Source organism: Bernardetia sp. MNP-M8 (assembly GCF_037126285.1).
Classification (GTDB): domain Bacteria; phylum Bacteroidota; class Bacteroidia; order Cytophagales; family Bernardetiaceae; genus Bernardetia.
In genome coordinates, this window is record NZ_CP147012.1 from 2,360,685 (window position 1) to 2,476,027 (window position 115,343).

At 31.6% G+C, this 115,343-nt stretch carries 99 protein-coding genes (1 of these 99 only partly in view); 53 read left to right on the forward strand and 46 right to left on the reverse strand.

Annotation, left to right across the window (positions count from 1 at the left end; all coding sequences use genetic code 11):
* The 4 genes from V9L04_RS09775 to V9L04_RS09790 form a co-directional block, all read left to right on the forward strand.
* A protein-coding gene (locus V9L04_RS09775; RefSeq protein WP_338793905.1) for a TonB-dependent receptor crosses the window boundary here: on the forward strand, nt 1–1,699 show its 3' portion. 680 nt of this gene lie to the left of the window's left edge; the window shows 1,699 of its 2,379 coding nt (coding positions 681–2,379); the start codon falls outside the window, past its left edge; its stop codon occupies nt 1,697–1,699.
* A 178-nt stretch (nt 1,700–1,877) separates the two neighbouring features.
* Complete coding sequence (locus V9L04_RS09780) at nt 1,878–2,804, forward strand: ABC transporter substrate-binding protein (RefSeq protein ID WP_338793906.1); 927 nt, start codon at nt 1,878–1,880, stop codon at nt 2,802–2,804.
* On the forward strand, nt 2,791–3,849 hold the full coding sequence (locus V9L04_RS09785; protein ID WP_338793907.1) for an iron ABC transporter permease: 1,059 nt from the start codon (nt 2,791–2,793) through the stop codon (nt 3,847–3,849). The genes V9L04_RS09780 and V9L04_RS09785 overlap by 14 nt, the downstream gene beginning before the upstream one ends.
* A gap of 87 nt (nt 3,850–3,936) precedes the next feature.
* Entirely contained in the window at nt 3,937–4,773 is an 837-nt protein-coding gene (locus V9L04_RS09790; protein ID WP_338793908.1) for an ATP-binding cassette domain-containing protein, read from the forward strand.
* A 17-nt stretch (nt 4,774–4,790) separates the two neighbouring features.
* Here V9L04_RS09790 and V9L04_RS09795 read toward each other — a convergent pair whose 3' ends face one another.
* The 3 genes from V9L04_RS09795 to V9L04_RS09805 form a co-directional block, all read right to left on the reverse strand.
* Nucleotides 4,791–5,321, reverse strand: a complete 531-nt coding sequence (locus V9L04_RS09795) for an N-acetyltransferase (RefSeq protein WP_338793909.1) — start codon at nt 5,319–5,321, stop codon at nt 4,791–4,793.
* 311 nt (nt 5,322–5,632) lie between these two features.
* Entirely contained in the window at nt 5,633–6,484 is an 852-nt protein-coding gene (locus V9L04_RS09800; protein WP_338793910.1) for a hypothetical protein, read from the reverse strand.
* Between the two features lie 96 nt (nt 6,485–6,580).
* Nucleotides 6,581–7,624 carry an IS630 family transposase gene (locus V9L04_RS09805; protein WP_338790635.1) on the reverse strand — a complete coding sequence of 348 codons (1,044 nt, stop codon included), beginning with the start codon at nt 7,622–7,624 and terminating at the stop codon, nt 6,581–6,583.
* A gap of 260 nt (nt 7,625–7,884) precedes the next feature.
* Here V9L04_RS09805 and V9L04_RS09810 point away from each other — a divergent pair, with 260 nt between their 5' ends.
* Nucleotides 7,885–10,527: an AAA family ATPase gene (locus V9L04_RS09810; RefSeq protein WP_338793911.1), complete on the forward strand. Its 2,643-nt coding sequence runs from the start codon at nt 7,885–7,887 to the stop codon at nt 10,525–10,527.
* 182 nt (nt 10,528–10,709) lie between these two features.
* Here the strand turns inward: V9L04_RS09810 and V9L04_RS09815 are convergent, their stop codons facing one another.
* Both V9L04_RS09815 and V9L04_RS09820 read right to left on the reverse strand, forming a co-directional pair.
* Nucleotides 10,710–11,654 carry a DMT family transporter gene (locus tag V9L04_RS09815; RefSeq protein ID WP_338793912.1) on the reverse strand — a complete coding sequence of 315 codons (945 nt, stop codon included), beginning with the start codon at nt 11,652–11,654 and terminating at the stop codon, nt 10,710–10,712.
* A 102-nt stretch (nt 11,655–11,756) separates the two neighbouring features.
* Nucleotides 11,757–12,326, reverse strand: a complete 570-nt coding sequence (locus V9L04_RS09820) for a hypothetical protein (protein WP_338793913.1) — start codon at nt 12,324–12,326, stop codon at nt 11,757–11,759.
* Between the two features lie 208 nt (nt 12,327–12,534).
* On the opposite strand from V9L04_RS09820, the gene V9L04_RS09825 reads away from it, so the two are divergent.
* Nucleotides 12,535–13,422, forward strand: a complete 888-nt coding sequence (locus V9L04_RS09825) for an RluA family pseudouridine synthase (protein ID WP_338793914.1) — start codon at nt 12,535–12,537, stop codon at nt 13,420–13,422.
* A 196-nt stretch (nt 13,423–13,618) separates the two neighbouring features.
* The gene (locus V9L04_RS09830) at nt 13,619–15,709 is read left to right on the forward strand and encodes a M13 family metallopeptidase (RefSeq protein WP_338793915.1); all 2,091 of its coding nucleotides are present in this window, start codon (nt 13,619–13,621) and stop codon (nt 15,707–15,709) included.
* A gap of 546 nt (nt 15,710–16,255) precedes the next feature.
* Here V9L04_RS09830 and bioD read toward each other — a convergent pair.
* From bioD to V9L04_RS09870, 8 genes are all read right to left on the reverse strand, one after another.
* A complete protein-coding gene (gene bioD, locus V9L04_RS09835) occupies nt 16,256–16,894 on the reverse strand; it encodes a dethiobiotin synthase (protein ID WP_338793916.1) in 639 nt (212 codons plus the stop codon).
* Between the two features lie 17 nt (nt 16,895–16,911).
* Entirely contained in the window at nt 16,912–17,421 is a 510-nt protein-coding gene (locus tag V9L04_RS09840; protein ID WP_338793917.1) for a hypothetical protein, read from the reverse strand.
* A 76-nt stretch (nt 17,422–17,497) separates the two neighbouring features.
* Nucleotides 17,498–18,535, reverse strand: coding sequence for a saccharopine dehydrogenase NADP-binding domain-containing protein (locus tag V9L04_RS09845; RefSeq protein ID WP_338793918.1), 1,038 nt, complete (start codon nt 18,533–18,535; stop codon nt 17,498–17,500).
* A 3-nt stretch (nt 18,536–18,538) separates the two neighbouring features.
* Nucleotides 18,539–18,973: an SRPBCC domain-containing protein gene (locus V9L04_RS09850; RefSeq protein ID WP_338793919.1), complete on the reverse strand. Its 435-nt coding sequence runs from the start codon at nt 18,971–18,973 to the stop codon at nt 18,539–18,541.
* Between the two features lie 21 nt (nt 18,974–18,994).
* On the reverse strand, nt 18,995–19,117 hold the full coding sequence (locus tag V9L04_RS09855; RefSeq protein WP_338793920.1) for a hypothetical protein: 123 nt from the start codon (nt 19,115–19,117) through the stop codon (nt 18,995–18,997).
* A gap of 262 nt (nt 19,118–19,379) precedes the next feature.
* Entirely contained in the window at nt 19,380–19,832 is a 453-nt protein-coding gene (locus tag V9L04_RS09860) for a DUF2147 domain-containing protein (protein ID WP_338793921.1), read from the reverse strand.
* A 43-nt stretch (nt 19,833–19,875) separates the two neighbouring features.
* Entirely contained in the window at nt 19,876–20,691 is an 816-nt protein-coding gene (locus V9L04_RS09865; RefSeq protein ID WP_338793922.1) for an SDR family oxidoreductase, read from the reverse strand.
* 159 nt (nt 20,692–20,850) lie between these two features.
* On the reverse strand, nt 20,851–21,426 hold the full coding sequence (locus tag V9L04_RS09870; protein WP_338793923.1) for a TetR/AcrR family transcriptional regulator: 576 nt from the start codon (nt 21,424–21,426) through the stop codon (nt 20,851–20,853).
* A gap of 298 nt (nt 21,427–21,724) precedes the next feature.
* Between V9L04_RS09870 and glyA the strand changes: the two genes are divergently transcribed.
* Nucleotides 21,725–23,014, forward strand: a complete 1,290-nt coding sequence (glyA, locus tag V9L04_RS09875) for a serine hydroxymethyltransferase (protein WP_338793924.1) — start codon at nt 21,725–21,727, stop codon at nt 23,012–23,014.
* A gap of 166 nt (nt 23,015–23,180) precedes the next feature.
* On the opposite strand, the gene V9L04_RS09880 is transcribed toward glyA, so the two are convergent.
* Nucleotides 23,181–23,981: a hypothetical protein gene (locus V9L04_RS09880; RefSeq protein ID WP_338793925.1), complete on the reverse strand. Its 801-nt coding sequence runs from the start codon at nt 23,979–23,981 to the stop codon at nt 23,181–23,183.
* A gap of 139 nt (nt 23,982–24,120) precedes the next feature.
* A complete protein-coding gene (locus tag V9L04_RS09885) occupies nt 24,121–25,995 on the reverse strand; it encodes a potassium transporter TrkG (protein WP_338793926.1) in 1,875 nt (624 codons plus the stop codon).
* Between the two features lie 342 nt (nt 25,996–26,337).
* Here V9L04_RS09885 and asnS point away from each other — a divergent pair, with 342 nt between their 5' ends.
* Nucleotides 26,338–27,807, forward strand: a complete 1,470-nt coding sequence (gene asnS, locus V9L04_RS09890) for an asparagine--tRNA ligase (protein ID WP_338793927.1) — start codon at nt 26,338–26,340, stop codon at nt 27,805–27,807.
* Nucleotides 27,808–27,809: 2 nt separating this feature from the next.
* On the forward strand, nt 27,810–28,238 hold the full coding sequence (locus tag V9L04_RS09895; protein WP_338793928.1) for a hypothetical protein: 429 nt from the start codon (nt 27,810–27,812) through the stop codon (nt 28,236–28,238).
* A gap of 82 nt (nt 28,239–28,320) precedes the next feature.
* Here V9L04_RS09895 and V9L04_RS09900 read toward each other — a convergent pair whose 3' ends face one another.
* The 3 genes from V9L04_RS09900 to V9L04_RS09910 all read right to left on the reverse strand — a co-directional run bounded on the left by V9L04_RS09900 (nt 28,321) and on the right by V9L04_RS09910 (nt 31,652).
* Nucleotides 28,321–29,409, reverse strand: a complete 1,089-nt coding sequence (locus V9L04_RS09900; RefSeq protein ID WP_338791486.1) for an IS4 family transposase — start codon at nt 29,407–29,409, stop codon at nt 28,321–28,323.
* Between the two features lie 451 nt (nt 29,410–29,860).
* Nucleotides 29,861–30,478: an SET domain-containing protein-lysine N-methyltransferase gene (locus V9L04_RS09905; protein WP_338793929.1), complete on the reverse strand. Its 618-nt coding sequence runs from the start codon at nt 30,476–30,478 to the stop codon at nt 29,861–29,863.
* Nucleotides 30,479–30,935: 457 nt separating this feature from the next.
* Nucleotides 30,936–31,652, reverse strand: a complete 717-nt coding sequence (locus V9L04_RS09910) for a YceI family protein (protein ID WP_338793930.1) — start codon at nt 31,650–31,652, stop codon at nt 30,936–30,938.
* A 225-nt stretch (nt 31,653–31,877) separates the two neighbouring features.
* Here V9L04_RS09910 and murF point away from each other — a divergent pair, with 225 nt between their 5' ends.
* Both murF and V9L04_RS09920 read left to right on the forward strand, forming a co-directional pair.
* A complete protein-coding gene (gene murF / locus V9L04_RS09915; protein WP_338793931.1) occupies nt 31,878–33,236 on the forward strand; it encodes a UDP-N-acetylmuramoyl-tripeptide--D-alanyl-D-alanine ligase in 1,359 nt (452 codons plus the stop codon).
* A 73-nt stretch (nt 33,237–33,309) separates the two neighbouring features.
* Complete coding sequence (locus V9L04_RS09920; protein ID WP_338793932.1) at nt 33,310–34,158, forward strand: hypothetical protein; 849 nt, start codon at nt 33,310–33,312, stop codon at nt 34,156–34,158.
* A gap of 135 nt (nt 34,159–34,293) precedes the next feature.
* Here V9L04_RS09920 and phaC read toward each other — a convergent pair whose 3' ends face one another.
* Complete coding sequence (gene phaC / locus V9L04_RS09925; RefSeq protein WP_338793933.1) at nt 34,294–35,373, reverse strand: class III poly(R)-hydroxyalkanoic acid synthase subunit PhaC; 1,080 nt, start codon at nt 35,371–35,373, stop codon at nt 34,294–34,296.
* Nucleotides 35,374–35,711: 338 nt separating this feature from the next.
* Complete coding sequence (locus V9L04_RS09930) at nt 35,712–37,238, reverse strand: poly(R)-hydroxyalkanoic acid synthase subunit PhaE (RefSeq protein ID WP_338793934.1); 1,527 nt, start codon at nt 37,236–37,238, stop codon at nt 35,712–35,714.
* A 574-nt stretch (nt 37,239–37,812) separates the two neighbouring features.
* Between V9L04_RS09930 and V9L04_RS09935 the strand changes: the two genes are divergently transcribed.
* The 6 genes from V9L04_RS09935 (at nt 37,813) to V9L04_RS09960 (ending at nt 46,820) form a co-directional block, all read left to right on the forward strand.
* On the forward strand, nt 37,813–40,017 hold the full coding sequence (locus tag V9L04_RS09935; protein WP_338793935.1) for a 7TM diverse intracellular signaling domain-containing protein: 2,205 nt from the start codon (nt 37,813–37,815) through the stop codon (nt 40,015–40,017).
* A 172-nt stretch (nt 40,018–40,189) separates the two neighbouring features.
* Entirely contained in the window at nt 40,190–42,301 is a 2,112-nt protein-coding gene (locus V9L04_RS09940; protein ID WP_338793936.1) for a 7TM diverse intracellular signaling domain-containing protein, read from the forward strand.
* Between the two features lie 98 nt (nt 42,302–42,399).
* The gene (locus V9L04_RS09945; RefSeq protein WP_338793937.1) at nt 42,400–44,589 is read left to right on the forward strand and encodes a 7TM diverse intracellular signaling domain-containing protein; all 2,190 of its coding nucleotides are present in this window, start codon (nt 42,400–42,402) and stop codon (nt 44,587–44,589) included.
* Nucleotides 44,590–44,615: 26 nt separating this feature from the next.
* Entirely contained in the window at nt 44,616–45,410 is a 795-nt protein-coding gene (locus tag V9L04_RS09950; RefSeq protein ID WP_338793938.1) for an SDR family oxidoreductase, read from the forward strand.
* Nucleotides 45,411–45,742: 332 nt separating this feature from the next.
* Nucleotides 45,743–46,138 carry an MmcQ/YjbR family DNA-binding protein gene (locus V9L04_RS09955; protein ID WP_338793939.1) on the forward strand — a complete coding sequence of 132 codons (396 nt, stop codon included), beginning with the start codon at nt 45,743–45,745 and terminating at the stop codon, nt 46,136–46,138.
* Nucleotides 46,139–46,379: 241 nt separating this feature from the next.
* Nucleotides 46,380–46,820, forward strand: coding sequence for a hypothetical protein (locus V9L04_RS09960; protein ID WP_338793940.1), 441 nt, complete (start codon nt 46,380–46,382; stop codon nt 46,818–46,820).
* Nucleotides 46,821–46,983: 163 nt separating this feature from the next.
* On the opposite strand, the gene V9L04_RS09965 is transcribed toward V9L04_RS09960, so the two are convergent.
* Nucleotides 46,984–47,283, reverse strand: coding sequence for an antibiotic biosynthesis monooxygenase family protein (locus tag V9L04_RS09965; RefSeq protein ID WP_338793941.1), 300 nt, complete (start codon nt 47,281–47,283; stop codon nt 46,984–46,986).
* A 185-nt stretch (nt 47,284–47,468) separates the two neighbouring features.
* On the opposite strand from V9L04_RS09965, the gene V9L04_RS09970 reads away from it, so the two are divergent.
* Nucleotides 47,469–48,320: a metal ABC transporter permease gene (locus V9L04_RS09970; RefSeq protein WP_338793942.1), complete on the forward strand. Its 852-nt coding sequence runs from the start codon at nt 47,469–47,471 to the stop codon at nt 48,318–48,320.
* 291 nt (nt 48,321–48,611) lie between these two features.
* Here the strand turns inward: V9L04_RS09970 and V9L04_RS09975 are convergent, their stop codons facing one another.
* Nucleotides 48,612–49,379 carry a CDP-alcohol phosphatidyltransferase family protein gene (locus V9L04_RS09975; RefSeq protein WP_338793943.1) on the reverse strand — a complete coding sequence of 256 codons (768 nt, stop codon included), beginning with the start codon at nt 49,377–49,379 and terminating at the stop codon, nt 48,612–48,614.
* A 106-nt stretch (nt 49,380–49,485) separates the two neighbouring features.
* Here V9L04_RS09975 and V9L04_RS09980 point away from each other — a divergent pair, with 106 nt between their 5' ends.
* Nucleotides 49,486–50,946 (forward strand): OmpA family protein, encoded by a 1,461-nt coding sequence (locus tag V9L04_RS09980; RefSeq protein WP_338793944.1) that lies wholly within the window; start codon nt 49,486–49,488, stop codon nt 50,944–50,946.
* A 106-nt stretch (nt 50,947–51,052) separates the two neighbouring features.
* Nucleotides 51,053–51,391, forward strand: coding sequence for a GRAM domain-containing protein (locus tag V9L04_RS09985; RefSeq protein ID WP_338793945.1), 339 nt, complete (start codon nt 51,053–51,055; stop codon nt 51,389–51,391).
* Nucleotides 51,392–51,510: 119 nt separating this feature from the next.
* Here the strand turns inward: V9L04_RS09985 and V9L04_RS09990 are convergent, their stop codons facing one another.
* The gene (locus tag V9L04_RS09990) at nt 51,511–51,957 is read right to left on the reverse strand and encodes a hypothetical protein (protein ID WP_338793946.1); all 447 of its coding nucleotides are present in this window, start codon (nt 51,955–51,957) and stop codon (nt 51,511–51,513) included.
* 151 nt (nt 51,958–52,108) lie between these two features.
* Here V9L04_RS09990 and V9L04_RS09995 point away from each other — a divergent pair, with 151 nt between their 5' ends.
* Entirely contained in the window at nt 52,109–52,549 is a 441-nt protein-coding gene (locus V9L04_RS09995) for an SMI1/KNR4 family protein (RefSeq protein WP_338793947.1), read from the forward strand.
* Nucleotides 52,550–52,670: 121 nt separating this feature from the next.
* On the forward strand, nt 52,671–54,149 hold the full coding sequence (locus V9L04_RS10000; RefSeq protein WP_338793948.1) for a nicotinate phosphoribosyltransferase: 1,479 nt from the start codon (nt 52,671–52,673) through the stop codon (nt 54,147–54,149).
* 263 nt (nt 54,150–54,412) lie between these two features.
* Here V9L04_RS10000 and V9L04_RS10005 read toward each other — a convergent pair whose 3' ends face one another.
* Nucleotides 54,413–54,877, reverse strand: a complete 465-nt coding sequence (locus tag V9L04_RS10005) for a hypothetical protein (RefSeq protein ID WP_338793949.1) — start codon at nt 54,875–54,877, stop codon at nt 54,413–54,415.
* A 188-nt stretch (nt 54,878–55,065) separates the two neighbouring features.
* Between V9L04_RS10005 and V9L04_RS10010 the strand changes: the two genes are divergently transcribed.
* The 6 genes from V9L04_RS10010 to V9L04_RS10035 all read left to right on the forward strand — a co-directional run bounded on the left by V9L04_RS10010 (nt 55,066) and on the right by V9L04_RS10035 (nt 62,882).
* A complete protein-coding gene (locus V9L04_RS10010) occupies nt 55,066–56,664 on the forward strand; it encodes a M28 family peptidase (protein WP_338793950.1) in 1,599 nt (532 codons plus the stop codon).
* Nucleotides 56,665–56,774: 110 nt separating this feature from the next.
* Nucleotides 56,775–57,200 (forward strand): hypothetical protein, encoded by a 426-nt coding sequence (locus V9L04_RS10015; protein WP_338793951.1) that lies wholly within the window; start codon nt 56,775–56,777, stop codon nt 57,198–57,200.
* A 312-nt stretch (nt 57,201–57,512) separates the two neighbouring features.
* A complete protein-coding gene (locus V9L04_RS10020) occupies nt 57,513–57,917 on the forward strand; it encodes a hypothetical protein (RefSeq protein ID WP_338793952.1) in 405 nt (134 codons plus the stop codon).
* 57 nt (nt 57,918–57,974) lie between these two features.
* Entirely contained in the window at nt 57,975–61,820 is a 3,846-nt protein-coding gene (locus V9L04_RS10025; RefSeq protein ID WP_338793953.1) for a PAS domain S-box protein, read from the forward strand.
* A 66-nt stretch (nt 61,821–61,886) separates the two neighbouring features.
* Entirely contained in the window at nt 61,887–62,453 is a 567-nt protein-coding gene (locus V9L04_RS10030) for a SiaB family protein kinase (RefSeq protein ID WP_338793954.1), read from the forward strand.
* A gap of 30 nt (nt 62,454–62,483) precedes the next feature.
* Nucleotides 62,484–62,882, forward strand: coding sequence for a DUF1987 domain-containing protein (locus tag V9L04_RS10035; RefSeq protein ID WP_338793955.1), 399 nt, complete (start codon nt 62,484–62,486; stop codon nt 62,880–62,882).
* 394 nt (nt 62,883–63,276) lie between these two features.
* On the opposite strand, the gene rnc is transcribed toward V9L04_RS10035, so the two are convergent.
* From rnc to V9L04_RS10060, 5 genes are all read right to left on the reverse strand, one after another.
* Nucleotides 63,277–64,023: a ribonuclease III gene (gene rnc, locus V9L04_RS10040; RefSeq protein WP_338793956.1), complete on the reverse strand. Its 747-nt coding sequence runs from the start codon at nt 64,021–64,023 to the stop codon at nt 63,277–63,279.
* A 73-nt stretch (nt 64,024–64,096) separates the two neighbouring features.
* Nucleotides 64,097–65,353: a beta-ketoacyl-ACP synthase II gene (gene fabF / locus V9L04_RS10045; RefSeq protein ID WP_338793957.1), complete on the reverse strand. Its 1,257-nt coding sequence runs from the start codon at nt 65,351–65,353 to the stop codon at nt 64,097–64,099.
* A 380-nt stretch (nt 65,354–65,733) separates the two neighbouring features.
* Nucleotides 65,734–65,976 (reverse strand): acyl carrier protein, encoded by a 243-nt coding sequence (locus V9L04_RS10050; protein WP_338793958.1) that lies wholly within the window; start codon nt 65,974–65,976, stop codon nt 65,734–65,736.
* A 163-nt stretch (nt 65,977–66,139) separates the two neighbouring features.
* Nucleotides 66,140–66,451 carry a hypothetical protein gene (locus V9L04_RS10055; RefSeq protein WP_338793959.1) on the reverse strand — a complete coding sequence of 104 codons (312 nt, stop codon included), beginning with the start codon at nt 66,449–66,451 and terminating at the stop codon, nt 66,140–66,142.
* Between the two features lie 259 nt (nt 66,452–66,710).
* Nucleotides 66,711–66,845: a hypothetical protein gene (locus tag V9L04_RS10060; RefSeq protein ID WP_338793960.1), complete on the reverse strand. Its 135-nt coding sequence runs from the start codon at nt 66,843–66,845 to the stop codon at nt 66,711–66,713.
* Nucleotides 66,846–66,931: 86 nt separating this feature from the next.
* Here V9L04_RS10060 and V9L04_RS10065 point away from each other — a divergent pair, with 86 nt between their 5' ends.
* The 5 genes from V9L04_RS10065 (at nt 66,932) to V9L04_RS10085 (ending at nt 71,262) form a co-directional block, all read left to right on the forward strand.
* On the forward strand, nt 66,932–67,621 hold the full coding sequence (locus V9L04_RS10065) for a YafY family protein (RefSeq protein ID WP_338793961.1): 690 nt from the start codon (nt 66,932–66,934) through the stop codon (nt 67,619–67,621).
* Nucleotides 67,622–67,698: 77 nt separating this feature from the next.
* Entirely contained in the window at nt 67,699–68,655 is a 957-nt protein-coding gene (locus V9L04_RS10070; protein WP_338793962.1) for an alpha/beta hydrolase, read from the forward strand.
* Between the two features lie 278 nt (nt 68,656–68,933).
* Nucleotides 68,934–69,674 carry a prolipoprotein diacylglyceryl transferase family protein gene (locus V9L04_RS10075; RefSeq protein ID WP_338793963.1) on the forward strand — a complete coding sequence of 247 codons (741 nt, stop codon included), beginning with the start codon at nt 68,934–68,936 and terminating at the stop codon, nt 69,672–69,674.
* Entirely contained in the window at nt 69,664–71,061 is a 1,398-nt protein-coding gene (locus V9L04_RS10080; protein ID WP_338793964.1) for a radical SAM protein, read from the forward strand. The genes V9L04_RS10075 and V9L04_RS10080 overlap by 11 nt, the downstream gene beginning before the upstream one ends.
* A 3-nt stretch (nt 71,062–71,064) precedes the next feature.
* The gene (locus V9L04_RS10085; protein ID WP_338793965.1) at nt 71,065–71,262 is read left to right on the forward strand and encodes a hypothetical protein; all 198 of its coding nucleotides are present in this window, start codon (nt 71,065–71,067) and stop codon (nt 71,260–71,262) included.
* 176 nt (nt 71,263–71,438) lie between these two features.
* Here V9L04_RS10085 and V9L04_RS10090 read toward each other — a convergent pair whose 3' ends face one another.
* Nucleotides 71,439–71,729: a hypothetical protein gene (locus tag V9L04_RS10090; protein ID WP_338793966.1), complete on the reverse strand. Its 291-nt coding sequence runs from the start codon at nt 71,727–71,729 to the stop codon at nt 71,439–71,441.
* Nucleotides 71,730–72,030: 301 nt separating this feature from the next.
* Here V9L04_RS10090 and V9L04_RS10095 point away from each other — a divergent pair, with 301 nt between their 5' ends.
* The 4 genes from V9L04_RS10095 (at nt 72,031) to V9L04_RS10110 (ending at nt 76,304) form a co-directional block, all read left to right on the forward strand.
* Complete coding sequence (locus V9L04_RS10095; RefSeq protein ID WP_338793967.1) at nt 72,031–74,253, forward strand: TonB-dependent receptor; 2,223 nt, start codon at nt 72,031–72,033, stop codon at nt 74,251–74,253.
* A gap of 29 nt (nt 74,254–74,282) precedes the next feature.
* Nucleotides 74,283–75,197, forward strand: a complete 915-nt coding sequence (locus tag V9L04_RS10100) for a glutaminase (RefSeq protein ID WP_338793968.1) — start codon at nt 74,283–74,285, stop codon at nt 75,195–75,197.
* 114 nt (nt 75,198–75,311) lie between these two features.
* On the forward strand, nt 75,312–75,752 hold the full coding sequence (locus V9L04_RS10105; protein WP_338793969.1) for a hemerythrin domain-containing protein: 441 nt from the start codon (nt 75,312–75,314) through the stop codon (nt 75,750–75,752).
* A gap of 171 nt (nt 75,753–75,923) precedes the next feature.
* Nucleotides 75,924–76,304, forward strand: a complete 381-nt coding sequence (locus V9L04_RS10110) for a hypothetical protein (protein WP_338793970.1) — start codon at nt 75,924–75,926, stop codon at nt 76,302–76,304.
* A 57-nt stretch (nt 76,305–76,361) separates the two neighbouring features.
* Here the strand turns inward: V9L04_RS10110 and V9L04_RS10115 are convergent, their stop codons facing one another.
* A complete protein-coding gene (locus tag V9L04_RS10115; RefSeq protein WP_338790429.1) occupies nt 76,362–77,270 on the reverse strand; it encodes an IS982 family transposase in 909 nt (302 codons plus the stop codon).
* A 248-nt stretch (nt 77,271–77,518) separates the two neighbouring features.
* On the opposite strand from V9L04_RS10115, the gene V9L04_RS10120 reads away from it, so the two are divergent.
* The 5 genes from V9L04_RS10120 (at nt 77,519) to V9L04_RS10140 (ending at nt 82,511) form a co-directional block, all read left to right on the forward strand.
* Nucleotides 77,519–79,192, forward strand: a complete 1,674-nt coding sequence (locus tag V9L04_RS10120) for an RluA family pseudouridine synthase (RefSeq protein ID WP_338793971.1) — start codon at nt 77,519–77,521, stop codon at nt 79,190–79,192.
* Nucleotides 79,193–79,332: 140 nt separating this feature from the next.
* Entirely contained in the window at nt 79,333–80,571 is a 1,239-nt protein-coding gene (locus V9L04_RS10125; RefSeq protein WP_338793972.1) for a serine hydrolase domain-containing protein, read from the forward strand.
* 114 nt (nt 80,572–80,685) lie between these two features.
* Nucleotides 80,686–81,108, forward strand: coding sequence for a hypothetical protein (locus V9L04_RS10130; RefSeq protein ID WP_338793973.1), 423 nt, complete (start codon nt 80,686–80,688; stop codon nt 81,106–81,108).
* Between the two features lie 64 nt (nt 81,109–81,172).
* Nucleotides 81,173–81,790 carry a hypothetical protein gene (locus tag V9L04_RS10135; RefSeq protein WP_338793974.1) on the forward strand — a complete coding sequence of 206 codons (618 nt, stop codon included), beginning with the start codon at nt 81,173–81,175 and terminating at the stop codon, nt 81,788–81,790.
* 28 nt (nt 81,791–81,818) lie between these two features.
* The gene (locus tag V9L04_RS10140) at nt 81,819–82,511 is read left to right on the forward strand and encodes a DUF6304 family protein (RefSeq protein WP_338793975.1); all 693 of its coding nucleotides are present in this window, start codon (nt 81,819–81,821) and stop codon (nt 82,509–82,511) included.
* A gap of 66 nt (nt 82,512–82,577) precedes the next feature.
* Here V9L04_RS10140 and gdhA read toward each other — a convergent pair whose 3' ends face one another.
* Nucleotides 82,578–83,933 carry an NADP-specific glutamate dehydrogenase gene (gdhA, locus tag V9L04_RS10145; protein ID WP_338793976.1) on the reverse strand — a complete coding sequence of 452 codons (1,356 nt, stop codon included), beginning with the start codon at nt 83,931–83,933 and terminating at the stop codon, nt 82,578–82,580.
* Between the two features lie 405 nt (nt 83,934–84,338).
* Between gdhA and V9L04_RS10150 the strand changes: the two genes are divergently transcribed.
* Entirely contained in the window at nt 84,339–84,899 is a 561-nt protein-coding gene (locus V9L04_RS10150) for a hypothetical protein (RefSeq protein WP_338793977.1), read from the forward strand.
* An 86-nt stretch (nt 84,900–84,985) separates the two neighbouring features.
* Here V9L04_RS10150 and V9L04_RS10155 read toward each other — a convergent pair whose 3' ends face one another.
* A complete protein-coding gene (locus V9L04_RS10155; RefSeq protein ID WP_338793978.1) occupies nt 84,986–87,826 on the reverse strand; it encodes a TonB-dependent receptor in 2,841 nt (946 codons plus the stop codon).
* Nucleotides 87,827–87,997: 171 nt separating this feature from the next.
* Nucleotides 87,998–89,665 (reverse strand): hypothetical protein, encoded by a 1,668-nt coding sequence (locus V9L04_RS10160; protein WP_338793979.1) that lies wholly within the window; start codon nt 89,663–89,665, stop codon nt 87,998–88,000.
* A gap of 449 nt (nt 89,666–90,114) precedes the next feature.
* On the opposite strand from V9L04_RS10160, the gene V9L04_RS10165 reads away from it, so the two are divergent.
* Both V9L04_RS10165 and V9L04_RS10170 read left to right on the forward strand, forming a co-directional pair.
* Entirely contained in the window at nt 90,115–90,972 is an 858-nt protein-coding gene (locus tag V9L04_RS10165; RefSeq protein WP_338793980.1) for a universal stress protein, read from the forward strand.
* A gap of 65 nt (nt 90,973–91,037) precedes the next feature.
* On the forward strand, nt 91,038–92,090 hold the full coding sequence (locus V9L04_RS10170) for an ABC transporter permease (RefSeq protein ID WP_338793981.1): 1,053 nt from the start codon (nt 91,038–91,040) through the stop codon (nt 92,088–92,090).
* 225 nt (nt 92,091–92,315) lie between these two features.
* Here the strand turns inward: V9L04_RS10170 and V9L04_RS10175 are convergent, their stop codons facing one another.
* Entirely contained in the window at nt 92,316–94,487 is a 2,172-nt protein-coding gene (locus V9L04_RS10175) for a prolyl oligopeptidase family serine peptidase (RefSeq protein WP_338793982.1), read from the reverse strand.
* Nucleotides 94,488–94,702: 215 nt separating this feature from the next.
* Here V9L04_RS10175 and V9L04_RS10180 point away from each other — a divergent pair, with 215 nt between their 5' ends.
* The 3 genes from V9L04_RS10180 (at nt 94,703) to V9L04_RS10190 (ending at nt 99,024) form a co-directional block, all read left to right on the forward strand.
* Nucleotides 94,703–96,244, forward strand: a complete 1,542-nt coding sequence (locus tag V9L04_RS10180) for an oligosaccharide flippase family protein (protein WP_338793983.1) — start codon at nt 94,703–94,705, stop codon at nt 96,242–96,244.
* 299 nt (nt 96,245–96,543) lie between these two features.
* Entirely contained in the window at nt 96,544–97,143 is a 600-nt protein-coding gene (locus tag V9L04_RS10185; RefSeq protein ID WP_338793984.1) for a hypothetical protein, read from the forward strand.
* A 153-nt stretch (nt 97,144–97,296) separates the two neighbouring features.
* Nucleotides 97,297–99,024: a von Willebrand factor type A domain-containing protein gene (locus tag V9L04_RS10190; RefSeq protein ID WP_338793985.1), complete on the forward strand. Its 1,728-nt coding sequence runs from the start codon at nt 97,297–97,299 to the stop codon at nt 99,022–99,024.
* 199 nt (nt 99,025–99,223) lie between these two features.
* On the opposite strand, the gene V9L04_RS10195 is transcribed toward V9L04_RS10190, so the two are convergent.
* From V9L04_RS10195 to V9L04_RS10215, 5 genes are all read right to left on the reverse strand, one after another.
* Nucleotides 99,224–99,913 carry a hypothetical protein gene (locus V9L04_RS10195; RefSeq protein WP_338793986.1) on the reverse strand — a complete coding sequence of 230 codons (690 nt, stop codon included), beginning with the start codon at nt 99,911–99,913 and terminating at the stop codon, nt 99,224–99,226.
* 81 nt (nt 99,914–99,994) lie between these two features.
* Nucleotides 99,995–100,573 (reverse strand): Crp/Fnr family transcriptional regulator, encoded by a 579-nt coding sequence (locus tag V9L04_RS10200; protein WP_338793987.1) that lies wholly within the window; start codon nt 100,571–100,573, stop codon nt 99,995–99,997.
* An 885-nt stretch (nt 100,574–101,458) separates the two neighbouring features.
* Nucleotides 101,459–102,046, reverse strand: a complete 588-nt coding sequence (locus tag V9L04_RS10205; RefSeq protein WP_338793988.1) for a transposase — start codon at nt 102,044–102,046, stop codon at nt 101,459–101,461.
* 175 nt (nt 102,047–102,221) lie between these two features.
* Nucleotides 102,222–105,950 carry a methionine synthase gene (gene metH, locus V9L04_RS10210; RefSeq protein WP_338793989.1) on the reverse strand — a complete coding sequence of 1,243 codons (3,729 nt, stop codon included), beginning with the start codon at nt 105,948–105,950 and terminating at the stop codon, nt 102,222–102,224.
* Nucleotides 105,951–106,229: 279 nt separating this feature from the next.
* Entirely contained in the window at nt 106,230–106,940 is a 711-nt protein-coding gene (locus V9L04_RS10215; RefSeq protein ID WP_338793990.1) for a NeuD/PglB/VioB family sugar acetyltransferase, read from the reverse strand.
* 274 nt (nt 106,941–107,214) lie between these two features.
* Between V9L04_RS10215 and V9L04_RS10220 the strand changes: the two genes are divergently transcribed.
* Nucleotides 107,215–107,976, forward strand: coding sequence for an outer membrane beta-barrel protein (locus V9L04_RS10220; RefSeq protein WP_338793991.1), 762 nt, complete (start codon nt 107,215–107,217; stop codon nt 107,974–107,976).
* Nucleotides 107,977–108,015: 39 nt separating this feature from the next.
* On the opposite strand, the gene V9L04_RS10225 is transcribed toward V9L04_RS10220, so the two are convergent.
* The gene (locus V9L04_RS10225) at nt 108,016–108,477 is read right to left on the reverse strand and encodes a hypothetical protein (RefSeq protein ID WP_338793992.1); all 462 of its coding nucleotides are present in this window, start codon (nt 108,475–108,477) and stop codon (nt 108,016–108,018) included.
* Nucleotides 108,478–108,572: 95 nt separating this feature from the next.
* Between V9L04_RS10225 and V9L04_RS10230 the strand changes: the two genes are divergently transcribed.
* Nucleotides 108,573–109,922 (forward strand): NAD(P)/FAD-dependent oxidoreductase, encoded by a 1,350-nt coding sequence (locus V9L04_RS10230; protein WP_338793993.1) that lies wholly within the window; start codon nt 108,573–108,575, stop codon nt 109,920–109,922.
* Nucleotides 109,923–109,986: 64 nt separating this feature from the next.
* Nucleotides 109,987–110,505: a hypothetical protein gene (locus V9L04_RS10235; protein WP_338793994.1), complete on the forward strand. Its 519-nt coding sequence runs from the start codon at nt 109,987–109,989 to the stop codon at nt 110,503–110,505.
* A gap of 15 nt (nt 110,506–110,520) precedes the next feature.
* Here V9L04_RS10235 and V9L04_RS10240 read toward each other — a convergent pair whose 3' ends face one another.
* Together V9L04_RS10240 and V9L04_RS10245 are read right to left on the reverse strand one after the other, a co-directional pair.
* Nucleotides 110,521–111,384 (reverse strand): GNAT family N-acetyltransferase, encoded by an 864-nt coding sequence (locus V9L04_RS10240; RefSeq protein ID WP_338793995.1) that lies wholly within the window; start codon nt 111,382–111,384, stop codon nt 110,521–110,523.
* Between the two features lie 89 nt (nt 111,385–111,473).
* Complete coding sequence (locus V9L04_RS10245; protein WP_338793996.1) at nt 111,474–113,090, reverse strand: NAD(P)H-hydrate dehydratase; 1,617 nt, start codon at nt 113,088–113,090, stop codon at nt 111,474–111,476.
* 117 nt (nt 113,091–113,207) lie between these two features.
* On the opposite strand from V9L04_RS10245, the gene V9L04_RS10250 reads away from it, so the two are divergent.
* Complete coding sequence (locus tag V9L04_RS10250) at nt 113,208–113,690, forward strand: GyrI-like domain-containing protein (protein ID WP_338793997.1); 483 nt, start codon at nt 113,208–113,210, stop codon at nt 113,688–113,690.
* A gap of 9 nt (nt 113,691–113,699) precedes the next feature.
* On the opposite strand, the gene V9L04_RS10255 is transcribed toward V9L04_RS10250, so the two are convergent.
* The 3 genes from V9L04_RS10255 to V9L04_RS10265 all read right to left on the reverse strand — a co-directional run bounded on the left by V9L04_RS10255 (nt 113,700) and on the right by V9L04_RS10265 (nt 115,250).
* Nucleotides 113,700–113,858, reverse strand: a complete 159-nt coding sequence (locus V9L04_RS10255) for a hypothetical protein (RefSeq protein ID WP_338793998.1) — start codon at nt 113,856–113,858, stop codon at nt 113,700–113,702.
* Between the two features lie 4 nt (nt 113,859–113,862).
* Nucleotides 113,863–114,654 carry a phosphodiester glycosidase family protein gene (locus tag V9L04_RS10260; RefSeq protein ID WP_338793999.1) on the reverse strand — a complete coding sequence of 264 codons (792 nt, stop codon included), beginning with the start codon at nt 114,652–114,654 and terminating at the stop codon, nt 113,863–113,865.
* Between the two features lie 95 nt (nt 114,655–114,749).
* Complete coding sequence (locus V9L04_RS10265; protein WP_338794000.1) at nt 114,750–115,250, reverse strand: cytochrome c; 501 nt, start codon at nt 115,248–115,250, stop codon at nt 114,750–114,752.
* Nucleotides 115,251–115,343 lie beyond the last annotated feature (93 nt).

Here is a 115,343-nt window from a genome sequence, read left to right on the forward strand (position 1 = left end):
TTTGTATGGTTTGGCGATTGCTGGTGTAGTTAATTTAAAAACTATCCGTCCAGAAAAAAATAAAACTTCCATCGGACAGAGTGCCATGTTGGGTAACTATGGACTGATGCGTTTTACAACAACACTCCAAACAGCAACTGATAAAACCTCACTTTTGGTAAATTATGGACACCAACAATCTGATGGATATATGACTCATAATTCTTCAAAAAAGGATTTTATGAATTTAATTTTTGATACAAAACTTAGTCAAAAACAAACCATTACAGCTTACTTTGGATACAGCAATAGCCATGATGACAGAGGTGGAGAACTTTCTAAAGAACAATATGAAGCCAAAGATTATAGTGGAAATGCTCGTTATATTAAAAATAACGCTCATTCAGATGTAGTCAGTTTCAGAACAGGAATTAGCCATAAATATGATTTTAAAAACTGGATTTCGAATACGACAACTATTTTCGGAACAGGTTTGACAAGCAATGTAAGTTCGGCTGGTGGTTGGACAGACAAAGACCCAATTAATTATGGTCTTCGTTCTACTTTTGATTTTAAATTTAACTTAACTCAAAATGTAAGTCTTACAGGAACAGCAGGAATTGAAACTCAACAACAACTTGCTCAAATTATAGGCTACAGCATGGTAACCAATCCAAAAGATTCATTGGGTTATAATATCATTGGAGGAGTTCGTAGTAATCAATATTCAAATTCAAGAACGAGTTCTATTTTTACAGAATGGGTACTTCATTTACCAAGTGATATTTCAATTACGGCAGGTATTGGAAGTAGCAATTTGAAAATAGATTTGGAGAATAGATTGTACAACGCAAATAGCGACAAACCAACAAATGTTTCTGCTAATTATGACAATATGGTTTCTCCTAGAATTGCTATCAATAAAGTATTCAATAATTCGGTTTCCGTTTATGCTTCATATAGCAAAGGTTATAAAGCTCCTGTAAGTGGAAATATTGTACTTTCTACAAGTGGAGAACTTAATACTGGTCTAGTTCCAGAATTTGGAAATCAGTTTGAAATTGGTTCGAAAGGAAGTATTCTGAATGGCAAACTAAACTATCAAGTAGCTATTTTTGAAACTATTTTTGAAAATAAATTTACTTCTGTTGCTGTTCCTTTAGACGCTAACACAACAGCCTATACGTATATTGCTAATGGTGGAAGTCAGAAAAACACAGGTGTAGAAGTGTTGCTAAAATACAATGCGTATCAGTCTGAAACAGGCTTTTTGAGTGGAATTAATCCGTATATGAATGTTACTTATTCAGATTTTAAATATGATAATTTCAAATATCAATCTCTTGCAAATGGTGAAGTTGCTGAAGTTGATTTTAGTGGAAAAGCAGTTGTAGGTGTTGCTCCTTGGGTAGCTAATGCAGGTGTAGATTTCAATACAAACTTAGGATTTTATGGAAATGTAGCTTATTCGTATCGTGATGCTATGCCTTTTACTTCAGATGGCGAAAATGTTACAGATGCGTATAGTTTGGTCAATGCTAAAATTGGTTTTAGAAAGACAATTTCTAAGTTTAGTCTTGATATTTATGCAGGTGCAAATAATCTTGGAGGAACTCAATATTATTATATGGTTTTCTTGAATCAATTACCTGATGCTTATTTACCAGCTCCAAAAGGAACACAATCGTTTGGAGGAATTAGCTTAAAATATAATTTCTAAATTAATAGCTTTTATTATGTCCCATAAGGACACAAGCAACGGTAGATTTGTTCATCCTAAAGTAAAATTGAGTTTCTTTTAGAGTAGTTAAAACCGACTATTTAGCTACACCTATAATCTTACCGTTGCTTGTGTTCTTATGAGCGACATAAATAATTTTCAAAAATAACCATTTAAAATGAATAAAATATACTATCTAGTACTTCTAATTTTCATCTCAGTTTCTACGTTTTCGTGTGGAAGATTTGGTAATAAAGAAAAAGAACAAACAGAAAATAAAACGACAGATTCTACAAATGTAGAAGGCAATAAAAATCAAGAACGAATTGTCAGTCTTTCCAAGCAATACAATGAAATTATTTATGCTTTAAATGCAGAAAAAAATATTGTTGCCGTCGATCTTTCAAGTACTTACCCACCAGAAATAAAAAATATACAAACGGTTGGTTATCATCGTGCTTTGAGTGCAGAGGCTATTTTGTCTATGAAACCAACTTTGATTTTGGAGGATAATAATATTGGACCTGAACATGTCGTAACCCAACTCAAAGACTTGCAAATTCCGATGAAACAGTTTGGAAAATATGAACATACCATTGCAGGAACAGATTCTTTGATACGTGAAATGGGAATTTATTTTAATGCTTCTCAAAAAGCAGAAGAATTATGCAAAAAATTAGATGAGGACATGGAAAAAGCAAAACAAGAAATTGCTAATTACAAAACTATTCCTAAAGTATTAGTAATTCATTTTGGTAGAGCTTCGAATGTCTATTTGGTAATGACAAAAAAGAGTACGGCAGCCAAAATGATAGAATGGGCAGGTGGAAAAATGGCTGTAGAAGACGAAAAAGGAATGAAACAATTTTCGCCAGAAGTAGTCGCACAAGCAGACCCAGATATTATTTTACTGACTGATTTTGGTTATGACAGATTAGGTTCGACTCAAAAAATTTCGGAGTTAGCAGGAATAAGCACCACAAAAGCATTCAAAAATAATCAGATTTATAGAGTCGAAGAACACGACATGGTTTATTTAGGTCCACGAACAGGCGAAAATATCCTTCTTCTTCAAAAATTAATTCATCAAGATGCAAAAAAATAAAAATAAATTTTCTCTTGCTAATTCTAGATTTATCTTTCCGTTTTTGATCATTTTGCTTGTCTTGATGGTGCTTTTTTCGATGCGTTATGGAGCAGTAGAAATAAGCTTAGAAGAAATTTTTTCTTCTATTCAAAAATGGTTTTCTAATACAGAAAACAAAACACTTACCGAACGTATTTTCTTAGAAATTCGCTTGCCAAGAGCCATTTTATGTGTTTTTGTAGGTGCTAGTTTAGCCGTTGGAGGAGTTTTGTTACAGGCTTTATTCAGAAATCCGATTGTCGAACCTGGGTTAGTAGGAACTTCTTGTGGAGCAGCATTTGGGGCAGCTTTGTATTTTACTTTAGGTGCAACTTTTAACTTTAAAGATGCTGATTTTGGAGAATATACACTTCCTTTGGCTGCGTGTTTGGGAGCAATGATATCGACAGGACTTGTCTTTTTACTTTCTCATTCCAAACAAACAGGAAAAAGTGCTATTGTTTCCTTACTTCTCACAGGAATTGCCATTAATGCTTTGTTTTTGAGTGGAGTAGGATTTTTGTCTTACATCGCTAGAGATCCACAAGCTCGTTCGATTATTTTTTGGAATTTGGGAACGCTTTCTGGTGCAAATTGGTCTTCTGTTACGATAGTTGGGATAGTTACTTTTGTGTCAATTTTGATTGCTCTGCGTTATGCCAAACAACTCAATGCACTTATGATAGGCGAAGAAGAAGCACAATTTTTAGGGGTTCGTTTGAATAGCTTGAAATGGAAAATTTTATTAATCAATGTTGTTATGGTAGCTGTTGCGACAGCTTTTGTAGGCATTATTAGTTTTGTTGGATTGATTGTTCCTCATTTATTACGCATTTTGAAAGGTTCGGATAATCGTTTTTTGATAAAAAATAGTGCTGTTTTGGGAGCGTTATTGCTTTCTTTGGCTGACCTTCTTTCTCGTTTGATTGTTGCGCCTGCTGAACTTCCTATTGGGATTGTTACCTCATTAGTCGGAGTTCCTGTTTTTATTATTTTGTTACAAAAAAAGAATTATTTGTTTTAACGTAACTGACAGCTTCCAAGCTGTCAGTATAATATTGCAAACCTAGCAACAGCTTGGAAGCTATTGGCTACTTTTAAATCCTAAAAAATGATTACCCTAAAAAACATAACCTACAAAATAGGACAAAAAACTATTTTAGAAGATATTTCAGTCAATTTCGAACCTTCAAAACTTCATTTAATCATTGGCGCAAATGGCGCAGGAAAATCTACTTTGATAAAACTAATTTGTAATCAAATAAAGGCTACAAAAGTAAATGGAACAGAGGGAACAATTCTTTATGAGAATCAAGAAAGTAAAATCATTTCAATTTCAGAATTTGCACGAAATAGAGCAGTTCTTTCTCAAAATATCGAACTTGCTTTTCCTTTAAAAGTACACGAAGTAGTAATGATGGGACGTTATCCCCATTTTGGGGCAGCAGCAACCCAAAAAGATTACCAAGCCATAGAAGAAGCAATGGATTTTTTTGGCGTAATGGAAATGGCAGAAAGAGAATATTTGACACTGAGTGGAGGAGAAAAACAGCGAGTTCATTTTGCTAGAGTGATGGCACAGATTTGGAATTTTTCTTTTTCGAATACATCTAACTCTACCAAAAATTCAAAGCTAAAAAACAGGTATTTGATTTTGGACGAACCTCTTACTTTTTTGGATGTTCGTTATCAATTTGAGTTTATGCACAAAGTTACAGAGCTTTTAAAACAAAAAGATTTGGTAGTTATTGGTGTAGTGCATGATTTGAATCTAGCTGCAAAATTTGCTGACCAAATTGTCTTACTTTCCGACTCAAAAATCTTAGCAGCAGGAACTAAAGAAGAAGTTTTGACAAAAGAAAATATCAAAAAAGCTTATTCTTTAGAGCCTGTCATTCATACCGATTTCCGAAACGATAAAAATGAAATGTATTTGTTTTTTGAGTAGAAATACTTCAAAATCAATTAGAATCCAAATTCTTTTGGATACTCTACAACTCCACTTATATTTTTTAATGCTCCTTTTGTAAGCTCAATCGCCATACAATTTTCCTTTGGCACATCAAAAGGTAACTCAATATCAAATGTATGTGCTTGTTTATAGCCAAACTTTGGATAATAGTTTTTGTGTCCCAGCAAAATAATCGAATCAAAACCTAACTCTTTTGCTTTTTTATGAGCTTCTTTGATAAGTTGTGTGCCTACTCCTTTTCCTTGAAATTTCGGTAATACAGAAACAGGTGCAAGAGCAAGAGAATCATACGTATTTCCTTGATTTTTTATCTTAATTTTTGTCATAAGAATATGCCCAATGATTTGATTTTCAAACCTAGCAATCAAAGATAATTGAGGAATAAAAGCATCAGATTTTCTCAACCTTTCTACCAAAAAATGCTCTTGTTGGTCGCTATATTCTTTATCTTGAAAGGCTTCTTTTATAATTTCAAAAACAAATGCTTCATCTGATTTTTTTTCTTGTTGTACGTCAATATTCATTTTCAAACTATAATATTTAGAGATTTTTTAATTTACTTTTATCCATTTATGTGCTGTTGTGAATTCTATCAAACCTTCTGGTTTTGTGAAAATCACCCCCTTCATAGGATAACTTTGGTATTGCCAATCAACTACAGCATTTTTATTTTTTATAAGAAAACCCTGTTATAATTGAAGTTGTCTAAGAGTAGAAAAAATCCGTGTTTTGTGACACACAAATAAAGCATTCATTTTAAACAACTTCATTAAGAAAATAGAAGATTGAAATAATTTGAGCTTGTAAAATTTATAATAGTGAATTGTATTAAAGTTTAAACTGGCAAAGCCTCTTCTTTAATTTTCATGTCATGCAAAAATGTACTTCCGTCAGAATGATAAGATTGTTGGGCTGCAAAATCAGTAATAAAATGATTTGCTTTTGCTTGAAAAATGCTTGAAGGAGTTTGTTCATTAAACTCAGCAAAATTACCACTTCCTATCTTTTCAGAAATAATTTTATTGTTATAATCAATCCCCTTTGGTGTGAGTTTGTGCCAAGTAACCTGTACATGAATAACTTCTTCACGTCCAAAATAATATCCACGAATAAGCTCAATTCCTGTAATTAGATAACCTTCTTGATAAATTTCAGTCGGACTTCCACCATCGCCTCCAAAATGTTTACCCATTCTTTTAGACTTAAATAATTTATCCTCTGTACCTATTTCACTAAAAATGGGTGTAAAACCATCAATAATATCTCCACTACGAACCACAAAACCAGTCAGAGCTAAAAAATTATCTTGTTCAATCGGATTTCCTTCCCCTTTTTCTTTATCCACTAACTGACTTTTTGCACTTTTCATTTCTGTTACACCAATTTTGTCTGTTTGCACAATACTTGGAGCATTAAATTGAGGTAAGAGGTCTAATTCTTTAGATGCAAGAATTTCGTTTACTCCTGGTTTTATTTTTTTATCGTCAATAAGGTTTACTTTTATCAAAAACTCTAATGATTTGGCTCTTATCTTGGGGTCTGCTGATTCTAGAGCCTTTTGAATAAGAGCAGATTGTGTGTTTTTTTTTGCTAATTGTGTAGCCCAATATCCACTAATTATATTTCCAACAACAGTTCCTAAGATTGCTAAAAGTCCTGTAATGAGTAAAGGAGTAATTTGTTCCATAAGTTTTGTAGTAAGTTTTGATATTTACTTTTAAATATAAGAAATTTGACTGTTTATTCTAAATATTTTATACTTTAAATACATTGTCTTTTATACTCAATAGAAATTGGTTTTCGAAAATTGGACGTGAAAATTAGGTGCTAAAAGTGTTTCTAGCTCATCTTTATAATCAACGATATATTCAAAAAATGCAAGGACGTTAGTCCTAAATTTTTCAAATGTATTGTAGTATTCATAATCAATTATTTTCTTTCTCATCAACTTCCAAAGTCTTTCAATTAAGTTTAAATTAGGCGAGTAGGCAGGCAAGTAAATGAGTTCTATTTTAGAGCCATATACCCAGTCTTGCACCAAATAAGATTTGAAATAGGAGGCTTGGTCTAAGACCATATACACCTTGCTTTTATCTAAATACGCTGCTTCTACTTTATCTAAAAATTCTCTTACACTCTCTGAATCAACTGTTTCTGATTCACTAATGAGTATATCGCTTGGATTTTGAATGTTTACTGTACCTGTCAAATTTATGCGCTTTCTACCACTACTACTTTTAATTTCTCTTTCCTCTCCTGTTGGAATCCAAGCATAATTACTTCGGGTATTCCATTGAGGATGAACAGCATCTGCGTAGAGTAGAACAGCATTTTCTGAATCTAAACGCTCTATCAAAGCCTCTATATCTTCTATAAAGTGAGTTTGAAGTTCTTTATCAGCTTTAGCAGGAACTGTTTTTGTCTTTTTATAAGAAAAACCTAGACGTTTCATCAAACTAGGAAGACTTTTAATAGCGTAATCAATACCTAAATTTTCTTTTATCCAATAAGCAATAGACTGGCAGTTTTTATGCAAGTGAGAACGAAGTTCTTTATCTAAAGCTGCCAAATCAAAACTATCCAACTTACCCCAAAAACCTAAATAATTAGAAGAAATAAAACCAGAAAGACCACAGGAATTATAACTTTTTACATAATTATAAAAACTACTTAAATCAACACCTAAAAGCTCTGACAACTCTTTTGCTGACTTACCTTGGTCAAGACCTAAAAGAACAGTACAACGAATATAGTCCTTCTTTCCTGAAGAACTTTTACGATAATCTTTTAAAATATCTCGTTCAGAAATACTAAGTTGAAAATTCATAAGCTAAAAATAATCAAAATTTAGATATTTTTGAAATCTAATTACGGATGAGTATATCTACTTGATTAGACAACAAAATTTTATTTACTCTGTATTAATTGTCCTTAATTATATTTTTCGTATTTTAATTGTTCAAATGTTTTTTTATAACCAAACGAAAACTATTTTCTTCAAAATTTCGTTTTGAAAAACCTGTCTCAGCTTATTTTTTTTTAAAATTTCGTTACCTATTTTTCCTCTATTTTACCCTACATTTTCAAATGATGTTTCGCAATAAAAAAAGTGAAGAAAAACTTTATAAATTTAAAGACCTAAAAATCTATTCTTCTCCTGAATGGCTCGCTAATGGAATGCGAAAATACAGAACTGTTTTTGAGAGCATCGAAACGAGTTATTTGTATGTAGAGCTTTCTTTTTATAATAAATTATTTGATGTAGAAGAGTGGGAAGCTGCTATTTTACTCAAATGCTACCGTTTGAGCAGTCGAAAAGAGCGAGAAATCGTTTGTGAAATAAATGTAAATCAGGTTATTTCACCTCAAAATAATATAGTGAACATTAGAGAAGGTTGGGGAAATGATGAAGTAGGAACATTTTGGACACGAGGAGATTATGTTTGGGAAGCCTATATAGATGGTGAAATTTTTGGTACGAAACCTTTTTATATAGAAAGTGGAGGTCCTGTCACAACTCAAAACAATCCCTATTTTGAGATGCAAACTATAAAACTCTATGAAGGAACACAAGATGGAGTAGATGAAGAAAATAGAGTGTATCATAAACAATTTTCAGCCACTGAGGCTAGATATATTTGGGTAGAATTTAATTTTGAAAATCTGCAAGAAGATGACTTTTATTGTGAACTAACTTTTAATATATACAACGAAACTCGCCAATTAAAAGGGCAGACCATAGAAATAAAAAAGGTAGAACAAGATGAAGATTTTGTAGAAATAATTTCGGGTTATGGCTCTGATGTAAAAGGTTCGTGGATTCGTGGACATTATACATTAGAAGTTATCTTTATGGACAGACTTATTGCAATTGTTCCATTTGAGGTGGGCAAAAAATTTGTAATTGGAAATACGGTTATCTATCCTCCCTCGTCGTTTTTGACAGGAAGAGCCTATTCGAATCCTGCAAAAGAAAATGAGGAGGATGAAGAAGAAACCTATGAACAAGTAGTAGAAAGATTAAATAATTTAATTGGACTCAAAGACCTCAAAAAAAGAATTCATGATTATACTTCTTATCTTCAATTTACTCAAATACGTCAAGATAAAGGACTTAAAGAAGATAAAAATCTAAATTTACATTTAGTTTTTAAAGGAAATCCAGGAACTGGAAAAACTACAATAGCTCAAATGATGGGAAAAATTTATCATCATTTAGGATTGCTTTCAACAGGAGAATTACACGAAGTAGGAAGAGCTGAACTTATTGGGCAATATATTGGACAAACTGCTCCAAAAGTAAAAGATATTATTGATAGAGCTAGAGGAGGAGTTTTATTTATTGATGAAGCCTATTCGTTAGTTCGCTCAGGAGAAGATAGCAAAGATTACGGACAAGAAGTAATTGAAATTTTGGTAAAAGAAATTTCGGACGGAAAAGGTGATATTGCTATTGTTTTGGCAGGGTATACACAACCTATGGAAACACTTTTAGAATCAAACCCAGGATTGAAATCTCGTTTCCCTGTTCAGTTTGAATTTCCAGATTATACTCCTCATGAACTTTTAGAAATTGCACAACTGACAGAAAAAGAAAGTGATTTGCAGTTTACACCCGAAGCTCTTCATATTTTGAGTAAAAAAATTACAGAAGAATATCGCAAAAGAGATACTACTTTTGGAAATGCTCGTTTTGTCAAAACTACAATTAGAGAAGCAAAAATGAATTTGGGAGTCAGGATTATGAAAATCGAAAATCCTAAAGAACTTTCAAAAACCGAACTTTCAACCGTTCATGTGGCTGATGTAGCGCATCTTACAGCAGGAAAAACAGTTACTCCTCTTTTGCTTTCTATTGATGAGGAAGAATTGCAGCGTTCGATGGCAGAACTTCATGCTTTAGTTGGACTTTCAGAAGTCAAAAAACGTATCAACGAACTTATTGCTTTGGTTCGTTTTTATCAACAAACAGGACGCAATGTATTGAATCAGTTTTCACTGCACATGCTTTTCAAAGGAAATCCAGGGACTGGAAAAACTACCGTAGCTCGTATTTTAGCTACAATTTATAGAGCTTTAGGAATCTTGGAGCGTGGACATTTGGTAGAATGCGACCGTCAGAGTCTTGTTGCTGGTTTTGTAGGACAAACAGCTATTAAAACACAAGAAAAAATCAATAGTGCCATTGGTGGAATTTTGTTTATTGATGAGGCGTATTCTCTTACTTCAGATTCAAAAACTCAAAATGATTTTGGAAAAGAAGCCTTAGAAACCATTTTGAAACAAATGGAGGACAAACGAGGCGAATTTATTGTCATTGCAGCAGGTTATACTCAAAATATGGAGCAGTTTGTAGAAATGAACCCTGGTTTGAAATCTCGTTTTGATAGAACCATTATTTTTAAAGATTTAACAACAGAAGAACTTTTAGAAGTAGCAGAGGGATATTTTGAGAAAGAAAAATTGACTTTGACAGCAGAAACAAAAGAATATCTACAAAATCAAGTGACAGTTCTTCATGCACAGAGAGATAAATATTTTGGAAATGCACGTACTATCCGAACTATTGCTGGGGAAGCTGTCAGACAACAACATTTGCGTATGGCATCGCTTCCTGAAGCTGAAAGAACTGAACAGATAATGCAAACTTTAGAAAAAATTGATTTAGAAAAAGTTAATTTCAATTATGAAGAATTGACAGGAAAACGTAGAATGGGCTTCAAAATGTAATCCTGTCATGATTGATTATGAAGATGATATGTTGGAGTAAAATGTATACCAAAATAAAAGGTATTTCACCCTTTTATATTTACGGATATAGTTTACGAAAAATAAAGTTTTTGGTGCATTTTTCTTACGCTAAAGCGTAAACTACAGGTAAAAGCAATTACTAAAAAGTATTTATTTTGGTATTACCTATCCAAAATTTTATCATCTAATTCTGTTATTTCTTTATTCTTGCTTTTAAAAGTAACATTCAAAATTACTCCCAACAACATAAGACCAATTCCGATAGCAACATAGATATTAAAGACCTCGTGAAAAAATAAAAATCCAAAACCAAGTGCATACACTATGCCTGTATAGCTCACACTTGCAACTTTTGCAGCTTCTTCAACTTGATAGGCTTTTGTCATATATAATTGTGCAATTTGTGTCAAAATTCCTATCAAAAGTAAATATAACCAATCTATTCCCACAGGCATTGTCCATTCATAAAAAATACAATACAAACTAGCGATAGGCAGCGTTACAAGTGGAAAATAAAGAATTACCATAAGAGGATGTTCCGAAGTTTTGAGTTTTCTGATGCAATTATATGCACAACCAGCAAGAAAAGCTGCTGCAATTGCCATCACAAAATAAATTGTATCGACACGCTCATCAAAACCTTTTACCATCGTTACACCAATAAAAGAAATCAAGAAAAATAACCATTGAAGAGGCACTAAACGCTCTCCCAAAATAAGCCACGCAATAATTGCCGTAAAAATTGGAGATAAATAATGTAACGTAATTGCAGAAGCAAGAGGAATATTTTGAATCGTGGTAAAGAATAGAAAAAGAGCCATTCCACCAAAAAGACCTCGCAAAAAAAGAATTTTTTTATTTGTTCCTAATCCTTTTACTTTTTGCATTTTGAGTCCAATTACACAAATTACAAAGGAAACAGAAGAACGAAAAAGTATAATTTCCATTGCAGGAATATGAGGCAACATTTTGACTATCAAATTCATGATAGCAAAACAAAAAATAGCAAAAAGCATATATAAGATACCTTTTGAAATGCCAATTTTTGCAAATAAATCATCAATTTTTGAAGTAGAAACGGAAGAGGAAGGAGTAGAATTTTCCAAAGAATATATTTTTTGTAGATTTTCTGTATAAATTATCCACAAAGGTAAGCAAGCCCAAACGAAGTAAAACAAAAGCTAAACTATAAATAACTAAAATTAAGGTTAGCGAATTCCGAGAAAATCTTCGTGAACATTAAAAATCAAAGAAAATTGATGATTTGAGATAAATGGAAATACTCGTTCTTTATTCTGACGAGTAGAAAAATTATAGCCATAATACAACAGCACATCTCCAAAAACCCCCAAACCTATTTTTGGCGTAATAACAAAAGCATTTTTGGAAAAATCCGTTTGATATTTTGCTTCTAGTGCTAGAGCTAGTAACATAGCATTTACTTCTACTCCTGTTTTTATTCCATAGACATTTCTGGATTGACTCTCATTCAATTGAAAATTAGGAATAACTTCTAAAGCTGTATAATAGGAACGACTAAAATAACCTGTACAACCAAAGTTTCGCATCTGAAAAGCTACACCTGCTTCTGAATAAAAGTCTTTTTGTAATCCTGCACCAATACGAATAGAAATGTAATTTAAAGAAGAGTAATTTCTATTTACTACTCCATACGGTCTATGCCTCTGTAAACTATCTTCTTGTGCAAAAACAGAAGATATGGAAAAGAGCCAAGTAAACAAAAGAGCTATTACAATAAAAGTTTTTTGATGATTCATTTTTATAAAAATAAGGTTAGTTTAAAAAAAACGTTTTTGCTTTTTTAGGGCTAATCTACTGTAAGATAAGTATTTTTGCCGTTGTTGGGGTCCTCATCAACAACAATATTCACATATACCATACTCTACATTTACTGCTCATCGTACAGAGACTATAAAATCAAGCTAAAAGTTATTTCTTTACTTACCTTTGTTCTTTTAAAACTTATTGGAAAAAGACATAGTTACAATCTACACTACCGAAAAACATACCGTTCCACAACAACTAAATTCTCCTATTCGTCTTCAAGAATATGGAGTAGGTATTTTTGCACTCATCCCTACCAAGTCAGCTTTCAAAAAAGCTTTGAAAAAAAATTATATTACAGTCAATAGTAAACCTGCCACGACGGCTACTTTCATAACTGGTGGGGAAACTATTATTTTATCGCTTCCAAAAGAAGAAAAAATAAAAAGAGAATTTATTTTTCCTCTCAAGGTTTTGTTTGAAGATGAATATTTGGCAATCATTCATAAACCTGCTGGTATTTTGGTAAGTGGAAATAGCTTTAAAACGATTGCAAATGCGTTACCTCAAAACTTAAAAAAGAGTAATCTTGATGATGCGACCATTCCACAGCCTGTTCATCGCTTAGATTATGGAACAACAGGAGTTTTGCTTGTTGGAAAAACAGCTAGTAGTATTCGTGCTTTGAACAAACTTTTTGAAGATAAAGAAATTCAAAAAAACTACTATGCTGTTGCGATTGGAAAAATGAAAGAAAAGCAGGGAGTAATAAATACAGAAGTGGATGAAAAAGAATCAAAATCAAACTATCAGGTTATAGAATCTGTAGTTTCTCCAAGGTTTAAATTTCTGAATTTGGTAAAACTAGAACCCAAAACAGGAAGAAGACATCAACTCAGAATTCATCTTTCAAGTATAGGAAATCCAATTTTGGGAGACAAAGAATATGGAATTGAAAATCTAATTCTGAATGGAAAAGGAATTTATCTACATGCTTATTCCTTGGAATTTATCCATCCCTCTACAAAACAAAAGATTTATATAGAAGACAAATTGCCTCCAAAATTTCTAAAACTATTTACTTTATAGAGCATAGTTATTCTTAAAAAAAACTAAATTTCTATTGTGTTTCCATAAAAAGATAAAAGGAGTTGCTTTATTTTACTAATAATCTTTAAAACTTCATTGCTATTTTTTGGTGAGTTTCTGAATTATGTATCTTGCTATGATATATAACTTAAACTAGCCATACACACACATTTTATTTTATCCCTATTTCAAATTTATGAGACATTCTATCTACAAAATTGGAGCTGTTACACTTGGTCTGACTATCGGATTAGGTCTAACATCTTGCAATGAACCTAAGAAATCAACAGCTACCGAAGCAACTGAAGAAGTAGCAACAGATAAAAAACCAACTGATTATTTAGCTATTGATTTGGCTAACTTTGATACAACTGTTCGTCCTCAAGACGACTTTTTTATGTTTGTCAATGGAAACTGGCTGAAAAATAATCCTATTCCTGCTTCTGAAACTCGCTGGACAAGTTTTAGCGAAATATTGGAAAGAAATAGAGAAATTTTGAAGCGTGTTGCTGAAAATGCAGCAAACAATACTTCTGCTTCACCTACTTCTGCTGAAGGACATGTGGCAGCATTCTATAAAAGTGGAATGAACGAAGAAAAACGTGAAGAAATGGGTTTAAAGCCTATGGAAATATACTTAGAAGCAATCAACAAAGCAGCTACTTTAGAAGAGTTTTTGAAAGTTTCGGCAGACCAAAAGTCTGTTGCAGGTGGCTTGTTTAGTATGTATGTAACGGCTGATGAGAAAAATAGCTCTACAAATGCTCTTTATCTTAATCAAGGTGGAACTTCTCTTCCAAAATCATATTATGAAGTTGCAGACCTAAAAGAAAAACTCAATGCTTTTGAAAAGCATGTTGCTAATATGTTTGTTTTGATGGGAGAAAATGAAGAAACGGCAGCAAAAAAAGCGCAACATGTAGTTGCTATCGAAACAGCATTAGCTAAAGTTTCTCGTACACCAGCAGAGCGCAGAGATACAGAAAAGAATTATAATAAAATGACATTTGCAGAACTTCAAAAACTTTCTCCAAATGTAGATTGGAAAGCGCATTTGTCAGATGTTGGAGTTCAAAATATCGAAAGTGTAGAAAATGTTATTTTAGGCACACCTGAATTCTTTACAGGATTGAGTAAAATTTTGAAGAGTAATTCTTTAGATGCTCTTAAAGATTATCAAAAATATCAACTTGCAAGTAGCTTTTCCAATTTCTTAAATAGTGCTTTTGAGAAAGAAGCATTTGATTTTTACAACAAAACAATGCGTGGACAAAATGAAATGCAAGAGCGTTGGAAACTTGTTTTAAACGTAATCGATAGAAGTGTAGGTCATTCGTTAGGTCAGCTTTATGTAAAAGAAGCATTTAGTCCAAAAGCAAAAGAACGTGCTGAAATAATGATAAACGACGTTCGTGCAGGTTTTGAAGACCATATTAAAAGTTTAGAGTGGATGGGAGAAGACACAAAGAAACAAGCTCTTACAAAACTTTCTGCCATCACTACAAAAATTGGCTATCCTGACACATGGAAAACTTATGAAGGTCTTGAGCTTTCAGAAGACAATTATGCTCAAAACTTTATGAATGCAAGCAACTGGTGGCTAAAAGATAATTTAGCAAAAGTAGGTCAGCCTGTAGATAAAGAAGAATGGCACATGACACCTTCAACTGTAAATGCGTATTACAATCCAACAAGCAACGAAATTGTATTTCCTGCTGGAATCCTTCAACCTCCTTTCTTTAGTGAATACGCTGATGATGCTGTCAATTATGGTGGAATTGGTGCAGTTATCGGACACGAAATTTCTCATGGTTTTGACGACCAAGGAAGTCAGTACGATGCAGAAGGAAACATGAATAACTGGTGGACAGACACAGACAAAGAAAAATTCAAAGAGCGTACAACTTCACTCATCAATCAATACAGTGAATATACAGTTTTAGAGGACATTAATGTAAAAGGAGATGCTACTCTAGGTGAAAATATTGCTGATTTGGGGGGAATGGCTGTTGCTTATGATGCACTTCAAAAGGCGTGGGCAAGAGATGGAAAACCAGAAAATGAAAGTGGGTTTACACCAGAACAACGTTTCTTTATAAGTTGGGCGCAAATTTGGCGTGTAAACTTCACAGATGATGAACTTCGTAACCGAATTGAAACAGACTATCACTCTCCAGGAATGTTCCGTGCAAATGGACCTTTGAGTAATTTTGATCCATTCTTTACAGCTTTTGATGTAAAAGAAGGTGACAAAATGCGTAGAGAAAAACAAATCGTTATTTGGTAGAAAATTGTCACATTACTTTCTTAAAATAAGAAAACCGTTTTATTATTTTTTAGATAGTAAAACGGTTTTTTGATGCTTATTTTTTTAAAAATTTAGACAAAAAAATCCCTTCTTTATACAAAAAGGGATTTTTCATCTGTTTCTTTTAAAAGTATAACTGAGTAATTTAAAAATGAGCAGTTGCAAAAAATATTCATTATTAGCTAATGAGACAAACTACTGATTACTCTGTTTTAACTTTCTATTTTTGGTTCTGAAAAAATAAAGTTACTGTTAAAAATTTTTGCTTGTTGTGATTTCCTTCTAAAATCTAAACGTACAAATCAGTTACTTTGAGAACCTGTGTTACTTTTATACTTACTTACTTGACTTATATATTTCAATAGGCTTGCCAATGCCAAAAAACAGTTAGAAATAATTTCATTTTACTAAAAAACAGCTTTTATAGCTTATAAAGGCGTATTTTGTTTTCTGAAAAATAAACACAGAGAAAATATTTTTTCAAAATAGAAAGGTGGTTTTTTCAGAATAGAAAAAAATACAGATTTACCACCCAATTTGTTGTGCATATTTCTTTACTGTTTCCTGTGAAATTTCCTTTTCTTGTTTTATTCTTAAAAGAACTTTAGAATCTAATTGATGAAGGATATAATTTTCGATAATCTGTTCTGATTCTGGATTAGATTCTCCATTAAAAATAATTCCTTTCAACTTGATATTTCTGTTTTTGATGGCTTCTAAGCTCAAAATGGTATGATTGATACTTCCCAAATAAAGATTACACACCAAAATGAGAGGTAAACTTAATTTTTCTATTATATCAATTACATAATCAGCTTTTCCATTTTGTCCATAACTAATTGGAACAAATAATCCTCCTGCACCTTCAACAATAAGATTCTTATCCTGACTTTCTTTTGGTAATTCAAAATCTGAGAGATTAATGTTTATATTATCAATATTGGCAGCTGCATGAGGCGACATAGGAGCTGTAAGACAAAAACGTTCTTTCAAAAAAACACTCTCTGTATTCGAAACTAGATTTTTCACTTGGTCTGTATCTTTTGGTAAACCTGCCTGTATGGGTTTCCAATAATGAGCCTTTAGAGCTTCTACCAAAATTGCACTAACGAATGTTTTTCCACTATCTGTTCCGATGGCAGAAATAAAATATTGATGTTGCATAAAATTTCAAATAGGTTTTAATTTTTGTCTAATTGAATAAGATATTCTAAATATTCATGTCCTCTTTTCTCTGCAAAGAAATCCAAACTTAACATTAAAATTGCCTGAATCGCCAAACCCAATCCTAAACCTTTCAAAAGACTTGTTGTAAAAGTCTGAGTAGAAAAAGTGAAATAAAGGATAATTCCTAAAGTAGCCAATGCTATTTCTACATAACGATAAATAACAAAATTTTTCATTACCACTTCCATACGTGGAATTTCCTGTGTTTTGATACTAGAAGGTTCATTTTTGAAGATATTTTCTACTCGTATAATGTCTTTAGGAGAACGAAAAAAAACGGTTGTTCCAACAACTAACTGAATGAGAGCTACAAAAATAAGAGAAATTGCCATTCCATAAAAAAATGGTTTTTTTACTACAAATATAAAATAAATTGAAATGAGCGTAGCGATAATTCCTACGCCTGTAAAAAATAGACTTTCAAAACGCTCTGCATTAAAATATTCTTGAATAAAAGGATTCATTTTTTTAAAATTTAAGTAGTTAGAAGTTTAGTCATTTGTTGGTGTTTTGGTAACAACACCAACAAAGACAATAATATTAAATAACTTTGACTTGAAGAGAAGAAATTTTTTGAAGTGTTTTTGTTCCAAATGCTGTTACAGGAGTTTGAAATCCTACAGGTAAATCATTTTTTTCTTGCATAGTTTTGATGATAAATAATATAGCCTGAACAGTAAATAAATAAGCTTCTGAACCTATAATTTCAATGTTTGATGTTTTTCCTTGTTCATTTTTAGCTTCTGCAAAAACGATGGTTTTTCCATTTTTGAGTTCTTTTTCTGACGAACCTTCAGGAAGAAAGTTTATCAAATTATTCAAAATAAAATTGCGTAACCAAAGTAACTTTCCTTTCATCATGCTGACAATTGGTGCAGGAAAAGTAGAATACGTTTCGATATTTGGAATAGAAGTAGAAATTCCAGCCGTAAACAAATCTGCTCGCCAAGGATTATAAACAGCTTCGTATTTTTTGTTTTGAGATTCGAAAGTCATTGCTTTGAAAGCAGGTTTGGCTTTCTGAAGGCTTCCATTTTGTCGTATTACCCCTTCTTTGTTGATGTCTTTCAAAACTGTTTTGAGTGTTCCTCTTGAAACTCCTCCAATAGTAGTATAAGCAATTTTGAGATGAGTGGCATCTGGTAAATTTTCTTTAGCAAGATTAGCAGCCAAATCTGTCGGTACAACACCAAAACCTGCTCCTGAAAGCAACAAAATACCCGCTTCTTTAGCTTTTTGTGTATAACTATGTACAAGTTGAAATTCAGGAACTTCACCAGCAATATCCAAATAATGTGTTTTTGTTTCTAAACCTGCTTCTATCAAAGGACGAGCTGTAGCCGAAAAAGGCCCTGCCAAATTAATAATAATATCTATATCCTTTAAATGTTGAATTATTTCAGAAGAAGACTCAAGGGAAAAAAGACGACTTTCTAACTCTAATTTTTGAGCCATTTCTTTGACATTATTTCCTCTTCCTGCTAAGATTGGCTTCAAACCAACTTTTATAGCTTCTTTGGCAAGTAGCTTTCCTACATAACCAGATGCACCATAAATAAGAATTTTGTTCATATTCATAACTTAAGAATTTTTATTTTTTTCTAAAAGAACTTTTAATGCTTTGTTGTGTTCTAAAAAGGCATTTTCCATTTTTTGTAATAACTTTTTGGGAATAAAAAATGAAAAAAGACCTGTGAAATATTCACCATGCAAAAGTTCAGTGGTTTGATTATCTATTTTTCGTAATTTGTAGTAATGTTTTCCTGCCATTAAAAAACTAGCTCCTTGTACGCCTTTCCAAGTGAGTTGATTGTAAGGAACAAAAGCAATTATTTTAGGAGAATAGGTATTACCTAATGGAATAATGTATGTTTTTATGGTTTGTCCTTCTGCTAAATTTCCTTCCAGCTTACCTACTAAAGGATTCCAATTTGGATAGTTTTCTGTATCTACTAAAGCTGTCCAAACTGTTTCTAAAGGCGAGTTTATTGTGATTTTGGTGTGATACTGTTTCATTTTACCAGAATAAGAAAATAATTAGTTACTTTTTTGAGTTCGAAGAGCCAAACCTCTCCAAGTTGCTCCTAACAAATCAGCCGAAGCAATCAAAATCAGCATCTTGCTTTGGTTCATTATAAAAACCAAAGCAAGAGTAGCCAAAAAGAAGAAAATATGACTTGTACCAGTAACCGTAAAAAAAGCCGTTCGTTAGTGGTCAGAAGATTGAAATAATATATTCCTAGTACGTGTGAAAATGCCTAAAATGCTTATCCAAATTTTATTGATAGATTCAAAACCAAATATTCTTACTAAAAAATGAGGAAGTAGTAGGATTGTCTCTACCATTAAAAATAAATGAAAAATTGATAATACAGATTTACTCGTAAATATAATATAGAATTTAAAATTGAGTCAGAAAAAATTATTTTACTCTATACCAATATTGTGTTCTTCCCATTAAAGAAAAACCAATATAACCACGTACTTTGAGTTTATCATTTGATTCTAATTCTACTTGACAACTATATGTTTTGCCATTATTGGGGTCTAATATTTCACCGTCTTCCCATTCTTTATCCGATTCTTTTTTCAAATCCCAAAGAATTTCCATTCCTAGAATTTTTTGATTTTTGCGTTTACCACTACATTCAGTACAAAGGCTATTTTCATCTCTGCCTTCTTGTAATAACTCTACAAGTTTTCCATGAACTTTTCCATTGACTTCATAGATTTCAATAATCGAACTTGGTTTTTGGGTTTCGTCATCGATAGTTTTCCATTTTCCCAAAATAGCTTGGTTTGGATTGTTAGAAGTAAAGCCAAAAACAACAAAACAAAGGATACTAAAAAGCAATATTTTTGATATAAGATTCATCTTAATTAGGTGTTTTGTGTGAATTAAATTAAAAAGGAAGAAATTAAATTTTATAAGAAGATTTTACCAAAGAATAAAAAGCCGTTTCAGGAAGTAATCTTTTTGCAGGTAAAAGTATGTTAGCAGGATAAGCGATTGGATAACGCATTTTATTAGAATTGCTATTGGCAGCCTTAAAAATTGTTTTGGCTACTTCTATCGAATCTGCACCTTTATCGCCTGCATCTTGACTTACTTTTTCACATTTTTCGACAAAATTGTCATACGCATCCGTATAATCTGGCGTACTAAAAGCTCGGCTACGACCATAAAAATCGGTCTTTATTGCACCTGGTTCAATAATTTTGAGTTGAATATTAAACTGTGCAACTTCATATTGAAGCGATTCTGTAAACCCTTCAACTGCCCATTTTGTAGCATGGTAAATGCTATACAATGGAAAAGCAACACGTCCACCCACACTAGCAATCTGAATAATTTTACCTCCATTTTGCTCACGCATCAATTTTATAGCCTCACGAGTAATTCGCATTAATCCAAAAACATTGGTATTAAACTGACTTTCAATAAATTCATCGCTCATCGATTCAAAAACTCCATCTGCACCAAAACCTGCATTATTTACAACGACATCTATTCTACCAAAATCTTTTTTTGCTGAGGCTAAAGCAGTTTCGATAGTTTCATTTTTGGTCACATCTAACTCATAGAGTTTTATGGAAGAGTTTTTTTGTAATTCTGTTTCTCTTGAAGGTGTACGCATTGTTGCTGCTACATTCCATCCTTTTTCGGCAAAATAAAGAGCTGCATCTCTTCCAATTCCTGTTGATGCACCTGTAATTAAAATGGTCTTTTTCATAGTTTTGATGAATTTAAATGAATAAATATTCATTATTTGAATAAAAAATAGTTTATTAAAATGTCGTTGGTGCGACACCAACAATGGCTAGTATCTTTTTGTTGGTGTTGCTATCTAAAACCCAACAAAGACTGAAATATTGATAAAATATTATTAAAATTAATTTTTAATTGCGTCCCAAGACATTTTAAACATTGCTTCTGTCTGTTTTGGAGAAAGCTCTGTTTTCGTTTCTTGTTGTAAGTTTACGAGTGCTGATATTACACCAATAAGCTGACAAACAAGAAGTTCTAATGGTAAATCTTTGACAAGTTCTTCACTTTTTCCTCTTTCTAAAAGATGATAAATAGGAGAAATAAGCTCTTCAGCATGATTTCTGTATTCCTCTTTTATAAATGGTGAACGATAGTATTGGTCTGTGAAAATGGCATATTCTGGATTTTTGGTGTTTATTTCCATTACTCTAAACCAAAGTTTGCGAAAGTTTGCCATAAAACTGTCATTTTCATTATAATCCAAAAAATATTGCTTCGTTTGTTCTTTTTTTATATGAAGATAAAGCGCACTAATTAACTCCTCTTTATCTTTAAAATAAATGTAGAGTGTTCCTGTGGCTAGTTTTGCTTGCTGTGCTACTTTATTCATTTTCAACCCAGTAAACCCATTTTCTAAAACTAATTTCAGAGTTGCTTCATAAATTGCCAAAACTTTATTTTCATCTCTTGCTCTTGCCATAATGTTATGTACTTCTTAATTTGTTTGATGATACAAAGATAGGTGAATATTTATTCACTATCAAGTATTAGATGAATATTTTTTCATTTGTTTTTCTATTTTAGTGCTAAGCTAAAGACTTTTTAGTTCATTGGAATTATTAATACCTTTTGAAAAAGTTTAAAACATTCAAAATTTGATGAGATTAATCTAATTCTACAGAACGAAAAATTAATAATGCCCTAAATTTTCCGTATTTTTGGAAAACCTAATTTTTTGGATTTAATACTCAAATAAACTCAGAATAAAACAGAATATTATGCAACGAGATACTCAAATTTTTGATTTAATAGAGCAAGAACGCCAAAGACAAGAACATGGCATCGAACTAATTGCTTCTGAAAACTTTGTTTCGCCACAAGTAATGGAAGCCATGGGAAGCGTTCTGACAAATAAATATGCTGAAGGATTACCTGCAAAAAGATACTATGGTGGTTGTGAAGTAGTTGATAAAGTAGAGCAGTTAGCTATCGATCGTTTGAAAGAACTTTTTGGTGCTGAATGGGCAAACGTACAGCCTCACTCTGGAGCGCAAGCAAACGCAGCTGTTATGTTAGCTGTTTTGAATGCTGGTGACAAAATTTTAGGCTTTGACCTATCTCATGGTGGACACCTTACACATGGCTCAACTGTTAATTTTTCTGGAAAGTTATATGAGCCTTCGTTTTATGGAGTAGAAAAAGAAACAGGTCTTATCGATTGGGATAAAGTAGAACAAAAAGCAAAAGAAGTTCAGCCAAAATTATTGATTTGTGGTGCTTCTGCTTATTCTCGTGAGTGGGATTATGCTCGTTTGCGTAAAATTGCTGATAGTGTTGGTGCGCTTTTATTGGCTGATATTGCTCACCCTGCTGGACTTATTGCAGGTGGAATTTTGGCTAATCCATTGCCTCATTGTCATATCGTAACTTCTACTACTCATAAAACTTTGCGTGGAGCAAGAGGTGGAATTATTATGATGGGCAAAGATTTTGAAAATCCGTTTGGTATCAAAACGCCAAAAGGTGAACTTAGAATGATGTCTTCTTTGTTAGATTCAGGTGTTTTCCCAGGTACTCAAGGAGGTCCTTTAGAACACGTAATTGCAGCAAAAGCAGTAGCATTTGGCGAAGCTCTCAAACCAGAGTTTAAAACTTATATCAAGCAAGTTGCAAAAAATGCTCAAGCAATGGCAAAAGCATTTGTAGATAGAGGATATGAAATTATTTCAGGTGGAACAGACAATCATTTAATGCTTATTGATCTTCGTAATAAAGATATTACTGGTAAAAAAGCTGAGGGTGTTTTGGTAGCAGCTGATATTACACTCAATAAAAATATGGTTCCTTTTGATGACAAATCTCCTTTTGTTACTTCAGGAATTCGTGTCGGAACGGCTGCCATTACTACCCGTGGAATGATGGAAAGTGATATGGAAAGAATTGTTGAGTTAATCGATAAAGTTTTAACAAATGCTGATGATGAAAAAGTAATTGTTGATGTTCGTGCAGAAGTAAACAACTGGATGAAAGATTTTCCTTTATATAAAGAATTGGAAATGAGTGTTTAATAGTTGTAAGTGATAAGTTATTAATGATAAATGAATAAGAATTTGATAAATTGAATTTCTAGATTCTGTAATGTAGAAGTTTGATTTATCAAATTTTTAATAGAATTAAATCACAGGAAAAATAACGTAGATTTTGAAAGCAAAGAAGATGAAAAATAGTATGTAGTTATTTTTGATTTAATACAGGAATAGTATAAGGTAATTCTTCTAAAAATTTACTCCAATATGGGATTTCATGTGCAAGTACCATTGTATGATAACTTATTTTTTGCTGTTGTGTTGTGCTAATCTCTAAAGAAAGTATATGACTATCAGCTATTGCATTGGCATACATAGAAGACATAAATTTGAGTGAATACTTTAGTTCTTTAATTTCATCAAACTTAACTCTAATCTCTTTATTATTTCTTTTATAATTGATGGATTGATTTTTTGAATCAAGCACTATATAAGTAGCTTTTTTAGGATTATCTTTTATCTGAAATGCTTGCTTCTTCTTATAGATTTTTGCTATAATACCAAGAACTCCTAACTCTAGAAAACCAAGTAAAGCACCAAATATCGGAGAAGTATTTGCTCCAAGCCAAAATGTAGAAACCAACAGGAGTATCATAAAAGAAACACCTCCTAAAACCATTATCATAGCAGTTTTGGCAAACTCTCTATTTCCTTCTTTGCCTTCCTTAGCAAAATAACTTCCTTTTCTAAACAAAAAAGGTAAATACTCTAAAGGTTTTGAGACCAACTGTAAAGATTTAGCAACAGGAATTTCAGAAAGAGTTTCTTCTTGATTACAATGTTTATCTCCCAAATACTCCCAACTTTCTATAAAAAAAGCAGACTTACAAGCAGCACAAATCACAACAGTATGTCCTTCTTCTATTTTCTCTCCTGTAATAGGGTCAATTCGTTCTTGTTTTAAAAAATCTGAATGGGTGCTTTGGTCTAAATGATGCTTATTTAGCATTTATAAAGAATTATTGTTGTAAGTAAGTAACAGGTATTGTAATTGTAACTTTCTCAAAAAAGAAAAAACCTCTACTTGTTTAACGATTTTTTCACGTTCTAGGTTCTGTTTTATTGTGGCTTCTAAAATCCAAATTAGTTTATCCTACCATTACGTGAGCATTCGGATAACGATACGAGTTCGTAACAACAGCATTACTAAGAGCAAGAGCTAGTGTAAGTGTTCCAACACGCCCTAAATACATAGAAGCGATAATAATTACTTTTCCCCAAAAAGAAAGTTCACTTGTTAAGTTCATACTAATTCCGACAGTTGCAAAAGCTGAAACCTGTTCGAAAATAATCTTTAGTATAAACTTTGTGTCATTTGGAGAGGAGGGTTCTTGTACCAACAGCAAAAGAAAAATAGCTAAGATATTATAAGCAATTGCAAATATAAAGATTGCAAATGCCTTTCTGATAAGTTCATCTGGAATAGTTCGGTTTGCAATTACAATGCGTTCCTGTCTTCTAATACTAGCAACAGCAGCCACAAAAACCAAAACAAAAGTAGTGATTTTGATACCTCCAGCCGTCGAACCAGAAGATGCACCAATAAACATCAGAACCAAACACATCATAATTGTAGCAGGATTTAGAGCTTCAAAATCCATTGTATTAAAACCTGCAGTTCTTGTTGTCATGGACTGAAAAAGGGCTGTTACAAAGGCTTGAATAATTGTTCTATCAGTTAGTTTTTCTATTTCTAACAACAAAAATCCAATTGTACCGATAGCAAGCAATGTAAAAGTCGTATAAACATTGATTTTAGTTACTACATTCCATTGTTTCCAAGGTTTGACAAAACGCTCTTTTATACTTTTGAATGAAAAAATATCCTCAATGGTTGTATATCCAAGTCCACCCAAAACGACAATCCAAACAATAATAAAATGTAGGTTATACATTCTATCAATTTTATAATTTGTATCTGCCATTCCACCAGAAAACAAACTAAAACCACCATTACAAAAGGCTGAAACTGAATGAAAAAAGGAGAAAAATATTTTATCTCCAATACCTTCAAATTGCTGACTTTGTTCCCAAAGTTCTTCATCCCAAGCATAGTAAATACCTATTGTACCCAAAATTTCTATAAAAAGAGTAATCAAAACGACTTTGCGAAGAAGTTTTGTAGCAGAAACTAGTGATTCACTACTCAAATAATCTTGAATAATAGATTGATGTTTTATACCTACACCTTGTGTCAGAAAACTTGCAAAAAATGTAGCAAAAGATACCATTCCTATTCCTCCAAGCTGTATCAAAACAAGAATTACAATTTGTCCTTTTAGTGTAAAAGCAGTTGCTGTATCAACTACAATAAGTCCAGTAACACAAGAGGCACTTGTAGAAGTAAAAATGGCATCAATCAAATCCATACTACTCTTCCCAGGAGTCATTGTAGGAAGCATAAGCATTCCTGCTCCCATCAAAATCAAAAGAACAAAACTAAGGAGGAATGTAGTGGCTGGTTTATAACTTATTTCTGAAAGATGTGTGGTAATTCGTGTCAAATCCAATCCCACCATTAAAAGCATATAGATTGACAGAAAATGCTGATTAGATAACTCTGGATTAGAAAAACCCAAAAGCTCAAAGTAATAATAGGTTATTCTAAAATTAAGAATATAATTAATTGACCCACAGAAAATAACAAAAGCTATCAGAAGAGCTTCAAACCAATTTCTGCGTAAAAAATCTATCCAATGCGAGTCATAAACAACCCGAAAGATAAAAAATATAGCAAAGGCAAAAAATATAATATCAAGTGTTCCAAAAATTACTCGTTCTATAGCAGCATCTACATAAAAACCATAACGATATACCAAAAAACCAAGCGCAATAGCTGAACAGATTACTGAAAGAGTCTTTATCAGTAATAAAATTCTGTCCCTACTTTCATACACATGATTTTGGTAACGTTCCCGAAAAGTATTTTTGTAATTAAAAAAACGAGTTTTAAAATTGTTCAATTAGTATTTATAATTTTACTTTTTAATCAGTTGTGTAGCTAGATAAATCTATAAGAAAAATAGAGTTTACTAGTTGCAATACGAACATAAATTGAATTTTAGTTCAAAGAAACAAATTTTTTTGGCAAAATAATAATCAAATAAACTTGAAACTTAGTAGATTAAGTCTATTTTTATAAAAAAATGAACCTTACAGCGACTATTTTGGGTTTCAATTTTATATTTTGAAAAAAATGACGTTGTTTTGTACTACGTAGCTGTCAGCTTCCAAGCTGTCAGAAAAATACAAAGACTTTAATTTATGATACTTTAAACGATAGCTTGGAAGCTATTGGCTACATTATGAAAAGACAAGATATAAAAGACTTATTAGAGTCAAAAGAATTTGACCAACCTGTCCATACAAAAGGATGGATTCGTGGAGAACGTGGAAATGCGTATGTTCGTTTTTTAGGACTTAATGACGGTTCTAGCCTTGAAAATATTCAAGTAGTGGCTGATGCCGAAAAGTTTGATGAAAATCTTAGAAAACGTTTTAATGTAGGGGCTGCTGTTTCGGTTACAGGAACTTTAGTAGAATCAAAAGGAAAAGGACAGAATGTAGAAATTATAGCTGATTCGATAGAGATTTTGGGGGATGCTGATGCTGAAAAGTATCCGATTCAACCAAAAGCACACTCTATGGAATTTTTGAGAGAAAATGCACACCTTAGAAGTCGTACAACTACTTTTGGGGCTATTTTCCGTCTTCGTCATGCGCTTTCGTTTGCTATTCATAATTATTTCAATGAACGTCGTTTTTATTACTGGCATTCTCCAATCCTTACAGCATCAGATGCAGAAGGAGCAGGAGAAATTTTTAGAGTAACTAATTTTGATATTGATGATTTTGATTCAATTCCAAAAATTGCAGAAGGTGACCACAAAGGAAAAATAGACAACAAAGAAGATTTCTTCGGAAAACCAACCAACCTTACTGTTTCTGGACAGCTAGAAGCCGAATTAGGAGCTTTAGGTTTGGGAAGAGTTTATACTTTTGGACCTACTTTTAGAGCCGAAAACTCAAATACGGCTCGTCATTTAGCCGAATTTTGGATGGTAGAACCCGAAATGGCTTTCTATGATTTGAAAGATAATATGGATTTGGTAGAAGATTTCTTGAAGTATTTAATCAAATATGCTTTAGAAAATTACAGAGAAGAAATTGAATTTTTAGATGCAAAATTTGTAAAAGAAAATTCAATGAAGAAAAAAGAAGAACGTGCAGAAATGGGGCTGATTCAAAAATTAGAATTTGTTTTAGCAAATGATTTCAAGCGTATTACTTATACAGAAGCGATTGATGTTTTACTTAACTCTAAGCATTACAAAAAAGGAAAATTCCAGTATGATGTAAAATGGGGAGTTGATTTACAATCCGAACACGAACGTTTCTTAGTAGAAAAACACTTCAAAACGCCTGTTATTCTTTATAACTATCCAAAAGACATAAAAGCATTTTATATGCGTCAAAACGATGGCGAAGAAGCAGGAAAAGAAACCGTAGCAGCAATGGACGTACTTTTCCCCGGTATCGGAGAGATTGTAGGAGGTTCGCAGCGTGAAGAGCGTTTAGAAAGATTACAAGCACGTACTGATGCAATGGGAATTACAGAAGAGCTTTGGTGGTACTTAGATACTCGTAAGTTTGGAACAGTTCCACACTCAGGTTTCGGACTTGGTTTTGAGCGTCTGATATTATTTATTACTGGAATGGGAAATATTAGAGATGTAATTCCTTTTCCAAGAACACCTAAAAATGCTGAGTTTTAAGAATGCAGGAAATAACAATAGAAATTGATTCTAATGAAGATATTTGGAAACTTGTTGATAAAAGTTTGAATTATATTTTTATCAGTAATTTTAATCCAAATTCTTCTATTTCTTGGTGGAAAACAGATTTAAAAGTTTCAGAGAATCAAAATTTAAGGAATATTTCTGTTCGAGATATGAGTTTGGATTTACAAGTAGATTTAGTAACTCTTAAAGAAATAATTGAATTAAATACACGAACTTTGGTTATCTATCAGTTTGCTAAACCTATTCCAGACACACTTTTAGTAAATCAGTTAATGGAACAATCAAAAGAGAATATCCTAATTCAGAATGGTTTAAAACATTGTTTTAGTGCTGTTTATGAATTCTTGACTATACGGTCTTTTGATGAAAATTTTATCAAAAATATTCAGCAAAGCATAGAGTAATCTCAAAAAGTCTTTTCTAATTAATTTAGGAAAGGCTTTTTTAGTTTTAGATGTAATTTGTGTAGATTAATTAAAAATCAACTCACTCCATTGACAAAACTTTAATTTTCTGATTGAATTTAGTTTCTTTACTCATTGGATTATTGAGTATTTTTTTGATTTCTAGTAATCCATATCGGAAAAAAGAGTATTCATTATATCCATTTGAACAGACTCTTATTTTCGTTTTTTTATGTTTCCACTCCCCTACTTTGTAACACCAAACAAATGCAATAGAACAAAGAGCAAGTAATTTAGCTATTTTCTCTGGTTCTGTCAATTTTGTATTTTCTAGCTTAAAACCTTGTGTTTTTAGTGCTTTAAACAGCGTTTCTATTTCCCAACGTTGTTTATAAATTTCAAAAGCGTTTTCTAAAAAAACAGGTGAAGCTAGATAAATATATCCTTTTTGTGTTCTGCTTACAGATAAATATACTTCTACACCATTGACTATAAAAACACCCTCTAAATGATACGTTTCTGAAATAGCCAGTCCTCTACACCATGCTGCAATTGACTTTGTTTTACCTTTTCTAGTCGCTTTAAAATTAGACTTTAGTCGCATTACAAAATCAAAGTTTTTTCCTGATAAATAAGTAAACCATTTTTGACCTACAAACTCTCTATCTGCTACAATAGAAGAAATAGATAGGTTAGGAAAAATAGATAAAAAACGTTCTATTAATTCGATGCGTTCTTCAGTAGAAGAGTTTCCTTTTTTTGGAAAAACAGACCAAATAAGAGGCACTGAAACATTCTTATAAGCTGCTGAAAGTAACAAAATATTTATATTTTTTTTACCCACTTTCCAATTGGAACGGTCAAGACATAAAACAATATCCTTCCACTTATCAATACCTTGTAAAGAAACAATTAAACGAGTAATTGCCTTAAAATCAAGGTTATAGTGATTTAAAAAGCGTTCAATACGACGTAAAGAGGAGCTGCATTCTACATTCCGTTCAAAAGCTGTAGCAATTTGAATCAACCCTCCTAATCCTACTTTTATAACAGCTATTACAAAAAGACCTATAAATTGAACTCGTGCAAAATGAAACTCTGTTAAATGAGAAGATAAAACAGTAACTAATTTTGTAACTTTACCACTAGAAGCATACTTTGCTTTTGCCATAATTGAGAAAATTTTGTGAAAAAAATTTTGTAAGAAACTCAATTATGGCTTTTTTTTATCTCGTTTCAAAATCTTTTGTCAGAGGACTGAGAAAAATCAATTAAACTAATTTGGCTCTTCCGACAATTTAGCGAAATTATAAAAGGGTGTGCGTTCGTTTTAGCTTCGCTGAGGGTTACACCGTTCTCAAAAACGAACGAAACGCTTCCTCAGAAGCGTGATATTACTTAAATCACGCTTCTGAGGAAGCGTTTTTTTCAGTTCTGAGGAACTGAACACACAATGTTTCGCTAAAAGTCGGAAGAGCCACTAATTTTATGAAATAAGGAAAATTCAAGAACGCTAAAAAGTCAGAAGAGGCAAAAAAGTGAGGTCAATAAAAAAATCCTTTCCATAATTATATTGAAAAGGATTAGATATAATTTCACAAGAAAACTACATACTTTTGTCTCTACGAATGCTGTAGAATTCCATTATTCTCACTTTTTTTTAGTCGCAGTGAATAAACGGATTTGTAATTTTTTCCTGTATCTAAATAATTTTTGAGTTTCTGAAATAGATTTTCATCAATATATTTTTCTAAGGCTTGTTCTGAATCTTTGTAATGCTTCATAGCATCTTTTATTTCTTCGTCCCATTTGCCAAACAAAACATCAAAATCAGAAGGACTGATATGTTTTCTGCAATCTTTTGAATCACATCCACACTCAAAATTCTGTTCTAAATTAAAGATAGCATATTCATCTGTAATTTCTTCATCAGGCTCAATATCACGAAGCGCAATTTCAAATCCATAGCCTGTACTGATTGTATTTCGGCTACACGAATGATTTACATATTTTGCAAAATCCCAACTTACAATTCTATATCCTCGCTCATCACGATATGAATATTTATCTACTACACCACGAGCATACTCATCTAGTTTTGCGTATTTTTTTGGAGTTACCTCAATTTCTAAACTGTCTTTTACATAGACAATTGTTCCTTTAGGAATAAATTCTTTTGCGAAAACGCCATAGCCAATTTCAGGACTTACAAAGCGAAGTTCGGTAGAGGGATGAATCATGTGTTATAAAAAGTTTATAAAAACAATGAATGACTGAAAGAATTTTGAACAAAATTAATTAATTTAATAATTCTACTAATTAATAGACTTTTACTGCCTTGATAGCAATAAGTTTAAATTTTATCTGCTAATAATTAAATAAAATTGTGCTGAATAAGAACGTAAAAATGAGAAATTAGTTGTAGAAAAAAAGCCTTTTTTGAATATTTTTGAAAAAATAGATTTTTAGCAATAAAAAGTCTCTTTCGATATTAAAATTTTAAAATAAGGTGATTAATAGATTTATTTTTATCAAAAATTTAAAAATGCTTATCTTCTAATTTTATTTCTCTACAAAAAATAGTAACCCACAAAAAAAGCCAACAAAACTAAAATAGTCTTGTCGGCTTGTCTTTAAACTTGATTTTCGAATTTCATTCTGATAATGAATTCAAAAATTTCTCTAAACAAACGATTTTTACATACCTGCTTTAGCAGTGATATCAAATCCTACATTTACAGTATTATTGATAAATTTGTCTTTTACTTTAGCAGTACCTTCTGCCATAAAGCTAACATTGAATTCTGTACGGTCAAGGTTAAATTTTGCACTTGCTTTTACTTCACCTTCTGCTGGCATAGTTACATTTGCATAAAAGCTAATTGCTTTTTCTACATCCATCATTTTAAGGTTACCTGTAATTTTGTGAGTTGGGTTCTCAGTAGAATGTTCTCCTTCTACTACTTCAATTGTTGAAGCATCAACAGGCTCAACATTTGTGATAGTGAAAGTAGAAGTTGGATATGTTTCAACAGCGAAAAAATCAGGGCTTTGAAGGTGTCCTACCAATTTACCATTATCTTCAGCTTCTTCAATATCTAATACTTTAATGTCTGTCATGTTGATAGTAATTGTACCACCTGTAAGCATGCCATTTTCTACCATTAATTTAGAATCTGGAGAAATGCCTAAAGTTCCATTGTGCTGACCACCTGGTTTTGAACCAATCCAAGTAACTGCACTAGCAGAAGGATCAACCATAAGTTCTTTCGTACCTTGAGTTTCTTCTGGAACAACAGCAACTGTATCAGCTACTTCAGCCTCTTGGCTTTTAGGAGCATTGTTACAACTTGAAAGGAATGATAATGAACCTGCTACTAAAATAGCACTAGCAAATAAAGAAATACTTTTCATAATAAAGTGAGGTTAAGTTTTGAAAAGACAAATGTAAATAAAATAATTGTAGGTACAACTATTTAAACTACTTTTTTTTGATTTAAAATCGAAAGATTTTTTTTTCTTTGATATTAGAGGGCATAACTCTTAGTTGCTACTATTGTTTTTGTATTTTTGTTCTGACAAATTATTAAATTCCTTCTTGAATTCTTTCTATCATTTTTATTCTTAATTATTTTTCAAATGACTACTCTTCCTATCTTATACGAAATCTTTTTAGAATCTTCTGGTGTTTCGACAGATACTCGCCATGTAAACGACAACGAACTTTTTTTTGCTTTAAAAGGAGATAATTTTGATGGAAACAAATTTGCCTATCAAGCCTTAGAAAAAGGAGCTTCTCATGTTGTTATTGATGATTCAAGTGTTATTCCTAGTTTTGATGAACATGACCAAAAGAAATTAGCTTATAAGAACAAATATCTATTGGTAGAAAATGTATTAGAATCACTTCAAAAACTAGCTAATTTCCACAGAAAACAGTTTACTATTCCTTTTATCGGAATAACAGGAAGTAATGGAAAAACAACTACAAAGGAGCTTTTACGTTCTGTTCTTTCTCAAAAATTCAAAACATATTCTACTGAAGGAAATCTGAATAATCATATTGGTGTGCCTCTTACTATTCTTAGAATGCCAACAAATACAGAAATTGCCATTGTAGAAATGGGAGCAAATAAGGTAGGCGATATTGAAGAGCTTTGCAGCATTACAGAACCTAATTATGGAATGATTACCAATATTGGAAATGCTCATTTACAGGGTTTTGGTAGCTATGAAGGAGTTTTGAGAGGAAAAACAGAATTATATCAATCACTAATAAAAAATAATGGAACTGTTTTTATAAACAGTAATGATTCTGTTTTGATGAACATGGAAAAACGTTTTGAAGATGGAAAAGTAATGAAATATGGAACAGAGAATATAGAAAATTATTATTCGGCTACACTCTCTGAATCTGTACCTATAATTATTTATAAAGACGAGGACAATAATAAAGTTCAGACTCAACTTACAGGCGCATACAATTTTCCAAATATTTTAGCTGCCTTAGCTTTTGGTAAATTTTTCGGTCTTTCTTATTCTCAAATGAATAAAGGAATTTCAGATTATCTACCAAAAAATAACCGTTCACAAGTCGAAGAGCGAAAAGAAACGAAAAATACTTTGCTGCTTGATGCCTATAATGCAAACCCTGATAGTATGAAGGCTGCTTTACTGCACTTAGAAGCAATGCCAAGAAATGGAAAGAAGAAAGTCGCTATTTTGGCAGATATGTTTGAAATAGGAAAAGAATCATTTATCAAGCACAAGGAAATTTTAGGTTTTGCCTTACAACTCAAAATTGATAAAATAATCGTTTGTGGAAAAGACTTTTCAACAGCCAAAACTGCTGGAAATATTGTTTCTAGTCTGATTTTGAGTTTTGTAGATAAAAAAGAACTAGCTGATTATCTAAAGAAAAATCCTGTTACAGAAAGTATTGTTTTATTAAAAGGTTCTAGGGGAATGGGCTTGGAAACGGTGGTGGAGCTGTTGTAACTTTCACTATCAACATTTAATTACAGATGATTAATCAAGGGAAAAGTCTATATTCTATTTTTATCTTTCAATTATGAAAATCTACATTTTATCATTACTATTAATTCTTTGCCTTTTTTCTTGTAATCCAAAGCCTATTTCTAACAGCGATAAAACAGAGTTTTCGAAAGAAGTATTGGAAGTCAGAAAGAAAGAGTTAGAAGAAAACAAACAGAAACCTATAGATATTTATAGTTACGACGACGCTAGACTTGACTCTATTTTTCGTTTGTCCTTAGATTCTATAATAGATTTTTTGAATGTTGCGAAATTTGAAAAAGATACTATTATAAGAAATGAATTTACGTATGCAGTGTATGGAAAAGCACAAAATGGATTTGCTGACTTTGTTTTCATAGAAAGTATGTATCCAGATTTGTTAGACTCTCTAACAACTCCAACTTATTTGTATATAAAAAATAGACACAAATTTGAGCTAAAAAATCAGTTTAATTTTGATGAAATGAGTTGGCGAGGTTCAAAAATTCAGCGAAGAGATATGAATTTTGATGGAAAAATAGATATCGTACTTCAGCGTCCTTGGTTTGCAAACAGAATGATAGCCGAATATTTAATAATTATGGATTCTGATTTTAAGAGAATAACAAAAACGTCTTCTACTTACGAATTGCTGACAGATGCAAAGAACCAAACGATTATTTCTTTTGTAGATGGTGGAAACTGTTGTACACATTACAAAACTATTAATAAATGGCAAAGTGATAGTTTGGTAGAAATAAAGCATTTAGAAAAATCATATAATCATCAAGAAGAGGGTGAGATTTTAGAAGAGTTTGTAATTAAAAATGGAAAAGAAATAAAGGTCAAAAACCAAAAATTAAAGCAAAATGAAGCAGAACACTATTTTGAAAACTACAAATAGAAAAACAAAAAAAGCATTTATTCCAAAAACTAGAATAAATGCTTTTTATAAAAATACCTCAACGATGGCAAAGCCTCGTTGACAGTTGAAAACTATCCGTTGTCGGTGTCCCACCGACGACATAAAAATCACAAATTAATCACGCTCTTTCAACCATTCTGCAACCTTAGGAGCAAGTTCTTTTTGAGAACGTCCACCTACAAAAACTCCGATGTGTCCACCTGGGAATTCGTATAATGTTTTGTCTTTCGAACCTACATTATCATTCAATGGTTTAGTTGCCGAAGGTGGAACTAAATGGTCTTCTGAAGCATAAATAGTCAGAATTGGATTTTTTATATCGCTTAAATTTACTGTTTTCTTTCCTAACGTAAATTCTCCTTTTATGAGTTTATTTTCTTGATATAAGTCTTTGATAAACTTACGGTAACATTCACCTGCTTGAGAAGGACTATCACCTACCCATTGTTCCATACGCAAGAAGTTCATCATTTTACCTTTGTCTTCCATCATATTAGTAATGGTAGCCATTTTTTTGAATTTGCTAAGTGGTTTCAACATATCAAAACCCATATTCAGAAATTCCCCTGGTACAAGACCATCATTTCCATCTACTACTTTATCTACATCTAAATCTCTTGACCACTTGAATAAAAGACCATCATCTGTATTGAAATCAAAAGGAGCAACAAGGGTAATCAAATTTTTGATTTTGTCTTGATTAAGAGCCGTATAAATAGTAGAAAATGTTCCACCCTGACAAACACCAAGCAAATTTATTTTGTCAATTCCATGTTCATTTCTAACAAAATTTACACAAGAATTAAGGTAACCATTGATATAATCTTCCATCGTCAAATATCTATCTACACGAGAAGGATAGCCCCAGTCAATCAAATAAATATCAATGCCATTATCTAGTAAATTTCTGATAAAACTACGATCAGATTGCAAATCCATCATATCAAAACGATTTACGAGTGCATAAGCAATCAATAAAGGCGTTTTGAGACTACGTTTAGAAGAAGAATAACGGTATAATTTTACTTTATCTTCACTCCAAACAAGTTCTTTTTGAGCTGTTGCGACATCAATTTCTTCTACATCATTGAGCATTTGATAGCCTTTTACGAGCTTTTCAGTTTGCTCAGTAATTTCTTTTGTAAAACTTTCAAATACATTAGTAGGTGTATTTTCTTGGTTTTGATTTGCCATAATAAAATTTAGTTTGTGTGTATTTTGTATTTATTGTAGCACACTCTTTAGAGTGTGAGCATTTTTGTCATACGTATTTTCCGAACCTTAAAAGTTATGGTACGCTTCGCACACTAAAGTGTACTCTACAAAATACGCTTTTTTTCATCAAAAACCCCAACTTCACTATGAAGTCAGGGTTTTTATCGAAGGAAATGTTAGATTTCACTAGAATACAGTTTTACTAAAAAAACTATACTTACATTCTGAATAACTACTCAACTTCAGAATGGTTTTGATTCAATTTTGGTTTATACCAATGGTAGTACCAAAATGATTTTAACTCTTCAACTCAAAAACTATTTTGTAGTTTTCTTACGAGTTGTAGTTTTTGTAGCAGGCTTAGATTCTTCAGTAGGAACTAAAGTTTCTGATTTGCTTACAGGAGCTTCACTTGCTTGGTACGCTTTATCTTTTGCTTCTGACGAAACAGAAGAATTTGCATTGTTTTCTAGCTCACGAATGCGAGCTTTCAATGCGTGTACTTGTTTAGCAAGTTCATCAATTTCAGAATTCAAAACTACAGGATAAGGAGAAAGAACTTGTTCCATTCCTTTATTAAAGCTTGTTTTCAAATCTAATTGAAGAGCCAAAACTTCGCCTTGTAATTTAGAAAATTCGTCGCCTTTGAAAATATCAATCATATTTCCTTCTAAGTGATTGAGCCAGTTCATATAGAACTCATTGTATGTATTTACATTTCCGTCTTTTGCTGTCTCAAACATTTTAGTCATAAACTCTTCAGAGCTACTTTTTACTGTTTTACCAATAATAGCATTCATATCAGCCATTTTTGTTTGGTAATCAAATAAAATAGTTTGCATTTGAGAGAAAAGTTTGATTGACTCTTTTTCTTTGCTTGGAGGCATTAATTTATAAAACGGAGCATATAATTTTTCCATACGCTCATATATTTCTTTACCAAACTGAGGGTTTGAGATGTTCATGTTTTCCATGTTCATCATACCCATCATTTTAGACATGTCAAAGTTGTTCATGTCCATTTTTGGCATCATAGAAGAGAATTTTTCGATCATTTCAGTATAAGGAGCGAACATTGGGTTGTTAGTCATCGTAGTACGATATTGCTCAACCATTTTGTTCATCTGCTCACTCATTTGTCCGAAGTTGGCAAAGCCAAACTGTGAAGGATTTTGAGCAAACATTCCTTTTGCCATTTCTTGCAATTTGTCCATGTTCATCATTTTGAAGTATTCTTGTACATCAAAATTTTTGTTATTGGTCATTTGCACAAATGGTTTCCACATTTCGTAGGCATCGAAATAGGTTTTTGCTCCTTTAGTCATGTTTTCAAATGCTTCTTGCATTGGTTGCATTGCTTTGAAAGCAGGATTAGAAGTCATCATTTTTTTGCTCTCATTCATCATCTCGGTAGTAGAATCTAACCAAGTTTTGTAAGAGCTAGTCATCATTTCTTGCATTTTGGTAGCATTTTCTTGCATATTTAATACATTTTTGCCACCTTCATTAGTCATTTGAGCCATTTTCAACTGACGGTCAGCCATTTCACTCATTGTATCCATCCACTTTTTAGAAAGTGATGATTGTTGTTCCATAAGTTGAGTTACTTGTTCTGGCATAGTTTCAGAAGAAATTGTTTTGCCTTTTTCTACTGCTTCAGAGATGATGCTTTTTTGGTTGTCGTACCAATTTTTATACATGTCCGTAGCTTGCTCCATTACTTTGCCTTCTTTAGCTGCTTCTTGGAGCTGACGAGTAGAACCTACCCAGTTTTCCACGATTTTGTTTTGAGTAGTTGCCCAAAAATCTAACATTTCCTTCGTAGAATCCATTACGTTTGCCATAGTATATTAAAAAGTTTAATTGGTAAAAAATAAGCACAATTCAAATGTACGAGGTATTTTTGACACTACAAAATCTCGTATGCAAGCAGCTAACCCTCTCATTTTGAACTAAATATCTGCTTAATTTTGCGAAATTTTTAATAAAAAAAAGAATATTTGGAAATATTTCAAAAGTGCAATATAAAACCAATGTTTTTTTGCTAAAAAGTCAATTTTAAAAAGTTGCACAATAATCCAAAGTTCTGTAAATCAGTAAATTATAATTTAAAAAAAAGGCTTTTTTTTGATAAAAATCTCTAATTATGCTTTAAAAAGTGAAACTATTATTTTTCTGTTACAAGTAGATTAATTTTTTTTTACGTTGTTTCAAATTAGATAAAAGACAAGGTGTCTAGAAATAAAAAATAACATTTTTATCTTATGTGACTTCTACCCTGTTTTAGAAAAAAAATAACTTTTTATTAAACTGGATTCATAATAAGTAATTTTAAACTTGTCGAAAAAGTAATTACAATTATTGTTGGTACAGTTATTTTTAGTATTTTAGCTACTTAACAAACCCATTACTACTGTTTTGAAGCAAGCTGTTTATAAAAATATCCAAGACTCTGCTCTTAAAAAAACGAATACTACTGTTTTTATAGTAGTGGTTGCTTTTTTATTTCTATCAAATTCAGTTTTTGCTCAGCTTATTCCTTCTGTTGTATTAAAGGATGCTGATAAAGAATATGTCATTACACACCAACTTGGTTTGTACGAAGAAGTAGTAGAAAATTCAAATAAAAAAGAAACAATAGAAACTATTCAAGCTAAAGAGTTTAAAATAGTGGGAAAAGATATTGTAACTCTAAATAAAGGAGCTCACATTATGTGGGTCAAAATACCTTTACAAAACAATTCTGAACTCAAAAAATGGTATTTAGAAATTGGAAACGGACTAGCTGACATTGATGTATTTATTCCAATAGAAAATAATACTACCAATTCCTTCAAAAAAACTTCTTTAGGTTTTTCACTGCCATTTGAAAAACGATTTATTCAAACCAATGTATTTTTAATTCCTCTTGAATTACCTAAAAATCAGAAAAAAACAATCTATTTACGCATAGAAAGTGATTATTTTCAAGCTCCTTTTCGCATTGCTCCTATTGAATTTTATCTTGAAAGGGATCATAAAGTGGATTTAGCTGAGGGGATTTACTATGGTTTTGTGATTGTAATGGTATTATATAATTTATTTATTTTCTTTACAATTAAAGAAAAAGGATATTTATATTATTTAAGTTATTTATTGTTTCTTGGTTTGGCGATGTCGCAACTAAGAGGACATTTGTTTGAGTTTTTTCTATTTGATTTTCCTTTTCTAAATCACTATGCTCCTGTTATTCATTCTTTATCAGGAACATTTGCAAGTTTATTCTTGATAGACTTTCTAAATACAAAGAAGAATTCACGCTTTTTTCATATTACACTACATATTGTCTTAGCTACTTTTTTGTTAGGTTTACTAGTAAGTTTATTAGGCTTTAAACCTCTTGCATCACTTATCAACCAAATTGTTGCAGGTTTATCTACCATAAATGCTTTGGCTGCTGCTATTTTTATTTATTATAAAGGGTATAAACCAGCTAAATATATTATTGTAGGATGGACATTTTATTTAATAGGAACACTTTTATTTGTTTTAGCAGGAGCAGAGATAATTCCTTATAATGATGTTACTTCTAATGGCATTTTATTCGGTTCGGCAATAGAAATGATATTGCTTTCTGTAGCGTTAGCTGCTAAGATAGATTTTTATAAAAAAGGGCAAGAAAAACTGCAAGAAGAAGTTTTAGAAGCATCAGAAAGACATAGAGAACTTGTAGAGAATCAAAACAAAAAATTAGAAGAACGAGTAGTAGAACGTACAGAAGAATTGAATGTCGTTAATGAAGAACTTTCTGTAAATCTTGAGCGACTACACGAGCAAAACTTAGTCATTGAGAAAAAAAATCAAGATATTACTTCAAGTATAACCTATGCCAAGCGCATACAAGATGCTATGTTACCAAGTTTGGAAGAAATTAAAAGTGTTTTTTCTAACTCCTTTGTGTTTTTCAAGCCTAAAGATATTGTTTCTGGAGATTTTTATTATTTCAAACAAGTTAATCAAAAAATAATTATTGGAGCTGTTGATTGTACAGGACATGGCGTTCCGGGGGCATTTATGTCTTTGATTGGAAATGATTTATTAAATGAAATTGTAGAGAATAAATCAGTTACCAAAGCATCCCATGTTTTAGATAAATTGAATCAAGGTGTTATAAAAGCATTGCGTCAAACAGATACACAGGTTAGAGATGGAATGGATGCAGCCATCTGTGTATATGATTTAGACACACAGATTTTGGAATATTCTGGAGCAAAAAATCCTCTTATTTATGTGGAAAATGGAGAGGTAAACATAATAAAGGCAGACAGACAGTCTATTGGTGGAAGTCTTATTAAGAATCAATTCAACAAAAAGCCATTTACAACACATACTATAGATTTGAAACAAAATCCGAACATAAGTTTCTATCTCTTTACAGATGGTTTTCAAGACCAATTTGGAGGAGAAAACGATAAGAAATTTACAACAAAGAGGTTCAGAAATACTTTATTAGAATGTTCTAGACTACCTTTCTCAGAACAAAAATCTTTTTTAAAAAATACACTTACAGATTGGATGGGAAATAAAACTCAACAAATTGATGACATACTAATATTTGGTTTTAAACCTTCACAAATGAATTAATTATTTTTGGATATGAGTATGAATTTTTGATTTAATTTATACAATTATTTTTAGTAAATTACCTTTTACACTACTTATATATTAGCTACTTTCTACTACCATTATCTTGCAACAATTTTATTATACAAGTATTTTTTATTTCACAAAAAAATATATTACTAACTTCATAGTAATGATTATTTTGTTGTGCTTTTCCAACTCTGCTTTTGCTCAATCGGTCTCTACTACTTTTTTATCAGACTCTACTCAATCTTATATCATTACAGATAAAATAGGCATTTTTAGAGAGGAAAATCAACAAGAAAAAACTATTGAGTCTATACAAGAAATTGATTTTATAGTTGAAGGAAAGGAAATAATTACTGTCAATAATGATAAAAATGGCTTTTGGTTGAAAATTCCTATTCAAAACAAAACTCTTCTTAAAGAATGGTATTTAGAAATAGGTAGTGGACATGGAGATTTAGAATTTTATATTCCTGAAACAAATAACTCTATAAAGACCTATCGGAAGATATTACTTGCAGAAAAAATACCCTTCTCAGAACGTTTGATACAAACAGATAGATTTTTACTGCCTTTATTTTTACTACAAAATCAGTCCATGACTATTTTTGTACGTGGAGAAAGTAATTATTTTCAAGCTCCTGTTCGTATTGCTCCTTTAAAATATTACTTTGAAAGAGATCATAAAGCAGATATAGCAGAGGGAGTTTATTATGGCTTTGTGATAGTGATGTTTTTGTACAATCTATTTGTATTTTTTACTTTGAGAGAACGAGGTTATCTTTATTATGTAGGTTATCTGCTTTTCTTTGGTCTTGCAATGGCTCAAATTAGAGGTCATGGTTTTGAGTTTTTATGGTTTAGTTTTCCTCTTATAAATAATTACGCTCCACTTTTTTATGTTTTTGGGGGAATTTGTGCCAGTTTATTTTTGATAGATTTTCTTCATACTCAAAAGAACTCACGCTTTTTTCACATCACTTTACATATTACTATTTATGCGTTTGCATTAGCTGGTGTAGCAAGTATTTTAGGTTTCAAAAATATTGCTTCTTATATCAATCAAGTTGTTGGAGCAATATCTACTCTAAATTCATTAGCTGCTGCTATCTATGTCTATTATACTGGATATAAACCTGCAAAATATATTATAGTGGCTTGGTCTGGATATTTATTAGGTATTCTTGTTTTTGTTTTGGCAGGAGTAGATATTATTCCCTACAATACATTCACTTCTAGTGGCATCTTACTAGGCTCAGCAGTAGAAATGATACTGCTTTCGGTTGCTTTAGCTGCAAGAATAGAATTTTATAAAAAAGGTAGAGAAGAACTACAAGCCAAAATGTTAAAAACCTCGGAAGAGCACCGAGAGTTTGTCGAAACACAAAACAAACGATTAGAAGAACGAGTAGTTGAGCGCACAGAAGAGTTGAATGTAGTCAATGAAGAGCTTTCAGTAAACCTTGAACGTTTGCACGAACAGAATGTTGTTATTGAGAAAAAGAACCAAGATATTACGGCTAGTATCAATTATGCAAAGCGCATACAAGATGCAATGCTACCAAGTTTGGAAGAAATAGCAAGTATTTTTCCTAACTTTTTTGTGTTTTTTGAGCCTAGAGATATTGTTTCTGGAGACTTTTATTATTTCAAACAAATCAATCAGAAAGTAATTGTAGGTGCAATAGATTGTACAGGTCATGGCGTTCCAGGGGCTTTTATGTCTTTAATTGGAAATGATTTATTAAATGAAATTGTAGAGAATAAATCTGTTACTCAAGCCTCTCATATTTTGGACAAATTAGACGAAGGAATCACAAAAGTATTGCGTCAGACAGATACTCAAGTACGGGATGGAATGGATGCAGCTTTTTGTGTTTATGACATAGAAACTCAGGTTATGGAATATGCAGGAGCAAGAAACCCTCTTATTTATATTGAAAATGAAGAATTAAAAATCATAAAAGCAGACAGACAATCTATTGGTGGAAATCTTATCAAAAATCAGTTCAATAAAAAATATTTTACCAATCATATTTTAAATACACATGAGACGACTAGTTTCTATTTATTTACAGATGGTTTCCAAGACCAGTTTGGAGGAGAAGCAGATAAAAAGTTTACTACCAAGAGATTTAGAAATGTTTTAGTAGAAGTATCAAAACTACCTTTTTCGCAACAACAAGAGTTTTTAAAAAACACACTCAAAAACTGGATGGGTTATACCAACCGACAGATTGATGATATTTTAGTATTTGGATTTAAAGTAGGAAAATAATAAAAGTGAAGCTATAAGCTAAAGTGCTTTTGTACATTTTTTTTAGTAAATTAGCTGCTTACAAACCCACTCTTACTACTACTTATAATATCATATAATTGAAAAATATTTATTCTAAATACAATATAAAATTTGTTTTAAATAAAAAAACAAATAATTCTATTTTAGTATTTATACTAATATCTTTTTTTATATGTTTCTTTAACTCTGCTTTTTCTCAGGAAATTTCTACTATAGACTTAGATAATGAAACAAAATTCTACTCAATAGCCAACAGAATCGGAATTTTTAAAGAAAATCCAGATAAAAAAGAAAATATAGAAACTATACAAAATGTATATTTTGAGCAAGAAATAAATAAATTTATTAATCTTAATGGAAAAAATCAAAAAATTTGGCTCAAAATACCTCTAAAAAATAAAACAGATTTAGAAAAATGGTATTTTGAAATAGGAAGTGGAAGAGCCAAAATAAATATTTTTATCCCACAAGCTGACCAAACATATAAAAAAATAGAACTGGGATATAACAAGCCTTTCAAAGAAAGAATCCTCCAAACTGACCGTTTCCTAATTCCCCTTCAACTAGAAAAAGAAGAATCACAAACCCTATTTGTAAGTATAGAGAGTCATTATTTTCAAGCTCCTATCCATGTTGCGCCTTGGGAATATTATTTTGAGAGAGACCACAAAGTAGATTTAGCTGAAGGAATGTATTATGGTTTTATTTTGGTTATGTTTCTTTATAATCTCTTTCTCTACTTTACACTAAAAGAAAAAGGATATTTATATTATATTATTTACCTACTTACTCTAGGCTTAGGTATTGCTCAGTTGAGAGGACACAGTTTTGAGTTTTTATGGGGAAATCATCCTTGGGTAAATGATTATGACCCTATTATTTATTCTGTATCAAGCATTTTTGCGAATTTATTTTTTATAGATTTTCTTCATACAAAACGTAATGCTATAGTATTTCATCGCATACTACAAGGATTAATAGTCTGCTTTATTTTCATAATTTTTGTTGTTCTTTTTGGTTATAAAGCATTGGGTTCTTCTATGAATCAAGCTGCTCTTGGATTTTCGTGTCTAAATGGTCTTCTGGTTGCTATTTTTATCTATTATAAAGGATATAAACCTGCCCAATATATGATTGTAGCTTGGTCATCTTATCTAATAGGATTATTTATTTTTATATTAGCAGGAGCAGGAATAATTGATTATAACGATTTTACTTCTAGTGGTCTTTTGATTGGTTCTGCAATAGAAGTGGTTGTTCTTTCTGTAGCATTGGCTGCCAAAATAGATTTCTACAAAAAAAATCAGGCAGAGTTACAAGCAAAAATGTTAAAAACATCTGAAGAACACAGAGTATTTGTAGAGACACAAAATAAACGATTAGAAGACCGAGTTGTCGAACGCACAGAAGAATTAAATGTAGTCAATGAAGAGCTTTCAGTAAATCTTGAACGATTACATGAGCAAAATATAGTCATTGAGAAAAAAAATCAAGACATTACAGCTAGTATAACTTATGCAAAACGAATACAAGATGCAATGCTTCCTAGTTTAGAAGAAATTACAACTGTTTTTCCCAATTCTTTTGTGTTTTTTGAGCCTAGAGATATTGTTTCAGGAGATTTTTATTATTTCAAACAAGTTAATCAAAAGGTAATTATTGGAGCTATTGATTGTACAGGTCATGGCGTTCCAGGGGCTTTTATGTCTTTGATTGGAAATGATTTACTCAATGAAATAGTAGAATCAAAATCAGTTACAAAGGCATCTCATATTTTAGATAGATTAGATGAAGGAATTACAAAAGTTCTTCGCCAAACAGATACTAGAATACGTGATGGAATGGATGCAGCTTTTTGTGTCTATGATTTGGAAACTCAAGTCATGGAATATGCAGGAGCAAGAAATCCTCTTATTTATATAGAAAATGGTGAACTAAAAACTATAAAGGCAGACAGACAATCTATTGGAGGAAATCTTATCAAAAATCAATTCAATAAAAAATCATTTACTAACCATACATTAGATTTTACACAGAAAATAAGTGTTTATTTATTTACAGATGGCTTTCAAGATCAGTTTGGAGGAGCAAAAGATAAAAAATATACTACAAAAAGATTTAGAGAAACACTCTTAGAAGCCTCAAAACAACCTTTTTTAGAACAACAAGAGTTTTTAAGGCTTACACTCAAAAATTGGATGGGTTATACAAACCGACAAATTGACGACATCTTAGTATTTGGGTTTGAAATAGACAAAACGAATTAAGAAATAATTAAAATATACACAAACACATGCTCTTAGATTTAACAGGAAAAATAGCTTTAGTGGCAGGAAGTACTCAAGGAATTGGACTTGCAACAGCTCAACTCTTTGCACAAAGTGGTGCAACAGTAATTCTTTTGGCAAGAAATGAAGAAAAATTAAAGGAAGTTATTATAGAACTTTCAATACCAAAAAATCAAAAACATGGTTATTTAGTAGCTGATTTTTCTTCTCCCAAAACATTACAAGATGTTTTGAGTGATGCTCATAAAGCAGGAACTTTTGAAGGCGCACATATTTTAGTCAATAATACAGGAGGTCCTCCTCCAAACAAAGCACATGAAGCCTCTTTACAGTCTTTCAGAGATGCTTTTGAACAACATCTTATTTGTAATCAAATATTAGTGCAAGCTCTTTTTCCATTTATGAAAAAAGAAGAGTTTGGAAGAATTATCAATGTTATTTCTACAAGTGTAAAACAACCGATTGATAACTTGGGCGTTTCTAATACAATACGTGCAGCCGTTGCAAATTGGGCAAAAACTCTTTCTTTTGAATTAGCTCAATATGGAATTACAGTAAATAATGTTCTTCCAGGCATGACTTCTACTTCAAGATTAGATGCAATTGTTAAGAATAAATCTAAAACAGCCAATATTTCAGAAGACGAAGCCATTCATCAATTAAAATCAACTATCCCAGCTTATCGTTTTGCTGAAGCTGAAGAGATTGCAAATGCTATTTTATTTTTAGCATCAGATAAAGCAAGTTATGTAAATGGAATTAACTTGCCTGTTGATGGGGGAAGAACAAGAAACTTATAGAAAATATTTAGAACTCAATTATAAGAACTGTTTAAAATTTTAAACAAAAAAGGCTGTTCCCAATTGGGAACAGCTTTTTGCTTCCTCTTTCTGCTTAATTGTCTATCTTAAGTATCTTAAAAATAGTCTATTGTAATGATTAAAAATGTACAGTAAATAAACTATAAAAATTTCATTCTGTTAGTTTTGCAACCAATGATAATAGTTATACTATTAAATTTAGTATAAATACTATTGATTTGCAAATATTGTTTCATTTTTTATCAAAAAAAAGTGATTATTTTTACAAATTCTAAAAAAAATAAAATTAATTCACCAAAAATCAATATGTTATGGATATAGAATCATTTAGAGATTTTTGTCTTTCCTTTCCTGCTGTGACAGAAGGTTTGCCATTTGGAGAAGATACTCTAGTTTTTAAGGTAGAAGGAAAAATGTTTGCACTCATCAGTCTCAATAAACCTGATGGTTTTAATGTAAAGTGTGACCCTGAAAAAGCTATAGAATTACGAGAAAAATATGACTGTATTAAAGCTGGTTATCACATGAATAAGAAACATTGGAATACAATTTATTTTGGAGGAATAAATACAGAATTCGAAACTTTACTTACAGAAAAACAGCTCAAACATTGGATTCGTCATTCTTATGAACTCGTTGTTAGTAAGCTACCCAAAAAGATTAGAGTAGTAGTACAAGTTGAGTTGGAAAAAATAGATCCGAATTAAAGAGGGTAAAATAGGCTATAAAATGAACAATCTGTTACTAAAGTAAGAAAGAGTTGATAATCTTAATAAAATCAGAAATACTGACAACTATTTGTTCACTATGTCCGTATATAGACACAAGATTTCACAACAACTACTAAATATTTCAATTACTTTTAAACAGTCAAAACTCTAATAATCAAATTGTTAGAAAAATATTCTTTCTATTCTATTCAATAACTTATCTATTAATTCCTTAAATATGTTTAGCTCTACACAACCTGTTTTATCCATAACTACTACTGATATTTCTTCACTTGTAGGAGTTGTGTTTGAGTTTTTTGCTAACCCAAATGAAAGCAATCTTTCACTTATCAAAAAGAACATAAAAAACCTATCAGAGATAAATAATTCTGTTGAAAAATTAAAGAATTGGGCTTGGCAACATGCTGACTTAGAGTATGCACAAAAACAATTTTATAAGACACAAGAAGTAGAAAAAGCAGTAGAAACTACCTATAATTCATTAGGTGTCTTGATGAAAAGTAATATTTCAAAACCAATACAGGATTTTCTTCAACATTTTGAAGAGTTACTCAAAAATTTACAATCATATCGCTCTATTTTAGAAAATGATTTGAAAAATGAGGAAATCCAAAAAGAACTCAAAACACTTACTAATCGTAAACTCAATATTGCATAAGGAACAATTACGAATGTAACTTTTTAATTCTAATGAGTTAAAATAGTAGTTTATTAATTTCCTAAAAAGGAATAGCATTTTAAATGCTGTTCCTTTTTTTATGTATTTTTATTCTCTCTTGGTGTTGTTGGTGTGTCACCAACGACTTCCAGTATTTTGTATTTTATTCCACTAAAACCTTCTGAAAAGAAGAAAAAGCAACAGGTTTATCAGAAAACCATTGTTTTGTAGTCTTCCAAACTTTTCCAAATAGCTCTGATCTTCTATAATTATTTAGTTTCTCTTCACTTTCCCAATGGCTGTATGTCAGAAAAACACACGGATTATGAGCATCTTGCCATAATTCTAAATGTTTACACCCCTCAAAATGACGGATTTTTGTTTTGTTTTCTTCAAAATTAGCAATAAAATCTTGAATATGTTTTTCTTCAAAAGTCATTCTGACGACACGTAATAAGTTCATTTTATAATTAGTTTAAGTATTGATTATAAAGTAATAAAGACTTTATTTTGAATTTGTTTTAGATTTGTCTAACTTTTTGGGTTAGAATTATCTTTATATAATTACTGTTCATTATGTAGCTCGCTCTTTAGAGAGAGAAAAGTATAATACAAATTTACTTATTTTAGTTTTAGTAAGATTTTTAAATGAATGATTTTCAGATAATATTAGTTGGCATTTTGGTTGCCATTAGTTGTGCTATTTTAGGATGTTTTTTGGTTTTACGCAAAATGGCAATGGTAGGCGATGCCATTTCTCATGCTGTTTTACCAGGGATTGTAATTGCTTTTTTGGTTGTTCAGCGTTTCGATTCTATTTTTATGCTTATTGGTGCTGCTATTTTGGGCGTTTTTACAACACTTTTGATTGAGTTTTTGCACAAACAAGGAAAACTCCAAACAGATGCTTCCATTGGCGTTTCCTTTACATCACTTTTTGCTTTGGGGGTAATTCTTATTTCAGTTTTTGCCAGTAAAGTTGATTTAGATGCCGAATGTGTGCTTTTTGGTGAAATTGCGTATGTTCCTCTACACGTTTGGCGCATAAATTTAGGCGATGGTGCAATACTGAATTTGGGTGCAAAGGCTGCTTGGTGGATTGGTTCGGTACTTCTAATTATCCTGTTTTTTGTAACTGTTTTCTATAAAGAAATGCTCCTCACGACCTTTGATCCAGCTTTTGCTTCTGCTATCGGAATTAATGTTTCGGTTTGGCATTATTCACTAATGAGTTTGGTTTCTTTGGCTACCGTTGCAGCTTTTGAGTCTGTGGGAGCTGTTTTGGTGCTTTCATTTTTGGTTGTTCCTCCTGCAACAGCTTATTTATTGACTACCAATTTCAAAAAAATGCTTTTTCTATCCTGTTTTATTGGAATAATTGTGGCTATTTTGGGCTATTATACGGCTGCTTTTCTGAATGCTTCCATTGCAGGTTCGATGACAAGTGTGGCAGGTGTTATTTTTGCGCTTGTTTTTGTGTTTGTTCGGATTAAGAAATAATAATAAATGAGGGTTCTTCTTTAGTATTGGACTGATAATAGTATATCTTTATATTTTCTTCTATCAGGTTCTAGAAGAAGTGAAAAGTGTTTTGTTAGCTATCCCTTCTGACCAACTTATATAACATTTGTCAACTTCTTAGTTAAGAAATAAATCAGTTTTTTTTACTACACATTTCTTGAAGGTGGTATTACACAAAGTATGATTTTTTTTTAAGCATTTTAGAATAGAAAAGCAACATCAACAACCAAATAACTTATCATACTTTTTACAACACCACCCTATTTTTAATTATTTTTTCTCAATCAATTTATCTTCATCAGTTACTTTTACAGAAATTATATTATTAATCACAGAAAGCACAACATAAAGTAAAATTATTAAAGGAATTCCCAAATACTGCAAGAAAATCAATAAAAGAACACTTGAAAGAAGGAAAATATAACGAATTTCATTTCCTTTGAAGGCAAAAGATTTAAACTTTAATGCAAAAAGTGGAAGTTCTGCCACCAAAAGCAAACTCATCACAATAGCCAAAACAACTAATAAAATAGGATTTAAAATAATGGCAGAATACGTTGGATTTTGCAGTAAAATAAGAGGAATCGAACCAATCAAAATAGCATTTGCAGGTGTAGGAACACCAATAAACGAATCTGACTGACGAGTATCAACATTAAATTTAGCCAAACGCAAAGCCGAAAAAATGGCAATTAGAAGTGCAACGTAAGGCAAATAAGAATCCATTGCTGTCGGAATTTGTCCTTCTACTAAATCTTGAGATACCTTTTCTAAACTTGCCGAAATCATGAGTTGATACAAAATAAAAGCAGGCAAAACACCAAAAGTTACACAATCAGCCAAAGAATCTAATTCTTTTCCGATGGGCGAACTGACTTTCAATATTCTTGCTACAAAACCATCTAAAAAATCAAAAATAGCAGCAATTCCGATACAATAAGCAGCAATATCAAGTGAGTTTTTGAAGCTAAAAATAATACCGATGCAGCCAAAAAATAAATTGCAGCACGTCAAAAAGTTAGGAATATGTTTTTTCATTCGGATAGTTTTTTGTTTACTTGTACGACAAACTGCCTAGTCTGTTTTTGATAAAACTTTATTTGTTGATAGTAGTTTAATCTAAGTTATTAATTTAAAAAATAAAATGATAAAAAAAATAAATATACGAGTTCTGTTTTTGATTAGTTTCTTTTTTATAGAATCTTATTTGCAATCTAACTGTGTTTACTCACAAGTGTTCCTGCCAGTTGATTTGGTTTCTGACCATTCTGACGACAAACTGCCTGTTCATTCTATTTTTGTAGGCGAAGATAATCATAAATGGATAGGAACAGAAAACGGAGTCTATCAAATTGAAGAAGTAACCGAAGAAGCTCTCGTAAATGCAAATGAATTTTTACCAAAAACTTCTATTTTGCTTATCAAAAAAGCTCCCAATGATAAAGTTTGGTTTGTTACCTACTCTAATGAAATTACAGTATTAGATATAAAAACGAAGCAACAAGAAAAGCAAAATTTTGATTTTCTCAAAGGTAAAATAGTTAGTAGTCTAGCTTTCTCAAATGATTCTAAAATAGTTTGGGTAGCCAGTAGAGGAAATGGTCTGTGGAAAAAAACAGGTACGAATACTACAAAAATTCAAATAGAAAAACGAAATGAGGAAGAAAATATAAATGATATTTTATTTTTTAATGGAATGATTTGGGCTGCTACCGAAACAGGACTTTATTATTCAAAAAATGTTTCTGCAAATGATAAAAAACACAAATTCAAATCTGTATCTGATTTTACAAAAGGAAGTAAGATGATAGTTTATAAAAATCAGTTATGGGTTTTGGGATACGATAAAAAAGATAAAGGAACACTCAAAACCACAACAGACGGCAGAAAATGGACAAGCTATTCACTTTCAGAATCTTTTGAATACCAAGTTCCGAATATAATGGAATTTGATAGCAAAGGTAATTTGTGGGTTGCTGCTGATAGAGTGGCAAAATTTGAGCTTTTAGGAAATAAAAAATGGACAGAATTTGGAGAAAAACAAGGTTTTCAAAGTAAGTCGGCACTTTCTTTAGCAGTTGATAAAAATGATAATGTTTGGGTTGGAACAGAAGGAAGAGGACTTTTTGTAAGAGTAAATTATCCTGAAAAGCTGACAAAAAAAGAGGACGACTTAGAACAAGAAATCGAAACCATTGCTGATTTAGAAGAATTGAAAGAAGATAAAAATCTATCTGAATTATTGAATACAGAAGAAACAGAAGCTATAAAAGGAAAAAAACTAAGACTGAAAGTTCAGTTCAAAACAGCAAAAGCTGATATTTTGCCTGAATATGAAGATGAACTAAATGAGCTTGTTACCTTTATGAACAAAAATACAGAAATACGGATTTTGATAGAAGGACATACTGCACCTATCGGAAATGCTCAGAAGAATCAAGAGTTATCCGAACAAAGAGCTGTTGAAGTAAGAAATTATTTGATTGCAAAAGGAATAAGTCAGAACCGAATTCGAACAGTAGGCTATGGTGGAACTCGCCCAATTTCTACAAACCCAGAACAAATGAAGGAAAATAGAAGAGTAGAAGTTATCTTTGTAGATTAAAATACTTTCACAACCGTCAACGAGGCATAAAGCCGTCGTTGAGGTTTTTTTGTTATAGTCCTCGTTGATAGTTCAGACCTCAACGACGGTTTAAAACCATAAAAAAATGGCTTTCCAACTCCCAAAAAACGAAACTTTACAAGGAAAATGGACTTTTCATTACCTTTCTCCAGCGCAAAATAAGTACAACGGAATCCTTTATCTGACAAAGAAAAATCTTTATTTTGAAGGAAATTTTCAGATAGAAAATCTTAGTGTAAGTGCCATTGAAGGTGGTTTTGTGATTCCTTTAGAAGACATCAATGCAATGGCTACCCAAAAAGTAATGCTACTTTTCAATCAATTACATATTCAAATGAAGGATAAAGAAGTTCATATTTTTGATAGAGGGGTTTTGCCTGTTGGTGGTGTGATAAAGAAGATTGAGGAGTATAGAGGGAAATAGCAAGACAAAGACTTAAATTTTAAGAAAAATAATTATTATGAAGTTCTAGAGTATAGAACCAAATCTCTACTCCTTACTTAAAAGGCTTTTTTATAGGAGTAGAAATAAGACAGATTGAATTAATTATTTGAGTTTTGTTCTACAATTTTTCTTGCTAATATTTTTGCATTTTCTAAAGTATCTATTTTAGGAGTATAAAGTCCACTATCGTGTAAATTTTTATTCATATCTTCCTCATCATACATTAATTCTAATGAAACATTGCCCATTAAATGCTCTGAATCTAAAACTATTTCTGCCTTTAAACCATTTTCTACACAAGTAGGAAAGTAATATTCATGTATCCAGTCTAAAAACTCTACAGTCGCCCCTTCTAAATTTTTATGGTCTGAAATCATTACCAAAATATTTGCGTCTTTGAAATACTTGAGAGACTCTTCACAGGCAAGAATAGACTCTTTTTCATCTCTCATCAAATATCCTTTCCAATAGGCAAAGACGGTTTGAGGAATTTCTTCACTAATATCATAAATTTCTGTGTGTGCGTTTTCAAAAATTTTTTTCATTTCATTTATACTTATAAGAATTAAGAAGGGAATTTATTTTATCAAAAATAAAAAAAATACTGTAATTACACTAATTTTTAAAATTTGAAGTTTTTATAGCTTAAAAATTTTAACTTTAGTGAAATAAAAATTTATAATGAAACAAAACAGTTTGCAATACATAACTTCATTAGTAGAAGTTTTGAAATCAAAAGGTGAAAATTTCAAACCATTGAATCAGAAAAAAATAAATAATTTACAGAAAAAATATGATATTATTTTACCTAAAGCATATATAGAATTTTTGTCAGTTATGGGAAAAGGTGCTAATCGATTTATGCTAGGTTCTTCTGTATTTTATCCAGAACTTTTTGAGTTGCAAGAATGGGGAAAAGAGTTAGCAGAGGAAAATAATATTTCTGAGTTTCCAAAAAATGCTTTTATATTTTGGATGCATCAAGGTTATCAAATGGCGTATTTCTTATTAGATAGTTCTCCCAATCATACTGTTTACTATTTTTCTGAAATAAATACTGAATGGAAGAGAGTAAACTCTTTTACGAAATTTTTAGAACAACAATTAATTTTTTCAGGGTTAAAGTCAAATAAATAGAACTTTTTATAAACTTATAAAAACTTTTGCTAAGTGTTTTTCGTACACTAAGATAGTTTTGTTATATTGCTTCTTCAATTGACAAGAAGTTCCACGTATTTTATAACCTTATCACTTTTTTATGAAAATCACTAGAAATTTATACAGTAGCAATCTTACTTTACTGACCGATTTGTACCAACTTACAATGGCGTATGGCTATTGGAAAGCTGGAATGACTGAACGAGAAGCCGTTTTTAATTTATTTTTCCGTCGCAATCCCTTCAAAGGTGGTTATGCTATTGCGTGTGGATTGAGTTATGTTATCGACTTTTTGGAAAACTTCAATATTTCTGATGAAGATGTAACCTATCTTTCTACATTAAAAGGAAACGACGACAAAGCACTTTTTGACCCAAAATTTTTAGACTACCTTCAAAATCTTGAATTTACATGTGATGTAGATGCAGTAGAAGAAGGCTCAGTTGTTTTTCCACAAGAGCCACTCATTCGCATTAAAGGTTCGCTGATTCAATGCCAAATTTTGGAAACATTGCTTTTGAATATGGTAAATTTTCAGTCGCTTATTGCTACCAAATCTTCTCGTATTTGTTTGGCTGCAAAAGGAGAAGAGGTTTTGGAGTTTGGTCTTCGAAGAGCACAAGGAATTGATGGAGGTTTGGCTGCTAGTCGTGCTGCTTATATTGGTGGTTGTGCTGCTACTTCAAATGTTTTAGCTGGCAAACTTTTCGGTATTCCTGTAAAGGGAACACACGCTCACAGTTGGGTAATGTCTTTCGAATCTGAAATAGAATCTTTCGAAACCTATGCCGAAGCCTTGCCAAATAACTGCATTTTCTTAGTAGATACCTATGATACAGTTGAAGGAGTAAAACACGCCATTACGGTAGGAAACAAGCTCAAAGAAAAAGGCTATAAGTTTGCAGGAATTCGTTTGGATTCTGGTGACCTTGCTTATTTGAGTACAAGGGCTAGAGAATTACTAGATGCAGCAGGTTTTACAGATACTTCTATTGTAGCAAGTAATGATTTGGACGAACATATTATTGATAGTTTGAAGCAGCAAGATGCCAAAATCAATGTTTGGGGAGTCGGTACAAAAATGGTTACGGCTTACGACCAACCAGCATTGGGAGGAGTTTATAAATTATCTGCTCTACGAAATAAAGAAAATACAGCTTGGGATTACAAAGTGAAACTATCCGAACAAGCTATCAAAATTTCTACCCCTGGCATTCAGCAAGTACGTCGTTTTTATTCGAATGGAGAATGTATTGGTGATGCTATTTTTGATGAGGAAAACAAACCCAATTCAGATAATTGGACAATCGTTGATCCAATGGATATGACTCGTCGTAAAAAAATGACAAGCATAGAAGGAGAATACAAAGATCTTTTGAAGCCTATTTTTGTAAATGGAAAACGTGTTTATAAAAAACCTGACCTCCAAACCATTCAAGCTAAAGTAAAAGACGAACTCCAAACGCTTCACAGAAGTATCAAACGTTTTACAAACCCTCACTCTTATCCTGTTGGTTTAGAAAAAGGATTGTACGATTTGAAAACTGACCTTATCTTGAAATTGAGAGAAGTAGAATAAATAGTTGTAAGTGATAAATTATTAATTGTAAAGGAATACAGCATAACATAAGTTTGTTTGTATTTTACTATCGTCGGTGGGGACACCGACAATGGCAGAATTATAAATTGAACAGGGTTTTAACCCTGTTTTACATTTATTCAAATAAATAATAGTAAAAAAACCTGTGTTAATCTGTATAATTCGTAAAATCCGTGTTCTACAAAAATAGTGGGGTACAGTAGAATTTTATCTTTCATTTATCACTAATAACTTACCATTTATCACTTAAAAAAGTAATTTTTCAATTCTTTTGCTGACTCTATATCAAACTGGGTGGTAATATAAGAAAGGATTATCGCCCATAGAGCAGCACTCCAAAGCATGTGAAAGAAAATACGTTTTTTATCTTCTCCAAATGAAACTGCAATCAGTGTTCCGAGGATAGGAGAAAAAAGTATAGGTGTCAAAAACGCAACTCCAATAATTCCATATTTACGCCATATTTTTACAATTCTACGGTTGCGTTTAGAAAATATTTTTCTTTTTCTTCTAAAGGCTATAAAAAACCAATTTCGTATGGCAATTCCAAAGAACGTAAAAAGAACTACACTTGTCATCATTCCCAAAACAGTAATTAAAACAGTTTCTAAATAGGAAAAATTACGTACAGCACCACCCACACAGCCAAAAATAAATTTGAACATGCTCATTGCAAAAACCACCAAGTAATCTATAAATCGTTGCATTGGAGTAGGTAGATAAAAGAAGTATAAAGCTCTTTAGCTCTAAGTTCCATAAAAAAAATGATTTTTAAATGGGTTTTTAGATAAAGGATGGATATTTTACGCTCTACAAATCAATTTTGTAATAATTGATTAAATTGCACTACTTATTTTAAAATATTTCAATTCTTTTATTTTCATTTAAAAAAAACATGTTAAAAACTACTATTTCCAAAATTGCTTGTTCAATTTTGTTTTTATTCATTTTTTCGCCTTTTGCTCAAGCACAACAAAAGGTGCAAAAACAGGATAGTCTGCTGACCAACTATCTAAAATATATCGATGAAGCAGACATGAAAAAACACCTCTCTATTTTGGCTTCTGACGAATATGAAGGAAGAGAAACAGGCGAAAAAGGACAAAAAATGGCTGCTGAATATTTAGCAAATCGATTCAAAGAACTTGGTCTTACAGCTCCTGTAAATGATTCTTATTTTCAAAAATTTGAACTTACCAAAACTTCATTAGCAGAATTTAGAATCGAAACACTCACAGGAAAAATCGAATTATCTAAAGATGAAATCATTGTAACAAGTTCATTTGGAGAAGATAAAAACGACGAAGAACATGATATTATTTTTGCTGGCTATGGATTGGAAGAAGAAGGCGAAAATGGATATTCTTCTTACAAATCTATTGATGTAAAAGATAAAATTGCTGTAATCATAATGGGAACACCTAAAGGCAAAGAAAGTCTAATTCCAAATGAAGAAGCTAGAAAATCGGTTTATTTACAAATGACTTACAAAGGAAAATTAGCTAAAGCAAAAGGGGCAAAAGGAGTTATCTTTATAACTAAAAAAGCAGATTATACACTTTTCAATGAAATGTATGGACATTATTTTAAAGAACCAAAATGGGATATTCCTTCAAAAGAAAAAAAGGAAAATAAACCTGAGTTTTTAGCAGCACTTTCAACAGAAGACAAACTCCCAAAACTTTTAGGTTACACAGATAAAAAATGGAAAAAAGCTTACAAAAAATGGAAAAAGAAAAATGAAACTATTTTGGAAGCCAAAGCTAAGGTCTTTTCTGAAATGAAAATTGAAAAAGTAGAAACTGAAAATGTTTTGGGCTTTTTAGAGGGAACAGATAAGAAAGAAGAAATTATTGTACTTACTGCACACTACGACCATATAGGAATCATTGATGGAAAAATTTATAATGGAGCTGATGATGATGGATCTGGAACGACAGCAGTTTTAGAACTTGCTGAAGCATTTGCTCTTGCTAAAAAAGAAGGACATGCGCCACGAAGAAGCATTTTGTTTATGCTTGTTACAGGTGAAGAAAAAGGGCTTTTAGGTTCTCGTTATTATTCTGACAATCCTGTTTTTCCTCTCAAAAATACAGTTTCAAATCTTAATATTGATATGATTGGAAGAATGGATAAAGACCACAATGAAGACCCAAATTATGTTTATATCATTGGCTCAACAATGCTTTCAACCGAACTACACAATCTTAGCGAATCAACTGCTAAAATGTATGCACCAAATGTAAAATTAGATTATACTTACAACGATAAAGATGATCCAAATCGTTATTATTACCGTTCAGACCATTATAATTTTGCAAAACATGATATTCCAGTTATTTTTTATTTTAATGGAGTGCATGCTGACTACCACCAACATACTGACGAAGTAGACAAAATTCATTTTGGTAAAATGCAGGAAATTACTCGTTTAGTTTTTGCAACAGCTTGGAATATTGTCAATAGAGAAGAGCGTATTAAGAATGATAATTAATTACTAGTTATTTTTAATAAAATAGATTTTAGCCTTGATAATTAACTCTTATTTGAGTTTATTGTTAGGGCTAAAAAAATGCAATTCTGATTACTTAAACTAGTAAAAACATGGAATCAAAAATAGTTTATCAAGATGACTATATAAGTATCACTGTAGAAGAGAAAAATAATCTTCTCATAGATACTTGGAATGAAAAATCAGACATTCTTTCTAGAGAGGAATTTCAAAATCTGCTTTTGACCTTCAAAAAAATGGTAGAACAAAGTAATGTCAGTTATGTAATATCTGATGTCTCATCGTTTATGTTGCCTATGACTCCTGAGTTACAAGAATGGACAGTCAATACAATTACAATTCCTTTAGCTCAAACGACAAATTATTCAAAACACGCATTTATAATGCCTAAAGAATTTATTGCTAATCTAGCTATTGTCCAGTTTACAGAAGATACAAATGCAAGTGCTGTGAGTACAAAATATTTTGATAATATGGAAGAGGCGAGAAATTGGTTGATTAATTCAGAGGAAAAATAGAGGAAATATTTGAAATTTATTTGAAATCTATCATAGTATAACAGAACCCAAGTCAATATTTTTCTCTATAGAAAAATATTGACTTAATAAAAGTCGCCACTGCTTCAATCAAGATAAAATATAAAGTTATAAAGGTTTTTCTATAAAAATTCATCGAATTTTTCTACATTTTTATAGAGAGTTGTTTTATGAGAGTATATTTTTTTTTATATTGAAATTAAAATACAGAATAGCTTTACTATTAGACTTAATGGTAGTTATTACTCTTTGTTAGGAATAAAATAATTATGTACTTTTTTACCCTTACCCTTTATGAAATTATATCAAAGTAATTACTTACAAATAGATGCTTTTGATGAGCAAAAATTATTAGAACTAACATGGTTGCCAGCAACAGCAAATATGACTTCAGAGGAATACAAAAACGAGCATGTAGAACTTCTCAAGTTTATGTTAGATAAAAAAGTAGAAAGAATTTTAGGTAATATAAAAGAGCTGGGTTTTGTAGCTAATCCAAAAGTACAAGAATGGATGAATGTAAATATATTTGTTCCTGCTATGGAGGCTGGTTTTAGTAAACTTGCTGTTGTGATGAGTACAGAGTTTTTTGCACAACTTGCCATTGAACAAGTAATGGAAGAAGAAGTGGGACAACAAATTATGACAAAGTATTTTGATGATATAGAAGAGGCGAGAGAGTGGATAGTAAATATTTAGATTTAGTTAGATGATGTGAAAAATAATTATTAAAAAATACAATCATACTCTACTTTCATGAACCAAAATATAACAGGTAACGAACTACAACTATATAAATCTTTCTATACAACTTATCCAGATGCAATTTTGGTTTTGCAGCAGGGAGTAATTATTCTGTGTAATGAATTGGCTCAGCTACTTTTTCAAGTTGAAGACGAACAAGAACTGATAAATAAAACATTATCTGATTTTGCTCTAAGTAATGCTCAAAGTGAGGTTGAAAGTCTTGAATTAGAGAATCATTTGAATAAATGTTTATTAGAAGGTAAAGATGTTTTTGAATGGACTTTTCTTAATAAGAAGAACATAAAAACACATGTAAAAATATTTTTATCTAAAATTTTAATAGATGACAAAAAACTAGTACAAGTTATACTTCGTAATAACGATAGAGTAGAAAATGACAATGCAAAAAATCAAGAACAAGAGTTAAAAGCCATTACAGAGGCTTTAGATCAAAGTGCAATCATTTCTATTGCTGATACACAAGGCAAAATTATAAAAGTAAATGAAGAGTTTTGTCGAATTTCTCAATATTCAGAACAAGAACTTTTAGGACAAGACCATAGAATCGTAAATTCAGCATATCATCCAAAAGAATTTTGGCAAAAGATGTGGCAAACCATAACAAGAGGAAAAACTTGGCGTGCTGATGTGAAAAATAAAGCCAAAGATGGGTCTTTTTATTGGGTCGATACTGTCATTAATCCTATATTAAATACAAATAAGAAAATTACTAGTTACTTATCTATTCGTTATTTAATTACAGATAGAAAAGAACAAGAAAATCAAATCCAGGCGAATCAAGAGCAATTACAAGCTACTGAAGAAGAACTGCGTCAAAATTTAGAGGAATTAGAAACTCAACGAGACTATATTCAAGAGATTAACAAACAAATCAAAACAAAAAGTGAAGTTTTAGAGAGAAATAGTCAAGCTCTTTTAAACATAAATAAAAATAAGGATATATATGCAGGCAATTTAGAGGTTGCTTTTGAATTAATTACTAAACTAGTAGCCCAAACTCTAAATATAGAACGTGTAGGCATTTGGCGATACGATACTATAAATGAAGTAAAAATTATTTGTCAAAAACAATATGAAACAACTGAAAATGGATATATTTTTACTCAAGGTGCTCAAATAACACAAAACGATACTCCAAAGTATTTTGCAGATATAATTACTGAAAAAAACATAGTAGCTGACTTTGCCCAAAATCATCCTGCTTTGGTGGAGTTTATTGATTCTTATCTAATTCCATTAGAAATAAAATCGATGCTTGATATTCCCTATTTTATAGATGGAAAATTAGCAGGTGTAATTTGCTGTGAAGCTCAACATAAATATAGAAATTGGACAGACGAAGATATTGCTTTTGTTAAAGGTATATCAGATAGCATAACTATTACTATCAAAACTCAACAGCAATTAAAAGAACAAGAAAAAGTAAGAAAAAATGTAGAAGAGCTTCAAACTACTCAAAAAGCATTGTTAGCTACTCAGTTGGAGCAAGAGAAATTTGTAAGTATAATCAAAAATGTTGATGCTTTTGTGGCTATCGCTGATTTGAAAGGTAAAATAGAATTTCTTAATGAAAAAGGTAAAGTATTATCTGGATTTAAGGAAGATTATAAAGGCAGACTTATTTCAGATTTTCACACCGAAGAGAGCGCAATAATAGCAAAAGAAGTAATCATACCAACTGTTATGCAAAAAGGTGTTTGGAGAGGAGAACATCGACTTCAAAATCATCTTACAAAACAACCTATTGATACGCTTGCTAATATTTTTATTATAAGAGACCCCAATACACAACAGCCTATTGCTTTAGCTACTGTCCAACTTGATATTACAGCTCAAAAAGATTTAGAAAGAGCCATTCAAGATCAAAATCAAAGACTTCAAGCCTCTGAAGAAGAGCTGCGTCAAAACATGGAAGAACTTCAAGCTACTCAAGAAGCTATGGAGCAAAAACAGAAGTTGGTAGAAGAATCAAAAATAACTTTAGAAAAGCAAAATGCTAAACTGGTACATAATGAGGCTATTCTTAAAAAAGCATTTGATAAAATGAAATTGCAAGAAAGCCAATTAAAAGATAGTTTTGCTTCCTTACAAGCACAAGAAGAAGAGTTGCGTCAAAACATGGAGGAACTAGAAACGACACAAGACCGTGTTAATAGTGCCTTTGCTGAATTAGATGCTCAATTTAATGCTATTAATTCTGCTTTTGGATATATTGAACTGGCTACTAATAGAAAGGTAACACGAGTAAATTCTCTTTTAGCTGAATGGTTTGAGTATGAGATAGATGAGTTGCAAGACAAATCACACATTGATTTAATACCTACTACTCAAGAGGATAAAGAGCAATATAATGAACTATGGCAAACCCTAGAAAGAGGTGAGACTTATATAGGCGTTTTTAAACGTAAAACTAAATCAGGTAATGATTTATGGCTTTTTGGAGCATATTGTCCTATTAAGAATGAAGCTGGACAAGTTGTACGAATAATAAAAATTGCAAGCAATTATAATCTTCAAAAAGCAACTGAAATAGAAGCTCAAACTAGACAAGAAGAACTATTAGCTACAGAAGAAGAACTTCGCCAAAATATGGAAGAACTTCAAGCTACTCAAGAAGCTATGAGAGAAAAACAAGTTCTTATAGAAGATTCAAAAGCAGCTTTAGAAAAACATAATCAAAAATTGGTTGCTAATGAATCTGTTCTTAAAAAGACTTTCGAAAAAATGAAAGTTCAAGAAGATCAATTAAAAGATAGTTTAGGTTCTTTGCAAGCTCAAGAGGAAGAGTTACGCCAAAATATGGAAGAGCTAGAAGCTACACAAGAAGCCATGGCGCAAAAACAAAAATTAGTAGAAGAAGCTAAAATATCATTAGAAAAGCAAAATGAAAAACTTGCCTCTAATGAAGCTGTCCTCAAAAAAGCATTCCAAAAAATGAAAACGCAAGATCTGAAGCTAAGAGAAAGTTTTGATGCCTTGCAAACACAAGAGGAAGAGCTGCGCCAAAACATGGAAGAACTCCAAACTACACAAGAAGTGTTAGCTTACCAAAAAGATATACTTGAAATTAGCAATCGTCAAATCACTAAAAGTATTAGTTATGCAGAAACAATACAAAAAGCTATATTGCCATCAAAGAAATTAATAAAAGAAACTTTACCTGAAAGCTTTATTATCTATAAGCCCAAAGACATTGTTTCTGGAGATTTTTATTGGTTATCCAGACATGAAAATAAAACACTTGTTGGTGTGATTGACTGTACAGGGCATGGCGTTCCAGGTGCATTTATGAGCTTAGTAGCTTCTAATATTTTGAGTGAAATTATTAACCAAAAAGGAATTTTACAACCTAATATTATACTACAAGAGCTGCATAAAGGAGTAGTCAAGAAACTCAATCAAAAAGAAGGTGCAAATAATGATGGAATGGATTTGACGCTTTGTTTGCTAGAAGAAATATCAAATAATCAAACTCAACTAACATTTGGTGGTGTCAAACAAAATCTATACATTGTTAGGGATAAAGAACTCATCGAACTCAGAGGCAATAGACGTTCTATTGGTGGAGGCAAACGAGATGATGAGAGAGAGTACACACAAGAAAGTATTGTACTTCAAAGAAATGATGCTGTCTTTTTAGCTACTGACGGATATCCAGATCAAGCAAATGAAGACAGAAAGAGTTTTTCGAAGAAAAGCTTTAGAGAACTCATGTTAGAAGTAGCACATTTATCAGCAAAAGAACAAATGAAAATTTTTGAAACACGTCTTGCTAATCATCAAAAAGCAACCGAACAGCGAGATGATATTACTGTATTTGGTTTCAAAGTTTAGAATCAAATATATAACAAATAACCTATTCTACTAATAATTAATTTTTTATAATAATAAGTTTCAACTATGATGGATTATCATACACGTCTAGACCCTCAAAGTGCTGTATTATATTACAAAGGACCTTTTGATAAAGATATTTTAGCAAATATTAGTCTACAATTACGCCGTAGATTTACTGATAATCCACGCATGAGTGCCAAACTTTTCTCTATTTTTATTGAGTTGGCTCAAAATATTGCTTATTATTCTGAGGAATCAAATTTCTTTTATGATGAAGAAGTCAAAAAGGATATTAAATATTCCCATGAAGACAAAAAAAATAATGGAGTTGGAACAGTCGTTATACATAATGAAGGTTCAGAAGTTGTGTTGAGTGCTGGAAATCTTGTTCCATCAGAAAAAGTAAAAGAAATTATTGCTAAATGTGAGCAAATAAATTCTCTTAGTGTAGACGAACTACGAGCCTTGAAAAAAGAAGTTAGAAGTATAGAACGCACACAAGAGCAAAAAGGAGGCAATATTGGACTCATACAGGTAGCTCTCAAGTCAGAACATCCTCTTCAAGTAGAATTTAAAGAAGTAGATGATAAAAATTCGTATTTTATAATTTCTGCGACTATCGAAAAATAAATAAAAAATCACAATTATAAACTATAAATTATGTTTACAGAAAATGGCAAAAATTTAGTAGTAGAAAGTAAAAAAGATGCCTACTTTGTGCCTCACGTAAATTTTGATGCTGATGCTCAGCATTGTCTTATTGAAGGAGAATCTTATTTAGAAGATGCTTTTGAGTTTTATGACAATTTGATGAATTGGTTTAAAGAGTATTTTAAAACTAATCAAAAAGTCGTTTTAGATTGTAAACTTTCTTACTTTAATACAAGTTCTTCAAGAGCTTTATTAGATTTGTTTCGTTTGCTTAAAGAGTTTCAAGATGAAGGAAAGCAAATAACTATTAATTGGTATTACCCTGAAGAAGACCATGACGACATGAGAGTAGAAGGGGAAGATTTTATGGATGAGAGTGATATTCACTTAAATATTATCAGCTATTAGACCAATTGTATTAATTGCATTAAATGTTATCACGGTCAATTATTCATATGTGTTTAGCTTCGCTGAGGACTACGTCGTTCTCAGAACTGAACAAAAACGTCTCCTCAAAAGAGCCATTAAAGCACAAAATGACGCTTCTGAGGAAGCGACAAATTCGTTTGTGACCAAACGAATGCACAAAAACAGCTTATACAAAAATAACCGTGATAATATTTATTGAAAATAAAAAAAGGCTTTGAAAATACTATTTTCAAAGCCTTTTTTGCTAAAAGAGATTTTGATTTTTTTAGCCTTTGTTGCTGTTTTAGCGTAGCAACACCAACAAATACACGCACAACCTATTCTTAAGCAACTTTATTATTAGCAGTCCAAAATATATTAAGAGCCATACAGATTAATCAATATCTAACTCTTCACAAGCTCTACGAGCTGCATCTTGTTGAGCATTTTTCTTTGTATAGCCATTTCCTGTTGAAATAGGGTTTTCATCCAATAAAACTTGTGCTACAAACTGACGGCTATTATTTTCTGCTTTATCTTTCGAAATAGAAAACTGTACATTTCTATTTTCTTTTTGCGCCCACTCTATAAGTTTAGATTTATAATTTTTATCAGTTTCTATAATGGTTTGTAAATCCAAGTGAGTTAGCAAAATTCTATTAACGATAAATTTCTGACAAAAAGTAAATCCTTTATCCAAATAAACAGCTCCAATAAATGCCTCAATAGCATCACCATAAAGAGATTTATGAGAATAAGCATTTTTTCGCTTATTATCTACTTCAATAATTTCATCCAATCCCATTTTCTTAGAAAGTTCTCCTAATGAAGCTCTACTAACAATTCTAGAACGAATATCTGTCAGAAAACCTTCATTTTTATAAGGGTAGCGTTTGAATAAAAAATGTGCTACAATGCTGCCCAAAACAGCATCTCCCAAATATTCTAAACGTTCATTACTTTCTTTAAAACCATCTTTGTTTTCTTTTGCAACAGAAGTATGTTGCATAGCAAGTTTGTATATAGAAAGATTGGTAGGCGATGTTCCGATAATGCGTGTGATTGCATTATAGAGCCTTTTATCTGATTCATTAAGAGAAAATTTGCTAACTTTTGTAGCTATTTTACCAATCCAACTCATATTTTAGTTTAAAAAATACCATACTCAAACCTATAAGATTTTCTTGAAATCTTATAGGTTTTATTTCTAAAAACTATGCTTTATAACGACGCATTACAATCGAAGCATTATGTCCTCCAAAACCAAATGTATTACTTAAAACAACGTCAATATTTCTTTTTTCTGCTTTATTGAGCGTAAGATTTAATTTTTGGTCAATTGCTTCATCAGGCGTTTCGAAGTTAATTGTAGGAGGAACAACTTGTCTTTCTAGTGCCATCACACATGCTAATGCTTCTATTGCACCTGCTGCACCAAGTAAATGTCCTGTCATAGATTTGGTAGAACTGATATTCATTTTATAGGCATGTTCTCCAAAAATAGTAGTAATTGCTTTTAATTCTTGTGGGTCGCCTAGAGGTGTAGAAGTTCCGTGAACATTTACATAATCTACATCTTCTGGACTAATTTCTGCATCTTTAAGTGCATTTTTCATTACGTTGGCTGCACCTAATCCTTCTGGATGTGGTGCTGTCATGTGGTAGGCATCAGCCGACATTCCACCACCAATGATTTCACCATAAATTTTTGCTCCTCTTGCTTTTGCGTGTTCTAATTCTTCTAAAATAAGAGCAACACCACCTTCTCCCATCACAAAACCATCACGAGTTTTATCAAATGGTCTTGAAGCTGTTTGAGGAGAATCATTTCTTTCTGAAAGTGCTTTCATAGCATTAAAACCACCTACACCAGATTCAATAACTGCTGCTTCACTTCCTCCTGAAACAATTACATCTGCTTGTCCTAGACGGATATAATTGAACGAATCAATAATTGCATTGGTAGAAGAAGCACATGCCGAAACAGTTACAAAGTTAGGTCCTCGTAAGCCATATTTGATAGAAATATGTCCTGAAACAATATCTACAATCATTTTAGGAATAAAGAAAGGATTGAAACGAGGTACACCTGTTCCCTTATTAAAATCAGTTACTTCTTGTTGAAACGTATGAATTCCACCAATTCCAGAACCCCAAATTACACCTGCACGGTCTGCGTCTACATTTTTTCCTACTTCTAATCCAGAGTCGTCCATCGCTTGAGAAGCTGCACCCATACCATATTGAGCAAACAAATCAAGTCTTCTTGACTCTTTTTTGTCCATATATTTGGTAATATCAAAGTCTTTGACCTCACAAGCAAATTTTGTTTTGAAATGAGTAGTATCGAAATGAGTAATCATGTCGCAGCCACTTTTTCCTGCTTCTAGTGCGTCCCAAAACGTTTTGACATCGTTTCCTAATGGTGTAATAGCTCCTAGTCCTGTAATTACGACTCGTTTAAGTTGCATAAGATTGTAGTTTGGGTAGAATGATGTGTGTTTGTGTGTTAGTTTTAATTTCTTTTTTAGATAAAAGAAGGAAAATTTAGCAGTGCTAATTTACTTCTATTATTTTGTGAAACCTTTTTTCGATTTTAACTTTTCAACAGAACAGTCAAAAAATATTTTCAAATATAATCATTTATAAAAAAACAAACCTACCGAGTAACACAAATTTACTCCGTAGGTTTGTACAAATCCAAATCAAAAAAGAATAATTTTGATAAAATGAAAAGAGCTTCACTTTTGTTCTGCGTTTTCACTTTTTATAAAATCTAATCCGTAATTGATTCAAAAAAGTAATTCTGATAGATTGTGTTCAGAAAATAAATAAACAAATATTATTTTGCTTATGCTTTTGCTGAATGCTCTTCCAAATACTTAATTGCTTGTCCTACAGTAGAAATATGTTCTGCTTGGTCGTCTGGGATAGAAACGTTAAATTCTTTCTCAAATTCCATAATAAGTTCTACTGTATCAAGAGAATCTGCTCCTAAGTCATTTGTAAAACTTGCTTCAGGAGTTACTTCTGAAGGCTCAACTGCTAATTTCTCAACAATGATGTTTTGTACACGTGCTGCGATATCTGACATAATGTTTTTGTCTTGTTTAGTTTTGTAATGAGTAAACTGAATGCAAAGAAAAAGATTTATCTCAATAAAATCAAATCATTAGACAAACTTTAAGAGAAAGTTGAGGTCTTAATCTATTTTTATGCTAAAATGAAGGAAATATAACACATTACACAAATCTTTTTTATGAATCTACTTCTCCTAATTCAATTTCTCCGACTCTAAAACCTAGCTTTTGCGTTGCTATTTTCTTTATTTCTAATTTCCATTGTTTCCACTCGTCATCCTTCATCACTCCTACAAATAATAATCCACTAGGTTCGACAGATGCCCAAATATGCTTTTGTGTTTCATCAACACTAAACCAATAAGGAATACCATCATTTTCAAATCCTAACCAACCTTCCATAGATTCGTAAATTACAGGAATAACAGTTTCCCAAATTTCATTTGGTAAATCGTGCCTTATATTTAAGTTCATTGATTGCTTTTTCATTTTATAGATTTTTTATGTGCTGATAAGAGATGTAGTTTAATGTCTTGATATTATAAAATTTTACTTGTACAATAGTTATTGGTATATGAGCGTAAGTCGCTACCTTATTTATTAAACGTTATCACGGTTGTTTACAGGTCTAATAATTAGCAAGTTATAGAAAAATAAACCTGTCTTATTTTTCCATAGCTCAGGGTTTGCAAACCCTGAGCTATGGAAAAATGAACATTACTAATTTAACTGTGATAACGTTTCTTTTTTACCAAGACAATTTATAATTAGGCATTGGATTACCTAAAATAATATGCAATTCTTTCTGAATAAGTGGAAGTACACTATTAAAAAGATGAATAATGAAATGAGCATAAGCTGCTGTTAAATTATTTAAAGTCAAATGACTATAATTTTTTTAATTTAATTACCTTGTTTGCATTATTGAAGGTTATAGACCATTTAGAAAAACTGATTTTTTATTAAAAGATGAATTATAACAAAACAAATAGATTGTCAAGATTAACAGCAATCTTAATTCAATTACAGACTAAACGAATTGTAACTGCCTCGGAATTAGCGAGTAAATTTGATATTAGTAAAAGAACCATCTACAGAGATATCAAAGCATTGGAACAATCAGGTGTTCCAGTACTAACAGAAGAAGGGAAAGGCTATACATTGATGGAGGGATATAAAGTTCCACCAGTAATGTTCACAGAAAAACAAGCAAATGCCTTAATACTTGCAGAACAGTTAGTGTTGAAAAACAAAGATGCCTCATTTGTAAAAGATTATTCAGAGGCAATTGATAAAATAAAATCAATTTTAAGGTACACTACCAAAGACAAAGCAAATTTACTTGCTAATAGAACTCAATATGATGAAGTTATAAATCAAGAAAGAAATAGCACTAATTTGTCAGATTTACAAAATGCACTTACCAATTACAGCCTTGTCAAAATAGAATACATTAATAAAGAGGGAATTATAACGAAAAGATTAATAGAGCCATTTGCATTATTAAGTTCCGAAAATTGGTATTTGGTTGCTTTGTGTCGCCTGCGTAAAGAATTTCGATTTTTTCGATTGGATAGAATTCAAAAAATGGAAATCCTATCAGAAAATTTTGAGCCTCACAATTTAACATTACAAGAGTATTTTGATAAATATCATTAATTTTTTTTGACCCTTGCCATAAGGCTGTCATCAATGGGATTTACCTTTGTATCATACTAATTTAAAAACAAAAAAAAATGACAAACGTAATGAGCACAAACATTAATTTGTTCGAATTTCCAGAACCTACTATGATTTCAGTCAATGGTATAGAACTCGAAGTATTTGAAGCAGGTAAACAAAATAAAGGTAAACCCATTGTACTCTGTCACGGTTTTCCAGAGCACGCATTTTCTTGGCGTCATCAAATTCCTATTCTTGTCAAAGCTGGTTATCATGTCATTGTTCCAAATCAGCGTGGATATGGTAAATCATCTCGTCCAACTGAAGTAACTGATTATGACATTGAACACTTAACAGCAGATTTGGTAGCACTTCTAAATCACTACGGATATAAAGATGCTACATTTATCGGTCATGATTGGGGGGCAAATATAGTTTGGAATCTGACATTACTACATCCAAAGCGAGTAAATAAAGTTATAAACTTGGCTTTGCCTTATCAAGAGCGTGGAGAAAAACCTTGGATTGAGTTCATGGAAGAAGTATTTGGCGAAGACTTCTATTTTGTTCACTTTAATCGACAGCAAGGAGTAGCAGATGCTATTTTAGATAAAAACACAGGTCAGTTTCTTCGTAATTTATTTCGCAAAAATATACCTCCTGTACCACCTGAACCAGGAATGTTGATGATTAATCTAGCAAGAGCAGAAAAGCCACTTGGACAGCCCATAATGGATGAAAGTGAATTAGCTGTTTTTGTCTCTGCTTTCGAATCTTCAGGGTTTACAGGAGCTATAAATTGGTACAGAAACCTTGACCGAAATTGGCATTTATTAGCAGATGTAAACCCAATCATACAACAGCCCACACTTATGATATATGGCAATCGTGATATGATTCCTAAGTTTGAAAGGTTAGCAGAATTTGTACCTAATGTAGATGTGGTTAGTCTAGATTGTGGTCATTGGATTCAGCAAGAACTTCCAGAAGAAACTAATCAAGCGATTTTAAAATGGTTAGAACAACATTAATCACTAAAATCCTAAAATAAACTATTCCTAGTGTCATCACCTATAAATTTATTTAAGCATCACACTTTATATTTCTACAATATAAGTGTGATGCTTTTAGTTTTTATACCTTATTAGCAAGATGATAAAAACAGTATAATAATCCTTCAAATTTATAATTTGACATGTTTTATAAATAAAATTGTATTTTTAGCTAAAAATAAGACCAAAAAAATAAGTGCATTTTTGTTACTTACTATTGACTACATAGCATATACAACTTCATAAAACGAAAAACATTGACAATACCATTTGAACCAGTCATTTTGGACTATAAACTCAATATTCATCTAATTCTTGAGTATTTAGCCTTTTTTTTATCTTATAGATATTATGTTTGGCTAAGAAAACGGTCTATAGATTATATTCCAAGTTCAAACCGACTTTCAATAATATTGGGAGCTGCAATTGGAGCTTTTTTAGGTTCAAGAATTATAGCCTTGTTAGAAAATCCAGTTTTTACTTATGATGTTTCAGCTATAATTGCTTATCTAAACTCCAAAACTATTATGGGTGGTTTGTTTGGAGGACTTTTAGGAGTTGAGATTGCTAAAAAAATCATTGGAGAAAAACAATCATCAGGTGATTTATTTGTTTTTCCAATTATTCTTGGAATTTTTATTGGAAGAATTGGTTGCTTTTTATCTGGGATTAATGAGTTTACTTATGGAAAAGTAACTACTTTTTTTCTAGGAATGAATCTTGGAGATAATTTAAAAAGACATCCAATTGCGCTTTATGAATTAGTATTTTTGGTACTTCTATTTCTGTTTTTATCAAAACTAAAACACGCAAATTTAAAAAATGGCTTATTATTTCAATATTTCATGATTTGCTATTTTGGCTTTCGTTTTTTTATTGAATTTTTAAAACCAAACGTCTTTTTTGTTTTTGGTTTGAGTTCCATTCAGATTTTATGTCTAATTTGCTTAACTTATTATTACAAAACAATTTTTAATCTCTTCAAAAATGCCAGTTAGAAATTACACCTATTACGATTATACGTTGAGCCTTTGTCCAGAATGCTTAAAGAGAATTGATGCCAAAATTGTTTTTGAAAATGATAATGTTTATATGCTAAAACGCTGTCCAGAACACGGAAAATCTAAAGTATTGATTGCTGATGATATTCCATATTACAAAAATATAAGAAACTATAATAAACCTTCAGAAACACCTTATAAATTTAATACAAAAACTGACTATGGTTGTCCGTATGACTGTGGTTTGTGTCCCGACCACGAGCAACATTCTTGTTTGACAGTTATTGAAGTTACAGACAGGTGCAATTTGACTTGTCCTACCTGTTATGCTGGCTCTTCACCCACTTATGGAAGACATCGAACATTAGAGGAAGTAAAAACGATGTTAGATACTATTGTTTTAAATGAAAAAGAACCTGATGTTGTTCAGATTAGTGGAGGAGAACCAACCATTCATCCACAGTTTTTTGAAATACTAGATTATGCAAAATCTCTACCTATAAGACATTTGATGTTAAATACAAATGGAATCAAAATAGCCAAAGACAAAGAATTTGCGAAACGATTAAAAAGTTATTCACCAGATTTTGAAATCTATTTGCAATTTGATTCTTTTGAAAACAGTGTTTTAAAAAAAATGAGAGGAGCTAATTTGAATGAAATTAGAAACCAAGCAATTGAAAATCTGAATGAACTTAACCTTTCAACAACACTAGTCGTTACTTTACAAAAAGGTTTAAATGATAATGAAATTGGAAAAATAATTGAGTTTGCTTTACAACAAAAGTGCATTAGAGGAGTCACATTTCAACCCACACAAATTGTTGGACGTTTAGAAAATTTCAATCCAGAAACGGATAGAATGACTTTAACTGAAGTAAGAAGAAAAATTTTGGAGCAAACTTCTATTTTTCATGCAGATGATTTGCTGCCAGTTCCATGTAATCCTGATGCTTTGGTTATGGGTTATGCTTTAAAACTAGACAATGAGGTTTTTCCTTTGACAAGATACATCAATCCAAATGATTTGTTAGATAATAGTAAAAACACTATAATCTACGAACAAGATACTATCCTTCAAGAAAAAATGATTGAGTTATTTAGCACAGGAAATTCTGTTGAAGTTGCAGAAGAAAACTTAAAATCTATTATGTGTTGCTTGCCAAATATCGATGCTCCTAATTTAGGCTATGACAACTTATTTAGAATCATCATTATGCAATTTATTGATGCCTATAATTTTGATGTTAGAGCTATAAAAAAATCATGTGTACATATTGTTGATAAGAATAATAAAATTATTCCATTTGAAACAATGAACTTGTTTTATAGAGACGAAAAGTTAGTTCGATTGGAAAAATTACGTAACGAAATTAAATTTTAAACTATGATACTAGTAGAAATTGGGAATTTAAATGGATTGGTAGCTCTTATAATAGGGGTAATGTTTGGACCACCTGTGTTATTAAGTGTAATAGGTGTTTTTTTATACAAAAGCAATCCAAAAGCAAGTAAAGTGCTTTTTATACTTGCTGCAATATATTTACTTATTGGTTTGGGAATGTGTGGGACAATGTTTATATAAAAAAAACTTCATTCTATAAATACATCAAAACATCACACCTTTAATTTTCACGAGTTCTTAGCTTAATGCAAAGAAAAGTTTTTTTGATGTTTATATCATTCTTGAAGCAATTTGACTTTTTTCTTTTGTATAAATTCTTCACTAATTATCAATCCAAAAATCATTATATGTTAAGACTAAAGAACCTCAATCACACGCCCATAGACTTGCCTTGTCCAGCCGTTAGTTCCACCTTTATTATTTCCGATAAGTAAACCTTTATCATTGCTCTTAGCTTTTACCAAGTGAGTATAAAAATTACCTTTTACTTTACAATAAACAATATCTTTTTCATTGCAATCTTCCCATTTAACAGGTGCAAGTTTATGTTTCTGACCTGATTTAATTAAAGGTATCATCGAATTTCCTTTTTCACTTGTAACGAATGTTTCTCCGTTTTGTAGCTTTTCTAATTTGTAGTTTCTCATCTGAGTTTAAGGTGTTTTAATACATAAAATCTTATATAATCAAAAAAACTCTAAAATCGAATAAGAAGTTCCCATCTAAAACCAACCTACCTCTTAAAAATTGGAATAATCTCAATCTGTTACAAATAGCAGTAAATTTTAGTCCCTTTTTATGTTAAGAAAACAAAGAGAGTTTTTTAAATTAAACTTCTAGTCGTAACATTGCAATTCTAAAAAAACAGCTTTATTAATAATTAAAGACTGTTTTTACTTATAAACAAAATACACAAACTAAAATATCTGCAAATCAGAATACACATAAATGAAATTAACATTCTTTACCCTTATTTTAATAGCTTTAAATAATTCATTATCAATAGCACAAACAATTACAGGAACAGTAGTTGATGAATATGAAAGACCTCTCCAAGAAGTCAATATTTTAAGCAAAGCAACTGATAACCACACACATTCAGATGCAAAAGGTAATTTTGTCTTTGAAAATATATCTGTCGGAGATACTTTACAGTTTTCGCATATTGGCTACCAAAGTCAGTGGTTTGTAATAAGCGATTTAAAAATACCATTATATATTATGTTGAAAGCAACATCAATAAATTTAGATGAAATAATTATTAAACCACAACTAAATGCTCTTCAACTCATAACTGATATTGATATACAAACAAATCCTGTAAACTCTTCACAGGATATTTTGAGAAAAATACCTGGGCTTTTCATTGGACAACATGCAGGTGGTGGTAAAGCTGAACAGATATTCTTACGTGGATTTGATATAGATCATGGTACAGATATTAGTATTTCAGTCGACGGACTTCCAGTCAATATGGTATCCCATGCACACGGACAAGGCTATGCTGATTTACATTTTGTAATTCCTGAAACAATTGAAAAAATTGATTTTGGCAAGGGAGTTTATTACGAAGACAAAGGAAACTTCACTACTGCAGGCTATGTAGATTTTAATACAAAACAAAAATTAGATTATAATTCTATAAAACTAGAAGTTGGACAGTTTGATACATATAGATTATTGGGAATGTTTAATCTAATCAATACTAACAAAAACAACGCATATATTGCAACAGAATTTCAATCATCTGATGGAGCTTTTGAAAGTCCTCAAAACTTTAATAGAATTAATATCTTTGGAAAATATACAGCTTTAGTTTCTGAAACTGATAAAATTAGTATTACTGCTTCTCATTTTACTAGTAAATGGGATGCCTCTGGTCAGATACCTCAACGTGCAGTAGATAGTGGATTGATAAGTCGTTTTGGAGCGATAGATGATACCGAAGGAGGAAATACTTCAAGAAGCAATCTAAAAATTGATTATGATAAATTGATTACTAAAAGTTCTTCTTTAAAAAGTTCTGTTTATGTGAGTCAGTATGATTTTGAACTTTTTTCTAATTTTACATTTTTTCTAGAAGACCCTATAAATGGCGATCAAATTAAACAAAAAGAAAATCGTATTATTTATGGTCTAAATACTGAATATAATGAGTCTTTTTCTACGAGTGGTCTGAATGGAAACTGGAAATTAGGAATCAGTCTTCGCAATGATCAAACTAATGATACCGAATTATCTCATACTCTAAATCGTACAAAAACTCTTGAACAAATTAAATTAGGAGATATTAATGAAACTAATTTGGGAGCATATATAGCAACCGATATTTATATCAATAAATGGACTTTTAATCCTTCTCTACGAGTAGATTATTTTGACTTTCAATATAATGATGCTTTACTCCCAACTTATAAAACACAAGAAGAAACCAAAGCTATTGTTAGTCCAAAATTTAATATTTTTTACAATCAATCACAAAAACTTCAACTTTACTTAAAGACTGGAAAAGGTTTTCATTCTAATGATACACGTGTAGTTGTGGCACAAGATGGTAAAAAAATACTTCCTGCTGCTTATGGATTCGATGCAGGTTTTATATGGAAACCAACTCCAAAAATGTTATTTAACATAGCCTATTGGTATCTGTACTTAGAGCAAGAATTTGTTTATGTAGGTGATGCTGGAATTGTAGAACCAAGTGGGAAAACTAAACGTCAAGGAGTAGATTTAAGTTATCGTTATCAGCCATTATCGTGGTTGTTTTGGAGTTTTGATGCTAATTATACATACGCTCGTTCTATTGACGAAGCTAAAGAAATGGATTACATTCCTTTAGCTCCTGATTTTACATTGGTTAGTGGACTCAATATTATTCATAGATCAGGCATTTATGGAAGTATAAATATGCGTTATTTGGATAATCGTCCTGCTAATGAAGATAACTCAATAGTAGCAAAAGGATATACTATTTTTGATTTGAATGCAGGATATAAATGGAGAAGGTTTAATTTTGGTTTTCAGATTCAAAATCTATTTGATACTCAATGGAATGAAACTCAATTTGCTACAGAATCACAATTACAAAATGAAACTGAACCTGTAGAAGAAATTACTTTTACTCCTGGAACTCCATTTTTTATTAAAACATCAATCCAATTTAATTTTTAAGAAGGATTAAATTAATCAATAACTCAAAAGTGAATTTTAAAGCAATAATTGAAGAAATATACCAAAAAATCAAAGTTGTAGAAGATAAAGGAGAATTAGCTTCTTACATTCCTGAATTAGCTTATGTAGATTCAGAAAATTTTGGAATACATATATCCACACTTGATCAAAGCAATTTTGGTATTGGAAACTATACTGATAAGTTTTCCATTCAAAGTATTTCAAAAGTGCTATCTCTAGCTTTAGCATATAGAATGCTAGGCGAAAAAATATGGAAAAGGCTTGGTGTTGAACCTTCTGGAACTCCATTCAACTCTCTTGTTCAACTTGAAGTAGATAATGGAATACCTAGAAATCCATTCATAAATGCTGGTGCAATCGTCATCTCAGATATTTTAATTAGTCATTTAGAAAATCCAAAAGATGACTTTCTAGCTTTTGTTAGAAGTCTTTCTAATAATTCAGAATTAAACTACTCACATGAAGTGGCTGCATCAGAAAAAGAGATTGGTTTCCGAAATGTAGCTTTGTGTAATTTTATTAAATCCTTTGGAAATATTGAAAATGACCCTACAGAAGTTCTTGATTTTTATTTTGACCTTTGTTCTCTTGAAATGAACTGTCAAGAACTTTCAGAAGCATTCTTGTTTTTAGCAAATAATGGACGTAGAATAGTTGATAATCTTTCAATACTGACTAAAAGTCAGGCAAAAAGGATAAACGCACTCATGCAAACCTGTGGGTTTTATGATGAGTCTGGAGAATTTGCTTTTAAAGTTGGTCTACCTGGAAAAAGTGGCGTTGGTGGAGGAATTATAGCCGTCCATCCCAATCAATATACAATTGCCGTTTGGAGTCCAAAACTAAATAAAAAAGGAAATTCGTATAAAGGAATGCGATTTTTGGAAGATTTTACTACAAAATCAGAGTTGTCTATTTTTTGAGATTATATTTTTATGTGTTAAATATCTTGGGTTAGTCATAATGACACCTTCAAACAACTTTTCCTGATTTACAGTTATCATAATCAATCAAATTATTAATTTAAAAATTTAATTATGAAAACTATCTTTGAGGCTCTTCGAAAAGACCATGATACTCAGAAAGATTTAGCTGACAAACTTATTCAAACTTCAGGTGATACTTCTGAAAGACATTCATTGTACGACCAACTCAAACACGAACTTAAAATACATGCAGATGGTGAAGAGCGTCATTTCTATGTTCCTTTGTTTGATAACGACATGACACAAGACCACGCACGCCATGGAGTAGCCGAACATCATGAAATGGATGAGCTTATGGAAAAACTAGACAAAACTGAGATGAGTTCTTCTGCTTGGCTTACCTATGCTAAAGAGTTACGAGAAAAAGTATATCATCACTTGGATGATGAAGAACACACTATTTTCCAATTAGCTGGTAAAGTTCTTTCTGAAAAACAAAAAACACAGCTGGCTACTGAATATCAAAGTTTTATTCAAGAAAAGAGAAATTAAAATTCTATTATTTTTTGTAGCGCCTGCATAACAAGTTTATATTTTAGGCACAATCTAAATCAAACGAATTATTAATTTTATGAATTAATATTACTCTGATAAATAAAGTATGCAATATTTTTACTCAAAGTTGTTATATTTGTAACTTTAAACAAAAAAAACAATTAAAATATGAAAAATCAATACATTTTCAAAACAATATTCTTTCTTATTCTAGTCATTGGCTTAGTTTCTTGTGGAAAAGATAAAGATGAAGAGGTGGAATTTGTACCTGCACCACAGATAGACTTCGAAGCCGACGAAACCTCTACAAGCTCAGGGTTATCTGTAGTATATACAAATACAAGCAAAAATGCAGATCCAGCTACTTATGAATGGACTATTGAATATATTGGTGTAAATTCTCCTGATGAAATTAGTCCTCAACTTGTATTCGAATCTAAAGAAGAAAACATACAATATACTCATACTACTATAGGATATTATAGAGTAACTTTATTTGGAAGTAACTCAAATGGTTTTGGAACAAGTTCAATATTGATTAGGTATTAATTAGTAAAGACAAGTAAAAAGTGAATTTAATTTTTATTACTTAACGTGAACTCGGTATTATTTAGGTACAAATATTCTAGGTTTTTCTGGGTAGAAATGATAAGCTACTATTGTAGCTGCCATATGCGTAAATGCGTTTATAGGCTTCCTATGTCTAGAATGTTCTACGTCAAAAACGGAAATTAAAATATCATTTACAGATTCAATAATGGCTCTTTTTCTAAGTGTGTATTTTTCTTTCAATGTGATGAGTTGATTCTTCATATTTTTTTTTGTTTTAGTTATCATTTTAAGTCCCTTTTCATAGAGTTGTTCCCAAAGTTTTGTCAAATATCCTTTATCACCAAAGCAATTTCCTTTCAAATTTTTCAATAAATTTTTGAGTAGATTGTGGTTATTATCAGCCTTATTTGCTGCTGTAATTTCAAAAGCCATTACCTCTCCTAAATGATTGATGACTAAGTGAAGTTTAAATCCAAAAAACCACCCCATTGACCCTTTTCCTCGTTTTGCAATGTCTTTGAACACTTTATGAGAGTGAATACGACGATTATCAGAAACAACTATTTTCTTAGAATCAATGAAGTAAGTACCTGTTTCTTCACTTTTAGCACACAGGAGTTTGGCGAGTACATACATAGGTAAACTTACCCTTTCTATTAATTCTAAAAATCGGTTATAGGAGCAAAGTTTAGGAAAATAAGGGACTAAATCGTTACACACAAAACGTTGATAATAGTATTGAAAATTCTTATAACCTGAGTAATTATAATATACTAAAATAGTCATTATTTCACTAGCTGATAACTGGGGAACACGAGTAGGAGAAGGGGTGAAAGTGGAACTGCTTTTTGTTCCCACCCATTTACTAGATACATAAGATTGAGCTTGTAAACAGAACTCATCTACTAAATAAAAAATACCGATTAGGTGGTCTTCGTCGAATTTTATAGTTTTGTCAAACATAAGGCTAAAGAGGTTAAAGTTGAGTAGAGCTATTCAAAAATAACCTTTTTTAGCCTTTTTTGACAAAAATAACTGAAATAAGTAAACAAAACACTGAAAGTCAATTAGTTAAAAACCGAGTTCACGTTACTTAGCTACAGAAGCCAATAACAATAAATTGTTGTTGGTTTTTTGCTTTAATAAATCAAAATAAATACAAAGAATCATTTTCTTACCTTTACATAAAAAAACAAATTTCACTTCCTATAATGACAAATAAAAATCGTTTTATTCCTTTCAAAAAAGAAATTTCAGGTATCGAATTACCAACTATTTTCAATTTCCCTTTTTATTATCAAGCTCATGAAATTGTAAAATTAGCTGCTGAACAAGTACAAGAATATTTAATCAGTCAGATAGACTGGAAACATAATTTTGGTTTAAATCAAAACGATACAGGTTTAGTAATTGGAAAAATGTTTGGGGTTTTGGTGGTAGAAAACAGCAATAATGAAATTGGTTTTTTGGCTGCTTACTCAGGCAAATTGGCTGATAGCAACGCACATGCTTATTTTGTCCCTCCTGTTTTTGATATGCTAACAAAAAATGGTTTTTATAAACCTGAAGAGGAAGTGTTGAATACTCTAAATAAAGAAATAGAAGAATTAGAAAATAACAAAGAATTTAAAAATATTAAAAAATATTTTGAAAATCAAAGTAAAATAGCCAAAACTGAAATAGAAGAAGCTAAAAAAGAACTAGCAAAAAAGAAAAGAGAAAGAAAAATTAAAAGGAATTTGGCTGTAACTACACTTTCTCAAACCGATTTTGAAAATTTAAAGGAAGAGTTAAAAGATGAAAGTCTGAAACAACAATATTTTTTCAAAAAACTCAAAAAAGACTGGGAAAAGTGTTTAGAGAAATCTGAAACTCAACTCAAAGTCTTTACAGATAAAATAGCAGCACTCAAAAGTGAGAGAAAACAAAGAAGTAATCAGTTACAACAGCGTTTATTTGATAATTATAAATTTCTGAATGCAAAAGGAGAGTATAAAAGTCTTCAAACTATTTTTAGTAAAGAATTACAAATTGCTCCTCCTGCTGGTGCAGGTGAGTGTGCAGCTCCTAAACTTTTACATTATGCCTATAAAAACAACCTTAAACCAATAGCACTAGGAGAGTTTTGGTGGGGACAATCTCCAAAATCTGAAATCCGAAAACACAAAGAGTTCTATCCTTCTTGTCGCAATAAATGCGAGCCTATTTTAGGTTTTATGTTGGAAGGATTAGAAGTAGAAGAAAATCCAATGCTGAAAAATCCAGCAGAAGGAAAGGACTTAGAAGTTGTCTATGAAGATGAATATCTGTTGTTAGTTAACAAACCTGCCGAGTTTCTGTCTGTTCCAGGACGAAATATAAAAGATTCTGTTCAGACAAGAATGCAAAAATTATATACTGATGCAATGTTAGTTCATCGTTTAGACCAAAGTACATCTGGTTTGTTACTTGTTGCAAAAGACAAAGAAACTTATCATAATCTGCAAAGTCAGTTTATAAAAAGAACTGTAAATAAACGCTATTTGGCTATACTAGATGGTGTCTTACAAGAAAAAACAGCTTTTATAGATTTGCCTTTGCGTGTAGATTTGAATAATCGCCCACATCAATTAGTTTGTTACCAACATGGGAAATCTGCACAAACAAAATATGAAGTGTTAGAAATTAAAGATGGAAAAACTCGTGTTTATTTTTATCCTCTTACAGGAAGAACACATCAGTTGAGAGTTCATGCAGCGCATCCAAATGGTTTGAATGCTGCCATAGTAGGCGATGATTTGTATGGAAAAAGAGCAAATCGTTTGCATTTACATGCTGAATATTTAGAATTTAGTCATCCAAAGACTAAAAAGAGATTTAGTTTCAAAGTAAAGGCTGATTTTTAGATAGAAAGAAGTTTTTTGTTACTTTTTGTTTGTATCTGCATTTAGACATTAGTGCCATTGTTTTATAATTGTTAGTATTTCTTCCATAAAGAGCAAATGGTGTTTGTCAAATACATAATCACAACTAACTCAAAAAAGAAATGAAAAAAATCAAAAATATGGCTTTTATATTTACTGCTTTTCTAGTTTGGACAGCTTTTATTGGCTATGGATTTATGAATGGATTTTTATTAAGATCTATTTCTGAAGATAATGCTGAATCTTTTATTAGTGTCACTCAAGAAAAAATAGACAATGAATTTGTAGGAAGTTTTGCCATGGTTTTGATAGAAAATGGAAAAATATCTCAAGATTTTTTTTATTCTGTTGATAAAGATAAGCCTGTAAACGAAAATACAGTTTTTCCTGTGGCATCTATTAGTAAATGGGTTACTTCCTTCGGAGTTATGAAATTGGTAGAAGATGGAAAGTTAGATTTAGACAAACCAATAGACGATTATCTCACAAGGTGGCATCTTCCTAAAAGTGAATTTGATAATAAAAAAGTAACCGTTAGAAATCTACTTTCGCACTCCTCAGGATTGATAGATGATTTGGGTTATGATGGTTTTGCTCCTAATGAAACTATTCAGACAATCGAAGAATCATTGACAAAAGCTGCTGATGCAGGCAGTTCTGACGGAGTTGCAATAGTAGGATATGAACCGAATAGTAAGTATATGTATTCGGGAGCAGGTTATACGATATTGCAATTAGTTATTGAAGAAGTTAGTGGAAAATCTTTTCAAGAATATATGACACAAACAGTTTTTGAGCCTTTGAAAATGGAAAATTCTACTTTTGAGTATCCTGAAAGCTCAAACAATCAACTTGCTCAAGTTTATAAAGTGGATGGAACAACAAGACAAATGAATAAATTTACTGCTCTTGCAGCAGCAGGATTGTACACAACTACAGAAGATTTATCAAAATTTTTGATAGCCAATGTGTCAGAAAATAATATTCTTTCCCAAGAAACTATTCAATCGATGAGCAAACCTGAATCATTTATTAATAATACAAAAGTGTATGGATTAGGTCCTCATTTGTATAGTCAAGATGATATAAAATCAAATATTATTGGACACGATGGTAGTGGAAATGATGCTATCAATACTGCTGCAAGAATAGATCTTAAATCTAAATCTGGAATAATAATATTAGAAACTGGAAACTGGAATATAGCTTCGTCCATAGCAGACGAATGGATTTTTTTGAAAGCAGGAATAGCTGATTATGTAGTTATGCAGCGTAACAAAACCTACATATTAACTTTACTCATAATTGGATATATACTAATTATTGCTGTTTCTATTTTCATTATTAGAAAGAATAAATAAAGCTAAAGAAAATCAGATTATTAATGTATTTTGTGTAGAAATAATTTCATTTTTTTGAGTAAAAAATGTATATTAGACTTGTATAAATCTTTTTTACTACTAATATTATTTTTTATGACTATTTATGAGAGCATTTTTTTGCGTTTAGACTTTTTCGAAGATAAAGGCTTCATAGAAGCAACTTGGTATCCTACAACAGAAAATTTCACAGAACGAGAGTATAAGGAAGAGTTTTTAAACTACTTAAATCTAGCCTTAGAATTCAAACCTAAACGAGCAATGATTAATACACAAGACTTTTTATTTACTACTTCGCCAACTTTACAAGAATGGACAAGTGAAACTATTTCAGCCCCTATTATAGAAATGGGTTTAAAGGAAATGGCTTTTGTAGTAAGTAAGGAGTTTATGGCTCAACTTTCTATAGAACAACTTATGGAAGAGCCATCAGCCCAAAAGTTTATCACAAAATACTTTGACAGTAAAGAAGAGGCAAAAGAATGGATTTTGAGCTTTGCTGATAGTGAGACGATGTAAATTATTTTTTTCTTCCTCATTTATCTTAAAAATGAGGAAGAAAAAATAAAATCTAAAAATTAACATGAAACAAATTCTAACTCTACTTTTTTGTTTTATATCCTTTCAAAGCTATTCTCAAGATACAACTTTTCTAAAAGTTCATTTTTTATATGGCTCAAAACCATTGAAAAGTGATGAAAATCCAGAACAAAAATGGTTTGGTGGAATCTTAGGAGGACATGTTGGCATTGAAGTAGAGGAAGATAAAGTTTTGAATTTTCTTCCAAGTAGAGAGAGTTTTCATTGGTTTGCAAATAAAAAAGACAAACACAGCACGTATGCTATTCACTCTGTTCCTAGTTTTTATGCCATCTTTGGAGAACATCCAGATAGTGTTCAACTAGCAATTATTTACATTCCAATACACATTCAGCAAAAAGAAACTTTCGACAGTATTGTGTCTGCTTATGTTGGTCATGCGCCTTATGATTATGCTTTTTTTGGTATGCGTTGTGGTGCAGCGACCTATGAAATTTTGGCTCAAATGGATATTTTGAAAGACTATTCGAATAAAAAAACAGTTAGAAAAATATTTTATCCTAGAAAGTTACGCAAACGACTTTTCAGAATGGCAAAGGAAAATAATTGGAAAGTTATCAAACAAGAAGGTGGTCAAAAGAGGAAATGGGAAAGGGATTAAAGAATTCTAAAAATAATTATCAAAAACAATGGACTTACTAAGTTATCCAATTATCTACAAAGACAAATTCGGAGAAGAGAAAGCTAAAATAACCACTTTTGGAACTACATTACATATAAAATTGCGAGATACTCGTTTTGAAGGACAATGCTTCGAAACACTTGAAATATCTGAATTTGATAATCAAGAAAATGATAAATTTGAATGGGAAAAATGTCAAGACAGCTCAAAAATCCTTACTAATTTTGAAATAAAAGTAAAATTTCAAATTCAGCTTGCCATCGAACATAATCAACAAATGGAGGAAATGATTGCACAAATTAGTACAGGAAATGAAAAAGGCACAAATGTTTTCTTAGAACTCAAAACTGATTTTGGAGATTTCAAAAACACAAAAAATTATGATTCTTTTGAAGATGCACTGCTAGAAATGCAGAGTGTATTACCAAAAAATATCAAAATCAAAACTTGTGTAAGTTGTAAGTTTTCAAATTATCATCCAATAGGAAATGGAATGTTTGGTGGATTGTATTGTTTCAAAAAATTAGCTCATCAAGTAGATAAAATAGTTGATAAACGTAGTTTACTGCATTGCTTTGATAAAGAATTTGCCAAAGATGAAGAAAAACAAAAAATATTCAATGTACAAGAAACATTTGATTGTCTAGACCATCGTTTTCCAAAAAAGTCTAATTGGACATATAAAAATTGGATAGAATAAAAGAAGCAAAAACGAATTGCAGTATGAAACAACAATTCGTTTTTTATAGTAAAGATGTAAAGAAAACTACACCACACCTTGTGCAATCATAGCGTCAGCGACACGCACAAAACCTGCTATATTAGCTCCTTTAAGATAATTTACTTTCTTTTTTTCTTTGCCATACTCTACACATTGCTCATGTATTTTCTTCATAATTGCTTTTAATTCTTCATCTACTTTTTCTTTTGTCCAAGATAAACGAAGTGAATTTTGTGTCATTTCTAACCCAGAAGTAGCCACACCACCAGCATTTGAAGCCTTACCAGGTGAATACAGAACATCATTTTTAGCAAAAATATCAATCGCTTCTGATGTTGTTGGCATATTTGCCCCTTCGGCAACTAACTGACAGCCATTTTTCACAAGAGCTTTTGCGCCTTTTTCTTCTAATTCATTTTGAGTAGCACAAGGAAGTGCAATATCACATTTTACATCCCACGGACGTTTGTCTTTATGGAATTTTGCAGAAGAATATTTTTTGGCGTATTCTTTTATTCTACCTCTTTTTTCATTTTTGAGTTCTTTTACAAACTCTAGTTTTTCTGTTGTAATTCCTTCTTCATCATAAATATACCCATCAGAATCTGAAAGTGTAACTACTTTTGCTCCCAATTCTATCGCCTTTTCACAGGCATATTGCGCTACATTTCCAGAACCGGAAATGACAACTGTCTTATTCTCTAAAGAATCTCCTTTGTGTTCCATCATTTCTTTTACAAAATAAAGAAGTCCATAACCTGTTGCCTCTGTTCGTAGAAGTGAACCTCCCCATTTTACGCCTTTTCCTGTAAATGTTCCTGTAAATTCGTTAGCTAGTCGTTTGTATTGTCCAAACATATACCCTACTTCTCTTGCTCCTACTCCAATATCACCAGCAGGTACGTCTGTTTCTCCTCCAATATGTCTAAAAAGTTCGGTTACAAAACTCTGACAAAAACGCATTACTTCTTCATCACTTTTCTCTTTTGGATCAAAATCAGAACCTCCTTTACCACCACCTAAAGGCAAACCTGTAAGAGAGTTTTTGAAAACCTGCTCAAAACCTAAAAACTTTAGAATAGATAAATTTACACTTGGATGAAAACGAACACCACCTTTATAAGGACCAAGTGCAGAATTAAACTGAACACGAAAACCTTTATTGATTTGAATTTCATTTTTATCATCTAACCAAGGAATACGAAATAAAATAGCTCGTTCAGGTTCGACCATTCTTTCCAACAACTTTGCTTTTTTGTATTTTGGATTTTCCTCTATAAATGGAATAATAAATTCGGCTACTTCTTCAACAGCTTGTAAAAACTCTTCTTCGTGAGGTTGCTTGGTCTTAACAGACTCTATAAATCCTTTTACTTGTGTATTATGATTATTTTTAGACATAATTATTTGGTGTGGTTTGTTGTGTCAGTCGATTTGAAATAACGACTTAATCTACTTGTTTTAATTGAAAAGCAAACGGTTTGTAGTTATGAATGTTTGGAATGGCTTATAATAAAGTCTTCTCTGATTAATCAATTTAAATATATAATTCTCATAAATAAAGGATGGATGAATTCATTTAAACTCTAGAATTATTCTTATACTTTAGGTTCTTAAACTTTTCTGTATTGAAGAATGTACTTTAATAACTGAATAATTTTTGATTAAATTATTACTCTAAAGAAAAATATTTTATCAACAAATAATTAAATATATTTTCAAATAAATATAAATTTAAATTTATATAAAAAAATTACTTTTAAACTTGTTTTAAATTAAATCTATTTATAATTAATTTTTTATTTTATGAAGCCACTTATTTTTGTGTCAATTTGTTTATTTTCTGTACTTCTCTTTTCTTGTAACGATGAAAATATAATAGAAAAAACAGAAAACAATCAATCAAAGAACTCTTATATTTCTAATAATACCTACTCAAAGGAAGCCAAACCAGACATAAATACTGTTCAAGATTATAATCCTTGTGTACAGTATGGCAATTCTTGTGTAACAGTAAATAATCTTATTCATAATGATGTTGATTGTGGAATTATAAATGACTTACTTAGCTGTTATTATCGTAGTTGCTCACCTGATTATCCTAAAAACCCTAGTTATGGTACTATTACGAATGAAGGTTGGTATACTAATCCACCAGTGTATTTTTATCAAGACTTAACCTATTATGTAAATGGAGATGATGATGTAGATTTAGGTTCTATAATAAATAGTATAAACTCTTATCGTAATAATCTTGCTACAACATTTTCTGGTGGTGTATATAGAATAGGAGTAATTTTACCTACATTTAACTGTGATTGGAGATCTTACCAAACAGTTAGAATAACTTACTTGGTAACGTATTAATATTTCAGGATATGACAAAAATAAAAAAACAGTTCTAACGCAAAGTTAGAACTGTTTTTTTGTAAAACTATAAGTATAACCTTCGTTTAGTCAATCAAATACGTAACTCCTAAAGAGAAAGTACGACCAACAGTATAAGAATCATATATATATTCTGTTCCTTGGAAATCTTGTACTTGTTTGTATTCAGGATTTAATAAGTTTCTAGCTCTGAAACTGAATCCCCAGCCACTTTCCATTGTTTTCTTAACAGCAAAATCTAAAGATGGACGAGGCACTTCATATACATCTGGCTGTCCTGCTTGTGCTACAATAGCCAAACGTTTTCCAAACACATTGAAATTTCCACTAATACTAAGTCCTTTTTCTGGCAAATCATAATAAATAAATGAGTTTAGAACATAAGGAGATTGCATAAACATAGTACGAGTAGGCTCACGATTTGGGTCAGTTTTCAAGATAAAAGAATATTCTGCTGAATCAATATCTACTTCTGAATACATCAAACTAAAGTTTGCACCCACACTAAAGTTTTTGAGAGCATCAGAGAAATCTAATCGCTTACGCACTTCAAGCTCAAGACCAGCAACAAATGCTTGATCAACATTTTTGTACTGAATCTGTCCATTTGGTTCTCTTGGGTCAAATGCACGTTCGATAGGGTTAGAGAATTTTTTGTAGAAAGCACTTACTGAAATAATCTCTCCTGCATTTGGATACATTTCATAACGCAAGTCAAAGTTATCGATAAGGGTTCTTTCTAGGTTTTCATTACCAATGATAGTAAAGTCATCAGCAAAAGCAAAACTAGGAAAAGGAGCAAGTTCTCTAAAAGTAGGACGAGCTAATGTTCTACCATACGAAGCACGAAGATTAGTTGATTTATTAAGTTCATAAATCAAATTGAGGGCAGGTAAAAAGTCATTTTCTTGAATATTTGCTTTATTTAATGTTTCATCATCACTTGCTGCTTGTAGGTTTGTTCCTTCATAACGTACTCCCATTACAGCACGGAATTTTTTAGTAAAACGCCAATCTGTCATTCCATAAAAAGAAATAATTTCTTGATAACCTGTATAACTATTTCTTGGAGAAGTAAAATCTGTGATTACTACACCTAGATTACCATTATCCATTACACCTACATTTTGGAAAAAATCATCTATTGTTCCAGTCTGACGATAATTATCTAAAACACCTGAGTTTTTGAAATTAATATACTGGTATCTTTTTTCATTGAAATCTCTATCTTTCATTAAATATCCACCACCAAATTTAAATTTACTGTCTCCTCCTTTTGAGGTAAATGGAATTGTAATATCTACTTTATTATCCCAATTGATTTCATTCATATCACGATAATAACGAGCAGGAGAATTATAAGACGAAATAGCAATATCATAAAAACGTTCTCCTCCATTTTCATAATAATCATCAGAGAAATAACGCAAATCTGGCTCATTTTGAGTAGATTGAGCCAATGAAGAAAGCCACTCAATTTCTATATTTCTTTTTCCAACAGTATGCTTTCCTTTAAGTTGAGCTGAAGCAATACCACGCTCTAAAAACTGCATTGTTTGTGTACGATATACATATCCTTCTTCCAAACCTGCACCTCCTCTATTCCAAAGTCCTGAACGATAATCAGTTGTCTTATCTCCACTTCTATTATACATCAAATTTAAAGAGATTTTACTTGTAGGAGCTACTTTGTAAGACATATTTAAATTTGCTCCCCAAAGTGCGCTTTCTGTTCCTTGTTCGGTATTGAGCTGGTAAGTTGGATTAAGTTGGATTACATCTACTCCATCTCTACTAAAACGACCTGTAACTCCATTATCATAATAACTAAAATTACGTTGATAACTTAGTGAAGATACAAAACCAAAAGGACGACCCAAAACATTGATTTGATTACCTAATGAAAGAGAATGAAATTGATTTAAAAATGGAGCTTTGCGCTCATAGTCCATATTTGTTCCAAAAGATTTTGTTTGATTATCTACTTGTTGTTTTTGTTCTGGTGTGAGAAAGCTTCTAGGATCAAGAAATTCATTAGATATTCCACTTGGTATAGAACGGCTTCCATCATCAATTCCTAAAAAGTCTGTTTTTCCTCCTTTATGTGTCAAAAAGTTATTATTTAAACTTGTTTGGTCATTAAAACCTAATGAAGAATTCCATTGAAATGTAAATCTATCTGGAAAATCTTTAGTTACTACATTTATATTTCCACCAGCAAAAGAACCTGAAAGATCTGGTGAGAAAGTTTTAGATACAATAATATTATCAATTAAATTACTAGGAAATAAATCCATCTGAACTGAGTTTCTATTTGGGTCAAGGCTTGGAAGGCTTGCTCCATTGAGTGTTGTTTGGCTATAACGATCGCCAAGTCCACGTACATATACATATTTTCCACCTTCTACCGAAACACCTGTTACTCTTGTAATGGCTGCTGCTGCATCTCTATCTCCTGAACGAGCAATCTGTTCTGCTGCAAGTCCATCTTGAACAACTCCTGAGTTTTTTTGTGCTGCCAAAACTGCTGTTGTAGATGCAGTTTCTGCTTTCGCTTCTATCACTACAGCTTCTAACATCTCTGTATCTTCACCTAAAGTAGCATCAATTACAGTTACTTGTCCTGCTTTTACTTCTACTCCTGTAACTGTTTTGGTTTGGTAAGAAACAAAAGAAATTTGGAGATCATATGTGCCTGCTTCGACAGAAATAGAATATTTTCCATCTAAGTCAGCTGCTGAACCGTTTGTAGTTCCTACAATAACAACAGTAGCACCAATGAGTTCTTCTCCATTAGCAGCATCTTTAATTGTTCCTCTAATTGTTCCTTTTGTAGTTTGGGCAAAAGAAGTGGAACTAATAAGTAATAATACAAGTGTAGCAAATGTCAGTAAATGATTTTTCATTACCTTTTGGTTGTAAATTATTGAAGTTAAATGAAATTTCTGTGTCTTTTTAGTCAAAAATGAAAATGCTAAAAAAACAGGTTTTGAAATGAGTTTCTAAAGAAAATACAAGTAAAGCAGCTACTCTTTTGAAGTAGCTGCTTTTTTGATTTGATTCAAACAAATCTATTTTTATTGAATATAGCTTGCTGTCATTGTCCAGCCATTATACCAAGGCGTTGTACCTGGTTCGATAGCACCTCTGTAAGCAGCAGGACTAAGGAAAGTATTAGAAGTTTCTGATACATCTCCACCTGTAGCTGTCGGAACTAAGTTTGAACGAGTTATACCCAAATCCTCTACTTTATTTCCAGACTCTGTGAAATAAGTAGCAAGGTCTAATTTAGCAGCATCTAAAACAGCAGCATCTATATCTGCACCTGAAGGAGTAATAATATCAGAAAGGGCAGCTACATCATTACTAGCAACATTAAAGAATGTATTATTCATTACTTTTAAAGTTCCTTCTTGAAAACGTTTGTAACTATTTTCACCACTTGGAGTAAGTTGAACAGCAAGACCTTGCTCAAAACCTACAAAAATACTGTTGTGGTATTCTCCACCTGCATTATCTTGGAAATAGAATACTCTGTTTTTTCCACCATTTCCTCTACCTACATAAGTAGCATTATAGAAAGTAGCAGTTGCATATGGCTGAGCATCTTTAGGAGAATCTCCACCGTCATGCTCACCACCATTTTCACCATCATCTGTACGTTGATAAGCTACAACAAATTGATTAATTCCTCTAAAACCTAAGTCAGTATCGTATGCTTCGTCTCCACAAGCTGTAGAAACAAGATATTTAGCATTTACAGTTCCACCAAACCACTCAAATCCGTCGTCTTGGTTTGCAAATACTTCGATGTGGTCAATTTTAGTTCCTCTACCAACAGCACCAAGAGTAAGACCATTGATTTCGTTGTTAGCAGCAATTGAAGTACCACCGTGACGAATAGAAATATAGCTAAGTTCTCCAGAGTTATCATCATCATCCGTTCCACCATAAAGACCACGACCTTCAGTAGTTGGAATACCTTCAATAGATGCTTCAGCAGTACCACGAGCAATTGTAGTTTTTCCTAAAACAATAACACCACCCCAAAGACCATTTTCTACGCCTAAAGAACCATCCAATGGATCTTTTTCAGCAGTAAAAATAATTGGTTCGGCAGCTGTTCCTTTTGCCATAATTTTAGCACCACGAGCTACAACAAGTGCAGAAGCACTTTCTTGCTCACCTGGTTTTGCTTTCACTACTGTACCTGCTTCAATAGTAAGAGTTTGTCCTTCGTTTACGAATACAAAGCCATCAAGAATCCAAACTTTATCTTTTGTCCAAGTAATAGCTGTTTCACCAATACCAATTGGGTCAGCCTTTACAGTAACAGAAGCTCTACTTGTTGCAGCATCAGTTCCTGTTGTATAGTTAGCTGGATAAGTTGGTGGTGGTGGAGCATCTTCTCCAAGAACAGTAACAGTTTGAGTATTTGCATTAGTACCACCATCTCCACTAGCTGTAAGAGTTACCTGAACAGCTCCTTCAGTAGTAAAAGTAAATGTTGGATTTTTTTCTGTTGAGCTAAAAGCTGCACCTGTTGCAGACCAAACAAAAGTTTCTGCGTCTGTACTTGTGTTAGTAAAAGTTACTGTTTCGCCAACTTTAGGGCTTGTAGGACTAAATGTAAAAGAGGCTACTGGAGCTTTTTTTGTGTCATCTTCATCATCTTTACAGCTTACTAATACAAGAGCTGCAAATAGAAAAATGAATGCTAATTGAAAGAAATTTTGTAATTTCATTGGATTAAATTAATTTAGATTAATCTTAGTGAATTGATTTTGAACAATAATATTTGTTCGGAAAGTTTTTAGTGCTTTTGTCTAAACTTGATGCAAAAGAACAACCTTATCTTTACTATGAAATTGCTTCAATATTAACATTACGTTACGTAACAAACTGTTCACATTTAATTTACAATGAGGTCTTTTACTCTTAGTGATTAGGAGCGATTTGCTTATAATTAACTTATACTTTTAATATTAGAAATCTTGAAATTAAATATTCTAACAAAATTGCACTAGTATAAAATCTAAAATAGAGAAGAGTAGTTAATTTTAAATTTATTCTATATAATAAACCGACTGAGTTTTTAATTTAGTTTTTTGCTACAAAAAAAGTATATTGCCTTATAAAACAAAGTCAGGTTATTTATTCCTGTATTCTATTCTCTTATTTTTATAGGTTGGTTATGCAAAAAATTCTAGTTCCAGTTGATTTTTCTAAGCCTTCAGAGGCTGCTCTAAATTACGCACTACATTTTGCCCAAGTAATTGGGGCTGAAATTATTTTACTTCATGTAGCTTGTGCTCCTTTACCTTCTGCTACTAATTATCATCTTCATGTAGGCTTATTAAAAGAAGAAGTAGAAAAAGGAAAAGCAAAATTAGAAGAGTATATAAATCAATTTTCTGAATTAACTTATCTAGATGGGAGTGGAAAGCTCAAAATCATATCTATTTTGGAGAGTGAGGATGGAATAATTCCTTCTATTGAAAAAGTTTCGAAAGAGCATGGAGCTTTTTTAGTTGTTATGGGAACTCATGGAATGACACGAGCAGAAGAAATTTTGTTAGGAAGTGTAACAGCTGATATTATTGCTTCTAAAGAAACTCCTGCTGTATTAGCTATTCCTAGTAATGCAACATTTTCAAATTGGGAACGCATTGTTTATGCTGCTGATTTTTCTGAAAAAGATGAGAAAGTAATTGATATTCTTTTAGAACTGGCTAGTTATTTTCCAAATTCGAAAGTAGATTATTTACATATCAGTAATGATAAAGAGCGTATTGAAGATATCGATAGACTTCATCGTTTGAAAGCAGCTTTTAAGAAAATACCTGTTTCTATGTTGGACTTTAGATTCAGAGAAAATGATGATTTAGATAAAGGAATAGATGGCTATTTAGAAAGTTACGAAACAAGTATTTTGGTTATGCTTACTCATCATCGTAATTTCTTTGAGAGTTTATGGCATAGAAGTAAAGCAAAGGAAATAAGTTTTCATACTGATGTGCCTTTATTAGTATTGAAGACAAATTCAATTTGAAAATAGATTTAGATAATTAGAAGTAAAAATTTAGAAAGAGATTTTCTAGAATATTAATTTGTCAAATGATTGCATATTTTTTAAAAAAATTGGGATATGGTTTTCTAGTCATTTTTGGAGTGACTGTAGTGGTGTTTTTTATATTTCATGCACTACCTGGTGATCCTACAAAGATGATTGCAGGACCTCGTTCTACACCTGAAACTATTGCCATAATCAAAACTGATTTAGGTTTGGATAAGCCTTTAAGCACTCAATTTGCCTATTATCTGAATGATTTGTCTATTGTTTCTGTTCATGAAGACACAAAAAGCAATCAAGTAAAATATGATTACATCAAACTTTTTAGTATTTCAGATAAAGCATTTGTAGTCAAAAAACCGTATCTAAGAAAATCTTATTATAGTGATAGCCGAGTAGATGAAATGCTCTTCGACAGAGTAAGTGCAACTCTTGTTTTGTCAGTGGCTGCAATGATTTTTGCTACTTTTTTTGGAGTAATTTTTGGAATTATTTGTGCGCTCAAACAAAACTCTTTTTTAGACCATGCCTTAGTTTCAATTTCAGTCTTGGGTATTTCTACACCTTCTTTTGTAGCAGCCATTTTTATAGCTCTCATTTTTGGATATTATTTAAGTGAATACACAGGACTTGACATGACAGGTTCACTTTGGATAATGAGTGTCTTTGATGGAAAGCAATTAGCTCTAAAAAATATTATTTTACCTGCTTTTACACTTGGTTTGCGTCCCTTGGCAATTATTACCCAACTCACACGCTCTTCGATGATAGAAGAACTTTCTAAAGATTATGTCAGAACAGCACGAGCAAAAGGATTGCCTCAATATATTGTTATTTTCAAACATACACTCAAAAATGCTATCAATCCTGTTGTAACAGCTATCTCAAACTGGCTTGCTACACTTATAGCAGGTGCTTTTTTTGTAGAATATGTATTTAGTTGGAAAGGATTGGGCTGGCTTACAATTGATGCCGTTCAAAAACTTGACCTTCCTGTTGTGATGGGGGCAACACTTGTGGTAGCTGTCATTTTTGTAATTATTACGCTTATTGTAGATTTATTGTATGCGTTACTTGACCCTCGTGTTAGGGCATAAAAAAAACGCCTATAAATTTATAAGCGTTTTTTGAATAACATACAGAGTAATTTACTTTTTTGTTATAATAAACGTTATCACGGTTGTTTACAGGTCTAATAATTAGCAAGTTATAGAAAAACAAACCAGTCTTATTTTTCCATAGCGCAGGGTTTGCAAACCCTGCGCTATGGAAAAATGAACATTACTAATTTAACCGTGATAACGTTTAATAACAATAACAAGTTATTTTTTCTCACTTACTTCATTTTTAGGAAGCGTTTCGAATCCCATATTATAAAGTGTAAAAGCAAAAATATCAGCATTTTCTTCAATTGTTTTGCTAGTTGGTTTTCCTGCACCATGACCAGCATCTGTTTCAATACGAATCATTACAGGATTATTTCCTTTGTGTTTGTCTTGTAACTCGGCAGCAAATTTGAATGAGTGAGCAGGAACAACTCTATCGTCATGGTCGCCAGTAACAACAAGTGTTGCAGGATAAGAAACTCCTTCTTTTACATTATGAACAGGAGAATACCCTTTTATATATTCAAACATTTCTTTGTTCTGTTCAGAAGTTCCATAATCATACGCCCAACCTGCACCAGCTGTAAAGGTATGATAACGAAGCATATCCAAAACACCAACAGCAGGAATGGCTACTTTCATAAGGTCTGGACGTTGAGTCATAACTGCACCTACCAAAAGCCCTCCATTCGAACCTCCTTTTATTGCTAAATATTCACTAGAAGTGTATTTTTCTTTGATTAAAAATTCAGCAGCAGCAATAAAATCATCAAAAACATTTTGTTTTTTGAGTTGAGTTCCTGCATCATGCCACTCTTTTCCATATTCTCCTCCACCTCTAAGATTTGCAACAGCATAAACGCCTCCTTGCTCCAACCACACTGAATTAATTACACTAAAACTAGGAGTAAGGCTAATATTAAATCCACCATAACCATACAAAATAGTTGGATTTTTACCATTTAATTCTGTTCCCTTTTTATAAGTAATAATCATAGGAATCTTTGTTCCATCTTTTGAGTTATAAAAAACTTGCTTTGATTCGTAATTATCTGAATTGAAATCAATAGCAGGTTTCCAGTACGATTCGTATTCTCCAGTTTCTGCATCAAATTTATAAATGCTACTTGGTGTATTATAATTGGTGAAAGAAAAATACATTTCCTTATCTTCTTTTTTTCCACCAAAACCACCAGCACTTCCTACCCCTGGTAATTTTATTTCTCTGATTTCTTTTCCATTCATATCATACTGAACAACTTTAGAAATAGCATCTACCATATATTCAGCAAACAAATATCCACCACCTGAAGAAGCACTCAAAACGTTTTCTGTATGAGGAATTACATCTTTCCAATTTTCAGGAGTTGGCTTTGAAGCATCTGTCATCACTACTTTCTGATTTGGCGCATCTAGGTTTGTAACCAAATAAAGTTTTGAACCTTCATTATCCATTAAATATGTATCACTATCTTCATTACCTACAATAGTAACCAAAGGAGAATTTGCTTTTGATAAATCTTTAATAAAAAGTTTATTACCAGAGGTTGCATTACTTCCAGAGATGAGCAAATAGTTTTCATCTTCTGTAACAGAGCCACCTACATATCTGTGTTTTTGGTCTGCTGTTGCTCCAAAAATAACTTTGTCTTCACTTTGAGGAGTTCCTACTTTATGAAAGTATAATTTATGTTGGTCTGTTTTGGCTGAAAGTTCACTTCCCTCTGGTTTATCATAGCTAGAATAATAAAAACCGTCGTTTCCTTTCCAACTTATACCACTAAATTTCACATTTTTGAGTGTGTCTTCAATTGCTTCTTTACTTTCTGTATCAATTACAATTACTTTTCTCCAATCGCTTCCACCTTCTGAAATTTGGTAGGCTGCACGAGAACCATCTTTTGAAAAATCAAGTCCTGCCATTGAAACAGTTCCATCTTTTGAAAATGTATTTGGGTCAATAAAAACTTGGTCTTTTTCTTCGCCTTCTTTTTTTCTATAAACGACATATTGATTTTGCAATCCATCATTTTTGTAGAAATAAGTATAATTTCCTTCTTTAAATGGACTAGATATTTTCTCATAATTCCAGACCTTCTCTAACTGATTTTTGAGCTGCTCACGGTAAGGAATAGATTTTAGGTAATCGAAAGTGACTTTGTTTTGAGCTTTTACCCAGCTTTCTGTTTCTGTGCTTCGGTCGTCTTCTAACCAACGATAAGGATCTTTGATAACCGTTTCAAAGTAAGTATCTTCTACTGTTCCTTTTTTTGTTTCAGGATATTCAAATGTAACAGGCATTTTTTCTTCTTGGGTTTCTTTTTTTTCTGTTCCACAAGCTGAAAGCAAAGTTGCAGCAATGGATAATTGTAAGACTATTTTTTTCATTGTGTGTATTTTGATATAAAATGAAATAATTGCGGTAAGACCAATAACTAATTATTCTAATTTGTACGATAAAATACAGAATAATTACAGGTTATTGTTGTAAAATTAGTTAATCAATCAAGAAAAACAAGTTTAATACTTCAAAAACTACTTTTTGATAATCCTTCATTTTATAACTACTTTTGATTCCTTAAACAGAATGCACAAAAAACGAAATGTATAAAAAATTTCTTTCTCAAACAGCCATTTACGGACTTACTGGAATAGTTGGTAGATTGCTCAATTATTTACTTACACCTTTCTACACAGGGATTTTCCTTCCTGATGAATATGGTGGTATGTCCGTTTTTTATGCTTATGCAGCACTTCTGAATGTGATTTACACACATGGAATGGAAACGACTTACTTTCGTTTTATATCTAAAAATAATGAAGGAAATAATGAGGATGAGAATAATCCATCCTCTAAAAATGGGAAGCCTTACAATCTTTCTCTAAGTTCTGTCATGTTTACTTCGCTCATTTTGAGTAGTTTGATGTGGATTTTTGCAGAGCCAATAGCTGTTTTTTTAGAATATCCCAATAATGCACAGTTTGTAAAGTGGTTTGCTGGTATTATTGCCATTGATTCTATCGTTGCGATTCCGTATGCAAGATTGAGAGCAGAAGGAAAAGCAATGAAATTTGCATCTCTTCGAATGACAGTTATTGTTCTTACTCTTTTTCTCAATTTTTTCTTTCTTTATTTTTGTAAAAACAGTGTAGAAGGAACACAGTTTTTATTTTTTCAAGAGTATGCAAAACTAATTTATGACCCAGAAATTGCTTTAGGTTATGTTTTTTTAGCCACCTTGATTGCAAACTCTTCTGTTATTCCACTGCTTTGGAAAGAATTTAAAGATTTTCGTTTTACATTCAATTGGAAAAAGAACTGGGCAGATTTCAAACCTATGCTTTTATATGCCTATCCGTTACTTTTTGCAGGAATTGCCTATGCGATTAATGAAGTAATTGATAGAAGTTTATTACAAAAATGGCTTCCTGATAATTTTTATCCAAATAAATCTCCAATGGATGCAGTAGGAATTTATTCAGCCTGTTACAAACTTTCTATTTTTATCACTTTAGCTGTTCAAGCCTTTAAATATGGTGCAGAGCCGTTTTTTTTCTCACAAGCTAGTCAGAAAGATTCTCCCAAAACGTTTGCTACCATTACTCATTTTTTTACGATTGTCTGTGTTTTGATGATGCTAGGAGTGAGTTTGAATATGGAATGGATAGCAAATATTTTTATCACAAATAAAGAATATCACGAAGGACTTTTTATTGTTCCGATTCTGCTTTTGGCAAATATTTGTTTGGGATTATATTATAATTTTTCGGTTTGGTTTAAGGTTTCTGACCGTACACATTTTGGACTTTGGATAAGCCTTGCAGGTGCAGCTATTACAATTAGTTTCAATTTTATTTTGATTCCTTTTTATGGTTATTTTGGAAGTGCGATTGCGACACTTTCTTGTTATTTTTTTATGGCAGCTTTGTGTTATCTTTTGGGTAGAAAATACCAACCTATTCCTTATCCGATTCTGAAAATGATTTTGTATTTAGGAATTTCTACAGCACTTATTTTTATTTGTTTGAATATAGAATGGACAGGGTTTTGGCAAAAACATTTGATTCAAAATGGATTACTTATTTTGTTTTTAGTAGTTACTATTTTGGTAGAATATCGAACTTTTAGGAAATTGAAGAAGTAAATGTAGCCGACAGTTTCCAAACTGTCGTGTGCTATGGCATTTCTGACAGTTTGGAAACTGTCAGCTACGAAAAGACAATTAAAATTATTTCCAAAAAAAGAAACTTTTTCAAACCCAAATCCGTTATAATAGCGTACTTTAAATTTACACCTTTCTCATTACTTGCAAAAAAATACCTTTTCTAATCGCTGACAGTTTTCGTTTAAGTACAGGAAACTTGAGATATAGAAAGGGTATTTTTTTTGTCTAAATTTTTGCGTAGCTTTTTGGTTTAATTGCTTAACATAAATCAGACTACAATGAAATTACATTTTTGCACATTCGTTTTTTTATTATCCTGCACTACTTTTTTTCTGTTTAGCTCCTCACTTTTTGCTCAAATAGATAGTACAGAAAATAGAATCAAAACAAAGAAAATTAAAGAAAAAAAATCTACGCATCTGTGGGGAATAAATCCTTTTATTACTGTCGAACCTTTTTATGAAAAAGGTGAATTTGACATCAATATTTTGCCTATTGTCTATCAAACCTCATTTTCTAAGCGAGTTGATTTTAGAATAAATCCAATTCTTAATTTGGGAATACGCCAAGATTTTAATGAATTTAGTCATATCGGTTTTGAAGCTGCTTTACCTATTTTTATTTTTAAAAAAGAAGAACGTTATCTTCCTTCAAAAGGCTTTTTTTTAGCTCCTGTTCTTAGTCTTACAAATTCACCCTCACAATCAAAAATGAATTACGGATATTGGGGAGAAGTTGGTTATAATCTACTAATTGACGAAAAATTTGGGCTTTCATTTGGCTTACAATACGGCAAAACTCAATTTGTATATAAAGTAGGAGAAAATGAAACTACAAATCATTTTGGATTGAAAATTATTTTTGGAAAATGGTATTAAGAAAAAATAATCCTCAACGACGCTTTCAAGCTCGTTGACGGTTGTATGGAAATAGTATTTCAAAAAAAATAAAAATTTTTGTATGGAATTTTGTGAAGCTGTGCATCTACTTACCAAACAAACAAATTTATCTCACTTTAATTTTTATCGATTATGGAATCTCTTAGAAAATCATTCAGACAATTAACTTCAATTACAAAAATCAGTCTATTAGCAACTTCTACTGTATTTGTTGTAGCCTGTAATTCTTCAAAAACATCAAATTATGAAATGGCAGATGGCGTAGCTACTGAACAAAACCACAGAATAGCTTCTTCTCCCACAAAAATTAGCCGTAATAAAGAGAAAAAAGATATTTCATACAACACAACTCAAGATGCAGACTATGCTGCTGGTGCTGTGATGGATGAGGCTGAAATGTATATCTCTGATGATAAAATTTCTCAAAACACAGAAGAATACCAAAAACAGATAGAAAATAAATTCATTCAATCTCTCAAAGAACCTCTATCTACTTTTTCGATTGATGTTGATAATGCTTCTTATTCAAATGCTCGTCGTTTTATTCAATCTGGTCAGCTTCCCAATGCTGATGCTGTTCGTATCGAAGAATTTATCAATTACTTTAATTACGATTATCAAAAACCTACAGGAAAACATCCTTTTTCAGTCAGTACAGAAATTTCTACAGCTCCTTGGAATGAAAAACATAAATTAGTTCACGTCGGAATTCAAGGAAAAGATTTGGATTATGATAATCTTGCGCCTTCAAATTTAGTTTTTTTGATTGATGCTTCTGGTTCAATGGAGGCACAAAACAAATTACCTCTTCTTCGTTCTTCGCTCAAACTTCTTCTTACACAATTAAGCAAAAACGACCGTATTGCGATTGTTGCTTATGCAGGTGCAGCAGGTTTGGTTTTGGAATCTACACCAGCCACAGAAACAGACAAAATTATGAACGCCTTAGAAGCCGTTTCGGCAGGTGGAAGCACAGCAGGTGGCGCAGGAATCCAACTTGCTTACAGTTTAGCAAAAGATAATTTGATAAAAGAAGGAAACAACCGAGTTATTTTGTGTACCGATGGCGATTTTAATGTAGGCGTAAATTCTCCAAAAGAATTAGTAACTATGATTGAAAGCAAAAGAAATGACGGAATTTATTTGACTGTTTGTGGTTTTGGGATGGGAAATTATAAAGACCATCAAATGGAAGATTTGAGTAATGCAGGAAACGGAAATTACTTTTATATCGACAATATTCAAGAAGCAAAAAAGGTTTTTGTAACACAAATGAGAGCCACACTCTTTACAATTGCTAAAGATGTCAAAATTCAAATTGAGTTTAATCCTACAAAAGTAGCAGCCTATCGTTTGATTGGTTACGAAAACAGAATGCTTGCAAAAGAAGACTTTAACGATGACAAAAAAGATGCTGGTGAACTTGGAGCAGGACACACTGTAACAGCTCTTTACGAAATTATTCCAGTTGGTGTAAAAAGCGATTTTTTTCCTTCAGTAGATGATTTGCGTTATCAGAAAGAAGAAAATAAAATAAAAGCATCTTATACGGCTGCTGCCTCTTCTGACGAGTTATTAAACTTAAAATTGCGTTACAAAAAGCCAAATGAAGATACAAGTAATTTGATTGTCAATCCATTGAAAGATGATAATATTGCTTTAGAAAAAACATCTGATAATTTCCGTTTTTCGGCTGCCGTAGCAGAATTTGGAATGATTCTGAAAAACTCTGAATTTAAGTCGAATGCTTCTTATAATCAAGTTATTACACTTGCCAAAAATGCAAAAGGAAAAGATACAGAAGGCTACCGTACAGAGTTTTTGAAATTGGTAGAAAGCTGTCAACTTATGTCCAAATAAGGTCTAAGTAAAACAATAAAATGCACTTATGAAAAACTAAAATTAATCACCAAATTTATCTAAAAAAGCCATTTCTAATTTAATTTAGGAATGGCTTTTTTGCGTTATGTTCCCCTAAAGACTTGGTTTTGCTGAGTGAGGGCTGTGGAGTGAAACTAAATACATTTGTAGGTTCGTAGCACACTACGAACAAGTGTGTTTATACATTGTTAGGTGCTTTTTTTCTTACTACCAATTGTCTAATACTAGCTAAGTGTGAAAACAAAACTATCGGAACTATCACTGTTGGAAGCCATACAAAAGGAAAGTAAGTTACTCCAATATTGGGTTGATCAAATGCTAATTGTTGAAAGGGAGTTTGTGCACTTAATACAGCTATTACCAATATATTAATCAATAACCCTAAACACACAATATTCCATAGTAGAAGACCTTTTCTTCCTATTATTTTCTTAACAAACACGAAATAATATACTATTGGAGCTGTAATTCCTGATATGATGTCATAATTATAGCCATCAAAGGTCATTAAATCAGGAATTAACCCACCTAAAAAGATATAATAAAGAGTTATTTCCACAGGAATGCGTACAATATGCACTATGTTTAAATATTTTAGGCTAAGGCTATCAATAAACTTTTTGCCCTTTTTATTGGTAAAAAGTATCAAAATAAATAAAATAGTCGGAGCAAGTAATAAAGTAAACCTTGGTGGAAATGTTCCCAATTTTTGGTAAAATCCAGTTACTCCTAATACACCTACAATAAGCATCCAGATAATAATGCCGTAAAGAGTTTTTTTATGATTAGAAGCTTTAAAAAATAACCAAACAGAGATTAGGGTTGTTAGAATTAGCCCAAGAGAGGTGAAAATTGAAATATCTGCCATTTTGTAATTGTTTATTGTGAAATTCAAAGTTAGGCAGTCAAAAATACAATCCACTTGACAAAAGGCAAGAAAAAGCTAGAGTTATTTTTTCTTTCGTATTCTACTTAGTGTACTATCTGTAACTCCTATATAGGAAGCTATATATTTTAAGGGTACATATTTTATTATTTCAGGTCTTGAAGTCAGTAAGTGGTGGTAGCGTTGTTCGGCAGTTTGATTAATCATTGCATAGTTTCTCTTTTTGGAAGCGATGAATTCTTTAACTAAAATAGCTCTTCCGAAATCTCTAAAGGCAGGTTTATGATGAAACAGTGTGTTTAATTCTTCGTAAGAAATGCGATAGCCTGTACAATCAGTTAGAGCTTGAATATTTGTTTCAGATTTAACTCTATTGAAAAAAGAGGTAATTTCAAAAACGATATTATTTTCTGTGAAAATATCTGTAGTGATTTCATTTCCTTCTAAATCATAAAGAAAAACTCTCATTAATCCTTTTTGAAGAAAAAAATAGTCATCACTAACTTTATTCTCTTCTAAAAAAAGTGAATTCTTTTCAATTTTTGTAAAGTGAAATGTATTAGCAATTTCTTCAGCTTCAATTTCATTTATTGGAATGATTTGTTTAATGAAATTTATTAATGAAGATTTATTTTTATCCATATTTCAAATTGCATCTAATGTGTTTATAAACGCAACTGCGTTCAGTTATTTAAAAACACCACCAATTCCAAAAAAAGAATTAATGGTGTTTACAATATACAGAAGATAATGATTTTTTCTACTAAGTTTAAATTTTGATTATGAAATAAAAATGCTTGAACAACAAATACATGCTACAAGCCGAATACATATAAATCCCTCATTAAAAACGAGCAATAGCCTGTGGAGTCAAAATTGTTATTATTTGTTGTTTCATAATTAACCACTGTTTAAGCAACTTAAACACATTAAAGAATGAAGTCTGTAACCCCAAAAAGTTAAAGTCACAGCGAAAATCAAGAGTAAAATAAAAATTTTATGTTGCTTTTGCCGAACCAGTCCATTAAGACCAAACAAAAATATTAGTCCTGAAATGAAGTACAATATTATTCCGAAAAAATGTCCACTATTCATATGACTGTTTGCTGTCTTTTGTGCATATGGTAAAAGCAAAAAATAGATCAATAAGTTAACCACTATAATTGTCGTCAATATATATGTGTCCTTTTTTCTCACTTTATTTTAGTCTGTCGCCGTGTCGTCATAGGGTGTGACACATAACTTATTTATAAATTCAACTGCATTTGGTATTTGCAATATACAAAAAAGAACGATTCTTAATTTTAATTACTACCTAACCATCTTTCTATTTGTACTCTCAAAACACAAGTCTAAGACTTGCCAATTGATAAATCGTAGTGAAACACTACGCTTAACAGAGGGATAGATTTAATTGTCCGATACCTATGAAGGTGTACTGACAATCCGTTTTTGTCAGACACTTTAACTTCGTTGAGAGCTAAAGTCGTTCACAAGTGTCAGTCAGCACAGTTGAGGACAAAACTTTCAGAATATAAATTTTAGCTTTTCCTCTGGAATCATTTGATACGACTCTTTCAAAAAATTATCTTTGTCAAAATCTATAAACTGATTTGCTAATTCCTTATTACACAATGTTCCGTTTCTAAGTTTAGCATAATCTTGAAAAGAGCAAAACTCCCAATTTTCTAACTTTGTTACTAAACCTGCTTTCAAAGGATTTTGATGAATATAGTAGAAACAAGTATCAGCATAATTTGCACTTCCTTCCTCCAAACTCTTCGCTGTGGTTTTGGGTTTGAAAAGTACATTTTGCCTTCCTCTTTCTGCATTCGAACCTTTTGCATAACTACTCAAAACAATTCGAAAAGCGTTTGAAAGTTTATTTGTAGTAATGTTTCCTAATTTCATTTCCTGTACTGAATATTCTGTTGTGGAAATCAAAAAATGAAAATGATTAGGCATTAAACAATAATTTATTATCTCACAATAAGGAGCAACGTGCTTTTTCACAAATCGCAAGAAATACAAATAGTTCTCCCTATTGAAAAATAACTGTTGTTTATTATTTCCTCTATTGTAGATATGGTATAGTTGTTCAGATTGAAGGTACATTTCGTATTTTGATTGAACTGTCAGGACACCTCAAAGGTGTCGGACAGTTAGGGTTAAGTTGTGATAAAGTATGTAATAATTGTCTGACACTTATGAAAGTGTACCGACAATACATAAGTTTGTATTTAAACTGTCAGATACTTTCACAAGTGTCGGTACAGTTTACGCTGTAAAATCAATAATTCAAATTACTACCCAACCATCTTTCTATTTCTTCTACCGACATATTTTTGCGTTTTGCATAATCTTCTATTTGGTCTTTGCTGATTCTTCCTACTCCAAAATAAATAGATTCGGGGTGGGAAAAATACAAACCTGAAACGGCTGCCGTTGGTAACATGGCTAAACTTTCGGTAAGTTCAATTCCTGTTTTTTCGGTGGCTTTTAGTAAGTCAAATAAAAGGGTTTTTTCGGTGTGGTCTGGATTTGCAGGATACCCTGGTGCTGGACGAATACCTACATATTTTTCTCTTACAATATCTTCTTTTGTGAGGTTTTCGTCTTTTTGATAGCCCCAATATTGTGTACGAGTTTGTTTGTGCAATAACTCTGCAAAGGCTTCGGCTAATCTATCGGCTAAGGCTTGCAACATAATTTTGCTATAATCATCGTTTTTAGCTTCAAATTCTGCTAGTTTTTTCTCAATTCCGATGCCTGTCGTTACTGCAAAAAGACCGATATAATCCTTTAAACCCGTTTCTTTTGGTGCAACAAAATCAGAAATACAAAGATTTGGCGTTTTTCCTGTTTTTTCTTGTTGCTGACGAAGATTTCTAAAATAAGTCAAAACTTCGGTGCGCTCGTCATTCGTATAAATCTCAATATCATCGTCATTGACAACATTGGCAGGATAAAAACCAATTGCAGCATTAGCAGTCAGCCAACGACCAGAAATGATTTTGTCCATCATTTTTTGAGCATCATCAAATAATTTTTTTGCTTCATTTCCATGATGTTTGTGGTCAAAAATACGTGGGTATGCACCTGTAAGTCCCCACGTCATGAAAAACGGACTCCAATCAATAAATTCTCTGATTTCAGAAAGATTATAATTATTGAAATAACGATTTCCTAAAAATGTAGGTTCTGTAAGTGTCGTTTTATTCCAATCAATTTTGAGTTTATTGCGTCTTGCTTCTTGAATGGGAATATATTTTGCTTCTGACTGTCGTTTTTTGTGGTCTTCTGCAAGTAATGTATATTCGTCTCTTACTGTTTTTGAATACTTCTCTTTTGCTTCATCATTCAATAAATTTGTCATTACAGGAACTGCCTTTGAAGCATCCACGACATGAACCACTGAACCCGAATAGCTAGGTGCAACTTTTACAGCCGTATGAATACGTGAAGTAGTCGCTCCACCAATCAAAAGAGGAAGTTTTAAGCCTTGTTTTTCCATTTGCTGCGCCACAAAAACCATTTCATCAAGAGATGGCGTAATAAGTCCACTAAGTCCAATTACATCAACACCATGGTTGACAGCTTCTTGCAAAATTTTATCAGCAGGAACCATTACACCCAAATCCACAACATCATAATTGTTACACGCCAAAACAACACCTACAATATTTTTTCCAATATCATGAACATCACCTTTTACAGTTGCTAAAAGAATCTTACCGTTTTTCTTTACTTCCTGTCCAGAATCACGCAATTTTTGTTTTTCTATTTCCAAGAAAGGCACTAAATGAGCAACAGCTTGTTTCATCACACGAGCCGATTTTACAACTTGTGGTAAAAACATTTTTCCTTCTCCAAACAAATCTCCTACTACATTCATTCCGTCCATTAAAGCACCTTCAATGACGTGCAAAGGATGGTCTACTTTCAAACGTGCTTCTTCTGTATCTTCAATGATATATTCTGTAATTCCGTTTACTAACGAATATTCAAGACGCTTTTCGACAGAATTTTCTCTCCATGTTTCGTCTTTTACTCGTTTTTTTCCTTCTCCTCTGTATTTTTCAGCAATATCTACTAGAAGTTCTGTTCCGTTTTCAGGATTTTTATTCAAAACTACATCTTCAACGTACTTCAAAAGTTCCTTATCAACATTATCATACACTTCTAACATTCCAGCATTTACGATTCCCATATCCATTCCTGCTTTTACGGCATGGTACAAGAAAACGGCATGAATTGCTTCACGAACTACATCATTTCCACGAAACGAAAACGAAACATTACTTACTCCACCACTTACTTTAGCATGGGGTAGGTTTTCTTTAATCCATCTTGTCGCATTGATAAAATCGACAGCATAATTATTATGCTCATCAATTCCTGTGGCGATAGCAAAAATATTAGGGTCAAAAATTACGTCTTCAGCAGGAAAACCAAGTTCATCTACCCAAATATCATAACTGCGTTTACAAATTTCTATTTTTCTTTCAAACGTATCTGCTTGTCCGTCTTCATCAAAAGCCATAATAATAACAGCAGCACCATAACGACGAACGAGCCGAGCTTGTTCGATAAACTTTTCTTTTCCTTCTTTGAGTGAAATTGAGTTTACAATTCCTTTTCCTTGCACACATTTCAAACCTGCTTCTATGATTTCCCATTTTGAGGAATCTATCATAATTGGAAGTTTGGCAATGTCTGGCTCTGAACCTACCAAATTCAAGAAATGAACCATTGCATTTTTTGAATCCAACATTCCCTCATCCATGTTGATGTCAATAACTTGCGCTCCACCTTCAACTTGTTGTTTGGCTACGTCTAAGGCTTCTTGAAATTTGCCTTCTTTTATAAGTCTAGCAAACATTTTTGAACCAGTAACATTGGTACGTTCTCCAACATTTACAAAATTAGTGCTTTTATCAACCGTAAAGGCTTCTAATCCTGACAAACGCATTGCAATTTTGCGCTCTGGAATCTTACGAGGTTCATGTTTTGCTGCTTCTTCTGCAATGGCTTGAATATGGTCTGGCGTAGTTCCACAACAACCACCAACAATATTAAAAAGACCTTCACTAGCAAAATCTTCTAACAAACGACTCATTTGTGTAGCCGTTTCATCGTACTGACCAAATTCGTTTGGAAGTCCTGCATTTGGATAACACGAAACATAGCAATTTGCAACTCGTGAAAGTTCACGCATATACGGTTTCATGAGTGCAGCACCCAAAGCACAATTCAGACCAACAGAAATAATATTGGAATGCGCTATTGAGTTATAAAATGCTTCTGTTGTTTGTCCAGATAAAGTACGTCCACTTGCATCTGTAATTGTTCCCGAAACCATAATCGGCAAACGGTCAGCTTGTGGAATATTTCTATCATCAAAATATTTTTCTACTGCAAAAAGTGCAGCCTTACAATTTAATGTATCAAAAACGGTTTCTATCAAAATCAAATCAACTCCACCATCAACCAAGCCACGAACTTGTTCGTAATAAGCCTCTACCAAATCATCAAATGTAACAGCTCTGTAAGCTGGGTCGTTTACATCTGGCGAAATAGATGCTGTTCTGTTTGTAGGTCCTATTGCACCAGCTACAAAACGAGGTTTTGTTTCGTGATAAATTCCTCCAAATTCGGCTGCTGCTTCTTTGGCAAGTTTGGCAGACTCATAATTGAGTTCATAAGCTAATTCTTCCATTCCATAATCAGCCATGGCAATGGTAGTGGCACTAAACGTATTCGTTTCTACAATATCAGAACCTGCTGCAAAATATTTTTTATGAATATCTCTGATAATATCAGGTTGAGTAATCGATAAAAGGTCGTTATTTCCTTTTACATCTTGTTTCCAATCTTTAAAACGCTCACTTCGAAAATCTTCTTCTGTAAGTGTATGGCGTTGAATCATCGTTCCCATTGCACCATCCAATACTAAAATACGTTCTTGAAGGTGTTTGGTAATTAATTGATGTATATTTATGCTAGTTTCTGTATTCATATCTGTAGAAGACACTTTTCAAGTGTCTTGTATTTTTAAATTTATATTATAAAAACACTTGAAAAGTGTTTGCTAATCTAATTTCATAAAATTACGAAATTGTAAGGTAATTCATTGTTAATCAAAAGAGTTTAGCAAATGATTTGCAAAATTTTCATACAACAAAATACAACAGGGTTAAAACCCTGTTCAATTGAGGAGTGAATATGTAATTTTAACAAAAGCTGAAATTTGACTTTCTTGAATTGGACAGGGTTTTAACCCTGTTATGTATAGAATTTACAAAGAAACAGCCTTTGCTGGATTACCTAAAACGGTTTCTTTTGCTTTTATGTTACTCAAAACTACACTTCCTGCTCCAATTCTTGCACCTTTTCCTATCGTAACCCCTGAAATAATGGTTACACCGTTTCCTATAAAAACTTCTTCTTCTATTTTCGCTCCAGCACCTATATTTGTTCCTATTCCTATTTGAGTAAAATTCCCTATTTCTACTTCATAATCCAAAGTAGAATTTGCATTGATGATGCAGCTTGTTCCAATTTTTACATCTGCGCCTATCATTGTTCCCATTCCTATCAAAGTTCCATAGCCCATATTTGCATCATCAGCAATGTGAGCTGTTGAGTGAACAGCCACAGCAGGATATTTTTTTCTTTGTTTATAGATTTTTTTGATAAGCCTTTTTCTATCAGCTACATTTTCTACAGCTACAAAATAATCACACTTGTCATTGATAAGATTGAGCATATCATCATCATCAGAACTTCCCATTATCGAAACGTGATTTATTTCGTTTGGAAAAGTAGCAGTTTCAGAAACAGCAGCTTCTTCTTTATAATCCTCATCAAGGAAGCAATAAATGATATTATCTGTACTTTGTAAAACCTCTAAAGCAACCTTTCCAAGACCTTTTGCGCCTAGAATAATGAGTGGAAGAATGGGAGGAAGCTGGTTAGAATCAGTAGGGAGAGAATGAATAGAATCCATAAAAATAAAATGAGTTTTTTTGATAGAAAAATGAAATACGTTTAAACTACAAAGGTACTTTATTTTTATATATCAATGATTGCTTAAGCTGAAGTTGTTATTAGAGAATGTAAAATATGTATTTTATAAGTAAATAGAATGTGTTTATAGACTAAAGGTTTTTTGACTAAACAAAACTATTTCATAAAAGTTAATCAAGTAGAATTCTATATTAAATGGAATTCTATTTTTTTGTATTAAATAGTTCAATCTAATTTTTTAAACTGTATTAATTATGAAATTTATTTTTCGTCTAAGTGCTTTTTCTAGCCTTTTATTTTTTATTTCATTTTGTGCTTCTGCTCAATTTATGGCTGATGTTGAGTTTGATATTATCAAAACGGGTTATAATAAAATTCAAGTTTCAGGAACAGAAGGAACTCGTTTTAATGTAAATGTAGTAGATGGGGAAAATGGCAATTTTGATAATAAGGCTTCCTTTGCATACCGTCTCCGTGCAGGTTATCGTTTCAATAATCGTCATAATGTCTTTGGGCTTTTTGCGCCTTTAAAAATCTCTTACAATGGAAATTTTGATAAACCTACCCGTTTTTATGAAGAGAATTTTTTGCCTTTGGTAGATACAAAAGTCAATTATCAATTTAATTCCTACCGTCTTACGTATCGTTATGACTTTGTAGTAACAGATAAAGTGCGTTTGGGTGCAGGTCTGACAGGAAAAATTCGTGATGCTTATATTGAAGTTGAGCAAAATGGACTTTCTTCAAAGAAAACAGATTTGGGTATTGTACCTCTCATTAATATTTATGCTTCTGTCAATGCAACAGATAAAATTGGTTTTTTATTAGAAGGCGATGGACTGGCTTCTCCACAAGGACGAGCATTTGATTTTGAATTAGCTGCTTTTTATCGAATTGCTGAGGATACAAATCTTCGTTTTGGTTATCGTATTTTAGAGGGTGGTTCGGATATTGACGAAGTTTATAATTTTACACTTGTTAATTATGGCTTGATGGGATTTAGCTATAATTTCTAAGAATACAAACTCATGGTAGGTCAAAGACTTGTCTTTGACTTATTTTATTTTTTTGATTGTAAAAATGAAATACAAGAAGAATGAAATTTGAATAAAAATATAGAAAGCTAAAAGGACAGTAAATAAGCCATAAAAATCAGCAAATAAAGGCTTATATTCCTCATGAGAAAAATATCGTTTGGGAAAGCCTGTATCAATCAATATAAGTAAGAAAGAAGATAAGCAAAGAGCTATGAAAGTAGTTAGATAATAATGGATTTTTGCTGCTTTAGAGTTTACGCTTCGATTAATCAAAAACAAAATAAAGTAGAATAAAGAATAGATAAAAAAGAATTGCAAAATAGAGGCTGATAAATCAAAAACTCCTACCACAAAGTAAGTGTCATGAAATTGTATATCCAAAGCAATTCCAGTAGTTGTAGCAGTTAAAATAATAATAGATATGATGCTATTTATTAAAAAACCAATTAAAACTGCACGGTTTGGATGTTTATTTTTCATAAATAATTAAAATCTAGTTTTTTTGTTTCTACATACAAATAAAGCTATTTTTACATTAAGTCCATTCTTTCAATCTAAAAAAAATAGCCACTTCTATGGAAACTCCTTCTTCAAAAATTCCAAACATAACTACTACTAAAAAACAAATTATTGTTGTTGGTGCAGGTGCAGCAGGACTTTATGCAGCCAGTTTATTGATAGAACAAGGGCACGAAGTAACTTTATTAGAAGCCTCAAACCGAACAGGAGGAAGGGTTTGGACAAAAACAGAACGCTTTCCCTACAAGCTAGAAATGGGTGCAGAATTTGTCCATGGAAAAGGTACACTATTTCATAAAATGGCAAAGAAAGCCGATAAGTTACACAAAGAAGGCGATTCGTCTTTTCTGTGGCGAGATGAATTATTTTCCAATAAAAAAATCAAAAAACTCCAAGACGCAAAACAGTATTTTGCTGATTATGAAGAGTTTTATGAAGGTCACCATCACTATGAAGGTGAAGATATTCCGTTGAGTAATTTTTTAGAGCAGCACGACATTACGCCTACTCGTCAGCCTGATGCCTATCGTTGGTATGAAGCCTTTGCTGGGGCGTTGGGTACAAATTTGCAAAACTTAGGAATGAAAGCCTTAGCTGTAGAAGCGTACCGATGGGAAGCAGGAGAACAAAATTATAGAATGTGTGTAGGTTTTGAAAGTCTTTTGGAAGAATGGAAAGAAAAAACAAAGCCCTTTTTGCAGCTTGAAAAACCTGTTATTATGGTACGTTCGTTTGCAGAAGGAGTAGAAATTATTACAAAAGATTTTCAAAATTATAGAGCTGATGCCGTTTTGATAACTGTTCCTCTTACACAATTGAAGCAAAATAAAATCATTTTTTTGCCCGAATTATCTCCCAAAAAACAAGAAGCGATTGATAAAATAGGAATGGATAATTATGCGATTAAATTTTTTCTAAACTTCTCAGAGAATTTTTGGTCAAAAAAGTACAATGATGGCGAAGAAACCGAATATTTAGTAGGAATGGACGCTGCAAGCGAATATTGGGAAACTGTTCCCTACATTAAAAATCCTTCTACGTTTGGTTTGACAGCATTTATTATGGGCGATAAAGCCAAAAATTACACAGAAAATGGCTTTTCAAAAGGACAGATTTTAGAACTGTTAATTGATGAGTTGGACAAGCATTTTGATGGAAATGCGTCGGCTACTATTTTGGATTTTGAATATTTAGATTGGTCAAAAGTAGAATATATTGAAGGTGCATATTCGTATCCGTCAGTAGGTTCTCACAAACTTAGAAAGCAGTTGGCTCGTCCGATTGAGGACAAAATTTTCTTTGCAGGAGAAGCTACGCATTACAACGGACATTTTGCAACTGTTCATGGCGCACTTGAAACAGCTGAAAGAGCTGTGGAGGAAATTAATGAAATTTATCATCAGTAATTAAAATTATAAATCAATGAAAATCTTAATTATATCTTGTTTGTTAATTTTGAGTTTTACAAAAATGTCTTTTTCTCAAAATACAGAATCACAAGAAGAAGAAATTATAAAAAATATTCGTCAAGAATATAATAGTATACAAGAAAATAAATCTACTTATGATACCACAACAGTTGATATTATGGGAGAATCAACCGAAGGAGGACAATTAGTAGGTTATTATGATATAAAAAACAATAGAGAATTGAAGGTAATAAATATGACTTGGCTTGGAGAAGCAGGAAAACATATATTTACTTTCTACTTGAAGAATGACAAATTATTTTTCATTTTTGAGCAGCATTTTGAATACAACACTAGCATTTATATGACTAAAGAAGTTGCTAAAGAAAATGAAATAGCAGCCTTTGACATCAGAAAGTCAAAAGTAGAAGAAAATAGGTATTATTTTGATAATGGAAAATTATTTCGATGGATAAATCCAAAGAGAGAAAAGGTAGATTTACAAATAGAAGAAAATATCACTAAAGAAAAGGAGCTTAAAAAAGAGTTTGTTAGACTGAGTAAGAAACTCAAAAAGTAGAATAAGTTAGGCTGTTTATTTTATACTCATTTCCATTTCATATTGATCAATTATATTTTTAATGCCTATAGAATTAAGAAAATTGATTTTATCTTCACATTTTGTATCAATATTATTGATTTTGATGAAGGGAGAAAATTCTTTTATACTAGAAAAAAGTCTTTGATAAGCTAGTTTTTTAGATTTCTTGTCATTTAGTAAAACTTCAAATTGTGCGATATATCCCTCGTGTCTATTGATGGGATTTATGACAAAGAAAGATTCTAGATTATTTCCTGAGCCGTTTTGATTCCAAACTTGATAATATTCATAATTTCCATTCTTTATAATCTTGAAATGATTGTCCCAAGAATAAGCATCTTGATTAGACATTTCTGACCAGTTTATATCAGAATAATTTATCTTTTTGAGTTCAAAATTAGTTGTATCTCTATTTTCTAGGTTTATTTCTCCTACAAAGCACTTGTAGCGTTTTGTTATCTCAAAACCCACATTTTGATAGACTTTTATAGCCTTTTCATTTTCTGTAATTACTTCTAAAACCGATTTATCAACTTCATGTTGCAGCAAATCTGAAATAGCATATTCATAGATAGAAGGAATAATTTTTTGTCTTCTGTGAGAAGGAATTACGCCTGTTCCTGTATTATAAGCAATTTTTTTTGAGTTTCTTGCATCAATGGCATGAATGATAAAACCAACTAATTTTTCATTATCAAACATTCCATAAGAAAGGCGATAATCTACTTTTGCCGTTTGCCACCTCTGTTTGTAATAAGCTATGTCAGTAGGCATTTTGACAAAATAATTTTCGAAAGAAAGCAAAAAGCATTCTATCAAACTATCAAAACTGATTTCACTTAAATTTTTGATTTCCATAGAAAAATGTTTAATAGTAAATTAATTAGTAATTATTGTTTTCAGTTGTATTATCCTGCATTTTATCATATAAATCACTCGCTAATCAGTTACAAAATCATCTTAAAAACATTCCCTAATTCTTCAATCAAATCAGAAGGAAGCATGGATTCACTAGATTTGTTTTTGGCTGCCAATTCTCCAGCTTTTCCATGTAAAAAAATACCAAGCAACAGACTTTCTTCTGAACTATAACCTTGCGCCAAAAGGGAGGTAAGTATTCCTGTCAGAACATCGCCACTTCCCCCTGTTGCCATTCCAATATCGCCAAAAGAGCTGTGATAAATATCTCCATTTGGCAAAGCTAAAGCTGAAAAAGAACCTTTGAGTAAAATACAAAGTTGATATTCTTTAGCTAAATTTCTTAAAAGTCGGTGTCTTTCTTCGGGTGTTTGTGTTTTTCCAAAAAGACGTTCAAATTCTTTTGGGTGTGGTGTCAAGATTGAATTTTTGGGAACAAAATCTAACCAATCTTTATTCTCATTTTCATAATTTCTGTTTTTAGCCAAAATATTCAGCGCATCAGCATCAATAACGATTGGATAATCAATAGTTTTCAGAATCTGTAAAAATAATTTTTGTGTTTTTTCTTCTGTACCCATTCCACAACCGATTCCGATAGTTTTATAATCTTTCATTTTTTCTATTAACTCATCAGAAAAAGTAGATAAAAATGTCTTATTTTTCTTTTTTTGTTCTTCAAAATCATCTACCAAAATCATTGCTTCTGGAACTGCACTTTGTAATGGGACAATTCCACATTTTGGCGTTCGGATAGACAAAAGACCAATTCCACTTCGAAGAGCAGCCTTTGTTGAAAGCTGTGCAGCTCCTATTTTTCCAAAACTTCCCACAATCAGTAGCGCATGTCCGAAACTTCCTTTGTGTCCTGTTCGTGTACGTGGTTTGTAGATTTGTTTTATTTTTTGAGTAGTGAGCCAGTAGTTTTGAGAATCTAGTTGCTCAATAAAATTCTTATCCAATCCAATATCCAAAACTTCAAAATTTCCTACAAACTCACTGTATTCATCAAAGAAAAAAGAGAGTTTTGGACTTTGAAAAGTGAGTGTATGGGTCGCTTTTATGGTCAGATTTTTATCAAAATGCTGTTCCTTGCTTTGGTTTTCATCAGCAAAAAGTCCTGAAGGAATATCTATCGATAGTACATTTTTGTTAGAATTTTGATTTATAAATTCAATCGTTTTGGCTGCAATCTTTTCAGGAACTCTATTTAATCCATATCCAAAAATTGCATCAATAATCCATTCGTTTTGATTGTTTTGAGAGATAGACAATTTTTTTAAATCTTCTTCTGTCTTTATTTCTACAATCTTTATATTTGAAATTTCTTGTATTCTTTCAAAATTAGCTTCAAAATCTTTACTTCGTTTATCTGAAAAAGCTACTATATACACATTTATTTGGAAAGCAAAGTTTGAGAGAAGTCTAGCAATTACAAGTCCATCGCCACCATTGTTTCCAATTCCACAAAAGACATGAAATTCTGTATTGATTAAACCACTATTAATATTTTGAGCAAAATAATTCTGAATCCAATAAAAAGCCTTCTGTGATGCTTTTTCCATTAAATCTAAAGAAGAAATAGGCTCATTTTTGATGGTTTCTTGGTCGGCTAAAGCCATTTGATTGGCTAATAGAATTTTCATTTTTTGATTAATTTGGCTGTATGGAGGAATAATTTTAGATACTTATTAGTAACTTGATTTATCGAATTGAGTTTTTGATATTAGAAAAAATAATAATAGTCGTAATTTAAAGAATAAATGAATCCAGAAATCAAAATCCTTCCTTCAAAAAAGCTAATTGGTAACTCTTTAAAAATGTCTTTATCAAATAATAAGACAATGGAGTTATGGCAGAGTTTTATGCCTCAGAAAAAAACTATCAAACATACTATTGGAACAGATTTATATTCCATTCAAATTTATAATGAATCATTAGATTTTAAAGATTTTAATCCAAAAACAGAGTTTACAAAATGTGCCATGATTGAAGTAGATTCTTTTGAAGTTATTCCCCAAGGTATGGAAAAAAGAGTTTTGGAAGGTGGACTATACGCTGTATTTTTATATAAAGGTTTGCCCAAAGATTTTCCAAAAATGGCACAATATATTTTTGAAAAATGGTTACCAAACTCAGATTATCAATTAGATAAAAGAGAGCATTTTGAGATTTTGGGAGAAAAATATAATCCAACAGATGAAAGCTCAGAAGAAGAAATTTGGATTCCAATAAAGTTAAAATAATCTGGAAAATTATTTCTTAAAAAGCTGAAAACCCCAAGCAATTACTAAAAAACCAATTCCAGTAAGAGGTGGAGGAAGTATTTTTGAGATAAACCCGATTACAATCATGGCAACAGCTAAAAGAATGAGAATAATACTGATGAGGTTAATTTTTTGATTGTGTTTCATGTGATTATTTAGTTTTCGTTTCTGCTATAATTACCCCAAAAATTCCATCTGTTTGTTGCCAGTTTTGGGAAGGTAAATAGACTTTGGAAACAAAGCCATCTAAATAAAGAGCATTTTTACAGCCTTTTTGTTTGAAAAAAGTAGCCAAATCATAAAAATTAATCTCTTCTTTTGACATTGCAAAGAGTATATTTCCATTTGGTAATATTCCTACACCATTTCTGATATTGAGATTTGATGAGCCTTTTCGAAATTTTGAATGAATATTTCCATCAATCAAAAGCATTGGTCCTGACTGAGTAGCATATTTTATGTTTTGTTTATCGTTTGTTTTGAGAAATTCATTTGTAGTAGAAACAATAGCTTTATTATCTTTTGTCAAATAAAAAATTCCGTTGGGCTGCATATAAAAATTGCCATAGCCTTTTTGAACAGTATCAACCTCAAAACGAGTAATTCCATTATCAATAAATAATCCTTGTGGCGACAAATCTCTTTTAAACATTCCCCCATTCATTGCAAAAACTAATTCTTTATTTTGTTTTTGAAATGACTTTTTCAGAATTCCAAAGTTTTCATAGTTTTTTCCTGCTTCATCTTTCCAATAAAAATCTAGTTGTTGTTCTTTTGGATTGAGTTCATAAACCAATAATCTAGCTTCATTTATTTTATAATTTTCGTCATCTTGTATTATCTCGTATGTAGAAGTTGTATCAATTTTTATTTTTTGATAAATGATAAAACTTGCAAAAAGAAGAACAGCAAAAATAGTTGAAAGCAAGATTCGTTTTTTCATAATGAATAAATTTAAGAAGAATAGATTAAAAAATATCTCTACCAAAATGTAAAAATTCTGATAGAGATAGAATAGAGGAAATTTATATTTAATTTTTATTTCATAGCGATTTCTTCTCCAGATTCAAACTTGACATAAGTAAGAATAGATTGTATTTGTTGATCACTAAAAAAATCATGATTTGGCATCATTTGCCCGTATTCTTCATACAATTTTGATGCATAATCATTTTTGCCTCCTGTAATTACTTTTTCAGGATATTTGATAAAATTAATGATTTCAGATTCGTTTTCCCAACGAGCAGTTACGCCTTTAAGTGCAGGACCAACTACTTTTTTATCAACAGCATGGCATTGCGCACAATTCCCTTGGAAAAGTTCATTTCCTTGCAAAACGATAGCTTTTTGAGGTTCAGCAAGAGAGGCTACTTTTGTATTTATATCTTCCACAGGAGCCGAGTTTGTAGCTGTATTCTGAGTTTTACTTGTTGTAGTTTGGGCAGAGCCATTAAAAAGCATCACTACTGTAATAATCAAAACAAGACCAACTCCTAGAATGAGTCCAGAGAGTGTAAGGATTTCATTATTAGAACTCATAGCATTAAAATTTATTTTAGTTGAAATAAAAAAACGTTATTCTGTCCATTAAAAAACGGATTGAATAACGTTTAGGTTCTACATTTTTTGAAA

Excerpts from the sequence above, each read along its gene's own strand:
- V9L04_RS09950 (WP_338793938.1), top strand. The coding sequence starts at position 44,616 with ATGCTCTTAGATTTAACAGGAAAAATAGCTTTAGTGGCAGGAAGTACT.
- V9L04_RS10200 (WP_338793987.1), bottom strand. The coding sequence starts at position 100,573 with ATGGATAAAAATAAATCTTCATTAATAAATTTCATTAAACAAATCATT.
- V9L04_RS09990 (WP_338793946.1), bottom strand. The coding sequence starts at position 51,957 with ATGAAAAAAATTTTTGAAAACGCACACACAGAAATTTATGATATTAGT.
- V9L04_RS09790 (WP_338793908.1), top strand. The coding sequence starts at position 3,937 with ATGATTACCCTAAAAAACATAACCTACAAAATAGGACAAAAAACTATT.
- metH (WP_338793989.1), bottom strand. The coding sequence starts at position 105,950 with ATGAATACAGAAACTAGCATAAATATACATCAATTAATTACCAAACAC.
- V9L04_RS10160 (WP_338793979.1), bottom strand. The coding sequence starts at position 89,665 with ATGAAATTACAAAATTTCTTTCAATTAGCATTCATTTTTCTATTTGCA.
- V9L04_RS09805 (WP_338790635.1), bottom strand. The coding sequence starts at position 7,624 with ATGAATTTTCAACTTAGTATTTCTGAACGAGATATTTTAAAAGATTAT.
- V9L04_RS10170 (WP_338793981.1), top strand. The coding sequence starts at position 91,038 with ATGATTGCATATTTTTTAAAAAAATTGGGATATGGTTTTCTAGTCATT.
- V9L04_RS10005 (WP_338793949.1), bottom strand. The coding sequence starts at position 54,877 with ATGCAACGATTTATAGATTACTTGGTGGTTTTTGCAATGAGCATGTTC.
- V9L04_RS10265 (WP_338794000.1), bottom strand. The coding sequence starts at position 115,250 with ATGAGTTCTAATAATGAAATCCTTACACTCTCTGGACTCATTCTAGGA.
- V9L04_RS10095 (WP_338793967.1), top strand. The coding sequence starts at position 72,031 with ATGAAATTAACATTCTTTACCCTTATTTTAATAGCTTTAAATAATTCA.
- V9L04_RS10025 (WP_338793953.1), top strand. The coding sequence starts at position 57,975 with ATGAACCAAAATATAACAGGTAACGAACTACAACTATATAAATCTTTC.
- V9L04_RS09795 (WP_338793909.1), bottom strand. The coding sequence starts at position 5,321 with ATGAATATTGACGTACAACAAGAAAAAAAATCAGATGAAGCATTTGTT.
- V9L04_RS09845 (WP_338793918.1), bottom strand. The coding sequence starts at position 18,535 with ATGAATATGAACAAAATTCTTATTTATGGTGCATCTGGTTATGTAGGA.
- V9L04_RS10220 (WP_338793991.1), top strand. The coding sequence starts at position 107,215 with ATGAAATTTATTTTTCGTCTAAGTGCTTTTTCTAGCCTTTTATTTTTT.
- V9L04_RS10195 (WP_338793986.1), bottom strand. The coding sequence starts at position 99,913 with ATGGCAGATATTTCAATTTTCACCTCTCTTGGGCTAATTCTAACAACC.
- V9L04_RS10150 (WP_338793977.1), top strand. The coding sequence starts at position 84,339 with ATGAAGCCACTTATTTTTGTGTCAATTTGTTTATTTTCTGTACTTCTC.
- V9L04_RS09910 (WP_338793930.1), bottom strand. The coding sequence starts at position 31,652 with ATGAAAAGTATTTCTTTATTTGCTAGTGCTATTTTAGTAGCAGGTTCA.
- V9L04_RS10070 (WP_338793962.1), top strand. The coding sequence starts at position 67,699 with ATGACAAACGTAATGAGCACAAACATTAATTTGTTCGAATTTCCAGAA.
- V9L04_RS09985 (WP_338793945.1), top strand. The coding sequence starts at position 51,053 with ATGGCTTTCCAACTCCCAAAAAACGAAACTTTACAAGGAAAATGGACT.
- V9L04_RS10090 (WP_338793966.1), bottom strand. The coding sequence starts at position 71,729 with ATGAGAAACTACAAATTAGAAAAGCTACAAAACGGAGAAACATTCGTT.
- glyA (WP_338793924.1), top strand. The coding sequence starts at position 21,725 with ATGCAACGAGATACTCAAATTTTTGATTTAATAGAGCAAGAACGCCAA.
- V9L04_RS10130 (WP_338793973.1), top strand. The coding sequence starts at position 80,686 with ATGACTATTTATGAGAGCATTTTTTTGCGTTTAGACTTTTTCGAAGAT.
- asnS (WP_338793927.1), top strand. The coding sequence starts at position 26,338 with ATGAAAAGACAAGATATAAAAGACTTATTAGAGTCAAAAGAATTTGAC.
- V9L04_RS09895 (WP_338793928.1), top strand. The coding sequence starts at position 27,810 with ATGCAGGAAATAACAATAGAAATTGATTCTAATGAAGATATTTGGAAA.
- V9L04_RS10255 (WP_338793998.1), bottom strand. The coding sequence starts at position 113,858 with ATGAAACACAATCAAAAAATTAACCTCATCAGTATTATTCTCATTCTT.
- V9L04_RS09880 (WP_338793925.1), bottom strand. The coding sequence starts at position 23,981 with ATGCTAAATAAGCATCATTTAGACCAAAGCACCCATTCAGATTTTTTA.
- V9L04_RS10250 (WP_338793997.1), top strand. The coding sequence starts at position 113,208 with ATGAATCCAGAAATCAAAATCCTTCCTTCAAAAAAGCTAATTGGTAAC.
- V9L04_RS09940 (WP_338793936.1), top strand. The coding sequence starts at position 40,190 with ATGATTATTTTGTTGTGCTTTTCCAACTCTGCTTTTGCTCAATCGGTC.
- V9L04_RS10165 (WP_338793980.1), top strand. The coding sequence starts at position 90,115 with ATGCAAAAAATTCTAGTTCCAGTTGATTTTTCTAAGCCTTCAGAGGCT.
- V9L04_RS10120 (WP_338793971.1), top strand. The coding sequence starts at position 77,519 with ATGACAAATAAAAATCGTTTTATTCCTTTCAAAAAAGAAATTTCAGGT.
- V9L04_RS10050 (WP_338793958.1), bottom strand. The coding sequence starts at position 65,976 with ATGTCAGATATCGCAGCACGTGTACAAAACATCATTGTTGAGAAATTA.
- V9L04_RS10020 (WP_338793952.1), top strand. The coding sequence starts at position 57,513 with ATGAAATTATATCAAAGTAATTACTTACAAATAGATGCTTTTGATGAG.
- V9L04_RS09840 (WP_338793917.1), bottom strand. The coding sequence starts at position 17,421 with ATGAATCCTTTTATTCAAGAATATTTTAATGCAGAGCGTTTTGAAAGT.
- V9L04_RS09905 (WP_338793929.1), bottom strand. The coding sequence starts at position 30,478 with ATGATTCATCCCTCTACCGAACTTCGCTTTGTAAGTCCTGAAATTGGC.
- V9L04_RS09800 (WP_338793910.1), bottom strand. The coding sequence starts at position 6,484 with ATGGAACAAATTACTCCTTTACTCATTACAGGACTTTTAGCAATCTTA.
- V9L04_RS10085 (WP_338793965.1), top strand. The coding sequence starts at position 71,065 with ATGATACTAGTAGAAATTGGGAATTTAAATGGATTGGTAGCTCTTATA.
- V9L04_RS10245 (WP_338793996.1), bottom strand. The coding sequence starts at position 113,090 with ATGAAAATTCTATTAGCCAATCAAATGGCTTTAGCCGACCAAGAAACC.
- V9L04_RS09975 (WP_338793943.1), bottom strand. The coding sequence starts at position 49,379 with ATGAAAAAACATATTCCTAACTTTTTGACGTGCTGCAATTTATTTTTT.
- V9L04_RS10155 (WP_338793978.1), bottom strand. The coding sequence starts at position 87,826 with ATGAAAAATCATTTACTGACATTTGCTACACTTGTATTATTACTTATT.
- V9L04_RS09955 (WP_338793939.1), top strand. The coding sequence starts at position 45,743 with ATGGATATAGAATCATTTAGAGATTTTTGTCTTTCCTTTCCTGCTGTG.
- V9L04_RS09970 (WP_338793942.1), top strand. The coding sequence starts at position 47,469 with ATGAATGATTTTCAGATAATATTAGTTGGCATTTTGGTTGCCATTAGT.
- V9L04_RS09965 (WP_338793941.1), bottom strand. The coding sequence starts at position 47,283 with ATGAACTTATTACGTGTCGTCAGAATGACTTTTGAAGAAAAACATATT.
- V9L04_RS09920 (WP_338793932.1), top strand. The coding sequence starts at position 33,310 with ATGAAAATCTACATTTTATCATTACTATTAATTCTTTGCCTTTTTTCT.
- V9L04_RS10065 (WP_338793961.1), top strand. The coding sequence starts at position 66,932 with ATGAATTATAACAAAACAAATAGATTGTCAAGATTAACAGCAATCTTA.
- V9L04_RS10225 (WP_338793992.1), bottom strand. The coding sequence starts at position 108,477 with ATGAAAAATAAACATCCAAACCGTGCAGTTTTAATTGGTTTTTTAATA.
- murF (WP_338793931.1), top strand. The coding sequence starts at position 31,878 with ATGACTACTCTTCCTATCTTATACGAAATCTTTTTAGAATCTTCTGGT.
- fabF (WP_338793957.1), bottom strand. The coding sequence starts at position 65,353 with ATGCAACTTAAACGAGTCGTAATTACAGGACTAGGAGCTATTACACCA.
- V9L04_RS09980 (WP_338793944.1), top strand. The coding sequence starts at position 49,486 with ATGATAAAAAAAATAAATATACGAGTTCTGTTTTTGATTAGTTTCTTT.
- V9L04_RS09930 (WP_338793934.1), bottom strand. The coding sequence starts at position 37,238 with ATGGCAAACGTAATGGATTCTACGAAGGAAATGTTAGATTTTTGGGCA.
- V9L04_RS10205 (WP_338793988.1), bottom strand. The coding sequence starts at position 102,046 with ATGTACCTTCAATCTGAACAACTATACCATATCTACAATAGAGGAAAT.
- V9L04_RS10190 (WP_338793985.1), top strand. The coding sequence starts at position 97,297 with ATGGAATCTCTTAGAAAATCATTCAGACAATTAACTTCAATTACAAAA.
- V9L04_RS10185 (WP_338793984.1), top strand. The coding sequence starts at position 96,544 with ATGAAATTACATTTTTGCACATTCGTTTTTTTATTATCCTGCACTACT.
- V9L04_RS10030 (WP_338793954.1), top strand. The coding sequence starts at position 61,887 with ATGATGGATTATCATACACGTCTAGACCCTCAAAGTGCTGTATTATAT.
- V9L04_RS10010 (WP_338793950.1), top strand. The coding sequence starts at position 55,066 with ATGTTAAAAACTACTATTTCCAAAATTGCTTGTTCAATTTTGTTTTTA.
- V9L04_RS10240 (WP_338793995.1), bottom strand. The coding sequence starts at position 111,384 with ATGGAAATCAAAAATTTAAGTGAAATCAGTTTTGATAGTTTGATAGAA.
- V9L04_RS09960 (WP_338793940.1), top strand. The coding sequence starts at position 46,380 with ATGTTTAGCTCTACACAACCTGTTTTATCCATAACTACTACTGATATT.
- rnc (WP_338793956.1), bottom strand. The coding sequence starts at position 64,023 with ATGAGTTGGATTGGTAAAATAGCTACAAAAGTTAGCAAATTTTCTCTT.
- V9L04_RS10175 (WP_338793982.1), bottom strand. The coding sequence starts at position 94,487 with ATGAAAAAAATAGTCTTACAATTATCCATTGCTGCAACTTTGCTTTCA.
- V9L04_RS10105 (WP_338793969.1), top strand. The coding sequence starts at position 75,312 with ATGAAAACTATCTTTGAGGCTCTTCGAAAAGACCATGATACTCAGAAA.
- V9L04_RS09820 (WP_338793913.1), bottom strand. The coding sequence starts at position 12,326 with ATGAATCATCAAAAAACTTTTATTGTAATAGCTCTTTTGTTTACTTGG.
- V9L04_RS10260 (WP_338793999.1), bottom strand. The coding sequence starts at position 114,654 with ATGAAAAAACGAATCTTGCTTTCAACTATTTTTGCTGTTCTTCTTTTT.
- V9L04_RS10115 (WP_338790429.1), bottom strand. The coding sequence starts at position 77,270 with ATGTTTGACAAAACTATAAAATTCGACGAAGACCACCTAATCGGTATT.
- V9L04_RS09850 (WP_338793919.1), bottom strand. The coding sequence starts at position 18,973 with ATGAAACAGTATCACACCAAAATCACAATAAACTCGCCTTTAGAAACA.
- V9L04_RS09830 (WP_338793915.1), top strand. The coding sequence starts at position 13,619 with ATGAGACATTCTATCTACAAAATTGGAGCTGTTACACTTGGTCTGACT.
- V9L04_RS09810 (WP_338793911.1), top strand. The coding sequence starts at position 7,885 with ATGATGTTTCGCAATAAAAAAAGTGAAGAAAAACTTTATAAATTTAAA.
- V9L04_RS10080 (WP_338793964.1), top strand. The coding sequence starts at position 69,664 with ATGCCAGTTAGAAATTACACCTATTACGATTATACGTTGAGCCTTTGT.
- V9L04_RS09865 (WP_338793922.1), bottom strand. The coding sequence starts at position 20,691 with ATGAAAAAGACCATTTTAATTACAGGTGCATCAACAGGAATTGGAAGA.
- phaC (WP_338793933.1), bottom strand. The coding sequence starts at position 35,373 with ATGGCAAATCAAAACCAAGAAAATACACCTACTAATGTATTTGAAAGT.
- V9L04_RS10015 (WP_338793951.1), top strand. The coding sequence starts at position 56,775 with ATGGAATCAAAAATAGTTTATCAAGATGACTATATAAGTATCACTGTA.
- bioD (WP_338793916.1), bottom strand. The coding sequence starts at position 16,894 with ATGCAACATCAATATTTTATTTCTGCCATCGGAACAGATAGTGGAAAA.
- V9L04_RS10135 (WP_338793974.1), top strand. The coding sequence starts at position 81,173 with ATGAAACAAATTCTAACTCTACTTTTTTGTTTTATATCCTTTCAAAGC.
- V9L04_RS10000 (WP_338793948.1), top strand. The coding sequence starts at position 52,671 with ATGAAAATCACTAGAAATTTATACAGTAGCAATCTTACTTTACTGACC.
- V9L04_RS09860 (WP_338793921.1), bottom strand. The coding sequence starts at position 19,832 with ATGAATCTTATATCAAAAATATTGCTTTTTAGTATCCTTTGTTTTGTT.
- V9L04_RS10125 (WP_338793972.1), top strand. The coding sequence starts at position 79,333 with ATGAAAAAAATCAAAAATATGGCTTTTATATTTACTGCTTTTCTAGTT.
- gdhA (WP_338793976.1), bottom strand. The coding sequence starts at position 83,933 with ATGTCTAAAAATAATCATAATACACAAGTAAAAGGATTTATAGAGTCT.
- V9L04_RS10230 (WP_338793993.1), top strand. The coding sequence starts at position 108,573 with ATGGAAACTCCTTCTTCAAAAATTCCAAACATAACTACTACTAAAAAA.
- V9L04_RS10035 (WP_338793955.1), top strand. The coding sequence starts at position 62,484 with ATGTTTACAGAAAATGGCAAAAATTTAGTAGTAGAAAGTAAAAAAGAT.
- V9L04_RS09785 (WP_338793907.1), top strand. The coding sequence starts at position 2,791 with ATGCAAAAAAATAAAAATAAATTTTCTCTTGCTAATTCTAGATTTATC.
- V9L04_RS10110 (WP_338793970.1), top strand. The coding sequence starts at position 75,924 with ATGAAAAATCAATACATTTTCAAAACAATATTCTTTCTTATTCTAGTC.
- V9L04_RS10215 (WP_338793990.1), bottom strand. The coding sequence starts at position 106,940 with ATGGATTCTATTCATTCTCTCCCTACTGATTCTAACCAGCTTCCTCCC.
- V9L04_RS09870 (WP_338793923.1), bottom strand. The coding sequence starts at position 21,426 with ATGGCAAGAGCAAGAGATGAAAATAAAGTTTTGGCAATTTATGAAGCA.
- V9L04_RS09780 (WP_338793906.1), top strand. The coding sequence starts at position 1,878 with ATGAATAAAATATACTATCTAGTACTTCTAATTTTCATCTCAGTTTCT.
- V9L04_RS10180 (WP_338793983.1), top strand. The coding sequence starts at position 94,703 with ATGTATAAAAAATTTCTTTCTCAAACAGCCATTTACGGACTTACTGGA.
- V9L04_RS09900 (WP_338791486.1), bottom strand. The coding sequence starts at position 29,409 with ATGGCAAAAGCAAAGTATGCTTCTAGTGGTAAAGTTACAAAATTAGTT.
- V9L04_RS10055 (WP_338793959.1), bottom strand. The coding sequence starts at position 66,451 with ATGAAAAAGCAATCAATGAACTTAAATATAAGGCACGATTTACCAAAT.
- V9L04_RS10235 (WP_338793994.1), top strand. The coding sequence starts at position 109,987 with ATGTCTTTTTCTCAAAATACAGAATCACAAGAAGAAGAAATTATAAAA.
- V9L04_RS10140 (WP_338793975.1), top strand. The coding sequence starts at position 81,819 with ATGGACTTACTAAGTTATCCAATTATCTACAAAGACAAATTCGGAGAA.